The organism is Brevibacterium sp. S111 (genome assembly GCF_004745075.1).
Classification (GTDB): domain Bacteria; phylum Actinomycetota; class Actinomycetes; order Actinomycetales; family Brevibacteriaceae; genus Brevibacterium.
This window is the reverse complement of the sequence record NZ_RHFH01000001.1, coordinates 168,694-284,036: the sequence shown is the minus strand read 5'-3', so window position 1 is coordinate 284,036 and position 115,343 is coordinate 168,694. Positions and strand designations below refer to the sequence as shown.

The window sequence follows — 115,343 nt, the reverse complement described above, 5'->3', positions numbered from 1 at the left end:
GCTCTCAGCAGAGAAGGAACTTCGACGTGAAGTGACTCACAGGCATTGCGGAATCGGCAGCCAGTTAAGTTAGGCTGTCCTACGTTAATGTCGAGGAGTCGCATCAGGCTCCGACCACTGTCGAAAGGACAGGAATGTCAGTTCCTCACAGCCGCCGGGCCGTCATCGCCGGAGCGCTCGTTGCGCTCTCGCTCACCGCCACCGCCTGCGGACAGGGATCGCAGTCCGCGGAGGAATCCGGATCTGCCGATTTCGAGACCGTGACGATCAAGCACGCGCTGGGGGAGGCGGTCATCGAGTCCGAGCCCGAACGCGTCGTCACCCTCGGCCAGGGATCGACGGAGACCGCGATCGCGTTGGGCAAGACTCCGGTCGGTATGGAGGAATATGCCTGGGGCAGCGACGACACGGGGTACATGCCGTGGATCTATGAAGCCGTGAAGGAAAAAGGAGAGGAGCTGCCCAAGCAGTTCCAGGGCGACACGGAACTCGACGTCGAGGCCATCGCCGAACTCGAACCCGATGTCATCCTCGCCCCCTGGTCGGGTGTGACCGCTGAGCAGTACAAGCAGCTCGATGACATCGCCCCGACCGTGGCCTACCCGAAGCAGCCGTGGACGATTGAATGGGATGAGCAGATCACGACGATCGGGAAAGCGCTCGGTCAGGAAGAGGAGTCCGAGGGCCTCGTCGACGACATCAAAACCCAGCTGAAAGAGGCCAAGCGGGACGAGTACAAGGACCTCACGTTCTCCTACGTCTACAACTCGGGGCCCGGCACACTCGGTGTCTTCTATCCCTCCGAGCAGCGCGTGGCGATGGTCTCCGCGCTCGGATTGACCCCGGACCCGGTCATCGACGAGCTGAAGAAGGACTACGACGAACCGGGCACGGACTCGGCACTCATCGGTCTGGAGAATGCCGACAAGCTCAACGACTCGGACCTCATCTTCACGTTCTACTCCGATGCGAAGAACAAGAAGGAAGTGGAGTCCCAGGGACTGTACGCAAACATTCCCGCCGTCAAATCCGGCGCCGTCGTGGCATCAGAGGACCAGGCCTTCGTCACCGGGTCCTCGATCATCAACCCGCTCACCGTCCCGTGGACTCTCGAGCGCTACGTGCCGATGATCGACAAGGCAGTGAAGAAGCTCGACAAGTAGAACAGGGGGCCGGCCGGGAAGCTGGGCGTGCTCAGTCGAGCGCGCTCAGCTTCTGCCAGTCTTTCCAGCTGTAGACCCAGTCGGAGATGTCGCTGTCCTGAGTCGACAGGCTCACGTGGGAGCCGGTGATCTCGACGGGGTCGCCGAAGATCGCCGAATCGAAGTACTGCTTCGCCCGTTGGGTCGAGAGGTTGATGCAGCCGTGGGAGACGTTCTGCGAACCTTGGACGCCGGTCGACCAGGGGGCGGCATGGATGAATTCGCCGTTGTTGTGGATGCGCACGGCCCACTGCACATCGGTCTCATAGTCCCACTGCTCTGACTTCATCGTGTAGTCGGCGGCCTTCGACATCACCACGTGGGTGCCGTTGTACGACGGAGATTTCGGGGCGCCGAGGGACGCGGGGAAGTCCATCACCTCTTTGCCGTCACGGGTGACGACCATGCGGTGGGTCTTCGCGCTTGCCTCGACGACCTGTTTGCGGCCGATCTCGAAATCGAGGGTGAGGTCGTTCTGCCCCACGCTGTTCTCGCCCGTGGGCACATTCTTCAGCGGCACGTCGACGGAGACCTTCGAATGGGCGGGCCAGAACTCCTTCGGGCGGAAGTGCAGTCGGGACTGCGGATCGTCGTACAGCCATCCCCAGGACCCTTCGACCTTGCGCTCCTTGCCGTCCTTGTCGGTGACCTTCACCGAGAGTCTGCGTTCCACATCGTCGCGGAAGTCTTCGGACACGGTGGAGCCGAAGCTGAGGATGATGGGGGCGGCGACGCCGACCGTCTGATCGTCGGCGAGCGTCGTGCGCACCGACATCGGCGCGGCGGTGGTGGCACCGACGGCCACCGTGGTCTTGAGCTCGGCTTCGTCCCCGTCTGGTGTGGTGGCGGTGGCCTCCACGGTGTACTCGCTGTCGGCGACGAGATCATAGCGGGAGATCCAGGCGGCGGACTCTGCAGGGGCGGTGACCGCCTCGGCGCCGTCCTTGTCTTTGGTCTCGCCCGAGGCGGCCTCGGATGAGGAGCTGTCGCTCGGTTCGGAAGACGTGGACGTCGGGGTCGAAGAGCCCGCCTGCGCATCGTCATCGGTGTCGAGGGCGGTGCCGGAGACGTCGAAGAAGGTGCCCGGGTCGGCGGTGATGCGGGGGTGCTCCTGCTCGGTGACGGAGACGTCGGTGAGGGTGGCGTTCTCGACGGCGATGCCGATGCGCTGCCCGGCCTCGAGATCGAGCTCGTCACCGGATTCGACGACCTCTCCGAAAGCGTCGCCGGTCGGGATGGCTGCCGGTGCTGATGCGCTCGGGGCCGCGGTGGATGTCGCATCATCGGTGGGCGGGGAAGACGGGGCCGCCTCGGCGGCGGTCTCGGCCGAGTCGTTCGTGATGGCACCGACGCGGAAGACGGGATCGGCGGCTGCCTCGGCGGTCTTCGCATCTTCGCGGGTCGCGTCGGGGTCGGAGCTCGACGGCGTGCACGCCGTGAGCAGGGCAAGCACCGAAAAGGCGGCAATAGCCCCTTGGATCTTCTTGGGCAACAGGGAACCTCGTTCGAACACAGGGATGAGAGCTGCGAACAATGGTAATGAAGTGAAATCACGAAAGTATTAACGAAAGCGCTTCTCAACCCTGGAAATAGGCGACCGCGGGGCATTGTCGGCGGGACTGACCTGGGCCGACGGGGGAAAAGGGGAGTTGTGAAATTGTGATCTTCAGGCAAAAAGGACTCCCCGTGCACCCGCCAGAGCTCGCTTACCCTTGCTGCCTTCCGGCCCTGGGGGAGTTCACAAGATGACGCCGCACGGGGAGCCAGCGACCAGTCTAGTCGAGAGCGACCTCGGCACACAAAACGAGTGGGCGGGGCCAGAAGCTCGCGAGGCAGCGGGACCTGCCGTGGGCAGGGTTCTTCACCCGCAGGACGTGGGATGGTTCACACTCGGCCACTGCGATTTCGCATTGTCGTCACGACTCGGATAAGCTGGCTCGCGGAGGATTCGCCTAGTGGCCTATGGCGCTCGCCTGGAACGCGGGTTGGGTTAACGCCCTCAGGGGTTCGAATCCCCTATCCTCCGCCAGAGAAGTCCCGGATCGTCGACACGACGGTCCGGGACTTCTGCGTTGCAGAGACTGCCGGCTCGCATGTCGGCCGGTCCGGCTTCGGCCGCCCAGGGCAGGGTCAGGCTGCCTGGCACACCGGGCACCAGAACAGGTTCCGGCCGGCGATCGTGGTCGTGAGTATCGGGCTGCCGCAGATCCAGCAGGGCTGATTCTGACGCCGGTAGACATACACCTCACCGCCGTGGTCGTCCTCGCGCGGAGGCCTGCCCATCGCCTCCGGCTCATGTTCGGGTCGGACGGTGTCGATGCGACCGCGCCGACGACCGATCTCCATGAGTTCGACGGTGTCGTGCCAGATCGCTTCCGCACGCTCACGTCCGAGCGATTTGCCCGGAGTGAGCGGATCGATGCCGAGGCGGAACAGCACCTCGGCGCGGAAGATGTTCCCCGTTCCCGCGATCACGGACTGGTCCATGAGCAGAGTGGCCACGGTCGAGCGTGACCTGAGCACTCTGTCGATGAATCTCTGGGGATCGGCATCGGCGCGCAGTGGGTCGGGCCCGAGTCGGTCGATGACGGCAGCGACCTCGGGAGGGTCGAGCAGCGCACAGGTGTTCGGCCCGCGCAGATCGGCCGTGTTCACTCCGTCGGTGATCCTCCACCTGACCTGTCCGACGACCTCGGGCTCGCCGGTCAGCAGCCGCATCGTGCCGTAGATTCCGAGGTGGATGTGGACCCGGGCGTCGGTGGAGGCGAACCCGATGAAGAGATGCTTCCCCCAGGCGTCGGCACTCTCGAGCGCATCGCCATCGAGCAGATGGGCACCGGTGAAGCGTCCCTGCGGAGTGGACGAGGAGAGGCGATGGCCGGAGAAGAGATCGACGAGGTCGCTGGCCAGATTGTGGATCACGTGGCCTTCCGGCATAGCTGTGCTCTCCTTCGTCCGAGCGGGCGCGGTTCCGATTCATGCCGCGCTGGTGTCTCCGGCCAGCATATGATGCTGCACTGTCGACGACAGACGGGAGGCTCCCGGACGGATCGTCCGGGAGCCTCCCGTGGGTCCGGCGTGCTCAGCGGCTCGCCGCGGTGGTCAGTGCTGCACCGTGCGGTGCTGACGCAATCAGCTCAACTTCTCGGCGATCGCGGCGTTGAAGGCCTCGAGATCACCGGGGTTGCGGGAAGTGATGAGATTGCCGTCGACGACGACCTCGGAGTCCTCCCACTGTGCACCGGCGTTGATGAGGTCCGTCTTCGTCGAGATGAAGGAGGTGAGCTTCCGCCCTTCGGCCACCCCCGCCTCGGCGAGGATCCATGGTGCGTGGCAGATCGCGGCCACCGGTTTGTCGGCGGCGAAGAACGCCTTGACCAGAGCGACGGCGTCCTCGTTCAGGCGCAGGGCGTCGGCGTTGAGGGTTCCGCCGGGCAGCACGAGCGCGTCGAAGTCCTCGACAGCGGCCTCGGCGACCGGAACGTCGACGTCGAAGGTCTGTGCATGCTCCCAATCGCCTTCCATCGCCTGCAGCGTTGCCTCGGAGGGAGAGACGATGGACGTCGTCGCTCCGGCGTCGTCGAGGGCCGTGCGAGGGCTGGTCAGTTCGACCTGCTCGACGCCGCGGGTCAGCAGGAATGCGATCTTCTTGTCGGAGATGGCCATGATGGTGCTCCTTAACTGTTGTGGATTCTGTCTGTTGGGATGATTGTCGTCGTGGTTGTCGTGCTGGTCGGTGGTGCGAGCGATGCCCGGCGACTCAGCGGAGGTGGGCCCGCTGCTCATCGGTCAGCGGCTTCGCGGGGAAGCGCAGCAGGACCTTGCCGGCCGGGTGGGCGGTGAGCAGGTGCCGGTAGGCGTCCTGGACCTCATCGACGTCGAAGACTCGGTCGATGGGCACGTGGATATGGCCGTAGGCGATCGCCTCACCGAGCCAGACCATGTCGTCTCGGCGAGCCGTGGCCTCACCAGCGATGTTCACCCCGTACGTCTCCGCGACGGTGGGACCGGCACCGATCGAGACGATGCGCTCGGCCGGGACGCCGGCGTCGAGCAGGCCGTCGATCTCGTCCTCGCCCTGGGTCGAATACGCGGCCTGGATTTCGTTCGGAGCGAGTGTGCGGACGTTGTCCCACATGCCCTCTCCGTAGGTCACGGGTTCGACGCCGAGGCTGCGCAGAAGGGCGTGATTGCCCTGACTGGCGCTGCCGATGACGCGCGCGCCGAGGTTGCGGGCGAGCTGGGCGACGATGATGCCGACGCCGCCGGAGGCCCCGGAGACGAAGAGCGTGTCGCCCTCGTTGAGGCCCAGGTCGCGGATCCCGGACATCGCGGTGCGCCCCGTGATGTAGAGACCGCCGGCAGTGTCGATCCCGAGGCCGCGCGGGACCCGATCGAGACGGTCTGCGGGATCCTCGATGAGCAGCTGCCCGGTCTGTGCCTGCTTCGGCAGCCCGCCGTAGACGAGGTCGCCGGGCGCGAAGTCCTCGACGCCGGAGCCGACCTCGGCGACGACACCGGAGAAGTCGACGCCGTTGCCCGAGCTGCCCTCGACGGTGCCGAAGCGACCGCCCTGGAGCATCTTCCAGTCCAGTGGGTTGAGTCCGGTGTAGAGGACGGAGACGAGGACGTGTCCGCGGCCGACCTCGGGGGTGGCCACCTCGGCGAGGTGAAGCTGATCGATGCCGCCGTTGGAGGTGTATTGGACCCGTCTTGTCATGCTTTGCTCCTGATCGGTTGACGAATCGGTGCGGTTGACGAATCGGTGCGCGGATCCCGGCCAGTGCCGACGCCCACAGCAGGGATAACGATGAAGGAGGCGAACTTGTTCCATCTCAGGAATGACCGCACTCCCCGGACCGGGCCGGCCAGGGGAGTGCGGTGGGGATGCGAGGTGCTCGAAACGAGCGGATCGCGGGACGCTCGAGGGGAGCGGTTCGGGGAGGCTCAGATATTCGGGAACTCGAGGCTGTAGCCGATGCCGGACTGCGACGCCGAGGTGATCTTCACCGTGCCGTAGTGGTTCTTGCCGGCTGCCGTGACGGTGCAGTTCTGCGAGCCTCGGCGGGCGGTGATCCGCAGGTCCGCGTAGCAGTCGACCGTGTCGACCGTGGTGCCCTGCTCGGCGTAGGCGTGCTTGATGTCCTTCTCGAGCGCATCCGCGGGGATCCTGCCATTGCCGTCCAGGTCGAGTTCGACTCCCTCTTCACCGATCCGCGGACCCTGGTAGTCCTCGCCCGCGGCGCTGCCGCCCGAGGACGACGATCCGCTCGAGGTGGAGGAATCACTCGCCGAGGATGAGCTGCTCGAATCCGTGGATCCGCTGCTGCTCGTGGTTCCATTCGCAGCCGATCCGCTCGATGATGTCCCGTTCGAGGTCGACCCGTCGGCAGCGGAGTCAGACGTCGAGGTGGACGAGGAGTGAGACTCCGAAGTCGGTTCCTCGGCGGCCTGGGTGGTGTCCGTCTCGGGGTTCTGCGCGTCCTCGGACTGTGCGGGCTGGCCCTGCTGTTCCTGGCCCTGACCTTCGGGCCCGAACGAGATGTGCATATCGCAGGCCGAGAGCGACAGGGTCGCTGCGAGGGCTCCGGCGACGGTGATGGTCTTGAGGAGTGTCTGGGTCTTCATGTCGGCTCCTGGACTCGTGGTGAAGAGGTGTCGGTGCTGCGTACATGACAAGCCTCTCAGCGCGGGTCGGCGGTCAGGGGACGGTTCGTGTTCGCATCCGGTGACGCATGTTCCAGGTCGGACACATCGGCCTATTCTGGAGTGGGATTCCGACACGGTGAGAGATTCTTCGCAGCCGATGTCGAAAACCCTCGTCCGGCTGCTTCCCAGTCATGTCAGCGAGCACAGCCCGTGCAAGCGACACCGGAGAAGGAGACACAATGGCCAAGTACCTCATGCTCAAGCACTACCGGATGCCGAGCGAATACATGGACTACACCCCCATGGATCAGTGGAGTCCGGCGGAGATCGACGCGCACGTGGCGTATATGAACGACTTCGCGCAGCGGCTCAGGGACTCCGGAGAATTCGTCGACTCCCAGGCGCTGTCACCCGAGGGGACCTTCGTCCGCTCCGGGGGAGAGGGCCGGCCACCGGTCACCGACGGGCCGTTCCCCGAGACCAAGGACCTCATCGCCGGTTGGATGGTCATCGACGTCGACGGCTGGGACCGCGCCGTCGAACTGGCCGGTGAGCTCTCGGCCGCGCCGGGGCTCGGCGGCGAACCGATCCGGGAGTGGCTCGAACTCCGGCCCTTCCTCGGACAGTCGCCGACCGTGACGGAATGACCCCATGACCGCCGCGGGAGCCTTCGACGAGGAGGGGCTGCGAGAGCTCGTCCCCGCAGTGATCGGCATCCTCCGCGGCCGGGGAGCAGATTTCCCGGCCGCCGAGGAGCGCTGCTTCAAGCATTGTCCGCATGGCCGGACGATCCTCCCCGCGACCGGCGCGGGTGGCTTGTGACCGTGGCCTGGCGGAAGTTCCTTGACGCTGTGCGCTCCGAGACGGCGCGCACGCGGCGCGAGCAGCGGTTCGTCGTCGAGCAACCGGCTCGAGTGTCTGGCCCGTCTGAGCATGTGACCAGCGCTGATGACACTCTGGCGCTCTACTTTCTCTGCTCTCACCCGGACCTGTCTCCCGCCTCCGCCGTCGCAGTGACCCTCCGCGCTGTGGGCGGACTGACGACGCGGCAGATCGCCGCGGCCTATCTGGTTCCCGAGGCGACGATGGCGCAGCGGATCAGCCGCGCCAAGCGCATCATCGCCGACCGCGGACTCGACCGACCCGGCGATCTGTCGTCGGTCCTCCGCGTCCTCTACCTCGTGTTCAACGAGGGCCACTCCGGCGATATCGATCTCGCTTCCGAGGCCATCCGCCTCACCCGAACCCTGTTGACGATGACACACCATCCCGAGGCGTCCGGTCTGCTGGCTCTCATGCTGCTGCACCATGCCCGACGCGCCTCCCGGTTCGATGCCGAGGGCAGACTCATCGCGCTGGCCGAGCAGGACCGATCACTGTGGGACACGGACCTCATCGGCGAAGGCATCATGCTCCTGGGCGCTGCGTTGGCTCGCGACCAGCTCGGCGAATTCCAGGTGCAGGCCGCGATCGCAGCCCTGCACGCGGATGCGCAGCGGGTCGAGGACACCGATTGGGGGCAGATCGTCGATTGGTACGACGAACTCCTCGAACTGACCGACACTCCGATCGTCCGCCTCAACCGGGCTGTCGCGGTGGGTGAGGCCCGCGGCCCCGCTGCGGGACTGGCCCTGCTGCGTGAACTCGACGAGGATCTTCCCCGCCGCCAGGCCGTCGAAGCGCATCTGCGCGAACGCTCCGGTGATCTCCGTCGGGCTGCTGAGCTCTACGTCCGAGCCGCCGACCGGGCCGGCAGCTCCGCTGAACGGGACCATCTGCTGCGATGTTCGGCTCGGCTTCACGACGCACGCTGAGCCGACGCGAGCTTCGTCACTCTCAAGCGCTGCCGGCACGAGCGCCGCCGGGACCTCGGTTACGATCGACACGATCACACCTCGCAGTCGAAGGAGGCCGGCCCCGTTTGAGCCACGTCCAGGAGTTCTTCCGCATCTCACCGGCCGAACGCGATCACATCCCCGCGTTCCGGATCGCTTTGGGAGTGGCGATTCCGCTGCTCGTGCTGCTCGGCGTCGACCGCCTCGATCTGGCCATCTACGCCGCCTTCGGCGCATTCACCGGCATCTACGCCCGGTTCGAATCCCCGCGCTCGCGGATCAGGCGGCAGTCGATCGCGGCCGGTGTGCTCGTCTCCTGCGTCGGCATCGGAGCCCTGTTGGGCACGGCACAGACCAGCATCTGGGTGCTCATCGTCGTCACCGCCCTGGTCTCGGGGATCGGCGCGGTCATGGCCGTGCGCTTCCGCCTCAAACCCGGCGGGTCGATCTTCTTCATCTTCGCCACCGGGGCCGTGGGCTCGATTCCCGACGGGGCACCCGTCCAGGTGGCCGTGCCCGTCGCAGCCGCCTCGGCGCTGGTGTGCATCGGCCTCGGTGCCCTGGCCCACCGTGTCGGTGAGCGGATGCCCCGAGACAAGGAGACCTACGTCCGGGTGGGACTGTCACCCGTGGGCAAACGGGACCTGCTGGCCCATGCCATCCGCTTCACCATCGCCCCCTTGATCGCCGGCATTCTGGGCACCCTGCTCATCGATGTGCTGCCGCTGCTGTCCCACAGCTATTGGGCGATGGTCGCCGCGGTGGCACCGGTCGCACCGCCGAGGCGCTCCGCCCGCCTCAAGCGGGGTCTGCATCGTGTGGTCGGGACCCTCGGCGGAGTGATCGTCACCGCCTTCCTGCTGTCCTTCCCCGTCGAAGCCTGGCAGCTCGTCGTCTGGGTCATCGTGCTCCAGTTCCTCGCCGAGGTCTTCGTTCTGCGCAACTACTCCGTGGCACTGTTCTTCATCACTCCGCTGGCCCTGATGATGACGCAGATCGGACACCCGCAGCCGGTGGTCGAGCTGCTGACCTCGCGGGCCGTTGAGACCGTCATCGGCGTCATCGTCGGTATGATCGTCGTTCTCGTCGGCTTCGGCAGCGAACGCCGATCGGCCGGGTCGGCGATTCTCGCACCATCTGTCGATGACGACGACTGAAGCATCATCCTCGGCGACGACCACGAGGAGAACCTCACCAAGCTGCCGGCCGTGGCCAAGCGTCGTCGGACCGAAGCGTGATCCGGCCGGCTCTCAGCCGAGAGTGCGATGCCGCCCGATCGGCACCATGAGCGGCTGACCGGACACCGGATCGACGATGATCTGATTGGGCAGACCGAAGACACGCTCGACATTGGCCTCGGTGAGCACCTCGGCCGGTGTGCCGGAGGCATGGATGTTCCCATCGGCGAGCATGACGAGCCGGTCGCAGTAGCGGGCGGCGAGGTTGAGATCATGGAGGACCATGACGATCGTGACTCCGGAGCGCTGATTGAGCTCGGTGAGCAGATCGAGGACCTCCACCTGATGATTGACGTCGAGGAAGGTCGTCGGTTCGTCGAGGAGGAGGATGTCCGTCTGCTGCGCCAGAGCCATGGCGATCCACACCCGCTGCCGCTGACCGCCCGAGAGCTCGTCGACGGGACGATCGGCGAGCACAGCCGTGCCCGTGGTGTCCAGGGCGTCTGCAACGGCGAGGTCGTCCTCGGCGCTCCAGCGGGAGAAGGCCCCCTGGTGGGGGTGGCGTCCCCGACCGACGAGGTCGGCGACGGTGATGCCTTCGGGGGCGATCGGCGTCTGGGGGAGCAGACCGAGGATGCGGGCGAGTCGTTTGGCCGGCATCGAGTGCACCTTCCTGCCGTCGAGGACGACGGCGCCCGACCTCGGTGCCAACAGCCTCGACATCGATTTGAGCAGGGTCGACTTTCCGCAGGCGTTGGCCCCGACGATGGCGGTGATGCATCCGGCCTGAAGATCCAGATTCAGTCCCGCGATGACCTCGGCATCGCCGTAGGACAGGTGGAGGTCCTTCGCGGTCAGTGAGTGGTCCGTGGTCACAGGGAGCCTCCCGAACGGTTGATCCTGATGATGAGGTAGATGAGGTAGGGCGCACCGAGGATGCCGGTGATCACTCCCACCGGGTAGCGGGTGCCGAGGGCGAACTGGCCGACAAGATCGGCGACGAGCACGAGCAGAGCCCCGACGAGCCCGGCCGGCAGAAGCGGGGACGAGCCCGGACCGATGAGGCGGGCGGCGATCGGCCCGGACAGGAACGCCACGAACGCCACCGGCCCGGCCGCGGCGGTGGCGAAGGCGATGAGGCCGACTGCGGTGACGATGACGAGCGGCCGGGTGCGGGCCACCCGGACGCCCAGGGCCTCTGCGGCCTCGTCGCCGAGCTGAGTGATCGACAGGTTCTTCGCCTGACTGAGCAGGATCGGGGCGAGCGCGATGAAGGCGATGAGGACGGGCACCGCCGAGTCCCAAGCGGCGCCGTTGAGGCTGCCGGCCAGCCAGCGCAGGGCCTCCTGCAGGTCCCATTGCGCGGCTCGTGTCAGCTCCCAGTTGATGAGGGCATCGAGCATCGAGGCGATCCCGATGCCGACGAGGATGAGCCGGATCCCGGCCGCTCCGTTCTTATAGGCGAGCAGATAGATGAGCAGCGCCACGGCGAGACCGGCGGTGATGGCGACGACCGAGACTCCCGTGCGCCCCAGACCCAGGGTGATGATCGCGAACACGGCGGCCGCCGAGGCACCAGAACTGATGCCGATGATGTCGGGACTGGCCAAGGGATTGCGCAGCATGGTCTGGAAGGTGACCCCGCCGAGCCCGAAGCTCAGACCGACCAGTGCGGCGAGCACCGCCCGGGGCAGGCGCAGCCGACCGACCGTGAAGGAGGCTCCCGGCACCTGCTCGCCTCTGATCACGCCGATGACCTCGGCCGGCGAGTAGAACGTCTGACCGACCATGAGGCTGGTGAGGAAGACGACCACGACGAGCGCGGCGAGCACGGAGACGATGGTCGTGTATCGCCTTGCGCGCGATCTGCGCAGGCCGGCGACCGCCTCGGCGGTGGAACTGCGCTGGGTCAGACTCACAGGGACCTGACCTTCTGCCGACGGACGATGGCGATGAAGAAGGGGGCGCCGATGAGGGCGGTGAGGATGCCGACGTCGAGTTCGGCGGGGCGGGCGATGATGCGCCCGAGGATATCCGATGCCGTCAGCAGTCCCGCACCGGTGACTGCAGAGAACGGGATCAGCCACCGATGGTCGACGCCGATGAGCAGACGACAGGCATGGGGGATGACGAGTCCGAGGAAGCCGATCGGTCCGGCCACCGCGGTCGCGCCGCCGCAGAGGACGACGGCGCCGGCCGCGGAGACGAGCCGGGTCAGGCCGACGTGTTGGCCGAGTCCGGCGGCGAGTTCGTCGCCGAGGGCCAGGGCGTTGAGCCCGGGGGCCGAATAGATGCAGATGAGGAACCCGGCGAGGAGGAACGGTCCGACGAGGATGACCGCACTCATCGTCACTCCGCCGACCCCGCCGATCTGCCAGTCGCGGGCGAGGTCGGAGATGTCACCGCGGGGCAGAACGACGGCGCTGATGAAGGAGGTCAGGGCCGCTGCGGTGGCGGCCCCGGCCAGGGCCAGCTTGAGCGGGGTCGCTCCCTGCCTGCCCAAGGACCCGATCGTGTAGACGAATACCGCGGTGATGGCCGCGCCGATGATGGCGAACCAGATGTACTGGGTGGCGCTGGCCAGTCCGAAGTAGGCGATGCCGATGACCACGGCCAGGGAGGCTCCGGTGTTGACGCCGAGGATCCCGGGATCGGCCAGCGGGTTGCGGGTCACCCCCTGCATCACTGCGCCCGAGACGCCGAGGGCGGCGCCGACGCAGACGGCGAGCAGGGTACGTGGGATGCGTTTGGCCACGGCCGCCTGGTCGAAGCCGGTGGCCGAGCCGCCGTAGGCGGCGATGACATCGGCGAGGTCGACGCCGCGGGAGCCGATCATCGTCGAGGCGATGCCGAGGACGACGACGAGGGTGAGCGCGGCGAGCATCCACAGCAGGCGGACGCGAGTCGACCGCCGCAGCCGGGCGGCGGTCGACTCGATGGTGGTGAGTGCGGTCATCGCGATGAGCGGGTCCTACTTCTCGGCCGAGGCGGCCCCGTCGAGGGCGTCGAGGTAGTCGTCGAGGACGAAGGAGATCGACAGCGGAGTCGGATTCGCCGCGGTGCCCAGGGGGTCATCGCTGGGCAGGTTGACGATGGCGTCGTTCTTCACCGCCGTCATCTGTGAGAGCAGCTTGTCGCCTTCGAGGGTCTTGACGAGCTCGTCGTCGCCGTAGGTGACGATGATGTCGACATCGTCGAAGACATCGGCCTGTTCGGCGCTGACCGATGAGGAGAACTGATCGGTGTCGTCCGATGCCTTCTCGATGCTGGCCGGGGCCTTCATACCCAGGTCCTCGAAGAACATCGGACGGGTGTCGTGCGTGGTGTAGAAGTTGACCTCGGACAGATCGGAGGGATCGACGTGGGTGAGGAACATCGTCGATTTGTCCTTGATCGCCGGGTGCTCGTCCACGGCAGAGTCGATCTCGGATTCGAGATCCTCGACCAGCTGTTCACCTTCAGCCTTCATGCCGATGGCTTCGCTGTTGATCTCGATCATCTCCCGCCACGGGGTGCCCCAGGCCGTGTCGGGGTAGGCGACGACTGGAGCGATCTCCGACAGCGTGTCGTAGTCTTCCTGAGACAGACCGGAGTAGCCGGCGAGGATGACGTCCGGCTCTGTGTCGGCGACGGCTTCGAAATCGACGCCGTCGGTCTCGTCGAAGAGAGTCGGGGTCTCGGCGTCGAGTTCCTCGAGCCTGTCCTCGACCCAGGGGAGGACCCCGTTGCCGTCGTCATCGCCGAAGTCCGCCCGCGCCATGCCGACAGGGACGACGCCGAGGGCCAGAGGAACCTCGTGATTGGCCCAATTGACGGTGGCGACCCGCTCGGGCTTCTCCGCGATCTTCGTCGTTCCGAGAGCATGCTCGATGGTCACCGGCTGCCACGAGCTGTCACCGCCGTCGGCTTCGTTGGAGGAGTCGGACGGTGAGCATGCGGCGAGCATGAACACGGCGGAGGCGGCTGCGGTGAGAACCAGCGCACGGTGTGGACGGGACATCGTTTCCTTTCGGCAGTGCTTGCCCGCGGGTCGAGGCTCCCGGATCGGATGAGTTCAGGGGCCCGGAGCATGCGTCGCAAGGACCGGTAGCTTAGGTGTGCCTAACCATAGTATCCGAGGAGGCGGCCGGGCGCAATCAGGATATTCGGACACATGATTTCGCGGAACGGACAGGAGATTGCCCGACCCGGCCCAGCTGAGCGGTCGGCCCCGGCGGCGATCTCAGCGGCCGAAGAGACCCGGAGTGGTGCCGGTGATCCGCTTGAACGCGGTGGTGAAGGCGTTCGCGGACGAGTAGCCGACGTCGAGGGCGGCGGTCTCGATCTCATGGCCGGCGCCCATGAGGGTGACCGCATGTTGGATCCGAGCGGTCGTGATCCACCGGTTGAAACCCAAGCCGGTCTCGGCAGCGAAAGCGCGAGTGATGGTCCGGGAGCTCACGCCCAGCCTCCGGGACCACTCCTGCAGACTCGTCGGATCGCTCGGATCGTCGAGGACCGCGTCGACGATGGGTCTCAGCAGTGAGCTGCTCGGCTGGTGGACGAGCAGCTCATGACCGGTCGGTGCCATGACGTCGAGGATCATCGCCTCGGTCAGGGCATAGGACTCGCTGCTGACCTCGAGATCGAGCAGTCGATCGAGCAGAAGGCGGAGGAGATCGGTGACGGCGATCGCCGTCGGGGTGTCACTGACGCGGGGGCCGTCGACACTGAAATGGGCCGCGCGGAGGACGACACCGGCCGGGGTCCAGCCGGAGTGGGCGACGCCTGCGGGGATCCACATTCCCAGGGGTGCGGTGATCGTCCACGTTCGGGAGCCGACTGTGACGGTGCCGACCCCGGAATCGCGCCACAGCAGCTCATGCGTGGGGTGCGAGTGCTCGGCCCAGTACGTCTCCTCGTCCATGGCCTCCCGCGAGCCGAGGATCCTCGTCGGCATCGGGAGCTGGCCGGCCGCGTAGCGGGGAAGACGACGCTCCACGACGGACGAGGACGGTCGAGCCGTCGGGGAGCAGGGCTTGATCGTGGGCACGGATCAAGGATACTGCGGCATCAGTGCGCGACGAGGTCCGGATGCTCACGGTGGAAATCGGTGACCTGCTGCAGGGTGTGGCCGGCGGCGAGGAGCAGCTGCTCGTCGAAGTCCCCGGCGACGAACTGTGCGGCCACCGGGGTGCCGCGGTCGGTGAAGCCCGCGGGCAGGGTGATCGACGGCAGTCCGCAGCTGTCGATCGGCGCCGTGGGAACCGTCACGGCAGCAAACAGCTCGGGGCCGGTCGCGAGAGAGCTCATCTGGTCGATCGTCGGGGAGGCCACTCCGATGCCGGGCAGCAGGAGCAGATCGATATCGGCCATGAGGGAGCGCATGCGCCCGGTGAATGCGCGGCGGGACTCGAGCAGTCGGTGGTAGTCGACGGCGGTCAGTCCCTGTCCGATCTCGATGAGCCCGGACAGGTCGGGACCGTAGTCGCTCTGACGTGCAGGGTAGGTCGCGGCGTGGACCCCGGCGGTCTCGACACCGCACAGAGCCGTCCATTCCTGGGCCGCTTCGGGCAGGCCCGGAGTGCGGACGTCGAGAACGCGCCAGCCCAGTCCGGTGATCGTCTCGATCGTCGATTCGAGCATGGCGTTCGTCGCATCGTCGAAGTGCTCGGCGGCCAGCTCCCGGTCGAAGCCGACGACCGGGGTTCGCTCGAGTCTCAGATGCCGACTGTAGCGGGGCACCGGAGCCAGTGCCGAGGTCGGATCGTGCGGATCGTGTCCGGCGATGGTTTCGAGGATGAGTGCGGCGTCCCGGGCGCTGCGTGTCATCGGCCCGATGTGATCGAGGCTCGGGGCGAGGCCGAAGATGCCGTGGCGCGAGACTCGCCCCCAGGTGGGTTTGAGTCCCGTGACGCCGTTGGCCGAGGAGGGGAGGCGGATCGAGCCGCCGGTGTCCGAGCCCAGGGAGCCGAAGCAGAGGCCGGCGGCGGTGGCGACGCCCGAACCGCTCGAGGACACCCCCGTCCAAGTCTCGGAGTCCCAGGGGTTGACCGGCGTGGGCAGATCGGGATGGTGACCGGTGAAGGCGCCCTCGGTCAGGCGCAGCTTGCCGAGGATGATCGCCCCTGCCGCCCTCAGCCGAGCGACGACGGTGGCGTCGCAGTCCGGTTGGAAGTCCGCGTGGATGGTCGTGCCCGCCCCGGTCGGTGCATCGTGGGTGTACGCGAGGTCCTTGATCGCCAGCGGCACTCCGTGCAGCGGGCCGAGCCAATCGCCCCGGGCGAGGCGGTCATCGCGGTCGGCCGCCTCGGCGAGTGCCGTCTCGCCCATCACGGTGACATAGGATCCCAGCGCCGGATCAAGGTCTGCGATGCGGTCGAGCATCGCCGTGGTGGCTTCCCGGGCGCTCAGCCGTCCGGAGCGGATGAGATGGGAGATCTCGTGGAGCTCACGGAATTCGAGTCCGCTGTTGACCGAGGTGGTGCTCATCGTGCCTCCTTGCATCGGGGAGCCGGATCGCTCCGACTCCCCATGTTATCGATACGGGCGGGCCCGGTCACTCAGGCACACCCAGTTGCTCGATGAGGTCTCTCACCTGGGCAGACGGTTCAGCTGCCGGCAAGCTCCCGCAGCGCCTGAACGTGGGCGTCCAAGCGTCGCGTGCCTTCGTCGGTGATCGAGACCCAGGTCCGGGGGCGTTTGCCGACATAGCCCTTCTTCACCGCGACCATGCCGGTCGATTCCAGGGCCGTGATGTGCCGGGAGAGCACGGAGTCCGAGACGCCGAGCGAATCCCGCAGGAGTCGGAACTCTGCCCGGTCGCGGTTTTTGAGGCTGGCGACGATGCCCAGTCGGGTCGGATTGCCCAGGCCCGGATCGATCCGAGCCAGGGAATCGCCGAGGTCGGGGATCGTGTCGTCGGCAGCGTTGTTCTTCGAGGTCATGATCGGGTCCTTCGTCTCGGGCGGTCTCGCGGGTCTCGGACTCAGCGGCGCAGGCCGATGAGCGCGATGACCGGTGAGGCGATCCACAGGAAGGCGGCAGCCGCCAGCGGGACCACGGGCCCCGGTGAGATCGAGTCGGTGATGATCGCGGCCAGGGTGACGAGGACGGTCAGCGGCAGCCAGGTCAGCAGCAGAGCGGTTGAGCGTCGGCTCCAGCTCAGCGCCTTGACGAGGTAGACGATCATCGCCGGCACCAGCCAGGCCAGACCCGCACCGAAGATGATCAGCTGTGTCGTGTCGTCGTCGATGATGCCGATGGCGACGAGGCCGACGGAGATGCCTGCGGTGAGGACGAAGAGCATCGTCACCAGCGGCCAGGAGTCATGTGTTCGGGCCTGCTTCTGCGAAGCGTCGACCTGTGCGAGGAGTTCGTCGGCCTGCTGTGGGGTGGGGGTGGTCTCCATGCCTGCTCCTTCGGGTGGGCATCGCGGAGGCGATGCGGCTGAAAGTCATCTCAGTGTAACAAGTACTTTCCATTATGGAAAGTACTTTCATGCAGGAATCCCCAGGAGTTTGAGACAGGTGAAGGTGGACGCCCGGACGTCAGCCGGCCGAGGCGGCGACCGTAGCGGCGAGCTCTGTGGCCGCCTCGAGGTGGGAGTCGCTGACCTCACCGGTGAAGACGAGGGGGTCGAAGGCCAGCTTCCATCCCAGACCGGTGGTGATCTGACTCATCGCGGTCTCGGCGCCGGTCGTGTCATAGCCGCCGTGGATCCAGTAGGAGAAGGGCCGACCGGCCGTCGGCTCCCGCACCGCGTCATAGGTGGTGTCGAAGAAGTGCTTGAGCGCACCCGAGATGTACCCGAAGTTCGCGGTCGTCCCGAGCACATAGGCATCGGCGGCGAGGACATCGTCGACACTGGTGTCCAGAGCGGGTCGGACGGTGACGTCGATGTCGCCGAGCTCGGGCAGCCGCAGTCCGGCCAGAGCCGCCTCGGCGATCCGCTTCGTCGCCGTCGACGGGGAATGATGAACGAGCAGAACGTTGACCATGCCTCCACCCTAGCCCCGGGGACTGACGCAAGTCAGCCCCGATGTCTAAGGTGGGACCATGGCAGTCATCTTCGATCCCCTGCGCGACAGAACGCGTCCGGGGCCCAGCCACAGCGATGAGGAGATCATCGATGTCCTCACGACGCGTTTCGACACGTCGGAATGGGCGGTGCTCACGGGAGCGGGAATGAGCACGGACTCCGGTGTCCCGGACTACCGCGGGCCGGACGCGCAGCCGCGATCGCCGATGACCATCCAGACCTTCCTCTCCCACCCCGATCAGCGTGCCCGGTATTGGGCGCGGTCATGGATCGGCTGGCCGCGGATGCGCCGTTCCCGGCCCAATGCCGGCCATCTCGCCCTCGCGGGTCTTCCCGTGGCCGGCATCGTCACCCAGAACGTCGACGGACTCCATCAGGCCGCCGCCGAGGCGGTCGCACTCAGACGCGGCGCTGCGGGAGCCGGGCCGCTGCCGAGCCCCGTCATCGACCTGCACGGCAGCCTCGATCGGGTCATCTGCCTCGACAACGGCCACCTCGTCGATCGGGACTGGCTGCAGCAGAGACTGAGCGAGCTCAATCCGGGCTTCGCCCAGGAAGTCGGGATCGATCCCGACGATCTCGAGAGCGCCCCCGACGGTGACGTCGACCTCGAGGACACCGCGGGCTTCGTCATCGCCGACTGTCCCGAATGTGCAGGCATCCTCAAACCCGATGTCGTCTACTTCGGTGACTCGGTGCCGCCGGCCCGACTGCAGGAGGCGAACCGGATCTGCGATGAGGCGTCGGGGATCGTCGTGCTCGGATCCTCGCTCGCGGTGCTCTCGGGTCTGCGCGTTGTTCGTTCCGCAGCGAAAGAGGACAAACCCGTCGTCATCGTCACCGACGGGCCCACCCGCGGCGATGAACTCGCGGACTTCCGCTCGGTTTCGCGCGTCGCGGACTTCATCAGCGCGTGGGCTTCCAGGTGAGTCCAAGCCGGGGATGGAAGACTGGCGGACATGAGAGAAAATCTGGCCCGCGCCGAACGCCTGCGTCTCGTCGACTCCGCCCGCCGTGCGGGTGAGGATGCGCCCACTCTGTGTGAGGGGTGGACCGTCAGGGATCTTGCCACCCACCTCGTCATCCGCGAACGCCACCCGTCCGCGGCGCTGGGCATCTTCCTATCGAGATTCGACGATCGGAGAGAGGCGAAGGAGGCCGACTACGCGCAGACGCCCTTCGCCCAGCTGCTCGGCCTCGTCGCGGCCCCGCCGAAGTGGACTCCGGGTGCCTTGCCCGGAGTCGAGCCCGTGATGAACACGACCGAATTCCTCGTCCACCACGAAGACATCCGCCGTGCCGCCATCGAGTGGATGCCGCGACAGCTCTCCCGTGCAGAGACTGCGACCGTCTGGGCGCAGACGAGGGTCGCGCTCCTGCCTTTCGCCGCCAAAGCCGAGGGCCCCGTGACGATCACGGCACCGGGCTTCGGGTCTCGCACCGCTGGGAAGAAGCAGGCGGGGGACGGTTCCACGATCACCGGGGCGCCGCTCGAGCTGCTCCTTTACCTCATCGGGCGAAAAGACCAGGCCCTCGTCGATGTGCGCTGAAGCGCGCGGCGGCGACCTGCGCTGAGTGTCGGGATTTCCTCCGCCGAGGCGGGGGATTGGTCCATATCGGCGGCCACCGTGTTCTTCCTAAGCTGGTCTCAACAGTCTTTCGGAAGGAGACCAGACGTCATGAACGCCGCCCCCACCCCACTGCCCGGACAGCACGACGATCCCCACTCGGGACAGTTGGACGCTGCACACGCAGGACAGGAACTGCCGCCCTATTCCCAGCAGAACCCGTCCGGCGTGTCCCAGACCTACCCGGGCGCTCCCCAAACCTACCCGGGCCAGCCCCCGATGGCCTATGCTCCGCGCACCGATCCGCGCACCGAGGAGGACCCGGGCAAGGTGCTCGGCATCGTCTCACTCGTCGCGACTCTGTCGACCTTCCTCGGCTTCAACTTCCTCGGCCCCGTCATCGGCATCATCACCGGCCACATGGCACGCAAGCGTTCTCAGGACGCCGGTCGGGCAGACAACGAGATGGGCAAATGGGGCTTCATCCTCGGCATCGTCTTCCTCGGACTCCTCGTCCTCGGTTGGGTGCTCGGCATCTCCTTCGGCCTCGTCGGCGGACTCGCCTCACTGCTGGCCGGCTGACGCGAACGGGTCACGCCCTGTTGCAGTCGACCCGCCCCTCGAACGCCGTCATCGTATCGGCGACGGTGAAGCCGAGGTCCCGGTTGAGCGCGAGCATCGGATCGTTGTTCGTCGCCGTGTACGTCTGCACCCACCGCGCGGAGGCCGTCGCCTCCACAGCGGGCAGTTGGCGGAGGTTCGCGATCTTGAGGGCCCGTCCGATGCCCCGATTCCGATAGGCGCGGTCGACGAGCGTGTCCTCCTGGATGACGATCTGCGGGTCATGGGCCGAGACCATGATCTCCGTATAGCCGACGGCGAGGTCGCCGACATGCGCCATCGAACCGACCAGGGTCCAGCCCTGCTCTTCCATCCGCTCCTCGTGGCTGCGGATGGCGGCGGTGCTGGCATGGCTGACGGTGCGGGTGAGGTCGCCGACCGGGACGTCTTCGTCCATCTGCTCCCGCAGCCGCGTCCAGGAGGCGAGGACCTCTTCCGGGCAGCCGCCGATCCACGAAGTGACCGAGAAGTCCGGGTCCTCCTTGATCACGGGAACGGTCGTGGCGGCACCGGAGTCCTTGTACCGATCGGCATCGGCCTGCAGATAGGCGGGCAGGTCGAGCAGCAGCCGGTGCTCCTCATTGCCGATGCGCATGTCTCGGGACTCGGCGAATGCGACGCCTTCGGGGCAGTAGGTTTCGGTCTGGACGATCACCGAGGGGCGGTCGCGGTCGGCCAGGATCTGTTCGACCGCCTCGGCGAGGGCCGTACCGCAGCCGCGTCGGCGGCAGGCCGGCAGGACACCGAGTTCGACCTCGGCCGGGGAATCGGCGGTGACGTTGATCTCGGCACCGCCGACGGCCTCGTCGCCGAGGTGGGCGATGAGCGCGAAGTCCTCCTTGTCGGTGCGCGGCGTGGCGAACTGGCTCAGCGTCGTCTCGGGGCTGCGCCACCACGCGGCCGTGCGATCTGAGGTGTAGGCGACGCGCATGAGCTCGTTCCAGGCGAGCAGGCCGTCCTCATCGGCGGAGTCGATGCGTGTGATCCGAATCTCGGTCATGGCAAGAGTCGATCACGGGCGGCCCGGGTTTTCAAGGATGCCGGGCCGTCGCAGATGCTGTGTTCACACCGGCTGTGCGATGGCAGGGACGCGATGCGGTGTCAGGGCCGCGATGTTCTCATCGACGGTCGGGTCCGCGAGGGCCGTTCCGATCCTCGCGGTCATCCGGGCTGTCGGGGTCGTCCGGGTCGTCGGGGAGATCCCGGCCGGCGGGGGAGTCCCGAGGGGACGGCTCGGTGGGGGCCGCCTCGGCGGCGGGATCCTCGGCGCTGTCGGGGTCGTATTCGGGCAGTCGAGAGCCGATGTGCGCGCCGGGTTTGGTCATCACCCGGTAGATGAGAAATGCGCCGAGGCTGAAGACGGCGATGATGCAGAAGGTGAGGAAGATGACCGCACCGAGTCCGGGTTCCATCACTTGGCCATTCGTCGCCGGTCGAAGTAGTTCGCGAAGCGGGCCTTGAACGAGCCCATTCCCACCGATCCGCTCATCCGCACGAGGGGACGGCGGCCGGTCGGGACCGCGTTGACCACGGATTTCACGCTGCCCCAGGTCTTCGACAGTGCGTCGACGTTGACGGCCCAGTCGTCGGGGATGACAACGGTGACCGATCCCAGGCCCGCGATGATTTCGACGTCGATGGTCTCTAAGGCGGTCTCGACTTCGAGGAAGTTGAGTTCGATGTTCGACATCGCCGGTTCCAAGCGGATGAATGGCGGAACGGCCCAATTGGCGCGGCGGACCTCGGACTCCCAGCCGGCCCGAATGATGAGCGGATCTAACCGGTCCCGACCTTGGAGGGCCAGCGCGCGGTTGTCGATCGGTGAGACTGCCGAGGTGGGGCGGAAGCGATCGGACGGCAGTTCCGTGATGAGATCGGACAGGACTTCGTCGAGGTCGACCGGGAATTTCGCGGACTGGACCTTCTCCATCCGTTCGTCGAGTTCGTCGACCGTGATCCGTCCGTCCCCGGCCGCCTCGCGCAGAATCTCGATCGCTTCGTCACGTTCCCTGTGGCCGATGCGGAAGGTCTTCGCGGGGTCGTTCTCGTCGGAACCGGGGTTGGGGCGGGTCATGATCTCTATCGTGCCTGATCGCACGGCGGGCGACAAAGGCGGGGTGAGAGCGTGCCTTATCTCGTGTCAGCCGTTGGCATTAGGCTAGGGGACGTGTCCACCGCACTGTACAGAAGATACCGCCCAGAGACCTTCGACGAGGTCATCGGTCAAGAGCATGTGACCGATCCGCTGAAGGCCGCCATCGAACGTGGCCGCATCAACCATGCCTATCTGTTCTCCGGACCGCGCGGGTGCGGTAAGACCACCTCGGCGCGGATCCTGGCCCGGTGCCTCAACTGCGAGCAGGGACCGACGCCGGTGCCCTGCGGGGAGTGCCCGAGCTGTCGGGATCTGGCGAACGGGGGACCGGGTTCGCTCGACGTCGTCGAGATCGACGCGGCCAGCCACAACGGTGTCGATGACGCCCGTGATCTGCGTGAGCGCGCGATCTATGCGCCCGCGCGGGATCGTTACAAGGTGTTCATCCTCGATGAGGCGCACATGGTCACCTCGCAGGGCTTCAACGCTCTGCTCAAGATCGTCGAAGAGCCGCCGCCGCACATCAAGTTCGTCTTCGCCACGACCGAGCCGGAGAAGGTCATCGGCACGATCCGGTCTCGGACCCACCACTATCCCTTCCGACTGGTGCCGCCCGAGGCCCTGGGCAATTACCTCGAGGATCTGTGTGCTCGCGAGGATGTGAATGTCGCCAAGGGCGTGCTGCCGCTGGTCGTGCGTGCCGGCGGCGGATCCGTGCGCGACACCCTGTCCGTGCTCGACCAGCTCATCGCCGGCTCCGGGCCGGACGGAGTCGACTACGGGCGGGCCGTGGCTCTGCTCGGCTACACCCCGGACTCACTGCTGTCCGACATCGTCGATGCGTTCTCCGCCGGTGACGGTGCCGGGGTCTACCGGGCCGTGGAACGTGTCATCGAATCCGGTCAGGACCCCAGACGGTTCGTCGAGGACCTCCTTGAGCGCTTCCGTGACCTCATCGTCATCAACGCCGCCCCCGAAGCGGCCCATGCTTTCCTGCCCGAGGTGCCGCCGGACCGTTTGGAGCGGTTGACCCTGCAGGCCAACGGCTTCGGCCAGGGCGAACTCTCACGTGCTGCAGACCTGCTCAATGTGGGACTGACCGAGATGTCGGGAGCGACCTCGCCGAGGCTGCAGCTCGAACTCATGTGTGCGCGCATCCTGCTGCCAGGCTCCGGCCGCAGCCGCGATGCCGTGCTCAGCCGGGTCGAACGGATGGAGCGTCGCATCGGCATGTCCGCCACCGGCGTCGCCGCAAACGTGCCGCCTGCGCAGACTTCTGAACACGGGCAGGTCCCCGGACAGGCGGCGGGGCCCGGGCAGGGACCGGTGCCCGGCCAGGGGCAGAACACCGGTCAAGGCCACGCCGCTGGTCAGGGCCAGGCACCCGGCCAGGGGCAGGCACCCGGCCAGGGCCAGACACAGGGTCAGGCACCGGGTGGAGCGGACGGACGAGGCAACGGAGCGCCGACGCAGAACGCGTCAGCGGGACAGCCCAGATCTGCCGCTCATGACGATTTCGACGACATCGCGGCCATGGCCGTCGCCGCCGAATCGATGCTCAACGCACCCGCTGAGCCGCCTCAGCGACCAGAAGAGTCTCAGCCGGCAGAACAGTCTCCGCCGACAGCGTCTGAGAGGCCGGCAGAACAGTCTCAGCCAACGGCACCTGCGGAGCCGGATGCCGCAGAAGCGGGTCCGAGCTCGCCGGAACCTGAGCCGACACCGGCCCAGGAGCCGGGCAACCAGCAGCCCGGCCCGAACTCGCAGGAGGCCGAACCCGACGTGGGGCAGGCCGGACCCGGCCCCCAGGATCAATCCGCTCCGACGGCGCAGCAGCCGAACGCACCGCAGCCGAACGCATCGCAGCGGAACACGCATGAGTCGGTGCGGGAGCAGGCTGCGCCCGAGACTGCGCGCGAACAGTCGGCTCCGGAAGCCACCTCGGTGGCCGGCCCCGGCGATATCGGCGGAGAGATCGAAGCCATCCGTCGGGCATGGCCGAGCATCCTCGCGGCGGTGGAGAAACGCAGTCGACTGACCCGAGCGATCATCGCCGCCAATGCGATCCCGCAGTCGTTCTCCGACGGGACCGTCTACCTCGGCTTCAACAACCCTGGTTCGGTGCAGGGCTTCCAGCAGCGCGATCATGCGTCGAAACTGGCCGCGGCCATCAATGATGTGCTCGGCATCCAGGCGCGCATCGACATTGGAGAGGTCGGCCGCATCGGCGGAAACGCCTCGGGAGGCAGCCCTCAGGGCAAGGGATCCTCGGGGCCACCGATGAGCACTGGCGGAGGCAGCTACGGACCCGCTCCGACTCAGCGCCGCCCCAGCCCGCAGGAAGTTGCCGCAGTCGTCGGCACCCGTGAAGTCGACAAACCGCAGGTCGACCATGAGAAGTTCTGGGAACCGAGCGGCCCGACCCAGGGCCCCTGGTCCTCCGACGACGAGGAGGGAGACCAGCCGGGGCGACCCAGCGAACCGAACTCTGAAGACAGCCGCCCCGGCTACGGGCACACCACGGAAGCCGAACCGGCCGGACCGGTGACAGACGATTCCGCACGACGCGACGAGCCCGCCCCGTCCGGGGATGTCGCCGATCCGGAGACTGCGCCCCAACCGGAGGCTGCGCCCGAATCAGAGGCTGCAACCCGACCAGAGGCTACAACCCAACCGGAGACTGCAACTCAATCGGAGACTGCGCCCGAACCGGCAGGTCCGGTCGAACCGAATGTCGGTACGAATGACCCCGGACTCGGATCCGACGACCGTGAGATCGTCGTCCCCGACCTCTCCGATGATGACTTCTTCGGGGCATCGACCGACGAAGCACCCGAACCGGCGGGCGGCGACAGCTTGTCCGCTTCGACGCATGCGCCCTCGTCAGTCGAGCACACGCATGATTCCCATGGCCAGGCATCGTCGTTCGGCACACCGCCGCCTTCGTCGAGTGCACAGGAGTCATCGCCCACTGATGAGAACTCGCCGATGGAGTACGTCGAACCGCGGTGGGATGAACCGAACTGGCATGACGGGCCGACCTCCGCGCCGTTCGATGACGGTCCCACGGATGTCGACTCCACCAGTGCAGGCAGCGGAGCCGTCGACGTCGGAGCCGTTGTCGTCCCACCGCCGGACGATGATCTCGACTATCCGGACGTCACCGCGGCCCCCAGCGGTTTCGGGGGAGGATCCTCGGCACCGGACACCCCGCCGGCACCTCCCGCTCAGACCCCGCCGACGGCCCGGGGGAACGAGGCGAAGCCATTCAAATCCCGCTTCGCCGCACTGGCAGAGAAGCATGGGGTCAACACCTCCTCGCCGGGCGGATCCGGTTTCGGTTCCGACACCCCGACCAACGGCGGTGGCTACGGCGGGCAGGGCAGCGCCTCGGCGCCGGTGGCCAACCCGTACCCGCAGAATCCGGGATCGGATGAGGACGAGTATGATCCGGAAACGGATCTCGACGTCTCCGAGGCACCCCAGATGGGGGTCGACGTGATCGCGCGTGTCCTCGGTGGCGAAATCATTGACGAAAGAGAAGTATGAGCGCTGTCTACGAAGGTGCCCTCCAGGATCTGGTCGAAGAGTTCGGCAAGCTTCCTGGCATCGGGCCGAAATCAGCGCAGCGACTCGCCTTCCACATCCTCCAGACGGATGCGCAGGACGTCAACGCGCTCGCGCAGGCCCTCACCGACGTCAAGAAGCGGGTGCGGTTCTGCGAGATCTGCGGAAACGTGTCCGAAGAAGCCGAATGCACCGTCTGTCAGGATCCGCGTCGTGACCGGTCGATGGTCTGTGTGGTCGAAGAGCCCAAGGACGTCGTCGCCATCGAACGGACCCGGGAATACCGGGGTCTCTACCACGTCCTCGGCGGGGCGATCGACCCGATGGCCGGGGTCGGCCCGGACAATCTGCGGATCAAGGAACTCATGACCCGGCTGCAGGACGGCGAGGTCACCGAGACCGTCATCGCCACCGACCCGAACCTCGAAGGCGAAGCCACCGCCACCTACCTCGTGCGCCTGCTCGGCAGCCTCGGCGTGACCGTGACCCGGCTGGCCTCGGGCCTGCCCGTGGGCGGCGACCTCGAATACGCCGACGAAGTCACCCTGGGTCGGGCATTCTCCGGCCGCCGCGAAATCGACTGACCACCTCGGCGACGGATCCGGACCGTCGTCGCCCTGCCCGGATCGCCCCTTTCGGACCCCCTTGTATAACAATTTCTGAACGGGGACTGAACGGTCGGTGGCCACCCCTCGCTTCGCCCATGTACACGGTGATCGGACGGGGTGGAGACGAGCGGTGTCGGGCCCGGTCAGGCGGTGTCTGAATGGCGGGCGAAGGTGAACCGCAATGACCTACCTCATACAATGGTCGAGGTGCCGGGAGCCCGACACGGCTGAAATCCTGATCGATGAAGCACGAGACCTCCATGCGTGGAACCATGGAATCGATCGCCTGGCACGGAACTTATCAGCGATAAGGAAGATACTGCAGTGAGCATAGTCGTCCAGAAGTTCGGTGGGTCCTCGGTAGCCGATGCGGAATCGGTCAAGCGGGTGGCCAAACGAATTGTCGAGTACCGTCAAGCCGGCCACGAAGTAGTAGTTGTGGTGTCGGCCATGGGTGACAGTACCGATGATCTCATCGACTTAGCCCAACAGGTTTCCCCCATGCCACCCGCCCGCGAACTCGATATGCTGCTGACCGCCGGTGAGCGCATCTCGATGGCGGTCCTGGCCATGGCGATCGCCAATCTCGGCTTCGAAGCCCAATCCTTCACCGGCTCCCAGGCCGGAGTCATCACCGATGAGCAGTTCGGCAAGGCCCGCATCATCGATGTCACCCCCGGCCGGATCCGGTCCTCCCTCGACGAGGGATACGTTGCCATCGTCGCGGGGTTCCAGGGAGTCAGTCAGACCGCGAAGAACATCACCACGCTCGGCCGCGGCGGCTCCGACACCACGGCTGTGGCGTTGGCCGCGTCCCTCGATGCCGATGTGTGTGAGATCTACACCGATGTCGATGGTGTCTTCACCGCCGACCCGCGGATCGTGCCCTCGGCGCGCAAGATCGATGAGATCGGCTACGAGGAGATGATGGAGATGGCCGCCTCAGGCGCCAAGGTCCTCATGCTCCGCTGCGTCGAATACGCCCGCCGCTACAACGTGCCTGTGCACGTGCGGTCCTCATTCTCTCGCAACCAAGGTACCTGGGTGACCGATTCACCCATCCCCGAAGCCTTCCGACAGGGACGGGGTTCCTCGACCCCGGCAGCGGAATCAGAAACGGAGTCCACCATGGAACAGGCAATCATCTCCGGCGTCGCCCATGATCGCTCGGAAGCCAAAGTCACGATCGTCGGTGTTCCCGACGTCCCAGGCAAGGCCGCCGAGATCTTCAAGACCTTGGCGAAGCAAGAAGCCAATATCGACATGATCGTCCAGAACATCTCCACCCGCGAACCGGGCAAGACGGACATCTCCTTCACCCTGCCCATGGCCGACGGTGCGAAGGCACTCGAAGCCCTCGACGCGGTGAAGGCCGAGATCGGCTTCGACCAGGTTCGCTACGACGACCAGATCGGCAAGCTCTCCGTCGTCGGTGCCGGAATGCGGTCCCACCCGGGTGTGACCGCGACCCTGTTCGAGGCACTCAGTGAAGCCCAGGTCAATATCGACATGATCTCCACCTCGGAGATCCGCATCAGCGTCGTCACCCGAGCAGATCTGCTCGACGACGCGGTCCGTGCCGCCCACGCCGCCTACGGACTCAACAGCGAAGACAACGAAGCCGTGGTGTACGGAGGTACCGGACGATGAGTGTGGATGTTGGAGTAGTCGGAGCCACCGGCCAGGTCGGAGGCGTCATGCTCGACCTTCTGGCCGACGATCCCGGATTCGAGATCGGGACCCTGAGGCTGTTCGCCTCGGCCCGTTCGGCTGGGAAGACCATCGACTTCAAGGGTCAGCCGATCACCGTCGAGGATGCCGCCCAGGCGGACCCGAGCGGACTCGACATCGCCCTGTTCTCCGCGGGTGGGGCCACCTCCCGGGCACAGGCCGAACGTTTCGCCGCCGCCGGCGTCACCGTCGTCGACAATTCCTCGGCCTGGCGTTCGGACCCGGAGGTCCCGCTGGTCGTCAGCGAGGTCAACCCCGAGGCCCTCGATGAGCTGCCCAAGGGCATCATCGCGAACCCGAACTGCACGACCATGGCCGCGATGCCCGTGCTCAAGGCTCTCCACGCGAAGGCCGGTCTGACCCGTCTCATCGTGTCCACGTACCAGGCGGTGTCCGGTTCGGGACTGTCGGGAGTCGAGGAGCTCGCCGGGCAGCTCGAAGCCGGCATCTCCGATGCCCGCAAGCTCACCACCGACGGCACCGCGGTGACCCTGCCGGAACCGGACAACTACGTCGAACCGATCGCGTTCAACGTCCTGCCGATGGCCGGAGCGGTCGTCGACGACGGTCAGAACGAGACGGACGAGGAGAAGAAGCTGCGCAACGAAAGCCGGAAGATCCTCGGCCTGCCCGAGCTTCTTGTTGCCGGCACCTGCGTGCGCGTGCCGGTGTTCACCGGACACAGCCTGAGCATCCACGCCGAGTTCGACTCCGAGATCAGCCCCGAACAGGCGACGGAGATCCTCAGCCAGGCTCCCGGCGTTGCCCTCGACGACGTGCCGACGCCGCTCAAGGCTGCCGGACAGAACGTGAGCTTCGTCGGTCGCATCCGCGCCGACCAGTCGGCTCCGGCCGGCAAGGGGCTCGTCCTCTTCGTCGCCAACGACAACCTGCGCAAGGGCGCGGCGCTGAACACGGTGCAGATCGCTGCGCTGCTGGCCGCCAAGCTCGAAGCGAAGGCCGCCTGACCGGCACTGTGACAACCGGCAACTGACTGCTGAAGGCCGAAGAAGCCGGTCGCCGACTGCTGAAGACTGAAGGCAACCGTCAACTGACCGCTGAGGGCCGAAGAAGCCGGTTGCTGGCCGGTGGAGGCTGAAGAAGCCGGTCGCCGAACGATGAACCGCCCGGGAGGAGACTCTCGGGCGGTTCTGCGTCTCGCGAGAGAGGAGTCTGGTCGCTCAGGTAGCGCGAAACGCGAAAAACGTTCCGCCAGCGGCGCGCTTTTCGGGCTTCGCGCTACTTGAGCCGGATTTCGCGCTGGTTGCTTCGAGCTTCGCGCTACTTGAGCTGGGATTTGCGCTACTGGAGTCGAGCTTCGCGCTGCTTGAGAGACAGAAGAGGGCAGGTGCGGACGAGACATCTCCCTGGCGACGGGTGACGCATAAATGCGTTGCTATATATAAATATTTATATTAGTGGCCGACCCTTCATCTGAGTATCGTCGACGATGTCGCAAACACACCACCGCCTCAGAAAGGCCCCTCATGCCAGCTTCCCGCATCGTTCTCACCACCGGAGCCATCGCGGCCTCCACGGCGTTGGTCCTCAGCGGCTGCGGGGGAGGCTCCTCCGACTCGGACTCGAGCCAATTGCGCGTAGTGACCTCGACGAACGTCTACGCCGACATCGTCTCTCAGGTCGCCGGCGACTTCGCCGACGTCAGCCCGATCATCGACGATCCGAACCAGGACCCGCACTCCTACGAGGCGACCACCCAGGACCGCCTCAAACTCTCGAAGGCCGACCTCGTCGTCGAGAACGGCGGCGGCTACGATGCGTTCATGACCACGATGCTCGAAGCTTCGGGCACTGAAGTCACGACCATCGACACCGTGGCGATCTCCGGTCTGCCCGGCTCCGAAGGTCTCGGCAATGAGCCGCACGACCACGACCATGGTGAGGGCGAGGAGGACGAAGAGGCCCACGGCGGCGGACACACCCACGACGATGACGAACACTCGGAAGAGGGCCACGACCACTCCGAGGAAAGCGATGATCATGAGGGTCACGACCACGATCACGGATCGTTCAACGAACATCTCTGGTACTCGGTGCCGACGATGACGAAACTCGTCGACGAAGTGGCGACCCACCTCGGCGAGGAACTGCCCGACCACAAGGACGAGTTCACAGCGAACGCGAAGGACTACAAGTCCGAACTCGACGAGCTGCAGACCGACATCGATGCGGTGAAGAAGGACCACGGTGGAGAGAAGGTCGCGGCGACCGAGCCTGTGCCGCTGTGGCTCTTTGCCGACATGGGGCTGGAGAACGTCACCTCCGAGGAGTTCCTCGCGGCCGTCGAAGAGGGCAATGATGTGCCGCCGCTGGTGCTCAAAGCCGCGCAGAAGCAGATCTCCGACGGGGAAGCCGTGCTGCTTGGATACAATACTCAAGCGGCCGGTCCGCAGGCGGAAGCGCTCAAGGCCACGGCCGAGAAGTCCGATGTTCCGATCATCGACCTCGGCGAGACCATGCCGGAAGGTGAGCACTACGCGGACTGGATGGGCGACTACATCACCGAAATCTCGACAGCACTCGAAGGACACAAGCACTGACTATGGCCAAAGAATCCGACGCTTCCGCACCCGCAATACCTCGGGAGCCGGTGATTCGACTGCGCGATGCCGAACTGCGGTTCGGCCCGCGCGTGCTGTGGCACGACCTGGACCTCGACGTCGCGCCGGGGGAGTTCATCGCCGTCCTCGGACCCAACGGCACCGGCAAGACCTCCCTGCTCAAGGTGCTGCTGGGACAGAACTCCCTGTCGTCGGGCACCGCCGAGGTGGCTGGGGCCGCGGTGCATTCGGGGAATCCGGCCATCGGCTACATTCCCCAACAGCGCGGAATCGACCCGCACACACCGATGCGCGGCCGGGACCTGGTCCGAATGGGCATCGACGGCCATCGGTGGGGGATGAGCCTGTTCTCACGGGGTCGGCGGAAGAAGGTCGACGAACTCCTCGCCGCCGTCGGCGCCACCGACTATGCGGATGCGCCCGCGGGCACCGTCTCCGGAGGTGAGCTGCAGCGGCTGCGGGTGGCGCAGTCCCTGGCCAATGACCCATCCGTGCTGCTGTGCGACGAACCGCTGCTGTCCCTGGACATGCACCATCAGAAGGTCGTCGCGTCGCTGCTCAACGAACAGCGGGTCCGACGGGAGGCCGCGGTCGTCTTCGTCACCCACGAGATCAACCCGATCCTGCCCTATGTCGATCGGGTGCTCTACATCGTCGGCGGGCACTTCCTCGTCGGCACCCCCGAGGAAGTGATGACCACCGAATCCCTGTCCCGCCTCTACGGGTCCCCGGTCGACGTGGTCAGGGTCGGCGGTCGCCTCGTCGTCGTCGGCGGGGAAGAGGAATGCGTCGACCACCACGATCTGCCCGATGACTCCTTCGACATCGACGGGACGGTGGTGAACCGATGAGCGTCTCCGAGATCTTCGCCAACCTCTTCACCTTCGAGGACTACGGCGAACTCGTCGCCCTCCTATCCAACTCGCTCATCGCCGCCGCGCTGCTCGGCGTCGTCGGCGGACTCATCAGCGTCTTCGTCATGGCGCGGGACATTCCCTTCGCCGTCCACGGAGTCTCCGAGCTCTCCTTCGCCGGAGCTGCCTTCGCCCTGCTCATCGGCTTCGACGTCGTGGTCGGCTCGATAGTCGGATCAATCCTCGCGGCACTCATCATCGGCATCGGTGGGGCCAAGGATTCGGAGAAGAACGCCATCATCGGTGTCCTCATGCCCTTCGGCCTGGGGCTGGCGATCCTCTTCCTCACTCTCTACGACGGGCGAGCGGCGAGCAAGTTCGGGTTGCTGACCGGGCAGATCGTCGCGATCACTCCGGGCCAGATCCTCACCCTCATCATCTGTGCCCTCGGGGTGCTCGTGGTGTTGGCGATCGTGTGGCGTCCGCTCATGTTCTCCAGCCTCGACCCGCAGGTGGCCCGAGCCAAGGGAGTTCCGGTCTCGGTGCTCACCATCGTCTTCATGCTCACACTCGGGCTGGCGGTGGCACTGAGCGTGCAGGTCGTCGGAGTCCTCCTCGTGCTCGCGCTGCTCATCACCCCGGCCGCCGCCGCTACACAGCTCTCGGCCTCGCCGGTGTGGGTGCCGGTGCTCAGTGTGATCTTCGCCGTCACGGCCTCGGTCGGCGGCATCCTCATCGCTCTGGGCTCACCGGTCGTGCCGATCAGTCCCTTCGTCACGACGATCTCGTTTCTCATCTACATCATCTGCCGCCTCGCCGGAGGCCGGCGGATGAAAGCCCTGCACCGTCGCCGCGCCGCGCGGGCCGCGAAGGAGCACAACACTCCCGTCACCACCCCCTAATTGCCACCTGACGGCGGCCCAGCAACTTCGCGCGAGGTTGCTGGGCCGCCGTCAGGTGGTTCGGGGAGCGGATAGAGTTGGGGAAATGAAGAAGCGTGCTCTCCTCGCCGGTGCTCTCGCCGCTCCCACGGCCGCCGGCATCTGGGGTGCGGCCATCGAACCGCACCTCTTCGCGATCCGTCACCACACCCTGCCGCTCCTGCCCGCCGGGGCGGAGACCATCCGGGTCCTCCACGTCGCCGACCTGCACCTGGCCCCCTGGCAGAAGCATCGCGCTTCCTGGGTCAAGGCGCTCACCCGCCTCGAACCCGACCTGGTGGTCAACACCGGTGACAACCTCTCAGCCGACATCGTCCCGACCGTCCTCGATGTCTTCTCCGGACTCCTCGACGTTCCCGGCGTGTTCGTGCTCGGTTCCAACGACTTCTTCTCCCCACAGGCGAAGAATCCTGCGAAGTATCTGCGCTCACCATCGGAAGTCAAACACCGGGTCGAACCCGACCTCGACGTCAAGGCCCTCATCCGAGGATTCGAAGGCACGGCCGGCAGCCCGGTTGCCGACCCAGATGGCAGCGGCTCCGCGGTGGGGAGCGGTTGGCATTTCCTCGACAACGCCGAGGCGTCCCTGACGATCAAGGGCACCCGCATCGACTTCCGCGGACTCGGCGATGCCCATATCGATCGTGACCGAATCAGCTGGAGTGGGGGAGAGCCGGGCGAGGGGACCCTCGACTTTCCGCGCTTCGACTCCGCCGCCGGACTCAAGGTGGGTGTCACCCATGCCCCGTATTCGCGGACCTTGGAGGCGTTCGCCACGGCCGGGGCGGATCTCATCATGGCCGGGCACACCCATGGCGGACAGATCCGCGTGCCCTTCTGGGGCGCGCCCGTGACGAACTGCGATCTCGACCGGACACGCGCGAGAGGCGTTTTCGCCTACCGGGAAAGCCGCGTGGCGATCTCGGCCGGTCTCGGGTTCTCACCCTACTCACCAGTGCGTTTCGCCTGTCGGCCGGAAGTCAGCGTCCTCGAACTCGTCGCGAAGGCCTGACCCATTCAGCGGTTTCTGAAGATTTGCACAAGGCCTATTCGTTAAACTGGTTCGCATGGTGTCTCCTGAGTCAAATCCCACTCCGACCAAAATGGGCGCGTTCATGCAGTTCGTGGCCGTCAGCGCGGTCGCCGGCATCGTCGCCGCCGGTCTTGCCATCCCCGGAGTCGGCGTAGCCACAGCCAGTGCGAACAGTGCGGTCGAGATCTTCGATTCTCTTCCGGCCACCCTGGAGATCAAGGACCTCGGCGAGAAGTCGACGATGCTTGCCTCCGACGGTTCCGAGATCGCGGAGTTCTATTGGCAGAACCGCCAAGAGGTGCCCCTCGACAAGATTTCAGAAGACATGCGGAACGCGACGATCGCGGTCGAAGACTACCGGTACTTCGAGCACGGCGGCGTCGACATCGAGGGCATCGCCCGTGCAGCGGTGCACAATATGGTGTCCTCGACGACTCAGGGCGGATCGACCCTGACCCAGCAGTATGTGAAGAACGTGCTCGCAGAGAATGCCCACGCCGAGGAGGACTCCGAAGGTGTGGCAGCAGCGAAGGAATCTGACGGCACTGCCGGATACGCGCGTAAGCTGCGCGAGGCCAAGCTCGCTGTCGCGGTTGAGAAGAAGTACGACAAGAAGGAGATTCTCAACCGCTACATGAACATCAACAACTATTCGGGTTCCCCGAACGTCTACGGCGTCGAAGCTGCCGCTTATCGATACTGGGGAATCCACGCCAAGGATCTCAACATCCAGCAGTCGGCGATGCTGGCAGGAATCGTGCAGAACCCCTCGGCGTTCAACCCGCAGCGGTTCCCCGACCAGGTGCTCAAGCGCCGCAATACGGTGCTCGGGCAGATGCTCAAGTACAAGCACATCACCCAGAAGGAATACGACAAGGCGGTCAAGACCGACCTTGATCTCGATCTGCATGAGACCCCGAACGGCTGTTCGTCGGCGAAGAGCAATGCGCAGTTCTTCTGCGACTATGTCGAGAATGTCATCAAGAACGACGAGACATTCGGAAAAACCGTCGAGGAGCGCATCGCGTTCCTCCAACGCGGTGGTCTGACGATCAAGACCAGCCTCAAGCCGGACATCCAGAAGATCGCGGACAAAGAGGTCAAGAAGCGCGTCCCCGTCGGCGATCCCTCCGGCGCCGGTCACGCTCTGGTGACGATCGAGCCGGGCACCGGTGAGGTCATCGCCATGGCCGAGAATCGTGAGTACACGGTTGGCGACGTCAAGAAGAAGGATAGGTACAAGAAGACCTCGATCAACTACACGGTCGACAAGAGGCACGGCGGAGGCGGCGGTTTCCAAGTCGGTTCGACCTGGAAGCCCTTCGTGCTGACAACCTGGCTGAAGTCGGGCAAGAGTCTCAACGCGACCGTGAACGCGACGAAACGGAACTTCCCGGCCAGTTCGTGGAAGTACGACGGCTGCCCGAGTATGGCCGGAGACTGGGACCCGAACAACGCCGGTGACGGTAAGGGCAACGGGTCGATGACGGTGCTCGACGCCACGAAGCATTCGGTCAACACCGGCTATGCCGCAATCGGCAACCAGCTGAACATGTGCAAGATCATGGATACGGCTATGGATCTGGGCATCCGCTACGGCAGCGGCGAGTCGCTGGACTATGAAAACAAGTCCGGCTTCATCCAGGCGCTGTCACCTTCATCGATCCTCGGTACGACGGAGACCACTCCGATCGCTATGGCCGCGGCCTACGCAACCTTCGCGAATGAAGGTGAGTTCTGCGGACCGAAGCCGATCACCGAGATCAAGGACCGCAAGGGCAAGAAGCTCGACGTTCCGGGTGAAGGCTGTAAGCGCGTGCTCGATAAGGAAGTGGCCAAGGGCGTCGCCTACGCCCTGACCCAGACCTTCAACGGCGGTACGACGAGCTCGCTGAAGATCGGCGTTCCTGCCGGTGCCAAGACCGGTACGACGAACTTCGAAGTCGGCCACACCTGGCTGCTCGGATTCACCAAGACCCTGGCGACCGCGGTCTGGACCGGTGATCCCAATGGAACGCGGGACTGGAGAACCAACGGTGCCGGTGCGGTCCGTGGCCAGATCTACGGTGCCACGCTCTCCGGTAAGACCTGGCAGGCCTATATGAGCCAGGCAGCGCGAGAGACCAAGGGCAACACCGGCTTCCCGAAGCCCAGCAGCAAGTACTTCTCCGGTGGCGGCTCCGGCGGTGGAGGCGGGTCCTCGACCGGCCCGAACCGCAGCGGCGGCAACGGCGGCGGAGGCAGCAACAACGGCGGCGGAGGCAGCAACAACGGCGGCGGTGGCGGCACCGGCGGCGGAGACAACGGCGGCGACGGTGGGGACGAGGACGAAGCTCCCGGCCTCGGCGGCAACTGAGCCAGCGCAACCGAGTCGAGCCGCGGCAGCCCGTCAAAAGCCGGCTGAGATCCGTTCACACGATGTCTGAGGGCGGGGAGGATGAGATCATCCTCCCCGCCCTCAGGCGTGTTCGATCGGAGGAGTGTCCGCCCCTCGGCTGAGGTGCTCAGCTGAGACGGACTGGGTTAGTCTGGGGAACACAACCGCGTCGTCGACCGAGCCGGGACAGAGCCGGCAGAATCAGACCGCCGACGCACCCGTCACCGAGGAGAATCATGACCAAGTGGGAATACGTCACCGTGCCGCTCATCGTCCATGCGACGAAGCAGATCCTCGATCAGTGGGGCGAAGACGGCTACGAGCTCGTCCAGGTCGTTCCGGGACCGGACAACAACGGACTCGTCGCCTACCTCAAGCGTCCGAAGGAATGATCTGAACCCGTCAGGCTTCCGCACCCCACGTCGAAAGAGGAACCATGTCCCAAACCCTTGACCGCATCGCCGAACTGGGCCTCGAACTGCCCGAGATCGCCGTACCCGCCGGCGTCTACGTCCCCGCCCTGCGCACCGGAAACTATGTCTACACCTCCGGCCAGCTGCCCGTCGTCGACGGCAAACTGCCGGCGACAGGCCACCTGGGCACCGACGTCGACGTCGACACCGGTTACCAGTTGGCCCGCACCGCCGGGCTCAACGCTCTGGCAGCGATCGCCGGTGTCATCGGTGACCTCGACAAGGTCGTGCGCGTCGTCAAGGTCACCGGCTTCGTCAACTCTGCCGACGATTTCACCCAGCAGCCGGCTGTCATCAACGGCGTGTCCGAACTCTACGGAGAGATCTTCGGCGATCGCGGACAGCACGCTCGCAGCGCCGTCGGCGTGAACACACTTCCTCTGGGCACGCCCGTCGAGGTCGAGGTCGTCGTCGAGGTCGCAGGCGATGCCGCTTAGCGGACGCACCCTTGCCGTCTCGTCGGAATTGCGGTGGCTGCTCGACCACTGGCAGTCCGACGGACGGTGGCCCGTCCCCGAGGCGCCCCGACCCACCTCGGCGATCGTGCTCATCCGGGACGCCTCGGAAGGTCTGGAACTCTTCATCACCCGGCAGCTCGACGCCCGCGGGGTCGAGGACCGCAACCGGTGGGCGTTTCCCTCCAGCAGTCTGCGCCCCGGTGATGTGCGCAAACTGCCCCTGGCCGGATGGAACTCGGCCCGCTGTGCCCGGGCACTGAGCATCGAGAACAAATCTCGTGCTCTCCACCATTTCTCCGCGGCCGCCCGCATCACTTTCGCTGCCACCGGAATCCTGCTCGCCGAAGACATCGACCGGGAGATCGTGGCCGCCCCGCAGACGGACTGGCGCTCTACCCGATCTCGGCTGTTCTCCAACGAGGTCTCGTGGTCCCAGGTCCTGCGCGACCGCGACCTGCGTCTGCGCCCGGATCTGTGCAAGCCATGGCTGCGCTGGATCAACACTCCCACCCAGTTGCACCGCTTCGACACCACGTTCTTCATCGCCACCGTGCCTTTCGGCCAAGAGGTCGACTTCCTGTCACCGAACGAGACCTCCGGCGGATGGAAACGCCCGGGCCAGATCCTCGCCGAGGTCGGCGGCGATCCCGACAGCATCGGTGCCGCCACCCATCTCATCGTCGAAAGTTTTGCCGAGGTTGCGAGCGTGGGTGCGGCCATGGCCCAGATCCGCAACGCCCACCCGCTGCGGCCGGAGATCATCAACGACGACGGCGAATGGAAGGTCGTTATCCAGACCGGGAAGGATCCGCACAGCAAGGGTTCGCTGCGTGATCGGGCGATCGCCGTGGGCGAGATCGACAACGACCACAATCCCGGCTTCCTGACATTCAGCAGCGATGACGACGGTGACGACAGTACAGACGACGAAGACGAGGACTCATGAGAATCCGTGCGAACAATCCAGGCCCGATGACCCTGAGCGGGACGAACACCTACGTGCTCACCAGCCAGGACGACGGCTCCGCAGTGATCATCGATCCCGGCCCGGAGCTGGCAGAGCACCGGGGGGCCTTCCTCGCCGAGGTGGCTGATCGTGATCTGCGCGCCATCGTCCTCACCCACCAGCACGCCGACCATTCGGAGATGCTGGGAAGCATCGAACAGTGGGCCCCCGAAGTGCCCGTCTATGCCGTGCTCGGCCGCTTCGCCCGACACACGGATCCGCTGTCCGACGGCGACGAGATCCCCTTCGGCGACACCGCCGCCGACGTTCTGCGCGTCGTGGCCACCCCCGGCCACACGAGCGACAGCATCAGCCTCATCCATGCGGGGACGCTGTACAGCGGCGACACGATCCTCGGGGAGGGGACGACGATCGTCACTCATCCCGAGGGGTCCCTCCGCGACTATCTCGCGTCCCTCGACCGTCTCAGGGCGCTGCTCGACGCGGGGGAGTACGCGATCATCGAACCCGCGCACGGCCCGCGCATCGATAATCCCGCCGAGGTCATCGACTACTACCGCTCCCACCGACGCGAACGCATCGAGCAGGTCGAAGCCGCCCTCGCACGCGGTGCCACCACTGCTTCCGAGGTGTGCGACATCGTCTACCACGACGTCGACGTCAGCGTGCGTCCCGCAGCCGAACAGATCGTCAAGGCCCAACTGGCCTACCTCGACGCTCTGCCCGCCGCCGACGACGCCTGAGAGCACAGGCGGGACCTGCTCGCCGCACCCGCACAGCACGCGCCCCGAGCGCGGCGATACGCCCCGTACACGACGAAACGCCCCAACCGACCGGTCGGGGCGTTTCGTCGTGCTCGGCGCTCGGGCCGCTGAGAGGGTCAGCGGGCGCGGTTGCGCATCCGGTCCATGTCGAGGATGACGACGGAGCGAGCCTCGAGGCGGATGAAACCGCGGGCGGCGAAGTCGGCCAGGGCCTTGTTGACGGTCTCACGAGAGGCACCGACGAGCTGTGCGAGCTCCTCCTGGGTGAGGTCGTGGGCGACGAGCACACCGTCGGGAGCCGGCTTCGAGAAGCGGGCGGCGAGGTCGAGCAGCGCCTTGGCGACACGACCGGGCACATCGGAGAACACGAGGTCGCCGACGGTCTCATTCGTCCGACGCAGACGCTGAGCCAAAGCCTTGAGCAGGTTCATCGCGGCCTGCGGACGCTCGTTGAGCCAGGTGGTCAGGTCCTCGTGCTTGAGGCTGAGCAGCTCCGACTGGGAGACAGCGGTGACGGAAGTGGACCGTGGGCCCGGATCGAAGAGGCTGAGCTCGCCGATGAGTTCGCCGGGGCCGACCACGGACAGCAGATTCTCACGGCCATCGGAGGATTCACGGCCGATCTTGAGCTTGCCCGAGGAGACGATGTAGAGCTCGTCACCGGCATCGCCCTCATGGAAGAGCACGGTGCCCCGACGGAGACTCCGCGGGTTCATGAACTTCATCAATGCACTGGTGGCTTCATCGTCCAGACCTGCGAAGAGCGTCGCGCCCCGCACCACTTCAATATCCACTGGTTCCTCCTTGTCGTGATAATCACACACAAATCTACCTGGTCATCTGCATCGATACCAGCAAAGACGCGGGAGTAGGGCCCACCAAAATGAAAACCCGTCCCACCGGCCTCCAACGCCTGAGACGCTGAAGCCATTCCCACAACCCGTCCGCCCGCCCCACCCGATTCGCCCGGTCGGCCCGAGCCACGGATGTGAGCGGGGCAACTGCGGAATTCCTGGGTACGGATTAGGATGGTGAGCCGTGTTGACGGTGGCAGAGAAGAGCGCGCGGAAGTTCGCGAAGGAGACCCCGCTGGGGCGGACCCGCCGAGCCCGGAAGATCCATCGGATCCTCGCCGAGGTGTATCCGAACGCACAATGCGAACTCGACTTCGAGACCCCGTTCCAGCTGCTCATCGCCACCGTCCTGTCCGCGCAGACCACCGACATCCGCGTCAACGCGGTCACCCCGGGTCTGTTCGCCGCCTTCCCCGGCGCCCATTCGCTGGCCGTCGCGAATCTCATCGAGGTCGAGGAGCACATCCGCTCCACCGGCTTCTATCGCGCCAAGGCCCGCAACATCGTCAGACTCGCGAACGAACTCGTCGACGAATACGACGGGGTGGTGCCGAACAAGCTCAGCAAGCTCGTCGAACTCGCCGGGGTCGGCCGCAAGACCGCGAACGTCGTCCTCGGCAACGCCTTCGACACCCCCGGCCTGACCGTCGACACCCACATGGGTCGGCTCGCCCGCCGCTTCGGATGGACCGAGGAGACCGACCCGGTCAAGGCCGAACATGAGATCGCCGCCCTGTTCCCGAAGAAGGACCTCACCCTTCTGTCCCACCGGGTGATCTTCCACGGCCGCCGCATCTGCCACTCCCGCAAGCCCGCCTGCGGGGCCTGTCCGCTGGCGGCCCTGTGTCCTTCCTTCGGAATCGGCGAACTCGACCCCGACAAGGCCCGCGCCATGCTCAGATTCGAAATGGCCCCGGAAGCCACCGTCGCCGAGGCGACCGCCCCGGCAACGACAGCCCGGACCACTGCCGACGCTTCCGAGGACGACCAGTGAGCACCGGCATCCCGGACCTGCCGCCGGAGTCCGCGACCATCGCCGACGGGGCGCTGCGCGGTCAGCTCGAAGATCTCGCGACCTCCCACGGTTCCCCTCTGTGGCTGCGCAGGCAGAAGAGCTCGCAGGCGGGCCAGGTCAGAGATGCCGCCGTGCTTATGCTCTTCGGCCGCGGGGGAGCACCCCGCACCGAGGCGGGTGAGGCCGAGACCGCGCGCCTGGCCGAATTCGGGGTCGATGATGTCGACATCGTGCTCCTGCAGCGGGCCGCGACCCTGCGCCATCATCCGGGGCAGGTGGCCTTCCCGGGAGGTGGACGTGACCCGGAGGACGATTCCATGGCCGCGGCCGCCCTGCGTGAGGCTGAGGAGGAAGCAGGGATCGCCCCGACCACCGTGGAGGTCCTCGGACAGATGGACCCCCTCTACATTCCCGTCTCGAAGTTCGAGGTCACCCCGGTCATCGGCTACTGGCGGCGGCCGGGTGCGGTGCAGGTGATGGACGAACGCGAATCCTATTCCGTCTACCGTGTGTCCATCGCTGATCTCGTCGCTCCTGCCAACCGCGGCACTTTCACCCGTCCCGACCTCAAGATCTCGACTCCGGCCTTCGATGTCGGTGTGCTCAAGGTGTGGGGCTTCACTGCCGGCATCCTCGATTTCGCGCTTGACCACCTCGGCTGGGCCGGGGACTGGGACAAGCAAGCGCCCATCGGCATCGATTTCTGAAACAGAGACAGAGACGGCGCTGGACTTCAAGTCCAGCGCCGCCTCAGTGTTTCAGTGATGGAGTGGTGTCAGTACCGGGGGCCCGAGGGGTTCTTCAGTGCGCGCTTGACCGAAGCGATGAGCGATTTGGCCGAGCCGATCGCGGTGCCCGGCACCGGATTGCCCTTCTTCAGCAGAGGGAGGGCGACGAGGACGAGGACGATCGCGAGAACGGCGAGGATGCCGAAGACGATGAGGAAGCTTCCCCACCACGGCCAGCCGAGTCCCTCATGGAACGCAGCCGCACCGGCGAAGATCACCATGAAGGAGGACAGGAAGAGGAAGAACAGGGCGACGATGGCCAGGCCGGCGCCGATGCCCAGGTTCTTCGCCCCGGCAGTGGCTTCGGCCTTGGCCAGAGCAATCTCTTCCTCGGCGACTGCTTTGGAGTCGTCGCTGATGCCTTTGATCAGTTCGCTGATCGACCGTTCGGCCATGGGGAGCTCCTATATCGAGAACGAGGACAATCTAACTTAAGAGTAGTCTGAAGGCGCCCTGCGGCCAAAGGCGAATCGGCGAGAATCCGAGGAAAACCCGCCGGATCCAGGCCGGAACGTTCCTCGAGAACGTCCGCTGTCACCGGCGGGTCTGCCCTGAATGTCTCAGGAGTTCGCCACCGACTTCTCGATGCCATCCATCACCGAGGCATCGGCGAGCGTCATCGTGTTGCCGACCTCCCGGTTCTCTGCGACGTCCTTGAGCAGACGGCGCATGATCTTTCCCGACCGGGTCTTCGGCAGGTCGGTGACGATGTGGACCTTCTTCGGCTTCGCAATCGGGCCGATGTCCTTACCCACATGCTGGCGCAGCTCCTCGGCCGTCTCAGCGGAATCCTCGACGCCGTTGGAGACGATGACGAAGGCGACGACGGCCTGACCGGAGGTGTCGTCCGCAGCGCCGACGACAGCCGCCTCGGCGACCTTGGAATGAGCGACGAGCGAGGATTCGATCTCCGCGGTCGACAAGCGGTGCCCGGAGACGTTCATGACATCGTCGACGCGGCCGAGGAACCAGATGTCGCCGTCCTTGTCGCGGCGGGCGCCGTCCCCGGCGAAATAGGTGTCCTCGAACCGTGACCAGTAGGTCTCCTTGAAGCGCTCCGGGTCTTTCCAGATGCCGCGCAGCATCGCCGGCCACGGCTGACGGATGACGAGGAGACCGCCCTCGGGGCCGGCCGGGTTCTCACCCGAATCGTCGACGACGTCGACGGAGATTCCAGGGATCGGGCGCTGGGAGGAGCCGGGCTTGGTCGAGAGCACTCCGGGCAGGGGAGCGATCATGTGTGCGCCGGTCTCCGTCTGCCACCAGGTGTCGACGATCGGGCAGCGCTCGGCACCGATGACACGGTGGTACCAGCGCCAGGCTTCGGGGTTGATCGGTTCGCCCACGCTGCCGAGCAGGCGGAGGCTGGACAGGTCGTACTTCGCCGGGATGTCCTCTCCCCACTTCATGAAGGTGCGGATAGCCGTCGGTGCGGCGTAGAGGATCGTGGCCTTGTACTTCTCGATGATCTCCCACCAACGGCCCTGATGCGGGGTGTCGGGGGTGCCTTCGTAGACGATCTGGGTGGCACCCGCGGCCAGTGGGCCGTAGGTGACATAGGAGTGCCCGGTGACCCAGCCGACGTCGGCGGTGCACCAGAAGACATCGGTCTCGGGTTTGATATCGAAGACGGCCTTCATCGAGTACAGCACCTGGGTGAGGTAGCCGCCCGAGGTGTGGAGAATGCCCTTCGGCCGACCGGTCGTGCCGGAGGTGTAGAGGATGAACAGCGGGTTCTCCGAGTCGAAGAATTCGCATTCGTGCTGGTCGCTGGCCTGACCGACGGTGTCATGCCACCACTGGTCCCGGCCGTCGACCATGTCGACGTCCTGACCGGTGCGCTGGACGACGAGGACATGCTCGACAGGGGTGTCGCCGGCGGACAGGGCCTCATCGACGGCGGGCTTGAGGCTGGTGGGTTTGGCGCGGCGGTAGCTGCCGTCGGCGGTGATGACCACGCGGGCCTCTGCGTCGATGATGCGCGAGCGCAGAGCGTCGGCGGAGAATCCGCCGAAGACGACCGAATGGGCCGCGCCGAGGCGGGCGCAGGCGAGCATCGAGATCATCGCTTCGGGGATCATCGGCAGGTAGATGGCCACCCGGTCTCCCGCTTTCACACCCAGGTCCGTGAGTGTGTTCGCCGTCTTCGACACCTCGGCGAGGAGTTCGGCGTAGGTGTAGGAGCGGGAGTCGCCCGGTTCGCCTTCGAAGTTGATGGCCACACGGTCGCCGTTGCCGGCGTTGACGTGACGGTCGAGGCAGTTGTAGGCGACGTTGAGCTTGCCACCGACGAACCATTTCGCGAACGGCGGGTTCGTCCAGTCGAGGACCTCACCGAAGTCGGCGTTCCAGTCGACGAGCTCACGAGACTGTTCGGCCCAGAAGCTCAAGTAGTCGGCATCGGCACGTTCGTACTCGTCGGCCTTGACATTGGCACTGGCCGCGAACTGCTCAGGCGGTGCAAAGGTCTCGGTCTGCTCGGCAGTGGTTTCGGTCATTCTTCCCTCCGACATCTTTGGTGGATCGAAATTCTAGTTGCACTGTATACCCGCAGACGGGGACGAAGACGGGCAGTTTCGGCCGATGAACGGTGGAATCGGGGGTAGCCATGACGACAATTGCGTGGTATAGGTCACAGGCAAGCCGGTGTGGTCGACGAGGACGGTGGGCCGCCTCGGCGAGGGGACGAGGACGGATCCGAGTGCAGTTCAGTATGCGCAGATGAGTGCGCAGGCACCCTGTGTTCTGCAAGGATGGGGGGCAGAGTCTGTCGGGATTCGTCCCGTGCAGGCACCGCAACACTGTTCCTTTTCCCCAAGATCGAGTGGAGTGAGCGATGAGTTCGCCGCAGCATCCAACCGGGTCCGGGCCGCATCCGTGGCAGGATCAGCCCCCGCAGCACCCAGGCCAGAACGCACCGCAGGCCGGCGGCCAGCCGCCCGTCTACGGATCAGGTCCAGGGCCGGTCGCCTCCGGACCAGGTCAGGCCTACGGCTCCGCACCCGGGCCCTACGGTTCCGCCCCCGGCCCCTATGGTTCCGCACCCGGCCAGAACGCCGCGGCACCGGGACCCTATGGTTCGGCCCCGGCGCCGGCACCGGCACAATACGGTTCGGGCCCTGGCCCATACGGCTCGGCACCCGGACCCTATGGTTCGGGTCCTGGACCCTACGGTTCCGCGCCCGGACAGTTCGGTCAGGCTCCTGCACCCAAGCAGAAGACCGGCCCGGGTCTCATCGGTCCTCTGACTCTGCGGGACCTCTTCCTCCTGTTCGCCGGTCTCCTCGCGTTCATCGCACTGTTCGTGCCCAATCGCAGCGATTTCTATTTCGGGTACTCTCACACCCTGTGGCACTGGCATATCACCACAATCGGCCCGCTCGTCTTCGAGGTGCTGGCGATCCTGCTGATCGTCGCGGCCGTACTCGTCAATAAGCTCGGCAACGGTCGGATGCGGGTGGGCTCGCTCAGCCTCGATCAATTCATCTCGGCGGTATCGGCTGTCGCGTTCGCCTTCGCGTTCGTCGATCTGATCACTTCGGTCATGTTGTGGCACGTCGGCGCCTACTTGACGTTCTTCGCCGCGCTGATCGCCTTCTTCGCCGGCGTCTTCACGATGATCCCCTTCTTCGCTCAGGAATTCGCCGTTCGCGAAGCCATCGAAACCCATCCGAAGGCACGTCCCGTCTCCAAGCACACGCCGCATCCGGCGCCGGTGGCCAATGTTCCCGGCGGCAACGCCGGCGGCCCCGGGTTCGCTCCTTACGGTTCGGCTCCTGCCGGGGCAGGTCAGCCGGGATTGGGTCAGCCCGGACAGGGTCAGCCGGGACCGGGCCACCCCGGAGCAGCCGCATTCGGTGCACCCGGTCAGCCGGGTCAGGCCGGTCAGCCGCATCAGACCGGAGGCGACCAGTTCGGTCAGAACCAGTTCGCCGCTTCCGGGCAGCCCGGCCAGCAGCCGGACCAGCAGCAGTTCGGGCAGCCGGACCAGCCGCGGTTCGGGCAGCCGGACCAGCCGCGGTTCGGGCAGCCCGACGAGGCGCAGCAGCCCAACCCCTATGCGCCGCCGCAGCAGCAGGACGCTGAACGTTCGGGCAATGCCTTCGCGGCCTCTCCGGAGCATTCGAACGCTGACGGACCGGTCCACAGCACCGGCGACGGACAGACCTACCTCGGCCGTCGAGATTCGCACGCTCCGCAGCACTCACAGAGCGAGCCGACTCAGACCTTCGGCGTCGGCGCCGGCCACGATCAGAGCGAGGCCCGTGCTGACCAGCCGACAGAATCCGGTGACGAGACGCATTCAGGCGCCGGGGCAGCGGCTGCCGGCGCCGGTGTGATCGGTGCCGGCGCTGCGGCGGCCGGGGTCGCCGCAGCGCACTCGGACTCCGAGCGTCGCCGCGGCCGCCACGCCGCACCGGACTCAGACACTGCTGAGACGAACGAGGCTCAGGGCTCCGCCGAACCCACTGCGACCGCGGACTCCGCCCCAGTGTCGGAGGACGAGGCACCGACGGTCGTCTCGCCGGCGGAGAGCAGCGACCTCGTGTCGAAGGTCAACGCCAAGACCTCGGACACGAACGTTGGAACTGCCGAAGACGCGGCCATCGACGGAGGAGACACCGGAGCGAAGCCCGTGACGGACTCCTCGTCCGATTCCGCCTCCGAGTCTCCGTCAGGCTCCGCACCGCAGTCCGGCTCCGCAGAGCAGGCGGACTCCCCGCAGGAGTCGACCGAGCAGCCGTCTCCGACATCACAGTCGGAGTCGGCTTCACAGCCGGCCGGCGCCTCTGCGTCGGACGCCGCCGAGGACAATGCCAACATCGGGGTCTCCGAGGCGACTGCAGTGAACACCCCAGCCGGTGAGGACGTCGTCCCTGCGGCCGACGGGACCGCCACCCGTTCGGAGCGCACCGAGGCTCCCGAAAGCGAAGAGCCGACGCAGTACGTGCCCGTCGCCAGCTACCGGAACCGTCCCGAGGCCGAGAACCCGGCGAACTCGGGATCGGACCGCACGGACGACGACACCGTGGCTCAGACCGCCATCGACAATGAGCCGGTTCCGGCCGATGCCGGCCAGGGCGGCACCCACGCGGGCCAGGGCAACGACCAGGGCAACGAGCAGGACGGCGGCCGCACCATCGTCCAGGCGTTCTGGTTCGCCGTTCCCGAGCCGCGTGAAGCCGTGGATCCGACGACCGGGCTGCCCGTGTTCACGATCTACCCGGGCGACTGGTACCTCAGCCTCGAGGACAACGGTTCCTGGTTCAAGGTCCGCGACACCGACGGCAGCGAAGGAATCCTGCGCAACATCGAGGGAATCCAGCGCGGCTGAACCGGTGCGCATCCACTCACACACCGGTGCTGTGGATGAAACACGGACCGGCCGGCGCCCCCGGGCCCGGCCACGCGTGACCGGCTGCTTGGCGCAGCACGGCTGACCTGGGCGATGACCCCAGCGGCACCGACAGGGGCGCCTCCTGTGACTCGAACTCACAGGAGGCGCCCCTTCGCCATCCCATCCACAGGAGGTTCTTGCGGCCTGGTCGGTGCCCGCGTGCTGCGGGCAGGCTTCACGCCATGCAGGTAGCCCTCATCACCGACCTCGGCGCGATCACCGAAGAATGCGCCCGCGTCGCCGAAAGCATCGGCATCGCCCTCACCGTTCTGCCACCCGACTCCGGAGGCTGGCAGTCAGCGTCACTGATCCTCCTCGGCGAAGACGTGCGAGAAGCTCCTGCCACCGACCGCGCCGACAAAATCCTCGTCGTCCTCGACGGTGACGAGCCCGGTTCGACCTGGGCGAAGGCGGCCCACCTCGGTGTGGACCAGCTGGCGGTGCTGCCCGCGGCAGCAGAATGGCTGAGCGGGCGGATGATCGCGGCCATCGAACCTCCCAACGTCCCAGGCACCACGGTCGGCGTCGTCGCCGGCTGCGGGGGAGCCGGTGCCTCCGTGCTCGCCTGCGCCCTGGCCAGAAGAGCCGGGACCGATGTCAGCACCGTCCTCGTCGATGCCGACCCGCTCGGCGGCGGACTCGACCTCGTCCTCGGTGCCGAACAGGTGCCCGGGCCCCGCTGGACCGACCTCAGCGCCTCCCGCGGACAGCTGCGTCCGTCGACGCTGGCCGACGCTCTGCCCCGCCACGAAGGCCTCGCGCTGCTGTCCTGGGGACGTGACGACACCGTCGACCTCGACCCGGACGTCTTCGACGACTTCCTCGCCGCTGCCGGTCAGGCCTTCGACCTCGTCATCGTCGACCTGCCCCGCCACGCCCCACCGCAGTGGACCCGCCGCTGCCACCATGTCCTCCTCGTCTCCCCGGCGCGAGTCCGCTCCGCCGTCGCCTCCTCCCAGGTGGCGAAACGGCTGTCCCACGCCCACCCCGATGTCCGCCTCGTCGTCCGTGAGACCGGGGCCGGCGGCCTCGACGCCGACCTCCTCGCCGACTCGATCGGACTGAACCTGGCCGGAAGCATTCGTGACGACCGAGGACTATCCGCCGCCGTCGACCGCGGGGAGGGCATCCCCGGCGGCGCCCACCTCGGCCGCCTCGTCGACCGTCTGCTGGGGGAGTGGGTGGAATGAGCGAATGGCTCGATGCCTCCCTCGTCGCCGATGTCCGCAAGACCCTGCTCGACAAGCCCGGGCCGGTGACCACGGCCGCCGTCGCCGAGGCGGTCCAACGCACCGGACGGGTGCTCGGTTCTGCCGCCCTGCTCGAACTCGTCACTCGGCTTTCGGCCCAACTGTCCGGTGCCGGGCCCCTGCAGGCCGTGCTCGAGGTGCCCGGCACCACCGACGTCTTCGTCAACGGACCGCGGGAGATCTTCTCCGACACCGGTGACGGACCCCGCCTGCTCGACCTGTCATTGGGGTCCGAAGACGAAGTGCGATCCCTGGCGGTGCGTCTGGCGGCACTCGGCGGGCGCCGCCTCGATGACTCCAGCCCCTATGTCGATGTCCGCCTGCCCGACGGGGTGCGGATGAACGCGATCGTTCCGCCCATCTCCGGGGAGACCACGACGATCTCCTTCCGCGTGCCCAAACGCTCCGGGTTCCCCTTTTCTCAGCTGTGCGCAGAGGGATTCGTCCCCGACGAGGTCAGCCCCCTGCTCACCGAGGCGGTCACAGCACGGGCGAACATCCTCATCTCGGGCGGAACGGGCACGGGGAAGACGGTCCTCCTCGGCGCTCTGCTCTCCCTCGTCGAAGACGTCCAGCGCATCGTCATCGTCGAGGACTCCCGGGAGCTCATCGTCACCCACCCGCATGTCGTTGCGCTCGCCGCCCGGCAGGCCAATGTCGAAGGCGGTGGCGAGGTGACCATGGCCGATCTTGTGCGCAACGCCTTGCGGATGCGACCCGACCGCCTCGTCGTCGGCGAGTGTCGCGGGGCGGAGGTGCGAGACATGCTCACCGCACTCAACACCGGACACGAAGGCGGGTGCGCGACGATCCACGCGAACACCGCCGATGCCGTGCCCAGCCGAGTCGCCGCACTCGGCGCCCTGGCGAAGATGACGCCGGAGGCGGTGTTCTCCCAGTTCTCCACGGCCATCGACCTCGTCATCCACCTGCGCCGGACCGGTTCCCACCGCGGTGTCACGGAACTCGCGATCCCAACCCGCACCGGAAGCACCGGTGTGGTGATGGAACCCGTGTGGGGCCGACCGTCGCCGTCATCGTCGGGGACGGCCAACCGGCGCGCCTTGGCCCGGTTCGAAGCCGTGCTCGAACAGAAGTCCGCGGGATGATCATCGCCACCGCCGTCCTCGTGGCCCTGGGCATCGTTTTGGCCGCGCCCTTGGACGCGGGTGCGCGGCTGCGTGAACTGCTCCACCCCGCCGCCGAGACCGAACCGCGACCGACAGCGACCGGATTCCTTCGCCGAGGCGGCCGGGCACCGGATGCGCGGACCGATCGATTGTGGGCGATCGCGGCCGTGGAGAACTGCGCCCACCTGCTCAAGGTGGGGATGACTCCACAGGCGGTGATCGTGACATTGAGCCGGCAGAACGATGCCTTGGCACCGATTGCGCGGGCGATCGGCCTCGGGGAGGAACCGGGCCGTGCCATCGCCGCCCACAGCACCGACCTTCCCGGCCCCGCCGCCGAGGTGCTCTCCGGCATGGCGGCGGTGTGGACGGTGTCCGAACGTTCCGGAGCACCCGCAGCCGAGATGATTCTGCGCTACGCCGCCGCCCAACGCGACGCTCTCGACGCCGAACGCGAACGCCGGATCGCCATGGCCGGACCGAAGTCGACGGTGCGGGTGCTCAGCTGGCTGCCGCTCATCGGCATCGGCCTGGGTCTGCTCATCGGGGTCAGACCCCTCGAACTCATCACCGGGCTGCCGGGACAGCTGAGCATCGGCGCCGGTCTGGCCCTGTATGTCCTCGGCCGGTGGTGGATGCGGACGATGATGCGGCGAGCCCAGAGGTGATGATCATGCTGCCCGTGCTCACCGGAGTCTTCATCGCCCTGGCGGTGCTGCTGTGGGCGGGCTCGACCGACCGCCGCCTGCGCAGCCTCCTCGGTGAGCCGGGAAAGGAACAGGATCCCACCATCACCGAGGCGGCCCCCACCGAACCGGGGGCTGGGCACTCCCGTGCGGGGACTGCTCGTGCCGTCGCCGATGACCAGCTGGCCTTCGATCTCGATCTGGTCGCGATCTGCCTGACCTCGGGCCTGCCGATTCCCGTGGCGCTGACGCTCACGGCCGAAGCGACCGGCGACCGGTCGGGTCTGCGGCGGATCGGGCGGGCGATGACGATCGGCGGCCGCAAACTCGCTGACGACGACCGGCTGCTGCCGGTGCTCGAGGTCTTCGAATTCTCCGAACACTCGGGCGTCGGGCCGGCACCGCTCATCGAATCCGTGGCCAAGGAGCTGCGGGCATCGTCACGCCGTCGCCGGCAGGAAGCCGCCGCGGCTCTGGGCGTGCAGCTCGTGCTGCCGTTGGGTGTGTGCATCCTGCCGGCATTCCTGCTGCTGTCCGTCGTCCCCGTCGTCATCTCCCTCCTCTCCGACATCACGACCGTGTTCTTCTGAACGGCCGGATCTTCGGTCGCAGCCGGGGTGGTGAGTTGGTGGCTTTCAGGGTCGACCGATAGGGTCGACGAATGGCACCGGTCACACCTTTCAACCAGCTGTCCAATGTCGAACAGGCGGAAGAATACGCCGAAAATCTCTTCGTCGGTCGCTCCGTGCGACTGCGACCTCTGCGAGAGGACGATCTTCCCTACCTCGAACAATGGTGGTTCGACCCCTCGATCGTCGTGTTGCAGAACCACACGGTTCTCCCACGACCCGAAGGCGGAGTCTCCGAGCAGTTCTCTCAGTGGAGCGCGAACACCTCGAGCGAGGCGGTCGGCTTCAGCATCGAACTGACGGAGACCGAGGAGTTCGTCGGGCACGTCACCCTCTATGGTCGCAACCCGATCAACCAGTCCGCGACACTCGCCATCGTCCTCGGCCCCGAATTCCACGGCCGCGGCTACGGTTCGGACGCTGTGCGATTGGCTGTCAGCTACGGTTTCCTGCAGCTGGGACTCAACCGCATCGAGCTGCAGACCTGGGCGTTCAACACCCGCGGCATCGCTTCCTATACGAAGGCCGGGTTCGTCGAGGAGGGGCGTCGTCGCGAGGCAGTGTTCTTCAACGGTCGCCGTCATGACGAAGTGATCATGGCCATCCTCAGAGACGACTGGGCCGGAAACACCTGAACCACCCGTGCACCGACCCGGCACCGGTCCCGGTGCGGACCTGCTGGTCGTCACGCCACTTCGGCGCCGATGACTGTGGACGGCCCGGCCACTCGTCCATGATCTCCCTGTGGACGGCGGCACGGTTTCCACAGGGAAGATTTCGACCCTCGACATCGCTGCCTCCTGGCTCCCAGGCTGAAGTTCCGCTCGCAGAGTGCGAACGGGTCTGCTGCCAAGGAGGAGAGCATGAGCACCACATCCCCGCCCCCGGAAACCGACGGCCCGCCCGTCGACCGGATCGACTCGGTCGATGACGATGAGAGCATCGAACAGTTCTGGGAGGCCGACACCGGAGCGACCACCGCCGAGTACGCCATCACCACACTGGCCGCCTGCGGATTCGCGGCGCTGCTCGTCGTGATCCTCAAGTCCGAACCGATCAAGGAACTCGTCACCGGGGTCATCTCCTCGGCACTCGGGCTGGGAGCCTGAGCCGAGATGGCACGCGGACGCTCCCGTCAGCGACACCGGGACCACGAGCGCGATGAGGGAACGGCAACGGCGGAATTCGCTGTCGTCCTCCCCGCCGTCGTGCTCCTGCTCGTTGTGCTCACGGGAGCTGCCGCGATCGGATTCTCCCAGCTGCGCGCCTTCGACGCGGCACGCTCGGCGGCCCGTGAGATCGCCCGGGGCGAACCCCAGGCGGCTGTCATCGCCGAAGCGAAGAAGCACGCCGGCAGCTCGGCGAATGTCGCCGTGCGCGCCGATGGAGGCTATTCGGTCGTCACGGTCACGATTCGCCTGCCTGCCGCGATCTTCTTCCTCGACACGGTCGATGCGAACGCCACCGCCCGATACGAAGGAGATCGGAGCGGGCCGTCATGATGAACATCGTCGTCGGACTCTGCTCGATCGTGCTCGTCCTTGTCACTGCCGTCGGCAGCCTCTCCCAGGCGTTCGCCGCCTACAGCCAGGCACAGAACGCCGCGGACCTGGCGGCGCTGGCCGCTGCAGACGCAGTGCGCGGACTGGCGACCGGCGAACCGTGCGAGATCGCGAAGGAGGTGGCCGAACGCAACGGCGGGTCGTTGAGCGACTGTGTGGCGTCGCTGAGTGAGCAGTCGGCGTATGTCGCTGTCGAAGTCGACATCCCGGGCCCGCTGCCGAAGGTCAGGGAGAAAGCCGTCGCAGGAAGATAGGACCCGGTCGACGGTGGCTGAGGACGACCGAAGCAGCGCCGCCGCCCTGCGGCTCACCGCGGATCCTCAGCGCAGGACGATGCGCAGCAGACGCAGAGCGGCGTCCTTCTCCAAGGGTTCGTTGCCGTTTCCGCACTTCGGCGACTGCACGCATGAGGGACATCCGTCGATGCACTCACACGCGGCGATGGCATCCCTGGTCGCAGCCAGCCAGTCCTCGAAGACCTCGGACCCGCGTTCGGCGAAACCCGCACCGCCGGCCAGCCCGTCGTAGACGAACACCGTGGCCATGCCGGTATCCGCGTGCAGAGCCGTAGAGACCCCGCCGATATCCCACCGGTCGCAGCCGGCGAAGAGCGGCAGCAGCCCGATGGAGGCATGCTCGGCGGCATGAACGGCACCGGGCAGATCCCCGGCTGCGACTTCGGCCTCGTCCAGCGCTGTCTGCGGAACCGTCCACCACACGGCCTTCGTGCGCAGGGTGCGCTCGGGCAGGTCGAGTTCGTGTTCGGCGATGATCGCCCCGCCCCGCTTCGCCCGCATCCGGTAGGCCACGACCTGGTCCTTGACGTCGACGGTGCCGCTGCACACCGCGATCCCCGACGGCAGAACCCGCTGCGCATCGGTGTCGACGATCTCGATCTCCGTCTGCGAACGCGGCTGCGTCGTGTAGTCGACCTCGGCTCGTTCGACCGCGACGATGTGGTCCTCGAGGTCGAGATCGAGCACGATGAAATCGATCCCCTGATGCGTGTACACCGCACCCGGGTGGGCTCCCGTGTGCGCCCCGGACTCATCAACCGTGCCCAACAGGGTGCCCGTGCTCGCCTCCACGAGACGGAACTGACCACCGCCGGATCCACGGATATCGGACAGGTCGGTCGCCGGCTGGTCCTTGGCCCAGAACCATCCGGTCGGACGGGCCCGCAGCAGCTTCTGCTCGACGAGGTCGTCGATGACTTCGGCCGAGTTGTCCGGGAAGTGCACGAGATCGCCCTCCTTCAGCGGCACCTCGGCGGCGGCTGCACACAGATGTCCGGAGAGCACATGTGGGTTGCCCGGATGGATGACCCCGGCGTCGACGGGGGAGTCGAAGATGACTTCGGGGTGGTGGACGACATAGGTGTCGAGCGGATCGTCACGAGCGATGAACACGGCCATCCACCGCTGTCCGGCCCGGCCGGCACGACCGGCCTGCTGCCACAGGGAGGCCAGAGTGCCGGGCCAGCCGGAGATGATGACGAGGTCGAGCCCGGAGATGTCGATGCCGAGCTCCAGGGCATTCGTCGACGCCACTGCCAGCAGCTTCCCCGAACGCAGAGCGGTCTCGAGCATCCGCCGTTCCTCAGCCAGATACCCTCCGCGGTAGGCGGCGATCTTTCCGGTCAGCGACTCATCGACCTCACCGACCTGATCGCGCACGGTCTGGGCGAGTGCCTCGGTGCCGCGGCGGGAGGCGATGAAGGTGAGTGATCGGAAGCCTGCGCACATCGCATCGGTGATGACGTCGGCGGCTTCGACGAGTCCGCTGCGTCTGTCCCCGCCCGGTGAGACGGGCGGCTCCCACAGTGCGAAGGAGCCTGAGGCCCGTGGGGAGGAATCCTCGGTCACGGCGTGCGCGGGCCGCCCGGTGAGCTTGGCGAACGCCGCATCCGGCTGGGCCATCGTCGCCGAAGCCCCGATGACGACGGGCGATGCTCCGTAGTGGGCGGCGATGCGCAGCAGCCGGCGGAGGATGAGGCCGACATGGGACCCGAACACGCCGCGGTACCGGTGGGCTTCGTCGATGACGATGAACCGCAGATTCTTGAACATCCGCGCGAATCGTTCGTGCTGGGGCAGGATGCCGCGGTGGAGCATATCCGGGTTGGTGAAGATGATGTTCGCATGCCGTCGCGCCCAGTCCTTCGACGCCTGGGAGGTGTCCCCGTCGTAGGCGGCGGGCCGCATGCCCCGGATGATGAACCGTTCGAGTTTGGTCAGCTGATCGGCCGCGAGCGCCTTTGTCGGGGCGATGTAGAGCGCCGAGGCGGTGCGCAGCTTGTCTCGGGTGGCTTGGATGGATTCGATCACCGGCAGCCAGAACCCCAAGGACTTCCCCGAGGCGGTCGGGGTGGCGATGACGATGTCGGATCCGCTGCGAGCCGTGTTCGCGGCTTCGAGCTGGTGATGCCAGAGGGCGTCGACGCCGATGGCATGGCAGGCGTGTTTGAGTTCCTCGTCGATCCAGTCGGGCCAGTCGGCATCGTGCTCGAAACGCTGCGGAATGTCGCGGACGTGGACGATGTGCTCATCCCGGGCACCGAAAGCGGTGACGATATCGAGGAGAGCGGAGGAGGCCATGGGTCAATTATGGCGCAGTCGTTAGGATTCTTCTGTGACTGATCTTCCGTTGACCCGCCTGAGCGAGACCCTCTACCGTGCCGGCTACACCGAGCCGCGGCTGCGGCAGCTCTGGGGTGCCGCGACTTCGGAGGCTCTCGTTCGCAACAACGCCGCTCCGGCCATTCACCGCTGCACTCAGGTTCTCGTCGATGACTCGGCCACCGAATTCGACCGTGGCCTGGCGAATCTGGCCCTGCTGTTCCACTTCCACCGCAGAGTCGATCTCTCAGCGGTCCGCGCCGTGTTGGGTGAGGATGTCGACACCGCCGCCGAGGCGGGGCTGATCGAGATCACCGATGATGAGGTCAGCGCACCGTTCGCCCTCACTCCCTATGACCTTCCGGTGGGAGTTCCACGCGGTTTCCGCACAGGGGATGAGAACCTCTATCTCGTCGCCGATCACGGCACCCTGACCACGCCGGAGGCTCTCGACGGGGAGTTCGTCCTCGGACTCGGCGGGGCCGGACGCACGCTCGTGTCCATCACCCCACGCGACCGGGTCGAACTGGCCGCAGACATCGGCACCGGCTGCGGCATCCAAGCCCTGCTGCTGGCTCGCCACAGCACACGGGTCATCGCCACCGACACCTCTCACCGCGCCCTGCACCTGGCAGCGCTTTCGGCTGAGCTCAACGGTGTCGACACCATCGAATTCCGGCACGGATCTCTGCTCGAACCGGTCGACGAACCCGTGGACCTGCTTGTGTCGAACCCGCCGTTCGTCATCACCCCACGCAGCACGGACACGACCTTCGAATACCGGGACGGCGGAATGACCGGAGACGCTCTCGTGCGTACGCTGTTCTCCCAGATCCCTGCGGCACTGAACCCGGGCGGACGCAGCGTCTGCCTCGGCAACTGGGAGACCTCCTCGGCGAATGCGGATGGACCGGAGACCTGGGTCAGCGAAGACGACACCTCGGTTCTCGTCATCGAACGCGAAGCCCTCGACCCCATCGCCTACGCGGAGACCTGGATCCGCGACGGCGGGATCCCGCGCGCCAGCGCCGCATGGAACACCGCGGTCGCCGCCTGGCTCGCCGACTTCGCCACGAGAGCTGTGGACGAGATCGTCTTCGGGTACGTGCTCATGACACGGGCCGATAACGATGTGCCAACGATCGGCTCCGGGACGTTCAAGACCCGGGTGAGGACCACCTCGGCGCCGGCGAACAATCCGCACGGACTCGCCGAATTCCTCACCACGATCGTCGCGATCCGGTCCTGGCTGGCGTCGGTCGGGCCCGAGGAGATCGCCGCGACTGCGTTCACACGGTCACCGGACCTTGTCGAACACCGCCATTTCGTGCCCGGCGAATCAGAACCGAGCTCGATCACCCTGGAGCAGGGCATCGGCTTCGGGCAGGAGTTCGACCTCGACACGGCGCTGGCGGGATTCGTCTCCGTCGCCGATGGATCACTGACTCTGCGACAGACGGCCAGCGCGCTTGCGCAGCTGCTCGACGTCGATGCGACGGCACTCGAAGATCAGCTCATCGCCCAGGTCAGAGCCCTGTCTGCAGCGGGTGTGCTGCTGCCGGACATCGACTCGACCGAGGGTTCGGCGACCCGGGACGGCGGGGGAAGGGGATAGGATCGTAAACCGTTGACGCCGTGTCCCGGTGAAGTCCGGGCAGGGTCAGGGCCGAACCAGCCGATGACGATCAGGGCCATTCAACAGTGTTACATTGGGCCGGATCGTCCGTTGCAGCGAGCAGCAGATGCCGTGAGAGGAATGTGAAAGCGTGACCACAACCGAGAAGAAGCCCCGTCGCCTCGTCATCGTCGAGTCTCCGACGAAGGCGCGAACGATTGTGGGATACCTCGGCGACGGTTATGACGTCGAGGCGTCGGTCGGGCACATCCGCGACCTGCCCACCCCCTCGGAACTGCCCGCCGATATGAAGAAGGGGCCCTACGGCAAGTTCGCCGTCGACGTCGACAACGGCTTCGACCCCTACTATCGGGTCGACCCGGGCAAGAAGAAGAAGGTCACCGAGCTCAAACGCCTGCTCAAGGATGCCGACGAACTCTATCTCGCAACGGATGAGGACCGCGAGGGAGAGGCCATCGCCTGGCATCTGCTCGAGGTGCTCAAACCGAAGATCCCCGTCAAACGCATGGTCTTTCACGAGATCACCCCTGAGGCGATCGAACGCGCTCTGGAGAACACCCGCGACATCGACACCTCGCTCGTCGACGCACAGGAGACCCGTCGGATCCTCGACCGTCTCTACGGCTACGAGGTCTCACCCGTGCTGTGGCGCAAGATCCGAGCCGGCCTGTCGGCCGGACGTGTCCAGTCCGTGGCCACCCGGCTCGTCGTCGAACGCGAACGCGAACGCATGGCCTTCGTGCCCGCCGACTACTGGGACCTCGACATCGACCTCGGGCTGCCCGACGGAACAAACCCGTTCGCCGCGAACCTCACCACCCTCGACGGGGCCCGTGTGGCCTCGGGACGTGACTTCAACGACAAGGGTCAGCTGAAGAACACCTCGGCGACGGTCGTCGACCAGGCCCGGGCGGAAGCTCTGGCCACCGAACTCAACGGCAGTGCGAAGAACGCTCTGACGGTGTCCGCGGTGGAATCGAAGCCGTACTCCCGCCGTCCTGCCGCCCCGTTCACGACCTCGACGCTGCAGCAGGAAGCCGGCCGCAAGCTGCGCATGAGCGCCCGCCAGGCCATGCGCACCGCTCAGTCGCTGTACGAGCACGGCTACATCACCTACATGCGTACCGACTCCTCGTCGCTCTCGGGCCAGGCCATCGCCGCAGCCCGGAAGCAGGTGACCGAGCTCTACGGTCCCGAGTTCGTGCCGCAGTCACCGCGTCAGTACGCCAGCAAGCAGAAGTCGGCGCAGGAGGCCCACGAGGCGATCCGTCCCGCCGGTGACTCCTTCCGCACCCCGGCGCAGGTGTCCAAACAGCTCAACGGCGATGAGTTCCGTCTCTACGACCTCATCTGGAAGCGCACCGTGGCCAGCCAGATGGCCGATGCGAAGGGCAAGACCGCGACGATCAAGGTCAGTGCCGCGCTCACCGACGGCCACGAGGCCGGCTTCAGCGCCAGCGGCACCGTCATCACCTTCCGCGGCTTCCTCGCCGCCTACGAAGAGGGGCAGGACGCCTCCCGCTACGACACGAAGTCCGGCGAATCCCGCCTGCCGCAGGTCGAAGAGGGCCAGGCGCTGTCGGTGGTCAAGGCCGAAGCCGACGGTCACACGACCGCCCCGCCGCCGCGCTTCACGGAGGCGAGCCTGGTCAAGCAGCTCGAAGAGCTCGGCATCGGCCGACCCTCGACCTACGCGGCGACGATCTCGGTGATCCAGGATCGCGGGTACGTCACCTCGCGCGGCAATGCTCTCGTGCCCAGCTGGTTGGCGTTCTCTGTCGTGCGGCTGCTCGAGGAGCACTTCACCGGGCTCGTCGACTATGCGTTCACCGCCGATCTCGAATCCGAACTCGACCGGATCGCGATGGGCGAAGAGGACCGCAATGACTGGTTGGCCGGGTTCTACTTCGGTGACCAGACTCAGGACCGCGAGGGCCTCAAGACGATCGTCGACGACCTCGGTGACATCGACGCCCGTGAGGTCAACACCGTGGCGATCAGCGACGGTGTGAACCTGCGTGTCGGCCGGTACGGTCCCTACCTCGAGGTGCCGTCCGGAGTCGAGGGCGAAGATCCGAAGCGGGTCTCCGTCCCCGATGATCTCGCTCCCGATGAGCTCACAGCCGCCAAGGCGGCCGAGCTCATCGAGACTCAGGGCGGCGACGACCGCGAACTCGGAGTCGACCCGGAGACCGGGTACACCATCGTGGCGAAAAATGGTCGCTTCGGCCCCTATGTCTCCGAGGTGCTTCCCGAGCCCGAGGAGAAGTCCAAGCGCGGAGCGAAGAAACCCAAGCCGCGCACCGGTTCGCTGTTCAAGTCGATGAACCTCGACACCATCGATCTGGACACCGCGCTCAAGCTGCTCAGCTTGCCGCGTGTGGTCGGTCAGGACGAAGAGGGCACGGACATCACCGCGCAGAACGGCCGCTATGGACCGTACCTGAAGAAGGGCACGGACTCTCGGTCGCTGACGGACGAAGAGCAGATCTTCAACATCACCCTCGAAGAGGCGCTGAAGATCTACTCCGAGCCCAAGCAGCGCGGTGGCCGTCGTGCCGCGGCTCCGCTGAAAGAACTCGGCGAGGATCCGATCTCGAAGAAGCCGGTCGTCGTCAAGGACGGTCGCTTCGGGCCCTATGTCACCGACGGTGAGTTCAACGCGACTCTGCGCAAAGACGACTCCGTCGAGTCGATGACCCTCGACAGAGCAGCGACTCTGCTGGCCGAGAAGAGGGCGAAGGGACCGGCGAAGAAGAAGGCGCCGGCGAAGAAGTCGACGGCGAAGAAGGCACCTGCCAAGAAGTCGACTGCGGCCAAGACCACGGCGGCGAAGAAGACGACGGCCGCCAAGTCGACCACGGCGAAGAAGACCACGGCCGCCAAATCGACCACGGCGAAGAAGACCACGGCCGCGAAGACGACGAGCACGACGAAGCCGAAGACTCCCTGAGGCTGAGCCTCCATGCCAGATTCCCTCTCGGTCTCCATCAGCCGCAACGACCCGGCCGATGACGACGCGTTCGCGCGATGGCATGCGGTGTACTCGGCGGCACGCCGTCATGATCGCGGTCCTGAGGCTCCGGTGTGGTCCCAGGCAGAGCTGGGGGCCCAGCTGCGAGTGGAGCGGAGCTCGTCGAGGACCGAACTCTATCTTGCACACCGACCGGCCGAGGAACGTCGCCCGATCGGTGCGATCGCGCTGACGGTTCCGCTCCGCGACAACCGCCACCGCGTCGATGTCGAGCTCTACGTCGATCCCGAATCCCGGCGCCGAGGTGTCGGCTCCGCCATGCTCGAATTCGTTCGGACCCGAGCACGGGAACTGGGCCGCAGGGTGATCGCCTCGGAGGTCTTCCGTCCCTACGAGGGTGCGGGCCGCACCTTCGTGGATGCGGACCGCGCCGCCGAGCCTGCCGATCTCGGCACCGGGGACTCACGGACGGCAGCGCTGGTTCCGGGAATCGCCTTCGCCGAGCACCACGCGTTCGCCTTCGCCATCGGAGAGCTGCGCAGCGAATGTCCTCTGCCTCTGGAGCCCACGCTCATTCGCGCGATCGCCGAGGAAGCACAACCCTTCCACGAGGACTTCGAGCTTCGCTCCTGGAGCGGAGATGTGCCGGAGGAGTTCGTGGCTCAATGGGCCCAGATGGAAGGGCTCATCGAAACCGAAGCGCCGACGGGGGAGCGCGAGATCGAACCCTCGGCGACCTCGGCCGCCGATATCCGCGAGCAGGAGGCCATCCTCGCGGCCCAAGGGCGTACGAGCTTCGCCGCGATCGCTCTCGACCCCTCTGGTGACATCGCCGCCTACACCCAGCTGGTCCACTCTTCGGCCGAGTCCATGGTCTACCAGTGGGGCACTCTCGTCCGGGCCGAGCACCGGGGCCATCGGCTCGGTGCTGCGGTGAAGGCCGCCGCCGCAGGCGAGTTCGCCCGATCGGAGTTGGCGGCGCGGGCGATCATCACTTACAACGCCGAAGAGAACGAGCACATGCTGGCGATCAACCGGCGGCTGGGCTTCCGCCCTATCGAGCGGCTCGAAGAGATCGAACTCAACCTCGACGCATGAGGTCGGCCTCGGCGAACGCTGTGAGCGCCGCTCCATCGAGCCGGTAGGTCTCCCATTCGTCCTGAGCCTTCGCACCCAAAGACTCATAGAACCCGATCGATGGTGTGTTCCACTTGAGCACGCACCACTCGAGCCTGGCCAGCCCCCGCTCCTGACAGATCTGAGCCAGACGCCCCAGCAGCGCCTTCCCGGCACCGATTCCTCGGTGCTCAGGCGAGACATAGAGATCTTCGAGCCAGATCCCGTTCCTGCCCGTCCAGGTGGAGAACGAGTGGAACCAGATGGCGATGCCGATGACCTCCCCGTCGACCTCGGCCACGAGACCGTAGGTGTTCGGGTGACCGTCGGTGGGGAACATCACCGCGGCGAAGTCCGCCTCGGTGGCCTCGACGGCATCCGGTTCCTTCTCGTACACGGCCAGGTCATGGACGAGACGGAGGATGTCGGACAGATCATCCTCTCCGGCCTCACGGATCGTCAGGGACATTCTTCCTCCCGGTGGTGGATATGGTTCACAGCAGGTGCTTGCCGACATAGTCCGGCAGCGCTGTCAGTTCTTCAGGCGTCGGTGATTCGGGCGTATGCGCATCGGCGTGAGCATAGTACGAAGCGAACTCCTCGGCGACGGCATCGACCGTGACCTCGGGATGGATCTCACTGATCGACCCACCCGTCGTTGGGTCCCAGTCGATGCCGAGGGCGGCTTCGACATCGGTGAGGACGGCACGGATCGGGTCCGGGTCCTCGACGACGACGGAGGAGGAGAACAGCCATGCTCCCGAGACCACTCGCTGGGCGGTCCCGATGGCCTTGATCCGTCCGGCGACATTCACGCTGTGCTCACCGGGGCAGTATTCGCCGGGGATCTCGCCGAGGCGGGCGTCGACTCCGATGCCGCGCAGAACTTCGACGTAATCGAGACCGAAACCGGTGAACCGGGCGTTCGTGTTCGTGATGAAGGAATCACTCGGTTCGATGTGATCGATGACCAGCGATCCCGGATGATAGGCCGCCGCCCGGCCGCCGAGGCTGCGCAGCACGGGCGTGAAACCGTGGTCACGGGCCGCCTCGATCGCGGTGGTGAAGCCGGGCAGGAAACGGTCGCGGGCACCGAAGGCCAAGGTCGGTTGAGGGCGGTACATCCGCAGCGTTGCCCCGCGACGACCGGCCTTGACCGAGTCGAGGAGGACACGGGCGAAAGCGAGCTCGGCAACGGGCCCCAACCCCTCAGTCGCCACCGTGGTCATGGCCGGAATGTCTGTGTGCACGTGAACAAGAGTAGAGGATGGGTCGACCCCGGCGCGGTTCGGGTTGTCGGAGATCGCATCGGGTTCCAAGAGATATGTCAGTCGAGACCGATAGTCTAGAGCTGTGAGCATGTTGACGACTACAGGACACCGACTGCCCGGAGCACCCGGCCGGCTGGTCACCGAGACCGCCGCCTGGGGAGCACTGATCGTACTTGTCGCGATCAGCTATGTGGTGGCAGGGACCAGCGGACTTCTCGCCACGGTGGGCGGACGCGCCTTCACCGCGATGGGCGAATCCATCAGCGCCGGAGGCTTCGACAATCGGATGGGCACCCTGTCGCTGCTCATCGTCTTCGCGCTCTCATGCGCGGGCCTCTTCATTCCCGCGAAGGTCTTCGCCACCCGGTCACCGGCGGTGCGCAAGACCGCGCTGAGCATCGCCGCCGTCGTCGAGGCCGCCGTGCTCATCGTCCTCAGCTTGGCACCCAGCGCCTGGCTGACCTGGGTCGCCGCCCTGTTCCTCGGGGCCGTGGTGGGTCTGCTCATGAGCATCAACCCGTTCACGAACGAGAAGCCGTGGCGTCGTGTCGGGATCCCCGCCGCGGTCCTCGTCTTCGTCTCCTGTGCCTTTCAGATCCTCGGTGGATCCACCGCCGGAACCCAAGCGCTCGGATGGACATCGCTGCTCGTCGGCATCGGCATGGCCGCCGGTTCCGTCATCATCTTCCTCACCCCCGAACGCGTCCTGCACGCGGAGACCGCGACCACCGGTTCGTTCCCGGAACTCAAAGCTCGCGTGGTCCGTCCCGCCGAGGCGATCGCCAACCCCTGGGTGTGCATCGGACTCTTCGCCGTACTCGGCGCCACCTTCATGCTCGCGCAGCCGACGGCGATCAGTCACGGGTACGGGCAGGCCGGTTTCGCACTCATCATCGCCTGCTGCCTCGTCGGCTGGGCGATCGGCTTCGAGATGGGACCGACCTTCGCCCCCGGAATGTCCCGGCCCCGTGTGTCCACCTTCGCCCTGCTCGTCTCCGGTGTGCTGCTGCTGGCGACCGGAGCCATCAACGAGCTCTCCGGCAAGGTCGTGCTCTCAGCAGCGATCGCATTCCTCGTCGGCATCGGCGTGCGCGCCCAACCCTACGATTTCTCTCGCCGCTACGGTGCCGTTGCCGGTGCCGGTCTGGCCCTGGTCATCAACGCCTTCGACCTCGGCGGCACGGTCGAGGTCGGGTCGAGCCCAGACTGGGTGCTCGCGCCCAGTGACGTGGCGTTCCTCGTCTTCGGCATCGCCGCCCTCGTCGCCGGAATCATCGGCCTGTTCATCTTCGACCCGCACAAACTGCAGGGTCTGTCCGTCGACATCGTCCACGGGTTCCGCCCACCGAATCAGGCGGAAGCCTCTGCCGGCGGGCTCGGGAATTCGACTCAGCGCCTCGGCGCCGGTTTCTTCATCGCTGTCGAAGGCGGCGACGGGGCCGGGAAGACCACGCAGATCAAACGGATCTCCCGTGCCCTGGCCGACGACGGTTATCACGTCGAGTCCACCCGGGAACCCGGCGGCACCGAGCTGGGCACGAAGATCCGCTCCGTCCTCTTCGACGCCGACCCGCCGAGCCCCCGCACCGAGGCGCTGCTCTTCGCCGCCGACCGCGCCCACCATGTCGCGTCGCTGGTCGACCCCAGCCTGGATGAGGGCGCCATCGTCATCACCGACCGCTACATCGATTCGACGATCGCCTATCAGGCCGCCGGCCGCAGCTTCGACGAGAAGACGATCCAGGCGCTGAGCCGTTGGGCGACCCAGGGACTCGTCCCGCACCTGACGATCGTGCTCGACATCGATCCCGAGAGCGCCGCCGAGCGGATGGGGCAGCGCGGGGAGAGCAACTACCTCGACGAGGAGAACCAGCAGTTCCACCAGCGTGTGCGCCAGACCTACCTGTCCCGGGCACGCAGGGAACCGGACCGCTATGTCGTCCTCGACGCCTCGGTCAGTGCCGATGAGCTCACCGCGCAGATGCTCGCCGCCGTCCGGGCGCGGCTTCCGCAGGCTCTGCTCTCTCGCGATGGCACCAGCACCGAGGCGGTCGCTGCCTCCCCGGAGACCAGCGACGACAACGACGCCACCGACACCGGACCCGATGACGCCCCCTCCGAGATCGCAGAAGACTCCTCTGCCGGTGACGCCGACCGACATGAGCGCGGACCGCGCTTCGTCCCGGTGGCCGACGACCGGTTCATCCCGAGCGCGATCAGCGACGCGGAAGTGGAGACGTCCGGAGCCGTTCCCACCGAACGGGTCGACCTCGGAGCTGACCTGCGCGACGGCCCGGCCGCCTCGGCGAGCGATCAGAACTTCGCCGCGACCCCGGTGAGGCAATCCGAACCTTCGACATCGGATGACCGAGCGGACGACGCCGACTCGGACGATGCAGGTGCAGACGACGATTCCGATTCCACTGACTTCAGCGAAGATCCAGCCAACGACGAAGACGCAGAGACCCGAGTCGTCAGCCAGGTGACTGCGGAGGACGCTGAAACCCGCGTCGTCAGCCAAGTGACCCCTGAGGACGCTGAAACCCGCGTCGTCGAACAAGCCGATCCCATCGCCGAAGGGGAACCCGACGAGGGAGCCCCTGCTGGCGATGCAGAGACGACGGTGCTGCCGGCACGCAGCGCTCGCGAGATGAGCCGTGAACGTCTGCAGGCCCAGGCCGAGATCGAAAGGCAGGCTCGAGAGCGGCTGCGCAGGCAACGCGAACGCAACAACCGTCGCTTCAACGACCCGGAGGGATCCTGAAGTGAGCGTCTTCGACGAACTCGTCGGCCAAGACGATGTCATCACCCAGCTCGGCTATGCCTTGGACGACCCGGCCGCGATGACCCATGCGTGGCTGTTCACGGGCCCACCCGGGTCGGGCCGGTCGAACGCCGCCCGGGCGTTCGCCGCCGCACTGATCTCCGGCGGCACCGAGTCGAATGACGTCACCGCCAGGGTGCTGTCGGGCCATCACGAGTCCCTGACGATCATGTCGACTCAGAAATCGGTCATCTCGATCGAAGAGGTGCGTGAGCTCGTGTCCAAGGCTCAGTCCGCTCCGGTGAATTCGAAATGGCGGGTCGTCATCATCGAAGACGCCGACCGGATGATGGAGCGGACGGCGAATGTTCTGCTCAAAGCCATCGAAGAGCCGCCTCCCGGAACCGTCTGGCTGCTGTGCGCGCCGAGCCCGATCGACGTACTCACGACCATCCGCTCGCGGTGCCGACCGGTGCGACTGCGGATTCCGTCTCGAGATGCCGTGGCGCAGCTGCTCATGCAGCGTGATCACGTCGACGAGGATCGCGCGAAGTGGGCGGCCGCCGTGGCGCAGAACCACATCGGCCGGGCGAAGTATCTGGCGCTGAGCGAATCGGCCGACGCCGAACGCCGACAGATCCTCGCGATCCCCGGCAAACTCACCTCGGTGGGGGCGACGATCCGCTTGGCCGGACGCATCGTCGATGCCGCGGCGGAAACGGCGAAGTCGAGGGTCGAGGAGCGCAACGCAGCCGAACGCGCCGAGCTCCTGACGACCCTGGGCATCGAGACGGAGAAGACGATTCCGCCTTCGGCCAGGGCACAGATCAGGAAGCTCGAAGAAGAGCAGAAGAGACGGTCGGTGCGGGCTCGCAACGATGAGCTCGATCGCATCTTCCTCGAACTGATGAGCCTCTACCGCGACATTCTCATGTATCAGTTGGGGATCCGCGACGGTTGGATCAACGACGGCGAGGTCGACCTCATCGCCGAGCAGGCGAACCGGGACGGACCGGATACCACCCTGCTGCGCATCGACGCCATCACCGAGGCCCGACAGCGTCTGCAGACGAATATGTCACCGGTGCTCATCGTCGAGGCGGCGTTCGTGCTGCTGTCGAACCCGTGGCTGCAGGAGGACCGCTCGGGAGCGATCTGACGCCTCGCGGTCACAGAAGCCCTACGCGACAACCGTCGGCGGCGTGGGCCGACACTGGGGCGCGGCTGTGCCCTCAGCGTTTGCTGAGGAGTTCTGAGACGAGCGCCGCGGTGAGTTCGATGCGGCGGGGAATCCAGATCTGCAGGGCATGTTCGGTGCGAGCGTGGGAGCCTCCGCCGACGGTGCCGAGACCGTCGAGGGTCGGGGTTCCGACTCCGGCGGTGAAATTGCCATCCGATCCGCCGCCGACGGCAACGGAGCGCAGCGGAGGATGCCCGAGCTTGCCCGCCAGTCGTTGGGCACGTGCGTAGAGGCCCATCGCCATCTCCTCTTCGAGCGGGGCCCGATTGATCCCGCCCTTGAGTTCGATCTTCGCCCCCGCCACGGTGGGGGTGAGCGCGCGCAGGGCCTCATCGATGCGGACCTGTTCACTCGCCGAGGCGGCCCTTGAGTCGATGCCGACGACGGCTTTGGCCGGGACGGTGTTCGTCGTCGATCCGCTCGACATCACCGTCGGGACGACCGAGGTGCCGAGGGACGGTTTGTGCAGTTGGGCGATGTCGATGACCTGGTTGGCCACTTCGATGGTGGCGTTGATGCCCTTCTCGGGTTCGACACCGGCGTGAGAGGCCAGACCGGTGACCTCGAGCTGGTAGATCGCCACCCCTTTGCGGGCGATCTTCACCGCACCGTCGGCAGCGCCGCTTTCGAAGACGAGCGCGGCTTCGGCTCCGCGGGCTTCGTCCTCGATGATCGACCGGGAGCCGGGAGAACCGAGCTCTTCGTCGGCGGTGATGAGGAGGCTGACCCCGTCGAGGGTGCCGAGTTCGGCGCGGACCCGGGCCAGCGCGTAGATGGCGATGAGCAGCCCGCCCTTCATATCATCGGCACCGGGTCCGCGGACGACTCCGTCCTTGACCGAGTACGGGAAGTCCGAAAGCGTGCCGGTGGGCCAGACGGTGTCGTGGTGGCCGACGAGGACAACCTTGCGGGGTCCGGAGCCGAAGCGCCAGAGCACATGCGGGTGGGCGTCGGTCTCGATGATCTGCGGGGCGGCACCGAGCATTCCGGTGCCGATGCGGGAGACGAGCTGTGCGCTGCGGGCCAGGGACGAGGGGTCGTTGGAGAACGACTCGCATTCGATGAGGGCTTGGAAGTCACTCATGAAATCGTCGGAGTCGAACTCTGCCACAGGTGTCTCCCATTCCTCTTCCGTCTGCTGTTCCTACCAGGTTAACCGGTTCCGAGGTGAGGTCAGACGCAGGCGGTGGGACCCGGCGCGATCAGGAGGTTCGCCCGGTGTGCTGGAGAGGACCGCGAGAGCGGACCTTCGTTTTGACGCTCGGCAGGAGAGTTGGCTAAAGTTAGTCCGGTTGCCGCCTTAGCTCAGTCGGTAGAGCGATTCACTCGTAATGAATAGGTCACCAGTTCGATTCTGGTAGGCGGCTCGGCAACGCCCCTCCCACTCCAGTGCAGACACGGAGTGGGAGGGGCTTTCTGCGCTCGGATCCGTGATCGCGCGGGTACAGGTGCCCTTGGCAGTCGCCGGGTGCGGATGTGACACTGAGGGCATGGTGGATGCAGATATTCCGGCGGGCGCCTCGACCTCTCGAAGGACGTTCAAGGACGAGCTGTTCGGTCCACCTCGCCACAACAGCGCTGCGAAGTTCTCTGTTGTCGCTTTCGGTCTGGTGTTGGTAGCCAGTCTCGTCGCCCCGTCGCTGTCGTGGGCCGAGGCCATGCCCGGAACATCGCTGACCACGGCAGGACTGATGGTGCTGTGCGGCTTCGCGGAGCTCATCGATGCCCATCATCGTCGACTGGTCGTCGCTCTTCGATTCGCGGGCCTGAGCGCAGCGCTGCTCGGCCTCCTTCTGCAGCTGCTCTGATTTCGCCCCGCCGCCATCGCCTTCTCTTCGACGGTGTCACCCCACTGCCGTCTCTCCGCCGTCTGCATGTGTTGCCCGTCACCGGAAACCGGGGCACAATGGGACGTGCGAATGTTACTGAACGATCGATCAGATCTTGTGGTCGGTCTTCCATCCAGACTGTGAGGAACACATGAGCGAAGCGTTCATCTATGACGCGGTGCGAACCCCGCGCGGCAAGAACCGCGGCGGTTCTCTGCACAGCGTCAAACCCATCGATCTCGTGACCGGGCTCATCGACGCACTGCGCGAGCGCAACCCCGAACTCGACGACAAAGCCATCGACGATCTGGTCCTCGGCGTCGTTTCGCCAGTGGGCGAACAGGGCGGGGACATCGCCCGCACCGCGGCACTTGTGGCAGGACTCGACGAGTCCGTCGCCGGCGTCCAGGTCAACCGCTTCTGCGCCTCCGGGCTCGAAGCCGTCAATCTCGCCGCACAGAAGGTCGGCAGCGGCTTCGAGAACCTCGTCGTCGCCGGCGGGGTCGAATCGATGTCGCGCGTGCCTCTCGGCTCCGACGGCGGAGCCTGGGCCCAGGATCCGGCGACGAACTACGACACCTACTTCGTCCCGCAGGGCATCGGCGCCGACCTCATCGCCACCACCGAGGGCTTCAGCCGCACCGACGTCGACACCTTCGCCGCCGAATCCCAGGCCCGTGCCGCGAATGCCTGGAAGAACGGGTACTTCGAGAAGTCAATCGTCCCTGTCAAGGACATCAACGGCATCACGCTGCTCGATACCGATGAGCACATGCGCCCGGGATCAACAGTGGAATCGCTGTCCTCCCTCAACCCGGCATTCACCAAGGTCGCCGCCCAGGCGGGATTCGACGAGGTGGCGCTGCAGAAGTACCACTGGGTGGAGGCCATCGACCATGTCCACACCGCAGCGAACTCTTCGGGGATCGTCGACGGCGCCAGCCTCGTCATCGTCGGCGACGGTGAGGTCGGCAAGTCGATGGGTATGAAGCCGCGTGCGCGCGTCGTCGCCACCGCGGTCACCGGTTCTGAACCGACCATCATGCTCACCGGACCGACTCCTGCCACGCAGAAGGCCCTCGACAAGGCCGGACTGACCGTCGATGACATCGACCTGTTCGAGCTCAACGAGGCCTTCGCCGCCGTCGTGCTCAAATGGATGCGGGATCTCGACATCCCCCACGAGAAGGTGAACGTCAACGGCGGAGCCATCGCTATGGGCCACCCGCTCGGAGCCACCGGAGCCATGATTCTGGGCACCATTCTCGACGAACTCGAACGGCGCGACCTCAAGCGCGGACTCGTCACCCTGTGCATCGGTGGCGGTATGGGTATCGCGACGATCATCGAAAGGGTCTGACATGACGAACACCGAATACTCCCACACCACCGACTCCGACGGTATCGTCACGGTCGTCGTTGACGATCCGAACGCCAAGGTCAACACCATGAACGACCACTTCGCGGCCGCCCTCGAGGGCACCGTGAAGTGGCTCGAGGCCAACGTCGATGACATCACGGGCGTGATCATCACCTCGGCGAAGAAGACCTTCTTCGCGGGAGGCGATCTCAACAAACTGCGCGCGGCAGACCCGGAGAACTCCGCAGCCGAGGCCGCGCGGACCAACCATATGAAGTCACTCCTGCGTCGACTCGAGACCTTGGGCAAGCCCGTCGTGGCCGCCGTCAACGGCGCAGCCCTGGGCGGCGGGCTCGAGCTCGCACTCGCCACTCACCACCGGATCGCGGCGGAGGATGTCTCCAGCCTGCGCGTCGGGTTCCCCGAAGTCTCACTCGGACTGCTTCCCGGAGGCGGCGGCGTCGCCAGGACCGTTCGACTCATCGGTCTTCAGAATGCACTGCAGAAGGCGATTCTGCCCTCGACGAAGTTCAAAGCGGCAGATGCCCTTGAGCTGGGACTCATCGATGAATTGGCACCGGTCGGTGACCTCGTCGACCGCGCCAAAGACTGGATCAAGGCCAACCCCGAAGCGGCTCAGCCCTGGGACGTCAAGGGCTTCAAGATGCCCGGCGGATCGCCGACCTCGCCCTCGCTGGGTTCCATGCTTCCCGCTCTGCCCGCTCTCCTGCGCCGTCAGACCAAGGGAGCACCGATGCCTGCCCCGCGTGCTGCCATCGCCGCAGCGGTCGAAGGCGCTTATGTCGACATCGACACGGCTCTGGACGTCGAGACCCGCTACTTCGTCCACCTCACCCACACCCCGGTGGCGAAGAACATGATCAAGGCGTTCTTCTTCGACCTCGGCCACATCAACTCCGGCGGCTCGCGGCCTGACGGGTTCGAACCTCGTCCGGTGAAGAAGCTCGGTGTGATCGGTGCCGGAATGATGGGTGCTGCGATCGCCTACAGCGCCGCGAAGTCGGGCATCGAAGTCGTACTCAAGGACGTCGAGCTCGCCAATGCGGAGAAGGGCAAGGCCTACGCCGCCAAGCGTGAGGAATCCGCCCTGGCCAAGGGCAAGACCACCGAGGCGAAGTCCCAGGCCGTCCTCGACCGGATCACCCCGAGTGCCTCCGCCGAGGACTTCGCCGGCGTCGACTTCGTCATCGAAGCTGTCTTCGAGTCCGTCGACCTCAAGCAGAAGGTCTTCCAGGAGATCCAGGACATCGTCGAACCCGACGCGGTCCTCGGTTCGAACACCTCGACCCTGCCGATCACCGAACTGGCCAAGGGTGTGAACCGGGACAAGGACTTCATCGGAGTCCACTTCTTCTCACCTGCCGACAAGATGCCGCTGGTCGAGATCATCTGCGGAGAGAACACCTCCGACGAGGTCCTCGCCCGCACCTTCGACCTCGTGCAGCAGATCCGGAAGACACCGATCGTCGTCAATGACTCCCGCGGATTCTTCACTTCCCGCGTCATCGGCACGTTCATCGCCGAGGCGGTCGCCGCGGTCGGCGAAGGCGTGGAGCCGGCGACAGTCGAACAGGCAGCGCTGCAGGCCGGATATCCCACCGGTGCCCTGCAGCTGCTCGACGAGCTGACGCTGACGTTGTCGCAGAAGATCAATCAGGAGACCCGAGACGCGGTCGAGGCCGCAGGCGGCACCTGGGTCGCTCACCCCTCCGAGGCGGTCTTCAACTGGATGGTCGAGCAGGGACGCACCGGACGCAAGGACGGTGCCGGCTTCTACGACTACGACGAGGCTGGCAAACGCACCGCGCTGTGGCAGGGGACGCGTGAGAAGTATGACTCCGGGTCGAACGATCAGCCCTTCGCCGACCTGCAGGAGCGCATGCTCTTCGCCGAGGCGATCGAAACGATCAAATGCCTCGACGAGGGAGTGCTGACCTCGGTGCCGGATGCGAACATCGGTTCCATCTTCGGCATCGGATTCCCCGCCTGGACCGGCGGCGTCCTCCAGTACGTCAACCAGTACGAGGGTGGCCTGGAAGGGTTCGTGGCGCGAGCGAAGGAACTGGCCGCGCAGTACGGCGAGCACTTCACCCCGCCGGCCTCGCTGGTCGAGCGCGCGAAGACCGGGGAGACCTACGAGTAAGTCGCGTATCGACTGAGGACATCCCGCCGAGGCGGGGCGGTCCACAGGAATAGCCCGATGGCCTTCCGGTGTTGTCCAGTCACACTGAACATCCAGTGTCACTGACATCAACCGGAAGGCCATTGCTATGCGAGCCGCCGTCTACGACGCCTACACCGAGAACTTCGACGACATCACGGTCCGCGAGATGCCCGAGCCCAAACTCCCACCCGCCTCGGTGCTCATCGAGGTCAGGGCCGCGGGCGTCAACCCGGTCGACTGGAAGCTGGTCGGCGGCCACCTCGACCCGGTCATGCCCACGCAGTTCCCCGTCACTCCGGGCTGGGACGTAGCCGGTGTCGTCGTCGGACTCGGCTTCGACACCCCGGAATTCTCCATCGGAGACGAGGTCGTCGCCTATGCGCGCAAGGACGTGCTGGGCACGGGGACCTTCGCCGAGAAGGTGGCGGTCCCGGTGCGGGCTGTCGCAGCCAAGCCGAAGAGTCTGAGCTGGGAGCAGGCGGGCGGACTGCCGCTGGCCGGCGGCACGGCTCTGCGCACCCTCGAATCCCTCGGCACAATCGAGGGCCGCACCGTGCTCATCCATGGGGCCTCCGGGGGAGTGGGCAGCTTCGCGGTGCAGATCGCACGAGCAGCAGGCGCCCGCGTCATCGGCACAGCATCGGAAGCCAACCACGATTATCTTCGCGGCCTCGGTGCCGAGCCCGTGACCTACGGGGACGGAATGGTCGAACGCGTGCTCGACACCGCCGGAGGGAAGGTCGACGGGGTCGCTGACTTCGTCGGGGAAGCCCTCAACGAGACCCTGGCTGTGCTCGCTGACGGCGGCAGCCACGCTTCGGTGGCCGATCCCAGCGTCGCCGAACACGGCGGACGGTACATCTGGGTGCGCCCCGACGGAGCCGAGACCGCACGACTGGGCCTCCTCGCCGATGAAGGGAAGCTCTCTGTCGAAGTCGCCAAGACCTACGGCCTCGACGAGGTGGCGCAGGCGTTTAAGGACAGTGCGACCGGGCATGTCCGCGGAAAGCTCGTCATCGTGCCCTGAGCCGTTCTTCGAGCCGCTTCCTCAGCTGTCGGCTCAGCCGACGGTCAATGCCGCGGCCGCGGCGGCACGCAGTTCGACCCCGACCACCTCGGCGCTGGAGCGTCGAGCCTGGTGCGGGGTCGAATTCATCATCCCGAACACCGCATGAACGCGTACCGTCGCCGCCTCGAGTGACCATCCGGGGTGGGCGGCAGTGACGACCTCGGCCCACCGGCTGACATAGGCGCGCTGCAGGCGCCGGACGGTCCGCCGCGAACTCTCCGGCAGGGCCGCAAGGTCGCGGTCCTGAATGAGAATGAGCTCGGGCTCGCTCATCGCGAAGTCGACGTGGAAGTCGATGAGGCGGCGCAGAGTCGCCTCCGCAGGCGTCGCAGCGGGGGAGGCCCCCTCGGTGCCGGTGCCCGACTCGGCGACGATCGCCTCCGCGCCGGACTGCAGGTACTCGGAGATGCCGACGAGCAGTTCCTCGAGCACTGCTTCCTTCGACGAGAAGTGACGGTAGACGGCCGGTGCCGAGATCCCGGCCCCTTTGCCCAGGTCATCAAGGCGCACCCCGTGGAATCCGTGCCTGGCGTAGAGCGTCTTCGCCACTGCGAGCAGCTGCTCGCGCCGCGCCGCCTTCGCCGCCGCTCGTGCCGTCGGCTTGGCCGTGTCGTCGTCGGGCATGCCCGTTCTCCTTCCTCGTCGCTGCTGCGCTGCCGAGCACCGTGATCCGGGCGTTGTCCCGACCGTGCATTGTCACTTTCGCTCGTGAGCAGTATCATAGCAGTCAGTTAATAATCGTTAACTGAAACGAGGATGGAATGAGAGCAGTGGGAACTGCGATCAGTCCGGCAATGGGGCAGGCCAATTCCGACGCCCACGCCGAGCTCATCGCTGAACTCCGGGAGCGCATCGCGGCCACCGCCCGCGGCGGCTCCGAGAAGTCCAGGCAACGCCACATCGACCGCGGCAAACTGCTGCCCCGGGATCGCGTCGAAGCACTGCTCGACCCCGGCACCCCGTTTCTCGAGCTCTCCTCGCTGGCCGCGAACGGCATGTACGACGACGCCAGCCCGGGAGCCGGAATCATCACCGGAATCGGCCGGGTCGCCGGACGCGAATGCGTCATCGTCGCCAATGACGCCACCGTCAAGGGCGGCACCTATTATCCGGTCACGGTGAAGAAGCACCTGCGCGCCCAGGAGATCGCGAAGGAGAACAGCCTCCCGTGCATCTACCTCGTGGACTCCGGAGGGGCCAACCTGCCCAACCAGGATGACGTGTTCCCCGACCGTGAACACTTCGGGCGCATCTTCTTCAACCAGGCCACGCTCTCTGCCGCGGGCATTCCGCAGCTGGCCGCCGTCATGGGCTCCTGCACCGCCGGCGGTGCCTACGTCCCGGCCATGGCCGACGAATCGATCATCGTCTCCGAGCAGGGCACGATCTTCCTCGGCGGCCCGCCCCTGGTCAAGGCCGCCACCGGTGAGGAAGTCACCGCCGAAGAGCTCGGCGGCGGTGCGCTGCACTCCCGGGTCTCCGGCGTCACCGACCACCTGGCGGCCAACGACTCTCACGCCCTGGAGATCATGCGCGACATCGTCTCCACGCTCGGGCCGAAGGGCGCGCCGAACTGGGACGTCGTCGAACCGCGACTGCCCGCGCACGCGCCGGAGGAACTGACATCCGTCGTCCCTGTGGACTCGCGCACCCCCTATGACGTCCACGAAGTCATCGCCCGCCTCGTCGACGGGTCCGAGTTCCACGAGTTCAAGGCCGAATACGGCACGAGCCTCGTCACCGGATTCGCCCACCTCGACGGACACCCGGTGGGCATCGTGGCCAACAACGGCATCCTCTTCGGCGAATCCGCGCAGAAGGGTGCCCACTTCATCGAACTCTGCGACCAGCGCAGCGTGCCGCTGGTGTTCCTGCAGAACATCTCCGGCTTCATGGTCGGCCGCGACTACGAAGCCGGCGGCATCGCCAAACACGGAGCGAAGATGGTCAACGCCGTCGCCACCGCCCGGGTGCCGAAATTCACCGTCGTCATCGGCGGCTCCTTCGGTGCCGGCAACTACTCGATGTGCGGCCGCGCCTACTCCCCGCGCTTCCTGTGGATGTGGCCCAATGCCCGCATCTCCGTGATGGGCGGCGAACAGGCCGCCAGCGTGCTCTCCACGGTCAAGCGCGACCAGCTCGAAGGCCGCGGAGAGACGTGGAGCGCCGAGGACGAAGACTCATTCAAACAGCCCATCCGCGACCAGTACGAAGCCCAAGGCAACCCGTACTACTCGACGGCACGCCTGTGGGACGACGGCATCATCGAACCCGGCGACACCCGCCAGGTGCTGGCACTGGCCCTCGAACTCGCCCGCTTCGGACCGATGGAACGCCCGCTCAATGCCAGCGGCTACGGCGTCTTCAGAATGTGAGCCCCTCCATGTTCAATACAGTTCTCATCGCCAATCGCGGAGAGATCGCCCTGCGCGTCATCCGCACCTGCCGCCGGCTGGGCATCCGCACCGTCGCCGTCTACTCCGACGCCGATGCCCAGGCCGCGCACGTCAAGGCCGCCGACCTCGCCGTGCACCTCGGTCCGGCCGCCGCTGCCGAGTCGTACCTGCGCATCGACAAGGTCATCGCCGCCGCCGAGGCGACCGGTGCGCAAGCCATCCACCCCGGCTACGGGTTCCTGTCGGAGAACGCCGAGTTCTCCGCCGCCTGCGAGAAAGCCGGAATCGTCTTCCTCGGACCCGGGGCAGATGCCATCCGGACCATGGGCGACAAGATCACCGCGAAGCAGGCCGTGTCCTCCCGCGGAGTACCCCTCGTACCCGGCACGAAGGACGCCGCCATGAGCGACGAGTCGCTCATCGCCGCATCCGCCGACATCGGCTTCCCCGTGCTCATCAAACCCTCCGCCGGTGGTGGAGGCAAAGGCATGCACGCGGTGTTCGACGCGGACAAGCTGCCCGAGGCGCTCAAGACTGCCCGCCGCGAGGCCGCGAGCTCCTTCGGCGACGACACCCTGTTCCTCGAACGTCTCGTCGCCACCCCGCGCCACATCGAAGTCCAGATCATGGCCGATGCGCACGGCAACGTCATCCACCTCGGCGAACGTGAATGTTCGCTGCAGCGCCGCCACCAGAAGGTCATCGAGGAGGCTCCGTCGGCGCTGCTCGACGAGGCCACCCGAGCCCGGATCGGCCAGGCGGCCTGTGAGACCGCGAAGTCCGTGGGCTACGTCGGGGCCGGAACCGTCGAGTTCATCGTCGGCGCCGACCGCCCCGACGAGTTCTTCTTCATGGAGATGAACACCCGTCTCCAGGTCGAGCACCCGGTCACCGAGGAGGTCACCGGGATCGATCTCGTCGAACTCCAGCTGCGCATCGGCGCCGGTGAAGAGCTGCCTCTGGTCCAAGACGACATCACGATGACGGGGCATTCGATCGAGGCCCGCATCTACGCCGAGGATCCCTCGCGCGGCTTCCTGCCCACCGGCGGGCGCGCCCTCGACGTCGTCTTCCCCGAAGGCGAAGGCATTCGCGTCGATGCCGGTCTCGAAGCCGGGCAGACCATCGCCTCGGACTACGATCCGATGATCGCCAAGCTCATCGTCCACGCACCCGACCGGGCAGCCGCGCTCGCTCGCCTCGACGCCGCGCTCGCCGCCTCGGCGGTGCCCGGCATCGTGACGAACATCGACTTCCTGCGCACGCTCATCACCATCGACGCAGTGATCTCGGGTGATCTCGACACCTCACTCATCGACAACCTCGACGAGAGCCAGCTGGCCCACGTGCCGAGCGAGATCGACAGACAGGTCGCCGCCGCGGCAGTCATCGAGACTCTAGGCCGCGCAGGGACCGCGATCACCGGTGCGGTCACGGCCCGGGATCTGGCAGGCGCAGCAGTCGGCGGAACCGCCTCGGCGTGGGGGAGACCGGCGGCCTTCCGGACGTCTCGTCCCGAATTCCGCCCCACCGTGCGTCTCGACTTCGCCGAGGCCGGCGAGATGACTGTCGACGACGGCGACGAGGTCGAATACGGCCCGGCACCGGCCGCCGCCATGGCACCCGGGGTCGAGGTGAGTGCACGGGCAGGCTCCGTGACCATCGACGACACGGGGCTGTGGCATCTGAGCATCGACGGCATCCAGTACACCGCCCGCATCTTCTCTGATGCCGGCAGCCGCAGCATCTGGGTCAGCAGCGACCGCGGCGTCCATGCCTTCAGCCGTCCGCGGGCCGATACCTCGCTGACGCCCGGACTCGACGGTGCGGAAGTGCTCGCCCCGATGCCCGGATCCGTCGTCGACATCAAAGTCGCCACCGGCGACCACGTCGAACAGGGCGACCCGATCGTCGTCGTCGAAGCGATGAAGATGGAGCACGTGCTCACCGCGCCCGCCGCCGGCATCGTCACCGTCACCGCCGTCGCAGGCATCCAGGTCGGACTCGACGAGGTGCTCGCCACCGTCGTCGACGAATCCGCCGCCGAGGGATCCGCGGCGACACCGTCCACCGACACCACATCAGAGAACTGAACCGATAACCACGCCGCAAGCGGGGAGGAAACCATGGAAACCTTTGTTCCGGGCATGTTGCCCGAAGAATACGAAGACCTGCGCCAGGGTGTTGCGAAATTCACCGACGAAGAGGTCGCACCCGTCTCAGCCGAACTCGATGCCAAACACGAGTTCCCCTACGCACTCGTTGCGAAGATGGGGCAGATGGGCCTGTTCGGTCTGCCCTTCGACGAGGAATACGGCGGCATGGGCGGAGACTACTTCGCCCTGTGCCTGGCCATCGAGGAGATCGCCCGAGTCAACCAGTCTCTGGCCATCACCCTTGAGGCCGGCGTCTCGCTCGGTGCGATGCCGATCTACCGCTTCGGCACCGAGGAGCAGAAGAAGGAGTGGCTGCCCAAGCTCACCGACGCCTCCGGACTGGCCGCCTTCGGTCTGACCGAGCCCGAGGCCGGATCCGATGCCGGGGGCACGAAGACGAAGGCCACGCTGGAGAACGGCACGTGGACGATCAACGGCAGCAAGTGCTTCATCACGAACTCCGGCACCGACATCACCCGGCTGGTCACCGCCACGGCAGTGACCGGGACCCGAACCTCGAAGTCAGGCCGTGAGGTCCCCGAGATCTCGACGATCATGGTCCCCACCGGGACACCGGGCTTCACCGCCGAACCTGCCTATGACAAGGTCGGCTGGAACTCTTCGGACACGCACCCCCTGACCTTCGACGATGTGCAGGTGCCCGAAGCCAACCTGCTCGGCGAACGCGGACGCGGATATGCGAACTTCCTGCGCATCCTCGACGAGGGCCGCATCGCCGTGGGCGCACTGTCCGTCGGTGCTGCTCAGGGCTGCGTGGACGAATCCGTGAAGTACGCGAAGGAACGCCAGGCCTTCGGCAAGCCGATCGCCGACTTCCAGGGCATCTCCTTCAAGATCGCCCGCATGGAAGCCCGCGTCGTCGCCGCCCGCTCGGCCTACTACCTCGCAGCCTCCCGGATGCTCGCCGGACTGCCGTTCAAGAAGGAAGCGGCCATCGCGAAGATGATCGCCGGTGAGGCCGCCATGGACAACGCCCGCGACGCCACCCAGATCCACGGCGGCTACGGGTTCATGAACGAATACCTCGTCGCCCGCCACTACCGCGACTCGAAGATCCTCGAAATCGGCGAAGGCACGACCGAGGTCCAGCTCATGCTCATCGCCCGCGAACTCGGAATCTGAACCGGATCGGTCCCTGAACCGGTTCGCGCCGGTCGCGTTCGCGCTCAAGCGCTCCTTCGGGGACCGACCCGCACCCCGCCCGCCGAGGCGGTCGTGCACATCCGTACGGACGTGGACGACCGCCTCGGCGGGCGATTCGATCGGGGTGATCGATTCGGCCGAGCCGGGCAGGCGATAGTCTGGGGCGACAGGACATCGAGGTGACCGGGCGACCGATTGTGGAGGTGAACGCGGATGGACCTCAGCGTGGTGGCTACGGTGGCGACGACGACCTGGATCGTCATCGAATACATCGTCAAGATCATCGCAATCGGCGTCGTGCCGGAGAACCGGCGACCGTCGTCCTCCTCGGCGTGGCTGCTGCTCATCCTGTTCGTGCCGATCGTCGGCATCCCCGCGTTCATCATGCTGGGCAGCCCCTCCATCAACCGCCGGAGGGCGGAGATCCAGGCCGAAGCGAACGAACTCATGCACGAAGGCGCCGACGACCTGCCCGATGTGCCGCCCTCGCTGGTCGCCGCCCCGGAATTCGTCTCCATCGCCCAGCTGGGGCGGGCACTGACCGCGCTTCCGATGGTCACCGGTGACAGCCACGGGGTGATCTCGGACTACGAGGAATCCATCGCCCGGATGTCGCAGCTCGTCGACGAAGCGCGCGACTACGTCCACGTCGAGATCTACATCATGGCCTGGGACTCGACGACCGACGTGTTCTTCCGCGCACTCGAACGAGCCTCGGCACGTGGGGTCGAAGTGCGCGTCCTCTTCGATCACATCGGGTCTCGGAAATACCCGGGATTCCACCGGCTGGGCAAGCGACTGACCGCCGCCGGCATCGAATGGCATCTCATGCTGCCGTTCATCCCGTGGCGGGGCAAGGCCCGGCGGATCGACCTGCGCAACCACCGCAAACTCCTCGTCGTCGACGGGGCGAAGGCGATGATGGGTTCGCAGAACATGATCGACTCGACGTACCTGAATAAGAAGAACGTGCGCATCGGTCGTCATTGGCACGACACCATGGTCGAACTCTCCGGCCCCATCGTCGCCGGGATCGAGGCTGTGTTCTCCACCGACTGGTACAGCGAATCAGGAGAGGCGCTGGGGGTCCGACCCTACGCTCGCGACGGCAACGAACCCGAAGTGGGCGGGGCGACGAGCGCGATGCAGCTCATTCCCTCGGGGCCCGGCTTCACCACCGAACCGAACCTCAAAGTCTTCACCTCGATGATGTACCTCGCGCAGAAGCGCCTGGCCATCGTCAGTCCCTACTTCGTGCCCGACGAATCGCTGCTCGCCGCGGTCGGCACAGCGGCTCGGCGCGGCGTCGAGGTCGAACTCTATGTCAGCGAGCAGGCCGACCAGTACATGGTCGACCGTGCTCAGTCCTCGTACTACCGGTCGCTGCTCGAAGCGGGAGTGCGGATCTTCATGTTCCCGAAACCGGCGGTGCTGCACACGAAGTGCTTCGTCGTCGACGACACCTATGCGGTGATGGGCTCATCGAACATGGATATGCGCTCCTTCGGCCTCAACTACGAGATCAGCCTGCTCACGACCGGTGGTGACCTCGTCGACGACATCGTCGAGGTCGTCGCCGGCTACCAGGAGGTCAGCCGAGAGCTGACACTCGAGGAGTGGGAGAAGCGGCCGTTGAGACGCCGCTACATGGAGTCGGCGATGCGTCTGACCTCCGCCCTGCAGTGAGCCTCCGCGATGTAGTGATCCTGCACCCTGCTGTTAGCCTCCGCGATGTAGTGATCCTGCACCCTGCTGTTAGCCTCCGCAATGTAGTGAGCGCGGCACCGTAGCCGGTGCTGAAACTGGCGCGCCGGCACGTCCTGGCGCGGACTTGTGGTCACTATCGGACACTTTCGCCGAAACATAGGTCACTATCGGATACGTTTCGCGCTTGAAAGTATCCGATAGTGACCTATGTTTTTGGGGGCATCGCGTCCTGGGCCAGCGAACCAGCGGGGCCAGCGAGTCTCAGGCGGAGCCGGTGACGTCCGGGCCGAGCTCGCTGCGCGCCTCCAGTGGGACGTCGAGGAGCTCGTGGACTCCGTCGACGATCTCGTTGGGGCGGAACGGGAAGGCGCGGACATCCTCGACGGTGGAGATTCCCGACAGTACGAGCACGGTGTGCATGCCGGCTTCCATGCCGGCGATGATGTCGGTGTCCATGCGGTCTCCGATCATTGCAGTGCTCATCGAATGCGCGCCGATCTTGTTCAGGGCTGAACGGAACATCATCGGATTCGGCTTGCCCACCACGTAGGGATCGCGGTTCGTCGCCTTCGTGATGAGAGCGGCGATGGCGCCGGTGGCCGGAAGGACACCCTCGGGGCTGGGGCCGGTGGCGTCCGGGTTCGTGACGATGAAGCGGGAACCGGCATCGATGAGGCGGATCGCCTTCGTGATCGCTTCGAACGAGTACGAATGCGTTTCGCCGACGACGACGAAGTCCGGGTCGTGTTCGGTCATGACGAACCCAGCTTCGTGGATAGCCGTCGTCAGCCCCGCCTCGCCGACGACATAGGCGGTGCCGTGATCGACCTGATTGGACAGGAAGTCCGCGGTGGCCATGGCCGAGGTCCAGATGTTCGCCTCGGGGACGTCGAGTCCGTTCGAACGCAGCCGGGCCGAGAGGTCTCGGGCGGTGTAGATCGAATTGTTCGTCAGCACCAGGTAGGGGATGTCAGCCTGCCGCCATTGGGCGAGCAGTTCAGCGGCCCCGGGCAGGGGGTTGTTCTCTTTGACCAGGACGCCGTCCATATCGGTCAGCCAGCATTCGATCGAATCGCGATCCATGTCTCTCCTCGAACTCAGGGGTGGGCCGAAACGGCACACTCCCAGCCTAGTCGGAATCGATGCCCCTGCCGGAAACGAATGCCGGGACGGATCCGGTCGGCCGAGACGGGGGGCGATCACGTGAACACTGACCGTGCAGAACCCTTGACACCTGCATTGAGGACTGTATTGTAGGCGGTACTTAATTAAGTAGGTGCTTCAATGACTTTGGATCTCGTTTTCGGGGCTCTGGCCGACCCCACGCGCAGAGCGATCATCGATCGACTCCGTGATGGGGATTTGAGTTCGGGAGAGCTGGCGGATCCGCTGCCGATCAGCCGGTCCGCAGTCTCCCAGCACCTCAAGGTGCTCGAGAGTGCCGGCCTGATCACGAGGTCGAAGAGCGCCCAGAGACGAATCGTGTCGCTGAACGTCGATAGGCTGTCCGCTGCAACCGGCTGGCTGCAGGCCGCTCACGACGAATGGCAGCAGCGATTCGACAATCTCGACCAGGTTCTGGCCGCCGACCAGCAGGCTGAGACGTCCTGAACCCGTGCAGTCCTATACGGAAGATGATCGACTCAAGGAGGAGCATCATGAACACGAATGACACCACCGCCGACACGAACCCGACCGAGACCGAGGAGCCCGGCTTCACCATCGTCCGCGATTTCTCCGCACCCCGCGCACAGGTCTGGCGGGCCTGGACCACCCCGGACGTCATGGCCCGCTGGTTCCACCCGGAGACCCTCGTCACCCCACGCGACTCGGTGAGCGTCGACCTCCGCGAAGGCGGCCTCTACGCGTACACGATGGTCATCGAGGAGACCGGTCAGGAGTTCCCGGTCGCCGGCAGATATCTGCGCGTCGAGCAGCCCCGGCGGTTGGACTTCACCTGGGGTAGTCCCGAGGAGATCGACGCATCGCCGCGGGTGAGCATCGAATTCGACGAGATCGACGAGGCCACCACCCGCATGACATTCTCCGTGACCGGCATCCCGAACGATTCCGGTTCCGAAGCGAGCGCCTACGACGGATGGAACTCTGCATTCAGAGTCCTCGATGCAGAGCTCGGCTCCTGAGCCGAGACCGGAAACAGCCTGCCTCGGCCCGCCGGGAATGAGGCAGCAGCGCTCATCCGCCCAACAGTCCGCAGCGTCCGCACGAAACATCACAACGACCGTGGATCGCCTCAGACATCGTCGAGGTGGTCCACGGCCGCCAGTGTGCGCAGAGTGCGGTTGCCGAACACGTCATCCTCGACCAGCTCGGTGATGCACCCCGGTGAGGCCGCGAAGGCTGCCCGTCCCATCGCCTCGAGCGGCAGCTGCAGCCAGCGGCCGACGACGAAGGTGTGCGAGAACCCATGAGTGACCACCACCTGGTGGTCACGCGGGCGCGTCAGAATCCGGTCCATCGCCGCATAGACGCGGGCACCCGCCTCACGCCGGGTCTCCGCGCCTTCGATGCCTTCGAAATGATCGAGGCGCAGATCGTGGCCGCAGGGCCCGGCCGGCACGGGAGGGAAGACAACCGTCGACATGGTGCTCGGACTCCGGGTGGGTGGCGACGTAGAGCGTGCGCACAATGGCCATGATGGGTGTGAGCCTACCGAAACCCGGCCCTGACTCGCAGCGGGCCGGAGACAGACGATAAGCTCAAATCACGACGAGTGAGGAGTGACACATGAGCGAGAAGGTCATCGAACAACGAGGTCTGTGGCTGGACGAGATGGAAGTCGGAGCGACCTACAAGCATGCGCCGGGGCGCACCATCACCGAGGCGGACAACACCTGGTTCACCGCCGTGACCATGAATACGCAGGCCCTCCACCTCGACGCGGCCTTCGCCGAGACCGAGCCCTTCGGCCAGCGCCTCGTCAATTCGATGTTCACCCTGGCCACCCTCATCGGCCTGTCCGTGACCCAGCTGACCCAGGGCACGATCGTCGGCAACCTCGGCTTCTCCGAGGTCAGCTTCCCGGCACCCCTGTTCCACGGTGACACGCTCTACGCGGAGACGACGATCCTCGACAAGCGCAACTCGAAGTCCCGTCCCGGGCAGGGCATCGTCACCCTCGAACACCGCGGCTACAACCAGGACGGCACCCTTGTGGCCAAAGCCGTGCGTCAGACCATGATGTTCGACTCGAGCCACGCGAAGGACGCGGGACACGCGACCGCAGACGACCAGACCGAATCAGGAAAGTGAGCACTCCCATGGCCCTCGAGTTCAAACCCGCCTGGCTCTTCTGCCCCGGCGACCGCCCCGACCGGTACACGAAGGCCGCCGAACGCTCCGACATCGTCATCCTCGACCTCGAAGATGCGGTCAACGACGGGGACAAAGCCGCTGCACGTGAGGCGATCATCGACTTCCCGCTCGACCCCACGCGTACGGTCGTGCGCATCAATGCCAGGGATTCGGACCACCTCGGCGAGGATCTCAAGATGCTCGCGCAGACCGAGTACACGGCCGTGATGCTGCCGAAGTCCGAACGGGGCACCGACCTGACGATCCTCGCCGACTACCAGGTCATCGCGCTCATCGAAACCGCGCTCGGGGCCGTCAACGTCGCCGAGATCGCTGCGGCCCCGAACACCTTCGCGCTCATGTGGGGCTCTGAGGACCTCATCGCCGATCTCGGCGGAGGATCCTCGCGCACCGCCGACGGCGCCTACCGTGACGTGGCCAAGCACGTGCGCAGCCAGACCCTGCTGGCTGCGCGTGCTCACGGCAAGTACGCCCTCGACTCGATCTGGGCCGACATCCCCAACCTCGAGGGGCTGGCGGACGAGGCCGAGGACGCCGTGCAGTCCGGGTTCTCCGGCAAGGTCTCCATCCACCCCAACCACGTGCCCGTCGTCCGGGACGCCTTCCGTCCCAGCGAGGAACAGCTGACCTGGGCGAAGTCCGTCCTCGAACTCGCCACCACGGAGAAGGGCGCGTTCGCGTTCGAAGGCAAGATGATCGACGCTCCGCTGCTCAAGCACGCCGAACTCATCGTCGCCCGCGCGGACTGATCCACGGAGGGACACGGAAGATGCACGAAGCCGATGCGATCATCGCCGACCAGATCCGCACCGTCCTCGCCGCCGCCGAGGCAGGCGGCGGGATCGCGGACATCGTCGAGGCCGGCGACCCGGCGCTGCGCGCTGAAACCCGTCCCTTCGACGGACAGGTCGACGACGCGGAGCTGGCCAAGCTCGCCGAGGTGATGCGGGCGACCATGCTCTCAGCCCCCGGCGTCGGCCTCGCCGCCCCGCAGGTGGGCATCGGCCTGTCGATGTTCGTCGCCGAGGATCCGGGAGCTCGGGACCCGGAGGTCGCCGCGGCACGCCAGCGCGAGCCGATGCCCCTGCGCGTGGTCCTCAACGCCGAGTACGAGCGGGCCACCGGTGAGGACGTCGCCTTCTACGAAGGCTGCCTGTCGATCCCCGGATACCAAGCCGTCGTCGCTCGCCCGCGTGAGGTCGAACTGCGCGGCACCGCTGTGGACGGCGAGCCCATCGCCGAGGTGGTGACCGGCTGGTCCGCCCGCATCGTCGCCCACGAGACCGACCACCTGTCCGGAATCCTGTTCCTCGACAAGGCCGAAATGCGGTCGTTGGCGACGAACGACTCTGTGGCGAAATTCTGGAATCAGCCCTCGACGCAGAAGGCCGCCGCCGAACTCGGCTTCGCCCTGCCCAGCGGCATGGTGATGTGAGGACGGTTCCCACCAATAACACAGGTGAACATGCTGGGATGAGGGCATGCGTCTTCCCGACATCCCCCAGCGTCATCACCGAATCGTCCGCACTGCCGCCACGCTGGCGGCAGCGTCCCTCGCGCTGGTCCGCAGGCGTGACGTCTCGGCCGAGAACCAGCGGTGCCTGCGGTTGGGCACCGCATTGGCAACCGGCGGTCTGACTTGGCTCACCGGAACCACCGCGTTCCTCGGCAAGGTCGGCGGATCGAGCGGCATCGATGAATTCCTCGAATCCTTCACAGGCCGGGGCACCGGGCCGGTGAGCTACTCCTATGAAGTCGACGCAGAGGGCCGCACCGGAGGGCGTGAGGGCGGTGTCGACCCCGAAGCGTGGTGGGATGAGCGCGCGGACCTGAAGTCACCGAGATTTCTCAATGCAGCCACCGCAGTGGCGGCCGGGGCAGCCGGCTGGGCATTGTGGCCTTTGACAGAGAACATCGCCGCGGCCGTCGACAAGCGGCTGCCGAAGGGCGTGGGCCGTGGGCTCAACGCCGTGGCCAGCGGCGGGCTCGTGGCACTGACCGGTGCGGTCATCGACACGGTCGGATCCTGGGCCGACGACGGCGAGGAGACGAACTGGGCCCCGGTCGAAATCGAGCTGCCCGCTCATATCCGCGAATCGGTCGAGCTCCTGCTGTCCCAGCCGCACCCGAATTCCCCTTCCACCGCCGAGGCGGTCCGCAAGCAGTTCGACTCCGCGCAGTTCTTCGTGTGGGTGACTTACCCGGACTCTCTCCATTCGGGGGACGAGCCGGTCCGCCTCGACTCCCAGCAGCTTGCGCAGGTGCTTGAAGGAGAAGACATCGTCTCGATCGAAGTTCGTCCCCGCACGGTGAGTCCTTCAATCGTGCCGGCCATGCAGACCTACCCGATCACCGGTCTCACCTGTGTCGCCGACCATGCCGATGACAGTGCGGACCGGGCAGCCGGTGGTGAGGCGAAGGGCAGCATGGAACTCAGCATCGAAATCGTCGACGGGCGCCTGAACCGATTGGACCTGGGCGAACCGATTGCGGACACCGACGCAGACATGCTCACCGCCGCGGCCCTGCGCGACTCCGTGCCGGGCACTCTCCACCCCGAGGAGACCGGCGACGAGGACGAAGCCGCCTACTGGTCGAGTCTCGAGATCACGGACGAGGTCTTCGACGAACAGGTGCACACGCTGGAGTCCTGGCCGCGACCGGAGGAACTGAGCATCCGCGTCGACGGGCAATGAGCCGGAGGGCCCCGTCATTTTCGAGAAGACGGCCATTTTCGAGCAGACGGCCGGCCCCGACGATGACCCGATCGAGAGTCGAAGGCAGGCGGAGTCTGCCGGGAATAACTCGCGTGTGTCATCGTTATACGAGTTATGAGCGATCTTCGTACCCTCACCCTCGGCGCCGGCTGCTTCTGGTGCCTCGACGCCGTCTACCAACGGACCACCGGCGTGAGAGAAGTGATCTCCGGATACACGGGCGGTCATACCGACGATCCCCGCTACCGTGAGGTCTGCAGCGGCACCACCGGTCACGCCGAAGCACTCCAGGTGACCTTCGACGCCGATATCGTTCCCGAAGAGGTCATCCTCGGGCTCTTCTTCACCGGACACGACCCGACGAGCCTCAACCGGCAGGGCTACGACGTCGGCACCCAATACCGTTCGGCGATGTTCTATCGAGATGAGGCCGAGAAGCAGCATTTCGCGCAGGCCATCGAATCCGCGCAGGCGCTCTTCGACGACCCGATTGTCACGACCCTCGAACCGCTCGGTACGTTCTACCCCGCCGAGGCGGTCCACCAGGACTTCTACACCGCGAACTCCGACAACGGCTACTGCCGTGTCATCATCGATCCGAAGCTCCACCGAGCCCGCACCGCCTTCGCCGAATGGGTGAGCTGATGGGCGGGCACAAGAAGGGCAAACACAAAGACAAGAAGCACAAGAAGTCCAAAGGCTCCACCGGCAAGGACACGGACCGTGCCTACGATGACGGTGCCTGTCAGGTGACGAAGGAACGCGTCCGCGCGCATTTCCTCGACGGCAACACCGGACCGTGGGCGAAGAACCTCGCCGCCGAGGAGGCGAAGAACGCCCAGCCCGCCGGGGCGGCCGCTGCTGCCGGGAACGGCAGCAGCGAATCCGGGCTGCCGACCCGGCGCGGGCCTGACTACTCCGTGCCGTCATCGATCGACCTCGTCGCCGACCCCGTCCTCCACGCCCTGTCGACGCGTCGTTCCATCTCCAAGGTCGATCCGGAGACCCCGAACGACGCCGACCTGCTCGAACTCATCCGCTCGATCTCCTCGGTCGCCGACCACAAGGGACTGCGCCCCTGGCGATTCCTCATCATCCGCGGAGACGACCGGCACCGCCTCGGTGAAGCCCTCGACGAAGCCGGGGGAGTCAGACGCAAACCCGGCGAGGTCAACCAGAAGCCCCTGCGGGCCGAGCTGCTGCTCGCGCTCGTGGCCTCACCGACGAAGCATGAGAAGGTTCCCGAATGGGAGCAGCACGCCACCGCCGCCGGAGCCGGTCATCTGCTCGAACTCGCCCTGTGGCAGGCCGGCTGGGGAGTGATGTGGCGCTCGGGCACCCTGGCCAACAGCGAACCGGTCCGCCGGCTCCACCGGCTCAAGGATTCCGAACTGCTCATGGGGTGGTTCTACATCGGTGCCGTTCCCGAACGGTACCGACAGCGCCTGGCCACGAGCACCCGACCGCTGCCGTCGCCCGAACAGTTCCTCGATACCCTGTGACAGGCCACGACGACCGGGACCACAGCGCCGTATCACCGGGAGCCGACACCGACTCAACGGCCCCCGCCCTCGAGGACGAGGCACGCCGGCTGCCCAAGGAGATCTACGTCCTCGTGGCCGCGGCATTCATCGTGGCACTCGGCTATGGCATCATCGCCCCGGTGCTGCCGCAGTTCGCAGCGAGCTTCGACTTCGGCGTCACCGCCGCTACGATCGTCGTCTCCTCCTTCGCATTCTTCCGGTTCGTCTTCTCACCGTCGTCGGGCCGCCTCGTCGACGCCTTCGGCGAACGCCGGATCTACATCACCGGACTCCTCATCGTCGCTGCCTCCACCGCGGCCGTGGCCTTTGCGCAGAACTACTGGCAGCTGCTGGTCTTCCGCGGCCTCGGCGGCATCGGGTCGACGATGTTCAGTGTCTCCGCGATGGCGCTCATCGTCCGTCTCGCACCGATCGATGCGCGCGCGAAAGCCTCATCGACCTACGCCACCGCTTTCCTCGTCGGCAACATCGCCGGCCCCGTCCTCGGCGGGGCCATGGCCGGTTGGGGCATGCGCGTGCCGTTCATCATCTACGCCGTCGGTCTGCTGCTGGCCGCGATCGTCGTGCGCGTCTTCCTCGCCTCGACCGCGGCGTTCGGATCCTCGACGAAATCCGGGCGTGCCCGCCTGGAGGCGACGAAGAATGAGAAGCAGCAGGAAGTCATGACCTTCCGCCAGGCGTGGAGCGACTCGGCCTACCGTTCGGCTCTCATCTCTGCCTTCGTCCAAGGCTGGTCGGCGATGGGCATCCGCGTGGCCATCTACCCGCTGTTCGCGATCCAAGCCCTCAAGGCCGACACTGCCGTAGCCGGACTGGCCCTGACCATGTTCGCCATCGGCAACGCCTCAGCTGTGACCGTCGTCGGACGCTTCGCCGACACGCTCGGCCGCAAACCCTTCATCCAATGGGGACTCTTCGTCCTCGGCGTGACCACTGCGGCGTTGGCGTTCACCGACGCGATCTGGGTCTTCTTCGTCTTCTCCGTCATCGCCGGAGTCGGCTCCGGACTGGCCAACCCCGCCCAGCAGGCGACCGTGGCCGATGTCATCGGCCGCGAACGCAAGGGCGGTCGAGTGCTCGCGCGGTACCAGATGGCTCTCGACGGCGGTGCGATCATCGGGCCCATCATCGCCGGTGCGATCGTCGACCGCTTCGACTACTCGTGGGCGTTCCTGCTCACCGGCCTCCTCGGCGTCATCGCTGCGGGGCTGTGGTTCTTCGGTCGTGAGACTCGTCCGCGGCAGGTGCGGGAGACGAAGAAAGAGTCCTGAGGAGTCAGGTTTTCCTCATGTGCCGCCCAGCGGACATTCACTAGGATGGTGGAGTCGACGTGCTGCGTCGTCGCCCTGCCTACGACCAGAAAGTCCCCTCTGTGAGTTTCCTGACCCGGCTGAGCTTGAAGAACCGGGCGCTCATCGCGCTCATCTCCGTCGTTGCCGTGATCTTCGGCGTCATCGGAGCCGGTGCGCTCAAGCAAGAGCTCTTCCCATCCCTCGACAATCCCCAGGCGACGGTCACCGCCTCCTATGAAGGCGCCACCCCCGAGGCCGTCGAATCCGAAGTCACCGACCCGTTGGAAGGTGCGCTGACCGCCCTGCCCGAGGTCGAAGACATGACTTCGACCTCTTCTGCCGGCAGTGCGCAGATCACGGTGAGCACGAAGTACGGCGACGACTCCGACGATGTCGTCAGAGCCCTGCAGCGCGCCGTGTCCCAGGTGCAGCCGAGCCTGCCCGACGGGGTCGAACCCAATGTCATGATGATGGGCACCGACGATATCCCGGTGCTCGCCCTGTCGGTGACCTCCGACGCCGATGAGGACCATCTGGCGGCGAACCTCGAAGACATCGTCGAACCGGAACTGAAGAAGATCGACGGAGTCTCCCAGGTCCAGATCGCCGGTGCGAAGACCAAACAGGTCGAGATCAGCATCCGTCGTGACGATCTCGAGGATGAAGGGGCGAACCTCGACGAGGTGGCCGGAATCCTCCAGTCCAACGGTGTGCCCACCTCGGCGGGTGAACTCAAGGGCGCCGACGGTGCGGCTCCTGTCGAGGTCGGCACCCGGATCCGGTCGATCGATGCGATCAAGGATCTCGTCATCTCCGGCAAGGACGGCCCGATCAAGGTCTCCGACGTCGCGGATGTCGAACTCGTCGACGAACCGGTCGAGTCGATCTCCCGGACCAACGGCCAGCCTTCGCTGTCGGTGTCGGTGATGAAGGAGTCCGACGCGAACACCGTCGATGTCTCGCACGCGGTGGCCGACAAACTGCCCGAGCTCGAGAAGATGATGGGCGAGAACACGAAGTTCGTCTCCGCCTTCGACCAGGCACCCTTCATCGAACAGTCCATCGACGACCTGCTCAACGAGGGCGGACTCGGCCTGATCTTCGCCGTCCTCGTCATCCTCGTCTTCCTGCTCTCGGTGCGGGCGACGATCATCACCGCGATCTCGATCCCGCTGTCGCTGCTCATCGCGCTCGTCGGCCTGTGGATGGGCGGGGAGACTCTGAATATGCTCACCCTCGGCGCGCTGACGATCTCCGTCGGCCGCGTCGTCGATGACTCCATCGTCGTCATCGAAGCGATCAGACGACGGCACGCCTCCGGCGGTGACAAGTTCTCGAACATCCTCGCTGCAGTCTCCGAAGTCGCCGGCGCGATCACCGCCTCGACTCTGACGACGGTCGCCGTGTTCCTGCCGCTGGCGTTCGTCACCGGGCAGACCGGTGAGATGTTCCGTCCCTTCGCGCTGACCGCCACGATCGCTCTCCTGTCGTCGCTGTTCGTCGCTTTGACGATCGTTCCGGTGCTTGCCTATTGGTTCCTGCGCCAACGCGAGTCGAAGGTCAAGCTCACCCGGGCGGAGAAGGCGGAGATCCGCCGCAGCCGCAAGTCGATGCTCGCGCAGTGGCGGACGGAGAAGAAGGCCGCGAAGAAGGCGGAGAAGAACCGCGACATGGTCGCTGCCGGCGCCGACGCCGAAGACACCGCAGCCGTCGACGAGGCCGCAGGGGCACGCGCCGGTGGACCTGTCGGTGTGAGCGCCGACGGCCCGCGCTACGGCGAATCCGAGGACGGCACACAGGAAGTCGACGAGCTCGCCGGAATGCATTCGCCGGTGACACGTCTGCAGAAGACCTACATGCCGGCCATCGCCTTCTCGACGAAGCACCCGCTGGTGATGATCCTCATCGCCGTGCTCGTGCTCGCCGGCACCGGTGCGATGATCCCGCAGCTGAAGACCGAACTGTTCGGCGACACCGGTCAGGACTCCCTGCAGGTCTCGCAGGCCTTCGATCCGGGCACCGACCTCGACGAAGCGTCGAAACAGGCGGAGAAGGTCGAAGACGTCCTCGCCGACAACTCTGATGTCGACAACTACCAGCTGTCGCTGGGCGGGACGACATTCGGGTTCACCGATGACTCCTCGCTGACGGGCACCTATATCGTCAACACGAAATCCGGTGTCTCTGCGGAGTCGATCTCCACCGACCTGCAGAAGGACTTCGACGGTCTCAAGGACGTCGGTGAGGTCGAGGTGCTCAGCCAGAGTTCGACACCCGGGGCGCAGACGATCGACATCACGCTCTCGGCCACGGACCCCAAGGAGCTCGAGGCCGCGACGAAGAAGGTCACTGACCAGCTCGAGGGAGTCTCCAGCGCGCAGTCGGTGACCAGCGACATCGAGTCGGTTCAGCCCGTCATCGAGGTCAAAGTCGATCATAAGAAGGCCGCAGAAGAGAACCTCACCGAGGCGGCCATCGGACAGTATGTGCAGCGTGCCATGCACGGTCAGCAGGTGGGCGAGGTCGTCATCGACGATGTCTCCCACTCGGTGCTGCTCTTCGACCGCAATGCCGATACGGTGAAGAAGCTGCGCGATCTGAAGATCCCCGGCAAGCCGAAGGAAGCGGCCCCCGCTCCCGGCGGGGCAGGGGCAGCCGGCGGTGCAGACGATGCCGGCGCAGCCGGTGATGCTGGAGCGGCCGGAGGCGCCGGAGACGCCGGAGCGGCTGGAGGTGCCGGAGACGCTGGTGCTGCCGGAGACGCTGGCGGTGCGGGCGGTGCCGGTGCGGCCGGCGGCGACCCGAACGCGGGTGCTCCCGCGGTGACCGGGGAACCGCGGTTCATCAAGCTCGACGATGTTGCGGAAGTCAAGGAGGTCAAGACCGCTCCAACGATCCGTCACACGGATGCGCAGCGTTCGACGACCGTGTCTGTGACCCCGGAGGGTGATGACCTCGGTGCCGTGTCGACAGAGGTGCAGTCCGCTCTCGACGATGTCGACCTGCCCGAATCGGTCAGCGTCGACACCGGCGGTGCGACTCAGGAGCAGAACGACGCGTTCGCTCAGCTGGGCCTGGCGATGCTCGCTGCGATCCTCATCGTCTTCGTCATCATGGTCGCCACGTTCAAGTCGCTGCTGCAGCCGCTGATCCTCCTCGTCTCGATCCCGTTCGCGGCCACCGGTTCGGTTGCGCTTTCGCTCATCACCGACACCCCACTGGGGCTGACATCGATGATCGGTCTGCTCATGCTCATCGGCATCGTGGTCACGAACGCGATCGTGCTCATCGACCTCATCAACCACTTCCGTCTGCGTGGAGTGGATCTGCGCACGGCGGTCGTCCACGGTGCGAGGCTGCGTTTCCGTCCGATCCTCATGACCGCAGCCGCGACGATCTTCGCGCTGCTGCCCATGGCACTGGGTCTGACCAGTGGGGGAGTGTTCATCTCGAAGCCGTTGGCGATCGTCGTCATCGGCGGCCTGGTCAGCTCGACGCTGCTCACGCTCATCCTCGTGCCCGTGCTCTACCTCCTGCTCGAGGGAGTCAAGGAACGGCGTGCGGAGAAGCGGTACGTGAAGAACATGGCCCGCGGCGAGGTCCTCGACTCGGCCGAGGCACGTGCGGAAGCGCCCGATCGGGATTCGACTCGGCTGGAGGACGAGCCGCGGCCGACCGATTCCGGTGCAGCCGCCTCGGTGACGGATGAACCCACACCGGCAGCAGACGAAGGCGGAGCCGGAGCAGCAGAGTCCGACTCGGACGAACCCGGCACCGGTGAGCCCGGCTCGGACCAACCCGGCACCGGTGAGCCCGGCTCGGATGAACCCAGAACGGGCCGTCCCGAGGCAGCCGGACGCGGCAGCGCGGATTCGGACTTCACACTGCGCAGCCACAACCCGCGCCACGACGACGGAGGCAGCGAACCCAAGCACTGAGCCGACCCGGCTACAGTGGGGTGCATGATGACCGAGCTCGAACGGCAGGAGAGAAAGCGCCTGTGGTTCGAGCTCGGTGTCGTTGCGGCCCTGTCCCTGGGCCAATCGGCCGTCTACGCGGTCGTGCGGCTGGCCGATATCCTCACCCGAGGACCCATCGGCGAAGCCCAAGCCAAACTCAACACCTCGCAGTCCCAGCGGCCCGGCTTCGACCTCATCTACCAGATGTTCGACATCGGATTCAGCCTCGTTCCCGTCCTCCTCGCTCTCTACCTGCTCACCCGCGATGCCGGACATCGGAGCCTGAGCGGCCGCCTCGGCGTCGACGGGCACCGACTCCGAGACCTCGGGCACGGCAGCCTCATCTTCGTCATCATCGGCATCGGCACCCTCGGGATGTACGCGACCGGGAGGGCACTCGGGATCACTGCCGAGCTCCAACCGTCCAACCTCGGCGATCATTGGTGGACGATTCCGGTTCTCATCCTCGCCGCGGCGAAGAACGGCATCCTCGAAGAGGTCCTCATCTTCGGATTCGGCGCCGACCGTCTGCGGCGGCTGGGATATGGGCCGTGGACGATCATCATCTCTCTGGCGATCTTCCGGGCCAGCTACCATCTCTATCAGGGGATCGGGCCGTTCCTCGGCAACATCGCCATGGGCATCATCTTCGGCTGGTACTTCCTGCGCCGCGGTCGACTGATGCCGCTGGTGTGGGCGCACTTCATCATCGACGCGGTCGGTTTCCTGGCCCCGGGAGTGCTCACACTCATCGATTTCGGCTGAGGCCCGAACATGCACTCGTCCACACGGATTCATCCTCAGTTCACCGACGGGTCGTCACAGGGCTTCCTGCCGATGGAAGTCTCGATCGGGTGAGCCTTTCCGGGTCGTGCCGTCATCCGGTGCGGGCCGCGGAAGGGGAGAGACAATCCGATACGAGGAGAGAACCGATGAGAACCCTGCTGCCGATGGCCAACCACGTGCGCGGCAAGCGCAGCCCCGTCACCTGCGCTCTCAAGTGCGACAACGCGTGTCTCAAGGCCACCTGCAACACATCGGCGAACGGTTACTTCCGCGATATCGTCAATGCGAAGCTCAGCCGTCGCGCGGTCCTCGGCGCCTCCGCCGCCGGTGCCCTGGCGATCGCTGTGACCACTGCGCCCAGCCCGACCGCGCGCAGCGCCGCGGCCGCGACCGCCGGCAGCCTCGCCTTCACTGCCATCGACCCCGTCCAGCATGAAGTCGACGAATTCATCGTCCCCGACGGTTACACCTGGCACCCGATCGTGCGCTGGGGCGACCCACTGTTCCCCGACGCCCCCAAGTTCGATCCCGAGAACCAGACCCCGGAGGCCCAGCGTCGCCAATTCGGCTACAACAACGACTATCTGTCCATCCAGGTCGACGACAGCGATTCGAACCGGGCACTGCTGTTCTCCAACCAGGAGTACACGAACGACGCCATCATGTACCCCGACGACATGGATGGGGACGACCAACGAGCGATCAGCCGCGAAGCACACGGACTGACCGTGGCCGAACTCACCCGCAAGGACGAGAAGTCGACGTGGACGGTCGACGTCAATGGCAAGAAGAACCGCCGGTTCCTCATCGACACCGAATACGAGTTCACCGGTCCCGCCGCCGGAACCGATCTGCTGCGGACGAAGGACTACCCGAACGGCGACAAGGTCCAGGGCACCGTCGGCAACTGCTCTGGTGGGCTCACCCCGTGGGGCACCGTGGTCTCCGGTGAGGAGAACTTCAACTCGTACTTCAGAACACCGGGCACCTCGGCGGAGGACAAACGCTACGGCCTGAGCAGCGACGAATCGGCGAATGGCTGGGAAGCCGATCTCGACCGATTCGACACGAACAACGCCGGCTACGCCAACGAAGCGAACCGGTTCGGCTGGATCGTCGAGGTCGACCCGTGGGACCCGACCTCCACTCCGCACAAACACACGAACATGGGCCGGTTCAAACATGAAGGCGCGAACATCACGATCTCCGACTCGGGGCACGCCGTGGCCTATATGGGAGACGACGAGAAGTTCGACTACCTGTACAAGTTCGTGTCGAAGGGCACCTATGTCGAAGGCGACCGCGAACACAACAAGACCCTGCTGACCGCAGGCGACCTCTACGTCGCGAAGTTCACCGGCAACTCGCCGAAGTCCGAGATCGACGGGAGCGGCGAAGTGCCCGCCGACGGCGAATTCGATGGCAGCGGACAGTGGCTGCCGTTGCTCAAGGACGGCCAGTCCCAGGTCTCGGGATTCTCCGTCGAAGAGGTCCTCGTCCATACACGCCTCGCCGCCGATAAGGTCGGTCCGACGAAGATGGACCGGTGCGAAGACGTCGAACCAAACCCGGTCAACGGTCGCATCTACGTCGCCTGCACGAACAACTCCGATCGCGGCACCGACGGAAAGGCGGCCGCCGACGAAGCGAACCCGCGGACCGAGAACCGCGACGGTCACATCGTCGAAATCACGGAACGCTCAGGCGACCATACGGGCACCCAGTTCGACTGGACGCTGCTCATCGTCTGCGGTGACCCGAAACAGGGAGACGCCACCTACTTCTCCGGATTCCCCGAAGATCAGGTCTCACCGATCTCATGTCCGGACAACGTCGCCTTCGACACGGCCGGGAACCTGTGGATCTCCACCGACGGCGCTCCCGACGGCATCGGGTACTGCGATGGTCTGTTCAAGGTCACGATCGACGGCAGCCAGCGCGGACGGGTCGAACAGTTCCTCTCCGTTCCACGCGAGGCAGAGGTCTGCGGGCCGCTCGTGCACGACGATTACGATTCGGCGTTCGTCGCCGTCCAACACCCGGGCGAAGACGGGTCCTGGTCAGACCAGCATTCGCGCTTCCCCGACTATGTGGATGAGACCGATGTCGAAAAGGGGGTGGCTGCGCTGCCGCGACCGACCGTTGTCCAGGTGATCAAGGGAGACGGCGGCTCGGCGCCGGACCCGACGGATCCGCCGAAGGACCAGGACGCCGAGGCCGATGGTTCAGATGCCGGTGGTGCCGATGCCGGTGAGAACGGCAGCGCCGACGGCACCGGATCGGATGAGAACGCCGATGCGAAAGGTGACACGACCGGAAGCGGCGCTGACAGCTCGGGGTCGACGGCTGGATCCCAGGACGGAGCGAAGGACGCCGCAGCCGCGGGAGCGGCCTCGAGCGGAGGCAGTGACGCAGGCTCCTCCGCCGGCAGCGCAGGCTCCGGATCGAGCAGCTCAGGCGGCGGTTCGGGATCCGGCGGCGAGCTGCCGTGGACCGGTTCGGACAGCACGCTGCCTCTGCTCGGCGGGGGTGCCGGGCTGCTCGCCGTCGGCGGAGCCATGGCCACGGCCGCTCATATGCGTCGGAAGAATGCATCACCCGCGGACGGCACCGGGGAGTCGGTCGAGGAGACCCACGCCGAGTGACCCCAGTTCGGCCGCCACTTGGCTGAAAGATGCAGAAGGGCAGCGCGGGAGAAACCGCTGACGTCGAGTTCAGGACGGCCTGTGATGGAATCCAGTACCGGATTCAGCACAGACCGTCCTGAACTCCGTCGCATCACCGGTCTTCGGCCATAGTCGGCCGGCGCCGCGGCGTGGGGCCGGCGTCGCGGCCGGCACCGACGCCTCGAGGTCGGCCATCTCAGATGGTGACGGACCCGTTCTTCGTCTCGAAGCTCACCGACATAATGCCCGGCGTCCCGTGGGGTGCGGACCAGTCGATGTGGATCTCCGGGATCGGCTTCGCGTCCTGAGTACCCAGCCAATCACGCAGTCGATCACGGTCGCCCGCGATCTGCAGCGTGTCGATGGCGACAGCGGGATTCGTCTTATAGGTCGACGGATGCTGTGAGGAATCGGCAGACCACTTGATGAAGAACGGCAGCTGGGGGTCGGCGATGAGCCCCTTGATGCCGATCTGCAGCCACTTGAGTTCCAAACCGGACTCCGGTGTGCGGTTGCCGTCGACGGCTTTGCGCTCGAGGCGGGTTTCGACCGCGGCGAGATCTTCGACCGAGACGCACCAGCCCATCCAGCCGCCGCCGAGCTCGGAGCGAGCTCGCACTGCCTGACCGAAAGGGGTTGAGAGAGCGGCCGGGTGCTCCAAGGCTTCTACGACTTCGAGATAGTGGCCGTTCGCGAGGGGGAAGATGAGATTTCTGGTGCCGAATCGAGGATGCACACCGCCGTCGTAGGGAACCACACCGAGCTTCTCCGAGATCCGCTCGGCCGTCGCACGGTAGCCATCAGGTTCACTGGCGTATGACACATGATCGAGTTTCATGACTCGACGATGGCATAACCTGGCTCACACTGCCCCTTAGGGTGACCTAAGAAATCGTGAGCATCGTCACTCGTCGGTGCCGGTCAGCAGGTCACCCGCCCACATGACACGACCGCCCGGATGACATCATCCGGGCGGTCAGGTGCGTTTGAGGGGGGAGCGGCTCAGTGGCCCTCCGCCTTGAAGCGCTCGATGGAGGCGTTGACCTCGGCCTCGGCGGCTTCCCGGCCGGCCCAGCTCGAACCCTTGACGTACTTTCCGGGCTCGAGGTCCTTGTAGCGGTTGAAGAAGTGCTCGATCGAGTCGAGCATGAACTTGTCCACATCCGAGATGTCCGTGTAGGACTCCCAGCGGGGGTCACCGGCGGGCACGGCGAGGACCTTGTCGTCGCCTCCGGCCTCGTCCTCCATCTGGAACATGCCGATGGGGCGGACGTCGATGAGCACACCGGGGAACAGCGGTTCGGGCAGCAGCACGAGAACGTCGAGGGGGTCACCGTCGTTGCCGAGCGTGTCCTCGATGAAGCCGTAATCGGCGGGGTACTGCATCGAGGTGTAGAGATAGCGGTCGAGCTTGACACGACCGGTCTCATGGTCGACTTCGTACTTGATGCGGGATCCGCGCGGGATCTCGATTGTGGCCAACAGTTCCATAGTGCTCCTTCACGTTAGGGGTGCATCACTAGAATAGATGGTACAAGTCCCCGTCACCGTCCACCGACGGCGGCCTTCTCGGCCGTCGAGGAATGAGAAGCGCGTTTGAACGACATCCCCGATGAGCCGAAGACTGCGGACTCGACGGACTCCGATTCCCCGCGCTCCGATGCCGTGAAGCGTCGACGCCGCAGGGGAAGAGGCGGGGCGATCACTGCCGGGGTCCTCGTCCTGGCACTCGGTGCCTACGCGGCCGTCGACGCCTTCGACCTCGTCCCCGGGCTGCCCGGCGTGCTGACCACGGAGCCGCCGATCTCCGTCCAAGCTGTGCCGAATCCCCAAGCGCAGGCAAAGGAAGTGCCCGCCCCCGCCTCGGCGGTGGCAGACTCCGCCTCCGTGCCGACGAAGGTTGAGAAGAAGATCGCGCCCATCCTCAAGGATTCGAAGGTCAAGGGCTTCGGCCTCGAAGTCCGGGACGGACTCTCCGACGAGGTCCTCTATGCGAAGAACGAAACGAAACCGCGCACTCCCGCCTCGGTGACGAAGGTGCTCACCGCGGCAGCGGCGCTGAAATCCATCGGCGGTCAGGCGCGGTTGGCGACGACGGCGGACTTCGACGCCGATGCCAACACCCTGACCCTGACCGGAGGAGGGGACGTGCTCCTGGGAGCCGGGGACTCCGATCCCGGTTCGGTCAACGGGCACGGTGGGCTGCGGACCTTGGCCGAGGACACTGCGCAGGCCCTCAAAGACGACGACATCACCGAGGTGGCGCTCGCGCTGGACACGAGTAGGTACACCGGTGAGGACTTCGACTCCGGATGGGACCGCGCTGACATCGCCAAGGGTGTGATCACCCCGATCCAACCGCTCATGGTCGACACCGCCTACATCGGACCGAAGGACCGGGAATGGCGAGCCCGCAGCGAGCACCCGGCCGCCGACGCGCTGAAGGTCTTCGCGAAGGAACTGAAGAAAGCCGGGATCACCACGACCGCAGCAGACGACGACGCAGAAGCGAAGAGCAGCGCCGACAGTGATGCTGGTTCGCAGGAGTCCGAGGACGGTGCTGGCGCGAACGGGAAGGAGCTCGCACGGGTCGAGTCGGCGACGATCTCCGAGATCGTCGAATACGCGCTCGTCCACAGTGACAACGTGGTCGCCGAGGTGCTCGGCAACGAGGTTGCCATCGCCCAGGGCGAGGACGGCAGTCTCGAGGCCGGACCGCAGGCCGTGCTCAAAACCCTCGGCGATTCGGTCGACCTCGGCCGCACCCGCCTCGTGGACACTTCGGGCCTGTCCTATGACAACCGGATCGCCCCGCACGACCTCACGACGATCCTCCAAGCCTCCGTCGTCGCCGATGACTCCCTGGCCGGCCTCATCAGCTACTTTCCGGTCGGCGGTCTCACCGGCACCCTGCACGACCGGTTTGTGGACGAGAAGAACGCCTCCGGCAGTGTGCATGCGAAGACCGGGACACTGTCGACCGTGACCTCCCTGGCCGGTGGGGTCCTCGATGCCGAAGGCCGCTACCTCGTGTTCTCCATCCAAATCGACGACGTGGACAAGGACAAGATCTTGGAAGCCAGAAAGACCGTGGACGACATCGTCACCGCACTCGCGAATTGCGGCTGCCGATGATCGTCGATGAGAAGTTCGCCGCCCGCACCGCACGTGAGCTCGTCTCCGCGGCGAAGGTCCCCGATGCCCGCGTCCTCGACGAGCTCGTGGCCGGGATGAAGGACAATGCGCTGACCGCGCAGGACCTCGTGCTCGATTCGTTCCTGCTCGAACCCGCCCACGCCGATGACGTGCGGGCGCGCCTGGCGGCCGGGTCCGTGCTCGTGCTCGACCAGGTCGGCTGGGTCAAGGCCAATGCGCAATCCCTCAACGGGATGGTCGACGAGGCGGCCCTGCCCGCCCCCGTGACACCGGCCACCGCGAAGGGGGCCGCGGTCGAGGTCGCCGGTGTCCTGTCTCTGCTCTCGACGCGCGTGCTCGGCCAGTTCGACCCTTTCGCCGTCGAAGCCGGACGGCTGATGTTCGTCGCTCCGGCGGTGCTCATCGCCGAGGAGGCGATGGGCGTGGACGAGCGCGACTTCCGGATGTGGGTGGCGCTGCACGAAGCGACCCACCAGGTGCAGTTCGCCACCGCGCCCTGGCTGCGCGACCACATGCGCTCCCTGCTCTCCGGGGCGGTGTCGACCAGGGTGAAGATGCCCGGAGTCGGTGGAATCGTCGAGCTCTTCGCCACGCTCGGGCGGATCGTCAAGGGCGAAGCCAGCCTCGTCGATCTCATCCGCGATGAAGAGATGCGCGCGGCACTCGATGAGGCGACGGCGATCCTGTCCCTGCTCGAAGGCCATGCCGATGTCGTCATGGACGAGGTCGGTGCCGGGGTGATCCCGAGCGTGCGGAAGCTGCGCCGGAAGTTCGAAGCCCGCCGGGACGCCGGGCAGGGCGGACTGCTCACGAACCTGCTGGGGATGGATCTCAAACTCGCCCAGTACCGCGACGGGGCGAAGTTCGTCCGAGCCGTCCGCAGCGAGGTCGGACAGAAGGGATTCTCCCGCATCTTCGCAGCACCCGAGAATCTGCCGCGCACCGCTGAGATCCACGAACCGCAGCTCTGGCTCGAGAGGATCCATGGCTGAGCACTCTGAGCGCTCCTCGCCGAGGCGGCCCACCCTCGACCCGGCCAGCGGCGCCGTCCGCAACGCGGTGCGATCCGCTCTCGCAGCGGCCTCCGAATCGCGGAGGCCGCCGTCGGTTGGGAGCGCAACTGAGCCCCGGGCGCCCGGGATCATCGTCGCTGTCTCCGGGGGCGCAGACTCGATGGCGCTGCTGCATGCCTGTGCCTTCCTCCACCGGCGAGGCGAAGTGCGTGCCCGCGTCCTCACCGTCGACCACGGACTCCAGAGCGGTTCAGCCGAAGTGGCCCGTCACGTCGTCGACACCGCCGAATCCTGGGGCGTTCCCGCCGACCTGGTCCGTGTCGAGATCACCGCGGGGGAGGAGGGACTCGAAGCCGCGGCACGAACTGCCCGCTACGCCGCGCTCGAGACCGCACGGACAGCGGCAGGTGCCGACTGGATTCTCACCGCCCACACCCGCAGCGACCAGGCCGAGACCGTCCTCCTCGGACTCATGCGCGGTTCGGGCACCCGGTCGCTGGCGGGGATGAGCCCGCAGACGGGTCGGCTGCTGCGTCCCCTGCTCGGCCTCGACCGGGAGCAGACGGAAGCCTCCTGCCGGGCGCAGGACATCGAGGTCTGGAACGACCCGATGAACGTCGACACCGCGTTCACCCGGGTGCGGGCGCGACAGCTGCTCGCCGGCCTCGAAACCGAGCTCGGCCAACCCATCACGGCGAACCTCGCCCGCACCGCCGACCTGTGCCGTGCAGACGCCGACTGCCTCGACGCCCAGGCCGAGGAAATCAGCGCCGAGATCGGCGTCGATGCGCAGCTGCCGCTGGCCGACCTCACCGAGTGTGCGGATGCGATCCTGCACCGGGTGCTGCGGAACTGGCTGCTTCGCTGCGGAGTTCCTGCCCAGAACCTCGGCGCCGTGCGGGTGGCAGAGCTCGGCGCGCTCGTCCGCGGCAGCGGCCGCGGTCGACTCTCCCTGCCGGGAGACAACGAGGTCCTCGTCGAGCCGGGCAGAGCGGTGTTCCAGGCTGCCGCGAAGGCACGGTGAGACGGTCTGCGCCGTAATGGGCACGAGAGCTACGATGTCCCAGGTCAGCACCCTTCCCGACAGAAAGGTTCCTTGTGTTCCGAGTGTTTCGACGGCGAAGCTCCCTGCTCTGCGCTGGATCAGCGCTGGCTCTGGCTCTGGGGAATTCGCTTGGTTCCGTACCCGCAGCGGCTGCGGAGGCGCAGCCACCGCAGAAGCCCACCGACGAGATCACAGTGCTGCAGCTGAATATCTGGCATCAGGGGACTCAGATCTCCGATGGGATCGCGACCATCGCCGACATCGTCGAAGAGACCGAAGCGGACATCGTCATGCTCTCCGAGGCCGGCCCCGCAGCTGACTCGATCAGGCGTGAACTGAACAGGCGCGGCCACGACACCTCCAGCAGATCCTCCACGGACGCAGGAATCATCTCCCGGTTCCCCATCACCGAGTCGTCGGTGGCTGAGGGTTTCGCCCGAGCCGTCCTCGACGTCGGCGATCAGGAGCTCGCGGTGTATTCCGGTCACCTCGAGTACCGGTACTACGCGAACTACCTGCCTCGCGGATACGGGGGAGGGACTCCGCCCCCGCTGCCGACGAGCGAATACGGCTGGGACGAGATTCCAACCGGACCCATCACCGATCTCGACCTGATCACGAAGATCAACCGCGAATCGGGCCGCAGCGAAGCCGTGGCCCGAACGGTCGCAGCCGCCGAGGATGACCGCAGCCAGGACCGCTCAGTGCTCATCGGAGGTGACTTCAACGAACCCTCGCATCTCGATTGGACCGAACGCGCCAAGGACGAGCACGACCACAACGGCGTCGTCATGCCGTGGGATTCGACGCTGGAGCTGGAGAAGGGCGGATACGTCGACGCCTATCGAGACGTCCATCCCGATGAGATCACCCATCCCGGAGTGACCTGGCCTGCCGGCAACACCGACTTCCCCACATCCGAGCTGAGCTGGACTCCGAAAGCGGACGAACGCGATCGCATCGACTTCGTCTTCCATTCCGGCGATGACGACCTTCAGGCCACCTCTGCTCAACTCGTGGGACCGCGCACCTCGGTCGTGCGCGATGAGTTCGTCGAGGAGGAGTCGCAGGACGAATTCTTCACGCCCGAGGCCGACTGGCCCACCGACCACAAGGGCAACCTCATCACGTACAGCCTTGGGGGCGAAGACGAAGAGCCGACGCCCGGCGATGACGGGGACTCGACGGCAGAGGGTGCCGACGCTGACACCGGTTCGGACGGCGGCTCCGACCGCGGTGACGAGGTCGACGCCGATGCTGCCGCAGAAGCGGACTCCGCCTCGGCCTCGGATGCGAACAGCTCGAGCAGCACCGGTGGTGGCTCTGAGGCGTCCGACGCGGGGGCGTCATCGGAGGCTTCGGCGAAGGCCGTCGACACCGCGAGCTCTGCCGACAACTCGTCCGATGACACCTCGTCCGGCGGCACCGCGGGCTCGGATGATTCGGAGGCTTCTCGCCCGGTGGGAGACCTTCCGCGGACCGGAGGCGGCATTGTCGGTCTCGGAGTCGGTGCGGTGCTCATCGGTCTGGGCGCCGTCGCAGTCGCGATCGCCAGGCGTCCCGGCAGGATCTGATCCTCTCACCGCCCTTCGCCCGCGCGGCAGATCGTGTTGCCGACCCGCCGCGCGGGCGAGTGGCCCTGGTCTGAAAGGATGAGCCCATGACGTCTTCGACCGAGCCCGGGTTCCGCCGCTCGCGGGGCCTGGACATCCTGGCCCTGGCCTGCCTCGTCCTCATCGCCGCCTCTCTGAGACCCGCGGCTTCGTCACTCGGCCCGGTGCTCTCCGAGGTCAAAGACGGCTTCTCACTCGCCGAATGGCAGACCGGCCTGCTCACCGCACTGCCGGGACTCGTGTTCGCGATCTGCGGCATCATCGCCGTGCCCCTGCTCAAACGCCTCGGCCTGTTCTCGGCTCTGGCCATGAGCGCGGCATTCATCGTCGTCGGCATCGGCCTGCGCGCCCTCGTCACCGAATGGGTGGCCTTCGCTCTGCTCACCGTCCTCGCTCTGGCCGGTATGTCGATCGGCAACGTCATCCTGCCCGTCTACGTCAAGTCCCGCTTCCCACACCGACCCACCCTCGGCTCCACGACATTCACCGTCTCCCTCGGCCTCGGTTCGATGCTGCCGTCGCTGTTCACCGCGCCCTTGGCCGAGAGCTTCGGCGGGTGGCGTGTCGGCCTCGGGTTCTGGCTCGTGCTCCCGCTGTCGGCCCTCATCACCTGGACGGTGCTGCGAACACTGAAGTCCGTGCCCATCCTCTCCGGACAGGTCGCAGAGCCCGGTGACAAACGGGAGGAACAGCCGCCTCGGCGATCGGTGCTCTCCTCACCGAAAGCTCGGTACATGGCGATGTTCTTCGGACTCCAATCGGCCAACGCCTACGTCCAATTCGGGTGGGTGCCGCAGATCTACCGCGACGCCGGGCTCGACCCTTTCCTCGCCGGAATCATGCTCACCATCGTGACCTTCGGCGGTCTGCCCGGAGGGTTCCTCGCCCCGCAGATCATCGTTCGGAACATCGCCCCACGCGCCTTCCTCGTCTCATTCGGTGTCAGCGCCGTCATCGGATACATGGGCCTGCTGCTCATTCCGGCCACCACACCATGGGTCTGGGCGGTCCTGCTCGGCTACGGCGGCTTCGCGTTCCCCGCCGCCCTGGCCCTCATCACCTCCCGCACCCGAGACGTGTCCGTCACCGCTTCGACCTCGGCATTCGTGCAGTCCTCGGGCTATGTGCTCGCGGCCATCGGCCCCCTGGCCGTCGGCGGACTGCTCGGCTGGAGCGGGGGCTGGCAGGTGCCGCTGTGGTTCATGGTCATCATCTCCGCGCTCATGGCGATCACCGGCTGGCTCTCGGCCGGTCCCGGCAACGTCGACGAAGAGTTGGCTCCGGACACCCGGCACAGTGGCACCGGTGAGGCCAAGTGACCCATAATGGAATCTCCAGGACCCCATCTGAGGAGAATCGACACTCGTGGACATCAACGATCTCGGCAATGACATCGAAAAGGTACTCGTCTCGGAAGAGCAGATAGCCGCACGACTCGTTGAACTGGCAGCCGCCATCGATGAAGACTACAAAGACAAAGACATCCTCCTCGTCGGCGTCCTCAAGGGTGCTGTCATGGTCATGGCCGACCTCGCCCGCGCCCTGCACTCACCGGTGACGATGGACTGGATGGCCGTGTCCTCCTACGGATCGGGCACCAAGTCCTCCGGCGTCGTGCGCATCCTCAAGGACCTCGACACCGACCTCACCGACCGTCACGTCCTCATCGTCGAAGACATCATCGACTCCGGACTGACCCTGTCCTGGCTGGTCCAGAACCTGCGCACCCGCGGAGCCTCCACCGTCGAGATCTGCACAATGCTGCGCAAGCCCGAAGCTCTCAAGGTCGACATCGACGTGAAGTACGTCGGTTTCGACGTGCCCAACGAATTCGTCATCGGCTACGGACTCGACTATGCGGAGAAGTACCGCAATGTGCCCTTCGTCGCGACCCTGGCTCAGCACGTCTACAGCTGAGGCGGAACACCGCTGCAGCTGAGGTGGAATGCTGCCGCGAATTTACGCTTGCGGCGAACCTCACCTCGGCCCGGTGCCTGTGACGGAATAGATCAGCGGCGCATTCGGGCTGTACCGGTGTGAAGTACTAGGCTGTGGGGGATGTTCCCAGGCAGCCTCGGTAGCCTGAAACGGTTGCCCATATCTTTTTCCTGAGAGGACTTATGGCCGAGTCGAACAAACGTCGCCCCCTGTTCACCAAGGCGACGAAGGGCCCGTTGGTCTGGATCGTCATGGCGCTGCTCGTGGTGTCGATCGGTGCACTGCTGTTCAGTCAGAGCGGCTTCAGCCAGATCGACACCGAACAGGGTCTGCAGCTGCTGGATGACGACAAGGTCGAACAGGCCAAGATCGTCGACAAGGACCAGCGCGTCGACCTCACTCTCAAGGACGATTTCAAGGTCGACGGCAAGGACTTCGGCAAGAAGGTCCAGTTCTTCTACGTCGACCAGCGCGGGGAGCAGGTCGTCAAGGCCGTCGACTCCGCCCAACCCGATAAGGGATTCACCGACGAGGTGCCCAAGCAGTCCTGGCTGATGTCGCTGCTGGGCACGCTCATTCCGTTCGTCATCATCTTCGTCGTCTTCTGGTTCCTCATCTCCCAGATGTCGGGCGGGAAGATGATGAACTTCGGCAAATCGAAGGCGAAGCTCGTCAACAAGGAGAACCCGGACGTCACCTTCGGGGACGTCGCGGGAGTCGACGAGGCTCTCGAGGAACTCGAAGAGATCAAGGAATTCCTCGCCGAGCCCGAGAAGTTCAAGGCTGTGGGGGCGAAGATCCCCAAGGGCGTGCTCCTCTACGGCCAGCCCGGCACCGGCAAGACCCTGCTGGCCAAGGCCGTCGCGGGCGAGGCCGGAGTGCCCTTCTACTCGATCTCCGGCTCCGACTTCGTCGAAATGTACGTCGGCGTCGGCGCCTCCCGTGTCCGCGACCTGTTCGATCAGGCGAAGAACAACGCCCCGTGCATCATCTTCATCGACGAGATCGACGCCGTCGGTCGTCAGCGCGGCGCCGGCATGGGCGGCGGCCATGACGAGCGCGAGCAGACACTCAACCAGCTGCTCGTCGAGATGGACGGCTTCGACGTCAAGACCAACGTCATCCTCATCGCCGCCACCAACCGTCCCGACGTCCTCGACCCGGCGCTGCTGCGCCCGGGCCGCTTCGATCGGCAGATCCCCGTCGAAGCCCCGGACATGAAGGGCCGTAAGCACATCCTCGAGGTCCACGCGGCGGACAAACCGCTGGCCGAAGAGGTCGACCTCGGGCAGGTCGCCAAGCGCACCCCCGGATTCTCCGGTGCGGACCTTGCCAACGTCCTCAATGAGGCGGCCCTGCTCACCGCCCGTGAGAATGCGAAGGTCATCGACAACCGAATCCTCGACGAAGCGATCGACCGAGTCATCGCCGGCCCGCAGAAGCGGACCCGTCTGATGAACGACAAGGAGCGCCTCGTCACCGCCTACCACGAGGGTGGGCACGCACTCGTGGCAGCGGCGATGAATCAGACCGACCCGGTCACGAAGGTCACGATCCTTCCGCGCGGACGGGCGCTGGGCTACACCATGGTGCTGCCGAGCGAAGACAAGTACTCGACAACCCGCAACGAACTGCTCGACCAGCTCGCCTACGCGATCGGCGGTCGGGTCGCCGAGGAGATCGTCTTCCACGATCCGACCACCGGGGCCAGCAACGACATCGAGAAGGCGACGAACATCGCCCGGAAGATGGTCACCCAGTACGGCATGTCCGAGAAGCTGGGCATGGTCAAGATCGGCGATGACCAGTCCGAGCCCTTCGCCGGACGCGGCTACGGCGGCGGCGACGAATACGGAGACTCGACCCTGTCCTCGATCGACCGTGAGGTCCGCGGGCTCATCGACTCCGCCCACGCCGATGCCTACTGGGCGCTGACGCACAACCGCGATGTCCTCGACAACCTCGCATACCAGCTGCTGGAACGGGAGACCCTCGACCAGGCGGCACTCGATGCGATCTTCGCCGACGTCGTCAAACGTCCCATCCGCGAGGTGTGGCTGGCCCACGACGAACGTCCGGTGTCCGCACGCGGTCCCATCGAACCGCCGGCACCGCAGAACGATCGAAACGCCGGAGAAGGACCCGGCGGAGCCGAGGTCGATACCACCGACATTCCTGGTGCCGGTCCCTCGGGAGCGAGCGGGCCACAGGTTCCGCACAACCCACCCGGACCGCAGAACCCGAACGGACCCACCGGCCCGACCGGGCCGACGGGCGGGCCGACCGGACCCACTGGACCGAACGACGGGCCCGGCAGCACCGGACCGACGACGAACGATACAGACGAGAACAGAGGAAGCAACGACTGATGGCCGATATCGAAGAGGTCTCCGCGGGCCTCGGCCGTGCCCCCGCCGGGCGTGAGAACAACGTCGATCAGGAGCGGATCTCCGCCGCGGTGCGCGAAATCCTCATCGCCGTGGGTGAAGACCCCGACCGGGAAGGTCTCGTCGAAACCCCGGCACGTGTGGCTCGAGCCTATGAAGAGATCTTCGCCGGCCTGCACCGCGACCCGTCCGAAGTCCTCGGCGTCACCTTCGACATCAGTCACGAAGAACTCGTCCTCGTCCGTGACATCGACCTGTACTCCACGTGCGAACACCACCTCGTGCCCTTCCACGGCGTCGCCCACATCGGCTATATTCCCAGCAGGAACGGCAAGGTCACCGGCCTGTCGAAGCTCGCCCGCCTCGTCGAGATCTATGCCCGTCGCCCGCAGGTGCAGGAACGGCTGACCGCGCAGATCGCCGACGCGCTCGTCGAACACCTCGACCCGCAGGGCGTCATCGTCGTCGTCGAAGCCGAACACCTGTGCATGACCATGCGCGGGGTGCGCAAGCCCGGTGCCTCGACGATCACCTCGGCCGTGCGCGGTCAGCTGCGCGACAGCGCCTCCCGAGCCGAAGCGATGAGCCTGATCCTCGGGCGCTGAGGGTCGGCAAAAGGGGCAGAGCAGCCATGCAGAAGACCACGAACAGCACCGCGACGGCCACGAAGATCATGGGCGTCCTCAACGTCACGCCCGACTCGTTCTCCGACGGCGGACGCTACTTCGACCATGATCGAGCCGTCGCCCACGGCCTCGAACTCATGGCCACCGGAGCCGACATCATCGACGTCGGCGGCGAATCGACCAGGCCCGGATCGGCCCGCGTCGACGAAGCCGAAGAGCTGCGCCGAGTCGTCCCCGTCGTCCGTGATCTCGCGGCCGCCGGCGCCGTGATCAGCGTCGACACCATGCGCGCCAGCGTCGCCCGAGACTCTCTGGCCGCGGGAGCCCACATCATCAACGACGTCTCCGCCGGACAGTCGGATCCGACCATGCTCAGCGTCGCCGCCGAGACCGGCGCCCCGATCGTGCTCATGCACTGGCGCGGCTACCTCGACCAGGCTTCCGCGACCTTCCACTACGAAGATGTCGTCGCCGAGGTCATCGGTGAGCTTCGGACCCGCATCGACGAAGCCATCGCCGTGGGAGTGAAGCCGGAGAACATCATCGTCGACCCGGGTCTGGGATTCTCGAAGAACGCCGAACACAACTGGCAGCTGCTGGCCGCCCTGAATGAATTCGCAGCGCTCGACCACCGGCTCCTCGTCGCCGCCAGCCGGAAGCGCTTCATCGCCTCGCTCATCAGCCCCGACGATCCGAAACTCGCACAGCAGGCGGCGAAGGACCAGGCGACGGCGACGATCTCGGCGATCTCCGCGCAGGCGGGCGCCTGGGCCGTCCGCGTCCACGATCCGGCCACCTCGGCGATCGCCTGCAAGGTCATCGCGGCCGTTGCCGAAGCGGGGGAGGAGGGGGCATGACCGGGCCCGAGGCGGCACCCGACCGCATCGAACTGCGCGGCCTCACCGTGCGCGGCAACCACGGGGTCTTCGACTTCGAGAAGCGCGAGGGTCAGGACTTCGTCATCGACGTCACCCTGCACACCTCGGTCGCCGCGGCCGCCGCCACCGACGACCTCACCGAGACCATCCACTACGGAGAACTCGCCGAGGATGTCGCCGCCATCGTCGAGGACAACACCTTCGACCTCATCGAAACCCTCGCCGAACGCATCGCCGAACACTGCCTGAGCCTGTGCGCACACGTCGAAGTCGTCGTCCACAAACCCTCGGCTCCGATCCAACGCACCTTCGACGATGTGCGCATCCGAGTCGAACGCTTCCGCACCCCGGCCGGAGACAGCACGGGCCGCGCCGAGGCGTACCTCAACCTCGGCGCGAACTTGGGCGATGCCCGCGAGACCCTGGTCCAAGCCGTCGAAGCCCTCGACCGGCACCCGGACATCACGGTGGAGGCCCGATCCTCGTTCTACCGCACCGCCCCGTGGGGAGGCGTCGAACAGAACGACTTCCTCAACCTCGGACTGATCGTCGCGACCACCCTGCCGGCACTCGAGCTGCTTTCCGTGGCCCAGGGCATCGAGGTCGCCTGTGGGCGGACCCGGGAGTTGCGGTGGGGACCGCGGACCCTCGACATCGACCTCATCCGCTACGGCAGCGACACCGCCGAACTCGTCACCGAGACGAATCGACTGACGCTTCCGCACCCGCGCGCTCACGAACGGGCATTCGTGTTGGCCCCGTGGGCCGAACTCGTCGGCGAGACGATGGTGCGCACCCCGGACGGTGCGCGCCCGATCGGCGAGATCCTCGCCGAACTCGATGACCAGGACATCGCCCGGATCACATCTGGATAACCGACGCTGATCTGAGAGACTGGGAACCATGCAGAGAACCTCCTCGTCCACCCTCGCCGTCTGGGCCGTGATCGGCACGGTTCTCGCGGTCGTGGTCGATGTGGTGCTCGAAAGCCAAGGGTTCTCCCTGCCGGGAGTGCCGTGGTTCGCGATCATCGGCATGCTCGTCCTCGCCGCCGTCCTCCTGCTGCTGGGGTGGCCGATCAAGAAATGGAACGACGGCGACCGGACCAAGGAGATCGACCCCCTCCAAGCCGCACGGGTCGCGGTCATGGCCAAGGCCAGCGCACTGACCGGAGCGGGACTGGCCGGGTGGTATCTGGGCAACGCCGGCTACTACTTCCTGTCCACACCGGGCATCCGCAACGATCTGGCAGCAGGTATGCTTGTCGCCGTCATCTCTGCCGCGGTCCTCATGATCGTGGGCATCATCGTCGAGGGATTCTGCGAAATCCCACCCCAAGACCCGCCGGGAGCTGAAACAGCATGAACCGCGACCACTTCTTCACCATCGGTGCCGATGTGCCGTTCAACAGGGTGAGTCCGAAATATGGGGTGAAGGAAGTCCTTGCGAGCATGATCTTCCTGGTGCCGATGTTCATCGCGGCGCTCGTGTGCGCGATCATCTTCACCGCCGATGTGCCGTGGCTGCACCTGATCTGGATCGCGATTCTCGCCTACGGGATCGCCTCGACGATCATCGTCCTGCGCCAGGCTCGTGCGATCGGCTATGCCGAACGTGAAGACGACCTGCTCATCCGCCGCGGCATCATGTTCCACAAGGCCACCGTCGTCCCCTACGGACGCCTGCAGTTCGTCGACGTCGACGCCGGCCCGATCGACCGCATCTTCGGCCTCGCGACGGTCAAACTCCACACCGCTTCGGCCGCTACCGACGCCACCATTCCCGGGCTGCCCCGCGCCGAAGCCGATCGGCTGCGCGACAGCCTCGCCGGACTCGGCCAGGCCAATCTGGCGGGGCTGTGAACATGGCCGCAGACGAACCCGAGCAGAACACCGAGGAAGCGGCCGCGTCGGCGCTGCCCGAGTCCGCCGAGGCCGAACGCTCCGTGCACGCAGCGTCCCACAGTGACGTCTCTGATGCGCTGGAAGGGGCAGCGGCTCCGGAGATCTGGCATCGCGTCCACCCGCTGACGCCGATCATCGAAAGTCTTGCCGTCCTCGTCGGCATCTTCATCGCTGCCGCCTATGGGCTGCAGAATGTCTTCCAGAACGCCGTCGAAGATCTGGCCTCCGGCCGGTCGGTCGACCTCACGTTCGCCGAGTGGATCGGCGGTCACCCGCTGGCGATCCTCGGCATCGTCGGCGGCATCATCCTCATCCTCCTGCTCACCGCGATGTTCAGCTGGCTGGCCTGGCGGGTCATGGGCTACCGAGTCGACGCCGAAGCGATCTACTACCGCCGAGGCCTGCTGTCGAAGAAGCTGCGCAAGGCCCGACTCGACCGAGTGCAGTCGATCGACCTGCAGCAGAAGCTGCTGCCCCGCGTGCTCGGCATGGCCGAACTCGTCTTCGACGTCGCCGGTGGCAGTGACTCGAACATCTCACTGAAGTACCTGTCGAAGAAGCGCGCCGAAGAGCTGCGTGACGAACTGCTGGCCGCGGTCAGGGCGAAGAAGAGGACCGACACCGCCGGGACGGCCGGACCCGACCGCCCCTCAGCTGGGGGTCCCTCAGCTGCGGACCTCTCAGTCGCGGGGCCCTCGGGCAGCGGAGCGCACGCTGCGCAGGCCCTCCCCGAGGCCGAGAACGCCGCGGACATTGCCGAGCCGGCGAGCTCCGGTGTCGACCGCAGCGTGCCCGAACGCCGTGACGACAGCATCGGCGTGAGGCTGAGCAAACGACTCGGTGCGATGGCCGATGATGTCTCACACGAGGCCGAAGGCAGCCTCAACGAACTCCTTGCGCCGTACAACCTCTCGACCAGCGTCGGCAAGGAAGGTGAGATCATCCGTGTGCCCGTCCACCGGGTGGTCGTGGCCTCCCTGCTCAAGCCCGAGACCCTGATCTCTGCGGCCGTGGTCGTCATCGTCATCGTCATCGCCATCGTGCTCATGGCCATGGGCATCAAAGAGGCATTCATCCCGATGCTCGTCGGTGTCCTGCCGGGCATCTTCGCGGCCTTCTCCGTGTTCCGGAAGAACCTCGACAACGCGAACTTCGTCGTCCGCCTCGGCGAATCCGGTCTGGCCGTCAACCACGGACTCTTCTCCACCTCGCGCAAAGTCATCCCGCTCGACCGAATCCAAGCGGTGTGTCTGTATCAGCCTCTGCTGTGGCGATGGGCCGGATGGTGGCAAGCCGAATACAACATCGCCAGCGCCGGCGGAGACCACGATACGAACCTGCTGCTGCCCGTCGGCGACCTCGACCAGGCGCTGCTCATGGTCGGACTGGCACTGCCGGATCCGCAGCTGGACGAAGGCGTGGGTGCCGACACTCTGGTGCGTTCGGCGATGTATGACCGGAAATCCGCCGACCCGAACGCCGCCGCGGCGGAGGCGATGTTCCATCCGCAGCCGCGTTCCTCGCGGATCCTCGACCCCTTCGTGTGGAAGCGTCGCGCCTATGCCCTGACCGAATCGCTGCTTGTGCTCCGCCTCGGGGCATTCAACCGCCGCGTCGACTTCGTCCCCCATGTGCGGGTGCAGTCCCTGCGCTACCACCAGGGGCCACTGATGCGGGCGCTGGGACTGGGTTCGGTGGCCGTGCACTCGACCGCCGGTCCCGTCGACCCGCGAGTCACGCACCAGAGCGCCGAGGACGCCAAACGCTTCTTCACCGAACACGCCGAACGCACCCGACTGGCCCGGCAGCACTTCGATGCCGTGACCAAGGACGCGAAGACCGGACAGGCCGCTGTGCTCGAGCACAGCCCGAACCCCGCCGAGGAGGACGAACGATGAACCAGAGCGACGCCCCACGGCTGGGCATCGGCATCATCGGCTGCGGTCGAGTCGGAGCGAGCATCGGCGCCGCCTGGCGACAGGCCGGACACGCGATCGTCGGCGTCAGCGCCACCTCGCAGGCCAGCCGCGACAGAGCCGCTGACATGCTTCACGGAGTCCCCGTCCTCGACCCCGATGAGATCGCCGAACGCGCCGAACTCGTCCTCGTGGCTGTACCGGACGACGAGATCGCGCCACTGGTGACAGGGCTTGCGAACCTCGGACGCCTCCATCCCGGTCAGATCCTCGTGCACTGTTCGGGTCGATACGGCACAGAGGCCCTCGACGCCGGGACCCGCCTCGGGGCACTGCCCATCGCCCTGCACCCGTCGCTGACGTTCACGGGCACCGACGTCGACCTCACCCGCCTGCGGCAGGCGACGATCGCGGTCACCGCACCGGCACCGATCCGTCCGGTCGGCGAGGCGCTCGTCGTCGAACTCGGCGCCGAACCGATCGATATCGCCGAAGCCGACCGTCCCCTCTACCACGCCGCCATCACTCACGCCTCGAACCACTCGATCACGATCATCGCCGAAGCGATGGAGATGCTCACCGAGGCGGGGGTGAGCGATCCCGCCCATGTCCTCGGCGCCCTTGTCGACGCGAGTGTGGCCAACACCCTCCAGAACGGGCCGAAGGCCCTGACCGGACCGGTCAGTCGCGGCGATGTCGGAACCGTGGCCGCTCACCTGGCAGCGCTGAGCGAATTCAGTCTCAGCCGTTCCAACCCCGCCGCCCGCAACAGCTACATCGCGTTGGCCCGATCGACGACGTCGAAGGCGCTGGCGATGGGACGGATCACAGATGCGCAGGCACAGGAGATTCTGACGGTCCTCGAGTGATCGCCGAATTCCCCCGCGAGCCCGGTCCACGGTAGCCTTGAGGCATGGCGAACACCGACTCGAAGACACCTGAGAACGCAGACCTTTCACCCGAACATCTCGATCCGGAGCAGATCCGGTTCCGAAAGGAAAAGCGCCAGCGTCTCCTCGACGGCGGTACCGAAGCCTACCCCGTCTCGGTGCCTCGCACTCACAGTCTCGCCGACGTCCACGCCGCCCATGACGGGCTCGAAGCCGGTGAGGAGACCGAGGACATCGTCGGTGTCATCGGCCGTGTCGTCTTCGTCCGCACCACCGGCAAGCTCTGCTTCGTGACTCTGCAGGCCGGCGACGGAACCCGTCTGCAGGGGATGCTCTCTCTGCGCGAGGTCGGCCAGGACCGACTCGACGACTTCAAGTCCGATGTCGACCTCGGCGATTTCCTGTTCCTGCACGGCAAGGTCATCAAGTCCAAGCGCGGTGAGCTCTCCGTGCTCGCGGACTCCTGGCAGATGGCGTCGAAGGCCATCCGCCCTCTGCCGGGTCTGCACACCGAACTGGCCGAAGACACCCGCGTCCGTCAGCGCTACCTCGATCTCATCACCCGCGAACAGGCGCGGAAGACGATGCTCACCCGGGCGAAGGTGATGACCTCGCTGCGGCGGACCTTCGCCGAACAGGACTTCGTCGAGATCGAGACCCCGATGCTGCAGACCATGCACGGCGGTGCCTCGGCGCGTCCGTTCACGACGCACATGAACGCCTACGACATCGACATGTACCTGCGCATCGCGCCGGAGCTGTTCCTCAAGCGCGCCGTCGTCGGCGGAATCGAGAACGTCTTCGAGATCAACCGCAACTTCCGCAACGAAGGGGCGGACTCCACGCACTCGCCGGAATTCGCGATGCTCGAGTCCTATCAGTCCTTCGGTGACTACCACTCGATCGCGGATCTGACGAAGACTCTCATCCAGAACGCCGCGCAGGACGCGACCGGTTCGCTCGTGGTCACCCTCGAAGACGGCAGCGAATACGACTTCGGCGGCGATTGGGCCGTGGTGAGCATGTACGAATCCCTGTCCGCGGAATCCGGCGTCGAAGTCACCCCGGAGACCGGTCTCGATGTGCTGGACAAGATTGCCGCCGACAACGACGTGGACCTGTCCGGCGTCTTCCGCTCACACGGCAAATACGTCGAAGAGCTGTGGGAGCACTTCTACCAGGACCGGCTGTGGGCACCGACCTTCGTCACCGATTTCCCCGTCGACACCTCACCGCTGGTGCGTGAGCACCGGACGAAGAAGGGCGTCGTGGAGAAATGGGACCTCTACGTGCGCGGCTTTGAGCTGGCCACCGGCTACTCGGAGCTCGTCGACCCCATCATCCAGCGTGAGCGCTTCGAAGCGCAGGCAGCCGACGCCGCACGCGGCGACGACGAGGCCATGGGCCTCGACGAGGAGTTCCTCATGGCCATGGAGCACGGAATGCCGCCGACCGGCGGAATGGGAATGGGACTGGACCGCCTGCTCATGGCATTGACCGGTTTGGGAATCCGCGAAACGATTCTGTTCCCATTCACCAAGCCTTTGGCGGCTTCACAGGAAGATACAGCTCAGGAGGGCTGATTACGATGCTCGATATCCTCAAAGCGCTTCTTCCATCGATCTGCGTGGCATTGCTGTTCTGGTATGTCTTCAAGAATATCGTGCGCGCAGATCGCAATGAACGCGAACAGGTCGATAAATACTATTCTGAAATTGACGTTAACGAAGTCGACAATGCCCCGGAATCAGATGTTAAGATGACTGCGACAAATACTTCTGATTACGAAAAGAGTGAACATGGCAAGGGAAATGCGCCTCGTTCTCACGGATGATTTCGACGGATCCGAAGCGGCAGAGACCGTTCGCTTCAGCCTTGACCAGGCTACGTATGAACTCGAGCTCTCTACAGAGAATGCCGAAAAGCTCCGTGAGACGTTCGCCCCATTCATCGCGAAGGCACGTCGTGTAGCCAATACCGGCGGCCGCGGTCGGCGCGCCGGTTCGAGCGCCGGCCCCAAACGCGACACCGCGAAGATCCGCGAATGGGCTCAGAACAACGGATACCAGCTCGGTGACCGTGGCCGGATCCCACTGGAGATCGTCGAAGCCTACGAAGCCGCCGAGAAGTAAGAGGCCATTCGAAAGCTGAAATCAGCCAAACAGACCTGAGGGGTCAGCGAATTCCATCGCTGGCCCCTCAGGTCTTTTCATATTGGACCCGCAAGGGTTTCGCGAATGGAGCGGCAGCGACAATGCGATGAACCGGGAATGTCAGCAGTCACAGACAATTGCCAGGAAATCGCTGCGGCAAAGCGATCCACGCCAAACGAGACGCAAAGGGTTCGTCGAGGTCTG

General features: G+C 66.0%; 103 protein-coding genes, 2 tRNA genes and 1 other RNA gene. 76 read left to right on the top strand and 30 right to left on the bottom strand.

From position 1 onward, the window contains the following. Positions 1 to 134 precede the first annotated feature (134 nt). The gene (locus EB836_RS01395) at positions 135 to 1,163 is read left to right on the top strand and encodes an iron-siderophore ABC transporter substrate-binding protein (RefSeq protein WP_135537319.1); all 1,029 of its coding nucleotides are present in this window, start codon (positions 135 to 137) and stop codon (positions 1,161 to 1,163) included. A gap of 31 nt (positions 1,164 to 1,194) precedes the next feature. Here the strand turns inward: EB836_RS01395 and EB836_RS01390 are convergent, their stop codons facing one another. Further along, the gene (locus EB836_RS01390; protein ID WP_240689530.1) at positions 1,195 to 2,694 is read right to left on the bottom strand and encodes an Ig-like domain-containing protein; all 1,500 of its coding nucleotides are present in this window, start codon (positions 2,692 to 2,694) and stop codon (positions 1,195 to 1,197) included. Positions 2,695 to 2,874: 180 nt separating this feature from the next. After that, positions 2,875 to 2,970: signal recognition particle sRNA small type (ffs, locus tag EB836_RS01385), an RNA gene on the bottom strand. A 173-nt stretch (positions 2,971 to 3,143) separates the two neighbouring features. Between ffs and EB836_RS01380 the strand changes: the two genes are divergently transcribed. Further along, a tRNA-Ser gene (locus EB836_RS01380) sits at positions 3,144 to 3,231 on the top strand. A gap of 101 nt (positions 3,232 to 3,332) precedes the next feature. On the opposite strand, the gene EB836_RS01375 is transcribed toward EB836_RS01380, so the two are convergent. The 4 genes from EB836_RS01375 to EB836_RS01360 form a co-directional block, all read right to left on the bottom strand. Then, a complete protein-coding gene (locus EB836_RS01375; protein WP_135537318.1) occupies positions 3,333 to 4,139 on the bottom strand; it encodes a DNA-formamidopyrimidine glycosylase family protein in 807 nt (268 codons plus the stop codon). A gap of 195 nt (positions 4,140 to 4,334) precedes the next feature. Next, on the bottom strand, positions 4,335 to 4,868 hold the full coding sequence (locus EB836_RS01370; RefSeq protein WP_135537317.1) for a type 1 glutamine amidotransferase domain-containing protein: 534 nt from the start codon (positions 4,866 to 4,868) through the stop codon (positions 4,335 to 4,337). A 94-nt stretch (positions 4,869 to 4,962) separates the two neighbouring features. Beyond that, on the bottom strand, positions 4,963 to 5,922 hold the full coding sequence (locus EB836_RS01365; RefSeq protein WP_167854310.1) for an NADP-dependent oxidoreductase: 960 nt from the start codon (positions 5,920 to 5,922) through the stop codon (positions 4,963 to 4,965). 227 nt (positions 5,923 to 6,149) lie between these two features. Further along, on the bottom strand, positions 6,150 to 6,830 hold the full coding sequence (locus EB836_RS01360; RefSeq protein ID WP_135537315.1) for a hypothetical protein: 681 nt from the start codon (positions 6,828 to 6,830) through the stop codon (positions 6,150 to 6,152). A gap of 260 nt (positions 6,831 to 7,090) precedes the next feature. On the opposite strand from EB836_RS01360, the gene EB836_RS01355 reads away from it, so the two are divergent. The 4 genes from EB836_RS01355 (at position 7,091) to EB836_RS01345 (ending at position 9,843) form a co-directional block, all read left to right on the top strand. Then, a complete protein-coding gene (locus tag EB836_RS01355; RefSeq protein WP_135537314.1) occupies positions 7,091 to 7,498 on the top strand; it encodes a YciI family protein in 408 nt (135 codons plus the stop codon). Between the two features lie 4 nt (positions 7,499 to 7,502). After that, positions 7,503 to 7,673 (top strand): hypothetical protein, encoded by a 171-nt coding sequence (locus tag EB836_RS18675; RefSeq protein WP_346763066.1) that lies wholly within the window; start codon positions 7,503 to 7,505, stop codon positions 7,671 to 7,673. 113 nt (positions 7,674 to 7,786) lie between these two features. Continuing rightward, positions 7,787 to 8,665: a DUF6596 domain-containing protein gene (locus tag EB836_RS01350; RefSeq protein ID WP_346763065.1), complete on the top strand. Its 879-nt coding sequence runs from the start codon at positions 7,787 to 7,789 to the stop codon at positions 8,663 to 8,665. Positions 8,666 to 8,772: 107 nt separating this feature from the next. Next, on the top strand, positions 8,773 to 9,843 hold the full coding sequence (locus EB836_RS01345) for an FUSC family protein (protein ID WP_240689529.1): 1,071 nt from the start codon (positions 8,773 to 8,775) through the stop codon (positions 9,841 to 9,843). 93 nt (positions 9,844 to 9,936) lie between these two features. On the opposite strand, the gene EB836_RS01340 is transcribed toward EB836_RS01345, so the two are convergent. The 9 genes from EB836_RS01340 to EB836_RS01300 form a co-directional block, all read right to left on the bottom strand. Beyond that, the gene (locus EB836_RS01340) at positions 9,937 to 10,740 is read right to left on the bottom strand and encodes an ABC transporter ATP-binding protein (RefSeq protein WP_135537312.1); all 804 of its coding nucleotides are present in this window, start codon (positions 10,738 to 10,740) and stop codon (positions 9,937 to 9,939) included. After that, entirely contained in the window at positions 10,737 to 11,783 is a 1,047-nt protein-coding gene (locus EB836_RS01335; RefSeq protein ID WP_135537311.1) for an iron chelate uptake ABC transporter family permease subunit, read from the bottom strand. Before EB836_RS01335 ends, EB836_RS01340 begins: the two co-directional genes overlap by 4 nt. Continuing rightward, a complete protein-coding gene (locus EB836_RS01330) occupies positions 11,780 to 12,820 on the bottom strand; it encodes an iron ABC transporter permease (RefSeq protein WP_135537310.1) in 1,041 nt (346 codons plus the stop codon). Before EB836_RS01330 ends, EB836_RS01335 begins: the two co-directional genes overlap by 4 nt. A 15-nt stretch (positions 12,821 to 12,835) precedes the next feature. After that, positions 12,836 to 13,864: an iron-siderophore ABC transporter substrate-binding protein gene (locus tag EB836_RS01325; protein ID WP_135537309.1), complete on the bottom strand. Its 1,029-nt coding sequence runs from the start codon at positions 13,862 to 13,864 to the stop codon at positions 12,836 to 12,838. A gap of 222 nt (positions 13,865 to 14,086) precedes the next feature. Further along, on the bottom strand, positions 14,087 to 14,896 hold the full coding sequence (locus tag EB836_RS01320; protein ID WP_205683265.1) for an AraC family transcriptional regulator: 810 nt from the start codon (positions 14,894 to 14,896) through the stop codon (positions 14,087 to 14,089). A gap of 20 nt (positions 14,897 to 14,916) precedes the next feature. Next, the gene (locus EB836_RS01315) at positions 14,917 to 16,335 is read right to left on the bottom strand and encodes an amidase (protein ID WP_240688842.1); all 1,419 of its coding nucleotides are present in this window, start codon (positions 16,333 to 16,335) and stop codon (positions 14,917 to 14,919) included. 119 nt (positions 16,336 to 16,454) lie between these two features. Then, complete coding sequence (locus EB836_RS01310) at positions 16,455 to 16,790, bottom strand: transcriptional regulator (RefSeq protein WP_135537307.1); 336 nt, start codon at positions 16,788 to 16,790, stop codon at positions 16,455 to 16,457. Positions 16,791 to 16,831: 41 nt separating this feature from the next. Beyond that, positions 16,832 to 17,254 carry a hypothetical protein gene (locus tag EB836_RS01305; RefSeq protein ID WP_135537306.1) on the bottom strand — a complete coding sequence of 141 codons (423 nt, stop codon included), beginning with the start codon at positions 17,252 to 17,254 and terminating at the stop codon, positions 16,832 to 16,834. Between the two features lie 139 nt (positions 17,255 to 17,393). After that, the gene (locus tag EB836_RS01300; RefSeq protein ID WP_135537305.1) at positions 17,394 to 17,843 is read right to left on the bottom strand and encodes an NAD(P)H-dependent oxidoreductase; all 450 of its coding nucleotides are present in this window, start codon (positions 17,841 to 17,843) and stop codon (positions 17,394 to 17,396) included. Positions 17,844 to 17,901: 58 nt separating this feature from the next. Between EB836_RS01300 and EB836_RS01295 the strand changes: the two genes are divergently transcribed. The 3 genes from EB836_RS01295 (at position 17,902) to EB836_RS01285 (ending at position 20,034) form a co-directional block, all read left to right on the top strand. Continuing rightward, positions 17,902 to 18,813 carry a Sir2 family NAD-dependent protein deacetylase gene (locus tag EB836_RS01295; RefSeq protein ID WP_135537304.1) on the top strand — a complete coding sequence of 304 codons (912 nt, stop codon included), beginning with the start codon at positions 17,902 to 17,904 and terminating at the stop codon, positions 18,811 to 18,813. A 30-nt stretch (positions 18,814 to 18,843) separates the two neighbouring features. Then, positions 18,844 to 19,434 carry a TIGR03085 family metal-binding protein gene (locus tag EB836_RS01290; protein ID WP_135537303.1) on the top strand — a complete coding sequence of 197 codons (591 nt, stop codon included), beginning with the start codon at positions 18,844 to 18,846 and terminating at the stop codon, positions 19,432 to 19,434. 129 nt (positions 19,435 to 19,563) lie between these two features. Next, positions 19,564 to 20,034 carry a DUF4190 domain-containing protein gene (locus EB836_RS01285; protein ID WP_135537302.1) on the top strand — a complete coding sequence of 157 codons (471 nt, stop codon included), beginning with the start codon at positions 19,564 to 19,566 and terminating at the stop codon, positions 20,032 to 20,034. 10 nt (positions 20,035 to 20,044) lie between these two features. Here the strand turns inward: EB836_RS01285 and EB836_RS01280 are convergent, their stop codons facing one another. The 3 genes from EB836_RS01280 to EB836_RS01270 all read right to left on the bottom strand — a co-directional run bounded on the left by EB836_RS01280 (position 20,045) and on the right by EB836_RS01270 (position 22,147). Next, the gene (locus EB836_RS01280; protein ID WP_135537301.1) at positions 20,045 to 21,073 is read right to left on the bottom strand and encodes a GNAT family N-acetyltransferase; all 1,029 of its coding nucleotides are present in this window, start codon (positions 21,071 to 21,073) and stop codon (positions 20,045 to 20,047) included. 118 nt (positions 21,074 to 21,191) lie between these two features. Further along, complete coding sequence (locus tag EB836_RS01275; RefSeq protein WP_135537300.1) at positions 21,192 to 21,488, bottom strand: hypothetical protein; 297 nt, start codon at positions 21,486 to 21,488, stop codon at positions 21,192 to 21,194. Beyond that, entirely contained in the window at positions 21,485 to 22,147 is a 663-nt protein-coding gene (locus EB836_RS01270) for a DUF1707 domain-containing protein (RefSeq protein WP_135537299.1), read from the bottom strand. Before EB836_RS01270 ends, EB836_RS01275 begins: the two co-directional genes overlap by 4 nt. Positions 22,148 to 22,240: 93 nt before the next feature. On the opposite strand from EB836_RS01270, the gene EB836_RS01265 reads away from it, so the two are divergent. From EB836_RS01265 to EB836_RS01210, 13 genes are all read left to right on the top strand, one after another. Beyond that, positions 22,241 to 25,717 carry a DNA polymerase III subunit gamma and tau gene (locus EB836_RS01265; RefSeq protein WP_135537298.1) on the top strand — a complete coding sequence of 1,159 codons (3,477 nt, stop codon included), beginning with the start codon at positions 22,241 to 22,243 and terminating at the stop codon, positions 25,715 to 25,717. Beyond that, complete coding sequence (gene recR / locus EB836_RS01260) at positions 25,714 to 26,319, top strand: recombination mediator RecR (protein WP_135537297.1); 606 nt, start codon at positions 25,714 to 25,716, stop codon at positions 26,317 to 26,319. The genes EB836_RS01265 and recR overlap by 4 nt, the downstream gene beginning before the upstream one ends. 348 nt (positions 26,320 to 26,667) lie before the next feature. Further along, positions 26,668 to 27,993 (top strand): aspartate kinase, encoded by a 1,326-nt coding sequence (locus tag EB836_RS01255; protein ID WP_135537296.1) that lies wholly within the window; start codon positions 26,668 to 26,670, stop codon positions 27,991 to 27,993. Continuing rightward, on the top strand, positions 27,990 to 29,042 hold the full coding sequence (locus EB836_RS01250) for an aspartate-semialdehyde dehydrogenase (RefSeq protein ID WP_135537295.1): 1,053 nt from the start codon (positions 27,990 to 27,992) through the stop codon (positions 29,040 to 29,042). Before EB836_RS01255 ends, EB836_RS01250 begins: the two co-directional genes overlap by 4 nt. Before the next feature lie 519 nt (positions 29,043 to 29,561). Continuing rightward, positions 29,562 to 30,635, top strand: coding sequence for a zinc ABC transporter substrate-binding protein (locus tag EB836_RS01245; protein WP_135537294.1), 1,074 nt, complete (start codon positions 29,562 to 29,564; stop codon positions 30,633 to 30,635). A 2-nt stretch (positions 30,636 to 30,637) separates the two neighbouring features. After that, the gene (locus tag EB836_RS01240; RefSeq protein WP_135537293.1) at positions 30,638 to 31,507 is read left to right on the top strand and encodes an ATP-binding cassette domain-containing protein; all 870 of its coding nucleotides are present in this window, start codon (positions 30,638 to 30,640) and stop codon (positions 31,505 to 31,507) included. After that, entirely contained in the window at positions 31,504 to 32,412 is a 909-nt protein-coding gene (locus EB836_RS01235; RefSeq protein ID WP_135537292.1) for a metal ABC transporter permease, read from the top strand. The genes EB836_RS01240 and EB836_RS01235 overlap by 4 nt, the downstream gene beginning before the upstream one ends. Before the next feature lie 85 nt (positions 32,413 to 32,497). Beyond that, entirely contained in the window at positions 32,498 to 33,463 is a 966-nt protein-coding gene (locus EB836_RS01230) for a metallophosphoesterase (RefSeq protein ID WP_135537291.1), read from the top strand. A gap of 55 nt (positions 33,464 to 33,518) precedes the next feature. Continuing rightward, positions 33,519 to 35,840 (top strand): transglycosylase domain-containing protein, encoded by a 2,322-nt coding sequence (locus EB836_RS01225; RefSeq protein ID WP_135537290.1) that lies wholly within the window; start codon positions 33,519 to 33,521, stop codon positions 35,838 to 35,840. Positions 35,841 to 36,097: 257 nt separating this feature from the next. Further along, the gene (locus EB836_RS18105; protein ID WP_009883339.1) at positions 36,098 to 36,253 is read left to right on the top strand and encodes a hypothetical protein; all 156 of its coding nucleotides are present in this window, start codon (positions 36,098 to 36,100) and stop codon (positions 36,251 to 36,253) included. 44 nt (positions 36,254 to 36,297) lie between these two features. Beyond that, a complete protein-coding gene (locus EB836_RS01220) occupies positions 36,298 to 36,771 on the top strand; it encodes a RidA family protein (protein WP_135537289.1) in 474 nt (157 codons plus the stop codon). Beyond that, positions 36,761 to 37,738: a hypothetical protein gene (locus tag EB836_RS01215; RefSeq protein ID WP_135537288.1), complete on the top strand. Its 978-nt coding sequence runs from the start codon at positions 36,761 to 36,763 to the stop codon at positions 37,736 to 37,738. Before EB836_RS01220 ends, EB836_RS01215 begins: the two co-directional genes overlap by 11 nt. Beyond that, on the top strand, positions 37,735 to 38,502 hold the full coding sequence (locus tag EB836_RS01210) for an MBL fold metallo-hydrolase (RefSeq protein ID WP_135537287.1): 768 nt from the start codon (positions 37,735 to 37,737) through the stop codon (positions 38,500 to 38,502). Before EB836_RS01215 ends, EB836_RS01210 begins: the two co-directional genes overlap by 4 nt. Before the next feature lie 137 nt (positions 38,503 to 38,639). On the opposite strand, the gene EB836_RS01205 is transcribed toward EB836_RS01210, so the two are convergent. Further along, entirely contained in the window at positions 38,640 to 39,317 is a 678-nt protein-coding gene (locus tag EB836_RS01205) for a Crp/Fnr family transcriptional regulator (RefSeq protein WP_135537286.1), read from the bottom strand. 247 nt (positions 39,318 to 39,564) lie between these two features. On the opposite strand from EB836_RS01205, the gene nth reads away from it, so the two are divergent. Further along, the gene (gene nth / locus EB836_RS01200) at positions 39,565 to 40,371 is read left to right on the top strand and encodes an endonuclease III (RefSeq protein WP_240689528.1); all 807 of its coding nucleotides are present in this window, start codon (positions 39,565 to 39,567) and stop codon (positions 40,369 to 40,371) included. Continuing rightward, the gene (locus EB836_RS01195) at positions 40,368 to 41,099 is read left to right on the top strand and encodes a CoA pyrophosphatase (RefSeq protein WP_135537284.1); all 732 of its coding nucleotides are present in this window, start codon (positions 40,368 to 40,370) and stop codon (positions 41,097 to 41,099) included. The genes nth and EB836_RS01195 overlap by 4 nt, the downstream gene beginning before the upstream one ends. A 68-nt stretch (positions 41,100 to 41,167) precedes the next feature. On the opposite strand, the gene EB836_RS01190 is transcribed toward EB836_RS01195, so the two are convergent. Beyond that, positions 41,168 to 41,575 (bottom strand): phage holin family protein, encoded by a 408-nt coding sequence (locus EB836_RS01190; RefSeq protein ID WP_135537283.1) that lies wholly within the window; start codon positions 41,573 to 41,575, stop codon positions 41,168 to 41,170. Between the two features lie 165 nt (positions 41,576 to 41,740). Further along, on the bottom strand, positions 41,741 to 43,678 hold the full coding sequence (acs, locus tag EB836_RS01185) for an acetate--CoA ligase (RefSeq protein ID WP_135537282.1): 1,938 nt from the start codon (positions 43,676 to 43,678) through the stop codon (positions 41,741 to 41,743). Between the two features lie 338 nt (positions 43,679 to 44,016). Here acs and EB836_RS18100 point away from each other — a divergent pair, with 338 nt between their 5' ends. The 9 genes from EB836_RS18100 (at position 44,017) to EB836_RS01140 (ending at position 52,089) form a co-directional block, all read left to right on the top strand. Then, entirely contained in the window at positions 44,017 to 46,515 is a 2,499-nt protein-coding gene (locus EB836_RS18100) for a hypothetical protein (RefSeq protein ID WP_167854308.1), read from the top strand. Between the two features lie 245 nt (positions 46,516 to 46,760). Next, positions 46,761 to 47,768: a septum site-determining protein Ssd gene (gene ssd, locus EB836_RS01175; protein WP_135537281.1), complete on the top strand. Its 1,008-nt coding sequence runs from the start codon at positions 46,761 to 46,763 to the stop codon at positions 47,766 to 47,768. Next, positions 47,765 to 48,937: a TadA family conjugal transfer-associated ATPase gene (locus EB836_RS01170; protein ID WP_135537280.1), complete on the top strand. Its 1,173-nt coding sequence runs from the start codon at positions 47,765 to 47,767 to the stop codon at positions 48,935 to 48,937. Before ssd ends, EB836_RS01170 begins: the two co-directional genes overlap by 4 nt. Further along, positions 48,934 to 49,626 carry a type II secretion system F family protein gene (locus EB836_RS01165; protein WP_135537279.1) on the top strand — a complete coding sequence of 231 codons (693 nt, stop codon included), beginning with the start codon at positions 48,934 to 48,936 and terminating at the stop codon, positions 49,624 to 49,626. Before EB836_RS01170 ends, EB836_RS01165 begins: the two co-directional genes overlap by 4 nt. Further along, positions 49,626 to 50,234, top strand: a complete 609-nt coding sequence (locus EB836_RS01160; protein ID WP_240689527.1) for a type II secretion system F family protein — start codon at positions 49,626 to 49,628, stop codon at positions 50,232 to 50,234. The genes EB836_RS01165 and EB836_RS01160 overlap by 1 nt, the downstream gene beginning before the upstream one ends. 71 nt (positions 50,235 to 50,305) lie before the next feature. Further along, on the top strand, positions 50,306 to 50,908 hold the full coding sequence (locus EB836_RS01155) for a GNAT family protein (protein ID WP_135537278.1): 603 nt from the start codon (positions 50,306 to 50,308) through the stop codon (positions 50,906 to 50,908). Between the two features lie 228 nt (positions 50,909 to 51,136). Beyond that, positions 51,137 to 51,382, top strand: a complete 246-nt coding sequence (locus EB836_RS01150; RefSeq protein WP_135537277.1) for a DUF4244 domain-containing protein — start codon at positions 51,137 to 51,139, stop codon at positions 51,380 to 51,382. Positions 51,383 to 51,388: 6 nt separating this feature from the next. Beyond that, positions 51,389 to 51,775 (top strand): TadE family type IV pilus minor pilin, encoded by a 387-nt coding sequence (locus EB836_RS01145; RefSeq protein ID WP_135537276.1) that lies wholly within the window; start codon positions 51,389 to 51,391, stop codon positions 51,773 to 51,775. Beyond that, on the top strand, positions 51,772 to 52,089 hold the full coding sequence (locus EB836_RS01140; RefSeq protein ID WP_135537275.1) for an Rv3654c family TadE-like protein: 318 nt from the start codon (positions 51,772 to 51,774) through the stop codon (positions 52,087 to 52,089). The genes EB836_RS01145 and EB836_RS01140 overlap by 4 nt, the downstream gene beginning before the upstream one ends. A gap of 66 nt (positions 52,090 to 52,155) precedes the next feature. On the opposite strand, the gene EB836_RS01135 is transcribed toward EB836_RS01140, so the two are convergent. Next, positions 52,156 to 54,432: a DEAD/DEAH box helicase gene (locus EB836_RS01135; RefSeq protein ID WP_135537274.1), complete on the bottom strand. Its 2,277-nt coding sequence runs from the start codon at positions 54,430 to 54,432 to the stop codon at positions 52,156 to 52,158. Positions 54,433 to 54,466: 34 nt separating this feature from the next. On the opposite strand from EB836_RS01135, the gene EB836_RS01130 reads away from it, so the two are divergent. The 3 genes from EB836_RS01130 to EB836_RS01120 all read left to right on the top strand — a co-directional run bounded on the left by EB836_RS01130 (position 54,467) and on the right by EB836_RS01120 (position 60,161). After that, on the top strand, positions 54,467 to 56,068 hold the full coding sequence (locus tag EB836_RS01130) for a class I SAM-dependent methyltransferase (protein ID WP_240689526.1): 1,602 nt from the start codon (positions 54,467 to 54,469) through the stop codon (positions 56,066 to 56,068). A gap of 151 nt (positions 56,069 to 56,219) precedes the next feature. Further along, positions 56,220 to 59,042 (top strand): type I DNA topoisomerase, encoded by a 2,823-nt coding sequence (gene topA / locus EB836_RS01125; protein ID WP_135537273.1) that lies wholly within the window; start codon positions 56,220 to 56,222, stop codon positions 59,040 to 59,042. A gap of 12 nt (positions 59,043 to 59,054) precedes the next feature. Next, positions 59,055 to 60,161, top strand: a complete 1,107-nt coding sequence (locus EB836_RS01120) for a GNAT family N-acetyltransferase (RefSeq protein WP_135537272.1) — start codon at positions 59,055 to 59,057, stop codon at positions 60,159 to 60,161. Here EB836_RS01120 and EB836_RS01115 read toward each other — a convergent pair. Beyond that, positions 60,145 to 60,648 carry a GNAT family N-acetyltransferase gene (locus EB836_RS01115; RefSeq protein WP_135537271.1) on the bottom strand — a complete coding sequence of 168 codons (504 nt, stop codon included), beginning with the start codon at positions 60,646 to 60,648 and terminating at the stop codon, positions 60,145 to 60,147. The genes EB836_RS01120 and EB836_RS01115 overlap by 17 nt on opposite strands. A gap of 25 nt (positions 60,649 to 60,673) precedes the next feature. Next, positions 60,674 to 61,429 carry a lipoate--protein ligase family protein gene (locus EB836_RS01110; RefSeq protein WP_240689525.1) on the bottom strand — a complete coding sequence of 252 codons (756 nt, stop codon included), beginning with the start codon at positions 61,427 to 61,429 and terminating at the stop codon, positions 60,674 to 60,676. A gap of 109 nt (positions 61,430 to 61,538) precedes the next feature. Between EB836_RS01110 and tmk the strand changes: the two genes are divergently transcribed. Both tmk and EB836_RS01100 read left to right on the top strand, forming a co-directional pair. Continuing rightward, positions 61,539 to 64,214: a dTMP kinase gene (tmk, locus tag EB836_RS01105; RefSeq protein ID WP_135537496.1), complete on the top strand. Its 2,676-nt coding sequence runs from the start codon at positions 61,539 to 61,541 to the stop codon at positions 64,212 to 64,214. 1 nt (position 64,215) lies between these two features. Next, positions 64,216 to 65,373, top strand: coding sequence for a DNA polymerase III subunit delta' (locus EB836_RS01100; protein ID WP_135537270.1), 1,158 nt, complete (start codon positions 64,216 to 64,218; stop codon positions 65,371 to 65,373). Between the two features lie 73 nt (positions 65,374 to 65,446). Here EB836_RS01100 and EB836_RS01095 read toward each other — a convergent pair whose 3' ends face one another. Then, positions 65,447 to 66,565, bottom strand: coding sequence for a M20/M25/M40 family metallo-hydrolase (locus EB836_RS01095; protein WP_205683264.1), 1,119 nt, complete (start codon positions 66,563 to 66,565; stop codon positions 65,447 to 65,449). A gap of 183 nt (positions 66,566 to 66,748) precedes the next feature. Here EB836_RS01095 and EB836_RS01090 point away from each other — a divergent pair. The 5 genes from EB836_RS01090 to EB836_RS01070 all read left to right on the top strand — a co-directional run bounded on the left by EB836_RS01090 (position 66,749) and on the right by EB836_RS01070 (position 71,855). After that, positions 66,749 to 66,821, top strand: a tRNA-Thr gene (locus EB836_RS01090). 123 nt (positions 66,822 to 66,944) lie between these two features. Continuing rightward, positions 66,945 to 67,262 carry a hypothetical protein gene (locus EB836_RS01085; RefSeq protein ID WP_135537269.1) on the top strand — a complete coding sequence of 106 codons (318 nt, stop codon included), beginning with the start codon at positions 66,945 to 66,947 and terminating at the stop codon, positions 67,260 to 67,262. A 172-nt stretch (positions 67,263 to 67,434) separates the two neighbouring features. Further along, the gene (locus EB836_RS01080; protein WP_135537268.1) at positions 67,435 to 68,643 is read left to right on the top strand and encodes an acetyl-CoA C-acetyltransferase; all 1,209 of its coding nucleotides are present in this window, start codon (positions 67,435 to 67,437) and stop codon (positions 68,641 to 68,643) included. Between the two features lies 1 nt (position 68,644). Continuing rightward, positions 68,645 to 70,807, top strand: coding sequence for a 3-hydroxyacyl-CoA dehydrogenase NAD-binding domain-containing protein (locus EB836_RS01075; protein WP_135537267.1), 2,163 nt, complete (start codon positions 68,645 to 68,647; stop codon positions 70,805 to 70,807). A 127-nt stretch (positions 70,808 to 70,934) separates the two neighbouring features. Beyond that, a complete protein-coding gene (locus tag EB836_RS01070; RefSeq protein ID WP_135537266.1) occupies positions 70,935 to 71,855 on the top strand; it encodes an NADP-dependent oxidoreductase in 921 nt (306 codons plus the stop codon). Between the two features lie 33 nt (positions 71,856 to 71,888). Here the strand turns inward: EB836_RS01070 and EB836_RS01065 are convergent, their stop codons facing one another. Beyond that, entirely contained in the window at positions 71,889 to 72,521 is a 633-nt protein-coding gene (locus EB836_RS01065; protein ID WP_135537265.1) for a TetR/AcrR family transcriptional regulator, read from the bottom strand. A 137-nt stretch (positions 72,522 to 72,658) separates the two neighbouring features. Between EB836_RS01065 and EB836_RS01060 the strand changes: the two genes are divergently transcribed. The 4 genes from EB836_RS01060 (at position 72,659) to cls (ending at position 79,299) form a co-directional block, all read left to right on the top strand. Further along, positions 72,659 to 74,272 (top strand): carboxyl transferase domain-containing protein, encoded by a 1,614-nt coding sequence (locus EB836_RS01060; RefSeq protein WP_135537264.1) that lies wholly within the window; start codon positions 72,659 to 72,661, stop codon positions 74,270 to 74,272. Positions 74,273 to 74,280: 8 nt separating this feature from the next. After that, positions 74,281 to 76,386, top strand: coding sequence for an acetyl-CoA carboxylase biotin carboxylase subunit (locus tag EB836_RS01055; RefSeq protein ID WP_135537263.1), 2,106 nt, complete (start codon positions 74,281 to 74,283; stop codon positions 76,384 to 76,386). Between the two features lie 33 nt (positions 76,387 to 76,419). Next, positions 76,420 to 77,592, top strand: coding sequence for an acyl-CoA dehydrogenase family protein (locus EB836_RS01050; protein WP_135537262.1), 1,173 nt, complete (start codon positions 76,420 to 76,422; stop codon positions 77,590 to 77,592). A 234-nt stretch (positions 77,593 to 77,826) separates the two neighbouring features. After that, the gene (gene cls / locus EB836_RS01045; protein WP_135537261.1) at positions 77,827 to 79,299 is read left to right on the top strand and encodes a cardiolipin synthase; all 1,473 of its coding nucleotides are present in this window, start codon (positions 77,827 to 77,829) and stop codon (positions 79,297 to 79,299) included. Between the two features lie 282 nt (positions 79,300 to 79,581). On the opposite strand, the gene EB836_RS01040 is transcribed toward cls, so the two are convergent. Continuing rightward, positions 79,582 to 80,403 (bottom strand): HAD-IIA family hydrolase, encoded by an 822-nt coding sequence (locus tag EB836_RS01040; RefSeq protein WP_135537260.1) that lies wholly within the window; start codon positions 80,401 to 80,403, stop codon positions 79,582 to 79,584. A 201-nt stretch (positions 80,404 to 80,604) separates the two neighbouring features. Between EB836_RS01040 and EB836_RS01035 the strand changes: the two genes are divergently transcribed. Next, positions 80,605 to 80,931, top strand: a complete 327-nt coding sequence (locus EB836_RS01035) for a metalloregulator ArsR/SmtB family transcription factor (RefSeq protein WP_135537259.1) — start codon at positions 80,605 to 80,607, stop codon at positions 80,929 to 80,931. Positions 80,932 to 80,978: 47 nt separating this feature from the next. Next, positions 80,979 to 81,464: an SRPBCC domain-containing protein gene (locus EB836_RS01030; RefSeq protein ID WP_135537258.1), complete on the top strand. Its 486-nt coding sequence runs from the start codon at positions 80,979 to 80,981 to the stop codon at positions 81,462 to 81,464. A gap of 110 nt (positions 81,465 to 81,574) precedes the next feature. Here the strand turns inward: EB836_RS01030 and EB836_RS01025 are convergent, their stop codons facing one another. Then, positions 81,575 to 81,925 (bottom strand): histidine phosphatase family protein, encoded by a 351-nt coding sequence (locus tag EB836_RS01025; RefSeq protein WP_135537257.1) that lies wholly within the window; start codon positions 81,923 to 81,925, stop codon positions 81,575 to 81,577. A gap of 143 nt (positions 81,926 to 82,068) precedes the next feature. Between EB836_RS01025 and EB836_RS01020 the strand changes: the two genes are divergently transcribed. The 10 genes from EB836_RS01020 (at position 82,069) to EB836_RS00975 (ending at position 95,599) form a co-directional block, all read left to right on the top strand. After that, on the top strand, positions 82,069 to 82,593 hold the full coding sequence (locus tag EB836_RS01020; protein WP_135537256.1) for a MaoC family dehydratase: 525 nt from the start codon (positions 82,069 to 82,071) through the stop codon (positions 82,591 to 82,593). An 8-nt stretch (positions 82,594 to 82,601) separates the two neighbouring features. Continuing rightward, positions 82,602 to 83,405 (top strand): CoA ester lyase, encoded by an 804-nt coding sequence (locus EB836_RS01015; protein ID WP_135537494.1) that lies wholly within the window; start codon positions 82,602 to 82,604, stop codon positions 83,403 to 83,405. A 20-nt stretch (positions 83,406 to 83,425) separates the two neighbouring features. Further along, complete coding sequence (locus EB836_RS01010) at positions 83,426 to 84,091, top strand: peptide deformylase (RefSeq protein ID WP_135537255.1); 666 nt, start codon at positions 83,426 to 83,428, stop codon at positions 84,089 to 84,091. A gap of 46 nt (positions 84,092 to 84,137) precedes the next feature. After that, positions 84,138 to 85,352: a hypothetical protein gene (locus EB836_RS01005; protein WP_135537254.1), complete on the top strand. Its 1,215-nt coding sequence runs from the start codon at positions 84,138 to 84,140 to the stop codon at positions 85,350 to 85,352. A gap of 135 nt (positions 85,353 to 85,487) precedes the next feature. Beyond that, entirely contained in the window at positions 85,488 to 86,018 is a 531-nt protein-coding gene (msrA, locus tag EB836_RS01000) for a peptide-methionine (S)-S-oxide reductase MsrA (protein WP_135537253.1), read from the top strand. Next, positions 86,006 to 86,875 (top strand): nitroreductase family protein, encoded by an 870-nt coding sequence (locus tag EB836_RS00995; RefSeq protein ID WP_240689524.1) that lies wholly within the window; start codon positions 86,006 to 86,008, stop codon positions 86,873 to 86,875. Before msrA ends, EB836_RS00995 begins: the two co-directional genes overlap by 13 nt. Further along, positions 86,872 to 88,188 carry an MFS transporter gene (locus EB836_RS00990; RefSeq protein ID WP_240689523.1) on the top strand — a complete coding sequence of 439 codons (1,317 nt, stop codon included), beginning with the start codon at positions 86,872 to 86,874 and terminating at the stop codon, positions 88,186 to 88,188. The genes EB836_RS00995 and EB836_RS00990 overlap by 4 nt, the downstream gene beginning before the upstream one ends. Positions 88,189 to 88,289: 101 nt before the next feature. Next, positions 88,290 to 92,147, top strand: a complete 3,858-nt coding sequence (locus EB836_RS00985) for an efflux RND transporter permease subunit (RefSeq protein WP_240689522.1) — start codon at positions 88,290 to 88,292, stop codon at positions 92,145 to 92,147. Positions 92,148 to 92,171: 24 nt separating this feature from the next. After that, positions 92,172 to 92,933, top strand: coding sequence for a CPBP family intramembrane glutamic endopeptidase (locus EB836_RS00980; protein ID WP_135537252.1), 762 nt, complete (start codon positions 92,172 to 92,174; stop codon positions 92,931 to 92,933). Between the two features lie 167 nt (positions 92,934 to 93,100). Beyond that, positions 93,101 to 95,599: a PhoX family phosphatase gene (locus EB836_RS00975; protein WP_135537251.1), complete on the top strand. Its 2,499-nt coding sequence runs from the start codon at positions 93,101 to 93,103 to the stop codon at positions 95,597 to 95,599. A 217-nt stretch (positions 95,600 to 95,816) separates the two neighbouring features. Here the strand turns inward: EB836_RS00975 and EB836_RS00970 are convergent, their stop codons facing one another. Further along, positions 95,817 to 96,458: a VOC family protein gene (locus EB836_RS00970; protein WP_135537250.1), complete on the bottom strand. Its 642-nt coding sequence runs from the start codon at positions 96,456 to 96,458 to the stop codon at positions 95,817 to 95,819. A 164-nt stretch (positions 96,459 to 96,622) separates the two neighbouring features. Continuing rightward, a complete protein-coding gene (locus EB836_RS00965; protein ID WP_135537249.1) occupies positions 96,623 to 97,111 on the bottom strand; it encodes an inorganic diphosphatase in 489 nt (162 codons plus the stop codon). Between the two features lie 105 nt (positions 97,112 to 97,216). On the opposite strand from EB836_RS00965, the gene dacB reads away from it, so the two are divergent. The 17 genes from dacB (at position 97,217) to EB836_RS00880 (ending at position 115,118) form a co-directional block, all read left to right on the top strand. Continuing rightward, entirely contained in the window at positions 97,217 to 98,755 is a 1,539-nt protein-coding gene (gene dacB, locus EB836_RS00960) for a D-alanyl-D-alanine carboxypeptidase/D-alanyl-D-alanine-endopeptidase (protein WP_240689521.1), read from the top strand. After that, positions 98,740 to 99,768: a zinc-dependent metalloprotease gene (locus tag EB836_RS00955; protein ID WP_240689520.1), complete on the top strand. Its 1,029-nt coding sequence runs from the start codon at positions 98,740 to 98,742 to the stop codon at positions 99,766 to 99,768. The genes dacB and EB836_RS00955 overlap by 16 nt, the downstream gene beginning before the upstream one ends. After that, positions 99,761 to 100,813: a tRNA lysidine(34) synthetase TilS gene (gene tilS, locus EB836_RS00950; RefSeq protein ID WP_135537248.1), complete on the top strand. Its 1,053-nt coding sequence runs from the start codon at positions 99,761 to 99,763 to the stop codon at positions 100,811 to 100,813. Before EB836_RS00955 ends, tilS begins: the two co-directional genes overlap by 8 nt. A gap of 215 nt (positions 100,814 to 101,028) precedes the next feature. Further along, complete coding sequence (locus EB836_RS00945; RefSeq protein ID WP_167854309.1) at positions 101,029 to 102,408, top strand: endonuclease/exonuclease/phosphatase family protein; 1,380 nt, start codon at positions 101,029 to 101,031, stop codon at positions 102,406 to 102,408. 86 nt (positions 102,409 to 102,494) lie between these two features. Then, on the top strand, positions 102,495 to 103,766 hold the full coding sequence (locus EB836_RS00940; protein ID WP_135537246.1) for an MFS transporter: 1,272 nt from the start codon (positions 102,495 to 102,497) through the stop codon (positions 103,764 to 103,766). Positions 103,767 to 103,812: 46 nt separating this feature from the next. Beyond that, positions 103,813 to 104,364, top strand: a complete 552-nt coding sequence (gene hpt / locus EB836_RS00935) for a hypoxanthine phosphoribosyltransferase (RefSeq protein ID WP_135537245.1) — start codon at positions 103,813 to 103,815, stop codon at positions 104,362 to 104,364. A gap of 203 nt (positions 104,365 to 104,567) precedes the next feature. Next, positions 104,568 to 106,754, top strand: a complete 2,187-nt coding sequence (gene ftsH, locus EB836_RS00930) for an ATP-dependent zinc metalloprotease FtsH (RefSeq protein WP_135537244.1) — start codon at positions 104,568 to 104,570, stop codon at positions 106,752 to 106,754. After that, the gene (gene folE / locus EB836_RS00925; RefSeq protein ID WP_135537243.1) at positions 106,754 to 107,377 is read left to right on the top strand and encodes a GTP cyclohydrolase I FolE; all 624 of its coding nucleotides are present in this window, start codon (positions 106,754 to 106,756) and stop codon (positions 107,375 to 107,377) included. The genes ftsH and folE overlap by 1 nt, the downstream gene beginning before the upstream one ends. Positions 107,378 to 107,403: 26 nt before the next feature. Then, complete coding sequence (gene folP / locus EB836_RS00920) at positions 107,404 to 108,255, top strand: dihydropteroate synthase (RefSeq protein WP_205683263.1); 852 nt, start codon at positions 107,404 to 107,406, stop codon at positions 108,253 to 108,255. Further along, entirely contained in the window at positions 108,252 to 109,151 is a 900-nt protein-coding gene (gene folK / locus EB836_RS00915) for a 2-amino-4-hydroxy-6-hydroxymethyldihydropteridine diphosphokinase (RefSeq protein WP_135537242.1), read from the top strand. The genes folP and folK overlap by 4 nt, the downstream gene beginning before the upstream one ends. Positions 109,152 to 109,179: 28 nt before the next feature. Beyond that, positions 109,180 to 109,641, top strand: coding sequence for a DUF3180 domain-containing protein (locus EB836_RS00910; protein ID WP_135537241.1), 462 nt, complete (start codon positions 109,180 to 109,182; stop codon positions 109,639 to 109,641). Further along, complete coding sequence (locus EB836_RS00905) at positions 109,638 to 110,138, top strand: PH domain-containing protein (protein WP_135537240.1); 501 nt, start codon at positions 109,638 to 109,640, stop codon at positions 110,136 to 110,138. The genes EB836_RS00910 and EB836_RS00905 overlap by 4 nt, the downstream gene beginning before the upstream one ends. Positions 110,139 to 110,140: 2 nt before the next feature. Then, positions 110,141 to 112,078 carry a PH domain-containing protein gene (locus EB836_RS00900; protein ID WP_135537239.1) on the top strand — a complete coding sequence of 646 codons (1,938 nt, stop codon included), beginning with the start codon at positions 110,141 to 110,143 and terminating at the stop codon, positions 112,076 to 112,078. Then, entirely contained in the window at positions 112,075 to 112,965 is an 891-nt protein-coding gene (locus EB836_RS00895) for a DUF2520 domain-containing protein (RefSeq protein ID WP_135537238.1), read from the top strand. Before EB836_RS00900 ends, EB836_RS00895 begins: the two co-directional genes overlap by 4 nt. 44 nt (positions 112,966 to 113,009) lie before the next feature. Further along, positions 113,010 to 114,569, top strand: coding sequence for a lysine--tRNA ligase (lysS, locus tag EB836_RS00890; RefSeq protein WP_135537237.1), 1,560 nt, complete (start codon positions 113,010 to 113,012; stop codon positions 114,567 to 114,569). Between the two features lie 5 nt (positions 114,570 to 114,574). Continuing rightward, the gene (locus tag EB836_RS00885) at positions 114,575 to 114,820 is read left to right on the top strand and encodes a hypothetical protein (RefSeq protein WP_135537236.1); all 246 of its coding nucleotides are present in this window, start codon (positions 114,575 to 114,577) and stop codon (positions 114,818 to 114,820) included. Continuing rightward, positions 114,786 to 115,118, top strand: a complete 333-nt coding sequence (locus EB836_RS00880) for an Lsr2 family protein (RefSeq protein ID WP_135537235.1) — start codon at positions 114,786 to 114,788, stop codon at positions 115,116 to 115,118. Before EB836_RS00885 ends, EB836_RS00880 begins: the two co-directional genes overlap by 35 nt. The last annotated feature ends 225 nt before the right edge of the window (positions 115,119 to 115,343 follow it).

Excerpts from the sequence above, each read along its gene's own strand:
- EB836_RS01395 (WP_135537319.1), top strand. The coding sequence starts at position 135 with ATGTCAGTTCCTCACAGCCGCCGGGCCGTCATCGCCGGAGCGCTCGTT.
- EB836_RS01375 (WP_135537318.1), bottom strand. The coding sequence starts at position 4,139 with ATGCCGGAAGGCCACGTGATCCACAATCTGGCCAGCGACCTCGTCGAT.
- EB836_RS01370 (WP_135537317.1), bottom strand. The coding sequence starts at position 4,868 with ATGGCCATCTCCGACAAGAAGATCGCATTCCTGCTGACCCGCGGCGTC.
- EB836_RS01365 (WP_167854310.1), bottom strand. The coding sequence starts at position 5,922 with ATGACAAGACGGGTCCAATACACCTCCAACGGCGGCATCGATCAGCTT.
- EB836_RS01360 (WP_135537315.1), bottom strand. The coding sequence starts at position 6,830 with ATGAAGACCCAGACACTCCTCAAGACCATCACCGTCGCCGGAGCCCTC.
- EB836_RS01355 (WP_135537314.1), top strand. The coding sequence starts at position 7,091 with ATGGCCAAGTACCTCATGCTCAAGCACTACCGGATGCCGAGCGAATAC.
- EB836_RS18675 (WP_346763066.1), top strand. The coding sequence starts at position 7,503 with ATGACCGCCGCGGGAGCCTTCGACGAGGAGGGGCTGCGAGAGCTCGTC.
- EB836_RS01330 (WP_135537310.1), bottom strand. The coding sequence starts at position 12,820 with ATGACCGCACTCACCACCATCGAGTCGACCGCCGCCCGGCTGCGGCGG.
- EB836_RS01325 (WP_135537309.1), bottom strand. The coding sequence starts at position 13,864 with ATGTCCCGTCCACACCGTGCGCTGGTTCTCACCGCAGCCGCCTCCGCC.
- EB836_RS01315 (WP_240688842.1), bottom strand. The coding sequence starts at position 16,335 with ATGAGCACCACCTCGGTCAACAGCGGACTCGAATTCCGTGAGCTCCAC.
- EB836_RS01310 (WP_135537307.1), bottom strand. The coding sequence starts at position 16,790 with ATGACCTCGAAGAACAACGCTGCCGACGACACGATCCCCGACCTCGGC.
- EB836_RS01305 (WP_135537306.1), bottom strand. The coding sequence starts at position 17,254 with ATGGAGACCACCCCCACCCCACAGCAGGCCGACGAACTCCTCGCACAG.
- EB836_RS01300 (WP_135537305.1), bottom strand. The coding sequence starts at position 17,843 with ATGGTCAACGTTCTGCTCGTTCATCATTCCCCGTCGACGGCGACGAAG.
- EB836_RS01295 (WP_135537304.1), top strand. The coding sequence starts at position 17,902 with ATGGCAGTCATCTTCGATCCCCTGCGCGACAGAACGCGTCCGGGGCCC.
- EB836_RS01290 (WP_135537303.1), top strand. The coding sequence starts at position 18,844 with ATGAGAGAAAATCTGGCCCGCGCCGAACGCCTGCGTCTCGTCGACTCC.
- EB836_RS01285 (WP_135537302.1), top strand. The coding sequence starts at position 19,564 with ATGAACGCCGCCCCCACCCCACTGCCCGGACAGCACGACGATCCCCAC.
- EB836_RS01280 (WP_135537301.1), bottom strand. The coding sequence starts at position 21,073 with ATGACCGAGATTCGGATCACACGCATCGACTCCGCCGATGAGGACGGC.
- EB836_RS01270 (WP_135537299.1), bottom strand. The coding sequence starts at position 22,147 with ATGACCCGCCCCAACCCCGGTTCCGACGAGAACGACCCCGCGAAGACC.
- recR (WP_135537297.1), top strand. The coding sequence starts at position 25,714 with ATGAGCGCTGTCTACGAAGGTGCCCTCCAGGATCTGGTCGAAGAGTTC.
- EB836_RS01250 (WP_135537295.1), top strand. The coding sequence starts at position 27,990 with ATGAGTGTGGATGTTGGAGTAGTCGGAGCCACCGGCCAGGTCGGAGGC.
- EB836_RS01245 (WP_135537294.1), top strand. The coding sequence starts at position 29,562 with ATGCCAGCTTCCCGCATCGTTCTCACCACCGGAGCCATCGCGGCCTCC.
- EB836_RS01240 (WP_135537293.1), top strand. The coding sequence starts at position 30,638 with ATGGCCAAAGAATCCGACGCTTCCGCACCCGCAATACCTCGGGAGCCG.
- EB836_RS01235 (WP_135537292.1), top strand. The coding sequence starts at position 31,504 with ATGAGCGTCTCCGAGATCTTCGCCAACCTCTTCACCTTCGAGGACTAC.
- EB836_RS01230 (WP_135537291.1), top strand. The coding sequence starts at position 32,498 with ATGAAGAAGCGTGCTCTCCTCGCCGGTGCTCTCGCCGCTCCCACGGCC.
- EB836_RS01225 (WP_135537290.1), top strand. The coding sequence starts at position 33,519 with ATGGTGTCTCCTGAGTCAAATCCCACTCCGACCAAAATGGGCGCGTTC.
- EB836_RS18105 (WP_009883339.1), top strand. The coding sequence starts at position 36,098 with ATGACCAAGTGGGAATACGTCACCGTGCCGCTCATCGTCCATGCGACG.
- EB836_RS01220 (WP_135537289.1), top strand. The coding sequence starts at position 36,298 with ATGTCCCAAACCCTTGACCGCATCGCCGAACTGGGCCTCGAACTGCCC.
- EB836_RS01215 (WP_135537288.1), top strand. The coding sequence starts at position 36,761 with ATGCCGCTTAGCGGACGCACCCTTGCCGTCTCGTCGGAATTGCGGTGG.
- EB836_RS01210 (WP_135537287.1), top strand. The coding sequence starts at position 37,735 with ATGAGAATCCGTGCGAACAATCCAGGCCCGATGACCCTGAGCGGGACG.
- EB836_RS01190 (WP_135537283.1), bottom strand. The coding sequence starts at position 41,575 with ATGGCCGAACGGTCGATCAGCGAACTGATCAAAGGCATCAGCGACGAC.
- acs (WP_135537282.1), bottom strand. The coding sequence starts at position 43,678 with ATGACCGAAACCACTGCCGAGCAGACCGAGACCTTTGCACCGCCTGAG.
- EB836_RS18100 (WP_167854308.1), top strand. The coding sequence starts at position 44,017 with ATGAGTTCGCCGCAGCATCCAACCGGGTCCGGGCCGCATCCGTGGCAG.
- ssd (WP_135537281.1), top strand. The coding sequence starts at position 46,761 with ATGCAGGTAGCCCTCATCACCGACCTCGGCGCGATCACCGAAGAATGC.
- EB836_RS01170 (WP_135537280.1), top strand. The coding sequence starts at position 47,765 with ATGAGCGAATGGCTCGATGCCTCCCTCGTCGCCGATGTCCGCAAGACC.
- EB836_RS01165 (WP_135537279.1), top strand. The coding sequence starts at position 48,934 with ATGATCATCGCCACCGCCGTCCTCGTGGCCCTGGGCATCGTTTTGGCC.
- EB836_RS01160 (WP_240689527.1), top strand. The coding sequence starts at position 49,626 with ATGATCATGCTGCCCGTGCTCACCGGAGTCTTCATCGCCCTGGCGGTG.
- EB836_RS01155 (WP_135537278.1), top strand. The coding sequence starts at position 50,306 with ATGGCACCGGTCACACCTTTCAACCAGCTGTCCAATGTCGAACAGGCG.
- EB836_RS01150 (WP_135537277.1), top strand. The coding sequence starts at position 51,137 with ATGAGCACCACATCCCCGCCCCCGGAAACCGACGGCCCGCCCGTCGAC.
- EB836_RS01145 (WP_135537276.1), top strand. The coding sequence starts at position 51,389 with ATGGCACGCGGACGCTCCCGTCAGCGACACCGGGACCACGAGCGCGAT.
- EB836_RS01140 (WP_135537275.1), top strand. The coding sequence starts at position 51,772 with ATGATGAACATCGTCGTCGGACTCTGCTCGATCGTGCTCGTCCTTGTC.
- EB836_RS01135 (WP_135537274.1), bottom strand. The coding sequence starts at position 54,432 with ATGGCCTCCTCCGCTCTCCTCGATATCGTCACCGCTTTCGGTGCCCGG.
- EB836_RS01120 (WP_135537272.1), top strand. The coding sequence starts at position 59,055 with ATGCCAGATTCCCTCTCGGTCTCCATCAGCCGCAACGACCCGGCCGAT.
- EB836_RS01115 (WP_135537271.1), bottom strand. The coding sequence starts at position 60,648 with ATGTCCCTGACGATCCGTGAGGCCGGAGAGGATGATCTGTCCGACATC.
- tmk (WP_135537496.1), top strand. The coding sequence starts at position 61,539 with ATGTTGACGACTACAGGACACCGACTGCCCGGAGCACCCGGCCGGCTG.
- EB836_RS01085 (WP_135537269.1), top strand. The coding sequence starts at position 66,945 with ATGGTGGATGCAGATATTCCGGCGGGCGCCTCGACCTCTCGAAGGACG.
- EB836_RS01080 (WP_135537268.1), top strand. The coding sequence starts at position 67,435 with ATGAGCGAAGCGTTCATCTATGACGCGGTGCGAACCCCGCGCGGCAAG.
- EB836_RS01075 (WP_135537267.1), top strand. The coding sequence starts at position 68,645 with ATGACGAACACCGAATACTCCCACACCACCGACTCCGACGGTATCGTC.
- EB836_RS01070 (WP_135537266.1), top strand. The coding sequence starts at position 70,935 with ATGCGAGCCGCCGTCTACGACGCCTACACCGAGAACTTCGACGACATC.
- EB836_RS01065 (WP_135537265.1), bottom strand. The coding sequence starts at position 72,521 with ATGCCCGACGACGACACGGCCAAGCCGACGGCACGAGCGGCGGCGAAG.
- EB836_RS01060 (WP_135537264.1), top strand. The coding sequence starts at position 72,659 with ATGAGAGCAGTGGGAACTGCGATCAGTCCGGCAATGGGGCAGGCCAAT.
- EB836_RS01055 (WP_135537263.1), top strand. The coding sequence starts at position 74,281 with ATGTTCAATACAGTTCTCATCGCCAATCGCGGAGAGATCGCCCTGCGC.
- EB836_RS01050 (WP_135537262.1), top strand. The coding sequence starts at position 76,420 with ATGGAAACCTTTGTTCCGGGCATGTTGCCCGAAGAATACGAAGACCTG.
- cls (WP_135537261.1), top strand. The coding sequence starts at position 77,827 with ATGGACCTCAGCGTGGTGGCTACGGTGGCGACGACGACCTGGATCGTC.
- EB836_RS01040 (WP_135537260.1), bottom strand. The coding sequence starts at position 80,403 with ATGGATCGCGATTCGATCGAATGCTGGCTGACCGATATGGACGGCGTC.
- EB836_RS01035 (WP_135537259.1), top strand. The coding sequence starts at position 80,605 with ATGACTTTGGATCTCGTTTTCGGGGCTCTGGCCGACCCCACGCGCAGA.
- EB836_RS01030 (WP_135537258.1), top strand. The coding sequence starts at position 80,979 with ATGAACACGAATGACACCACCGCCGACACGAACCCGACCGAGACCGAG.
- EB836_RS01025 (WP_135537257.1), bottom strand. The coding sequence starts at position 81,925 with ATGTCGACGGTTGTCTTCCCTCCCGTGCCGGCCGGGCCCTGCGGCCAC.
- EB836_RS01020 (WP_135537256.1), top strand. The coding sequence starts at position 82,069 with ATGAGCGAGAAGGTCATCGAACAACGAGGTCTGTGGCTGGACGAGATG.
- EB836_RS01015 (WP_135537494.1), top strand. The coding sequence starts at position 82,602 with ATGGCCCTCGAGTTCAAACCCGCCTGGCTCTTCTGCCCCGGCGACCGC.
- EB836_RS01010 (WP_135537255.1), top strand. The coding sequence starts at position 83,426 with ATGCACGAAGCCGATGCGATCATCGCCGACCAGATCCGCACCGTCCTC.
- EB836_RS01005 (WP_135537254.1), top strand. The coding sequence starts at position 84,138 with ATGCGTCTTCCCGACATCCCCCAGCGTCATCACCGAATCGTCCGCACT.
- msrA (WP_135537253.1), top strand. The coding sequence starts at position 85,488 with ATGAGCGATCTTCGTACCCTCACCCTCGGCGCCGGCTGCTTCTGGTGC.
- EB836_RS00995 (WP_240689524.1), top strand. The coding sequence starts at position 86,006 with ATGGGTGAGCTGATGGGCGGGCACAAGAAGGGCAAACACAAAGACAAG.
- EB836_RS00980 (WP_135537252.1), top strand. The coding sequence starts at position 92,172 with ATGATGACCGAGCTCGAACGGCAGGAGAGAAAGCGCCTGTGGTTCGAG.
- EB836_RS00975 (WP_135537251.1), top strand. The coding sequence starts at position 93,101 with ATGAGAACCCTGCTGCCGATGGCCAACCACGTGCGCGGCAAGCGCAGC.
- EB836_RS00970 (WP_135537250.1), bottom strand. The coding sequence starts at position 96,458 with ATGAAACTCGATCATGTGTCATACGCCAGTGAACCTGATGGCTACCGT.
- EB836_RS00965 (WP_135537249.1), bottom strand. The coding sequence starts at position 97,111 with ATGGAACTGTTGGCCACAATCGAGATCCCGCGCGGATCCCGCATCAAG.
- tilS (WP_135537248.1), top strand. The coding sequence starts at position 99,761 with ATGGCTGAGCACTCTGAGCGCTCCTCGCCGAGGCGGCCCACCCTCGAC.
- EB836_RS00940 (WP_135537246.1), top strand. The coding sequence starts at position 102,495 with ATGACGTCTTCGACCGAGCCCGGGTTCCGCCGCTCGCGGGGCCTGGAC.
- ftsH (WP_135537244.1), top strand. The coding sequence starts at position 104,568 with ATGGCCGAGTCGAACAAACGTCGCCCCCTGTTCACCAAGGCGACGAAG.
- folE (WP_135537243.1), top strand. The coding sequence starts at position 106,754 with ATGGCCGATATCGAAGAGGTCTCCGCGGGCCTCGGCCGTGCCCCCGCC.
- folP (WP_205683263.1), top strand. The coding sequence starts at position 107,404 with ATGCAGAAGACCACGAACAGCACCGCGACGGCCACGAAGATCATGGGC.
- folK (WP_135537242.1), top strand. The coding sequence starts at position 108,252 with ATGACCGGGCCCGAGGCGGCACCCGACCGCATCGAACTGCGCGGCCTC.
- EB836_RS00910 (WP_135537241.1), top strand. The coding sequence starts at position 109,180 with ATGCAGAGAACCTCCTCGTCCACCCTCGCCGTCTGGGCCGTGATCGGC.
- EB836_RS00905 (WP_135537240.1), top strand. The coding sequence starts at position 109,638 with ATGAACCGCGACCACTTCTTCACCATCGGTGCCGATGTGCCGTTCAAC.
- EB836_RS00900 (WP_135537239.1), top strand. The coding sequence starts at position 110,141 with ATGGCCGCAGACGAACCCGAGCAGAACACCGAGGAAGCGGCCGCGTCG.
- EB836_RS00895 (WP_135537238.1), top strand. The coding sequence starts at position 112,075 with ATGAACCAGAGCGACGCCCCACGGCTGGGCATCGGCATCATCGGCTGC.
- lysS (WP_135537237.1), top strand. The coding sequence starts at position 113,010 with ATGGCGAACACCGACTCGAAGACACCTGAGAACGCAGACCTTTCACCC.
- EB836_RS00885 (WP_135537236.1), top strand. The coding sequence starts at position 114,575 with ATGCTCGATATCCTCAAAGCGCTTCTTCCATCGATCTGCGTGGCATTG.
- EB836_RS00880 (WP_135537235.1), top strand. The coding sequence starts at position 114,786 with ATGGCAAGGGAAATGCGCCTCGTTCTCACGGATGATTTCGACGGATCC.